Annotated in this window: 85 protein-coding genes and 2 pseudogenes; 34 read left to right on the forward strand and 53 right to left on the reverse strand. The window is 71.9% G+C overall.

Annotated features, from left to right (window positions below; all coding sequences use genetic code 11):
- Together CCN35_RS00890 and CCN35_RS00895 are read left to right on the forward strand one after the other, a co-directional pair.
- Positions 1 to 198 (forward strand): SpoIIE family protein phosphatase (locus CCN35_RS00890; RefSeq protein WP_158100364.1); only part of this gene is annotated, 198 nt, incomplete at its 5' end.
- A gap of 239 nt (positions 199 to 437) precedes the next feature.
- On the forward strand, positions 438 to 1,580 hold the full coding sequence (locus CCN35_RS00895) for a site-2 protease family protein (RefSeq protein ID WP_245862953.1): 1,143 nt from the start codon (positions 438 to 440) through the stop codon (positions 1,578 to 1,580).
- Between the two features lie 14 nt (positions 1,581 to 1,594).
- On the opposite strand, the gene CCN35_RS00900 is transcribed toward CCN35_RS00895, so the two are convergent.
- Complete coding sequence (locus tag CCN35_RS00900; protein ID WP_067388634.1) at positions 1,595 to 2,548, reverse strand: helix-turn-helix transcriptional regulator; 954 nt, start codon at positions 2,546 to 2,548, stop codon at positions 1,595 to 1,597.
- Positions 2,549 to 2,649: 101 nt separating this feature from the next.
- Between CCN35_RS00900 and CCN35_RS00905 the strand changes: the two genes are divergently transcribed.
- Positions 2,650 to 4,881, forward strand: a complete 2,232-nt coding sequence (locus CCN35_RS00905) for an ATP-binding cassette domain-containing protein (RefSeq protein WP_086791194.1) — start codon at positions 2,650 to 2,652, stop codon at positions 4,879 to 4,881.
- Here the strand turns inward: CCN35_RS00905 and CCN35_RS00910 are convergent.
- The 8 genes from CCN35_RS00910 to CCN35_RS27535 all read right to left on the reverse strand — a co-directional run bounded on the left by CCN35_RS00910 (position 4,876) and on the right by CCN35_RS27535 (position 13,025).
- Entirely contained in the window at positions 4,876 to 6,009 is a 1,134-nt protein-coding gene (locus tag CCN35_RS00910) for a MerR family transcriptional regulator (RefSeq protein WP_086791196.1), read from the reverse strand. The genes CCN35_RS00905 and CCN35_RS00910 overlap by 6 nt on opposite strands.
- Positions 6,010 to 6,021: 12 nt before the next feature.
- Positions 6,022 to 6,774, reverse strand: a complete 753-nt coding sequence (locus tag CCN35_RS00915) for a HEAT repeat domain-containing protein (RefSeq protein WP_086791199.1) — start codon at positions 6,772 to 6,774, stop codon at positions 6,022 to 6,024.
- 592 nt (positions 6,775 to 7,366) lie between these two features.
- On the reverse strand, positions 7,367 to 9,169 hold the full coding sequence (locus tag CCN35_RS00920; RefSeq protein ID WP_086791201.1) for an ABC transporter ATP-binding protein: 1,803 nt from the start codon (positions 9,167 to 9,169) through the stop codon (positions 7,367 to 7,369).
- A gap of 13 nt (positions 9,170 to 9,182) precedes the next feature.
- Positions 9,183 to 10,250, reverse strand: a complete 1,068-nt coding sequence (locus CCN35_RS00925) for an LLM class flavin-dependent oxidoreductase (RefSeq protein WP_067388625.1) — start codon at positions 10,248 to 10,250, stop codon at positions 9,183 to 9,185.
- The gene (locus tag CCN35_RS00930; protein ID WP_086791203.1) at positions 10,247 to 10,681 is read right to left on the reverse strand and encodes a lasso peptide biosynthesis B2 protein; all 435 of its coding nucleotides are present in this window, start codon (positions 10,679 to 10,681) and stop codon (positions 10,247 to 10,249) included. Before CCN35_RS00930 ends, CCN35_RS00925 begins: the two co-directional genes overlap by 4 nt.
- On the reverse strand, positions 10,678 to 10,935 hold the full coding sequence (locus CCN35_RS00935) for a lasso peptide biosynthesis PqqD family chaperone (RefSeq protein ID WP_067388620.1): 258 nt from the start codon (positions 10,933 to 10,935) through the stop codon (positions 10,678 to 10,680). Before CCN35_RS00935 ends, CCN35_RS00930 begins: the two co-directional genes overlap by 4 nt.
- Complete coding sequence (locus CCN35_RS00940; RefSeq protein ID WP_067388618.1) at positions 10,932 to 12,764, reverse strand: asparagine synthase-related protein; 1,833 nt, start codon at positions 12,762 to 12,764, stop codon at positions 10,932 to 10,934. Before CCN35_RS00940 ends, CCN35_RS00935 begins: the two co-directional genes overlap by 4 nt.
- Before the next feature lie 135 nt (positions 12,765 to 12,899).
- On the reverse strand, positions 12,900 to 13,025 hold the full coding sequence (locus CCN35_RS27535) for a lasso RiPP family leader peptide-containing protein (RefSeq protein WP_107470375.1): 126 nt from the start codon (positions 13,023 to 13,025) through the stop codon (positions 12,900 to 12,902).
- A 396-nt stretch (positions 13,026 to 13,421) separates the two neighbouring features.
- Here CCN35_RS27535 and CCN35_RS00945 point away from each other — a divergent pair, with 396 nt between their 5' ends.
- Positions 13,422 to 14,090 (forward strand): hypothetical protein, encoded by a 669-nt coding sequence (locus CCN35_RS00945; RefSeq protein ID WP_143631341.1) that lies wholly within the window; start codon positions 13,422 to 13,424, stop codon positions 14,088 to 14,090.
- A gap of 4 nt (positions 14,091 to 14,094) precedes the next feature.
- Here the strand turns inward: CCN35_RS00945 and CCN35_RS00950 are convergent, their stop codons facing one another.
- Together CCN35_RS00950 and CCN35_RS00955 are read right to left on the reverse strand one after the other, a co-directional pair.
- Positions 14,095 to 14,883 carry a hypothetical protein gene (locus CCN35_RS00950; RefSeq protein ID WP_086791205.1) on the reverse strand — a complete coding sequence of 263 codons (789 nt, stop codon included), beginning with the start codon at positions 14,881 to 14,883 and terminating at the stop codon, positions 14,095 to 14,097.
- Between the two features lie 38 nt (positions 14,884 to 14,921).
- Positions 14,922 to 15,608 carry a LuxR C-terminal-related transcriptional regulator gene (locus CCN35_RS00955; RefSeq protein WP_245862974.1) on the reverse strand — a complete coding sequence of 229 codons (687 nt, stop codon included), beginning with the start codon at positions 15,606 to 15,608 and terminating at the stop codon, positions 14,922 to 14,924.
- A 1,608-nt stretch (positions 15,609 to 17,216) separates the two neighbouring features.
- On the opposite strand from CCN35_RS00955, the gene CCN35_RS00960 reads away from it, so the two are divergent.
- The 4 genes from CCN35_RS00960 (at position 17,217) to CCN35_RS00975 (ending at position 22,249) form a co-directional block, all read left to right on the forward strand.
- Positions 17,217 to 17,969 (forward strand): SDR family NAD(P)-dependent oxidoreductase, encoded by a 753-nt coding sequence (locus CCN35_RS00960; protein ID WP_079129498.1) that lies wholly within the window; start codon positions 17,217 to 17,219, stop codon positions 17,967 to 17,969.
- 175 nt (positions 17,970 to 18,144) lie between these two features.
- Positions 18,145 to 20,034 carry an SMI1/KNR4 family protein gene (locus tag CCN35_RS00965; RefSeq protein WP_067388840.1) on the forward strand — a complete coding sequence of 630 codons (1,890 nt, stop codon included), beginning with the start codon at positions 18,145 to 18,147 and terminating at the stop codon, positions 20,032 to 20,034.
- Positions 20,035 to 20,224: 190 nt separating this feature from the next.
- Complete coding sequence (locus CCN35_RS00970; protein ID WP_067388611.1) at positions 20,225 to 20,884, forward strand: hypothetical protein; 660 nt, start codon at positions 20,225 to 20,227, stop codon at positions 20,882 to 20,884.
- A gap of 495 nt (positions 20,885 to 21,379) precedes the next feature.
- Positions 21,380 to 22,249 carry an AraC family transcriptional regulator gene (locus CCN35_RS00975; protein ID WP_067388609.1) on the forward strand — a complete coding sequence of 290 codons (870 nt, stop codon included), beginning with the start codon at positions 21,380 to 21,382 and terminating at the stop codon, positions 22,247 to 22,249.
- Positions 22,250 to 22,285: 36 nt separating this feature from the next.
- Here CCN35_RS00975 and CCN35_RS00980 read toward each other — a convergent pair whose 3' ends face one another.
- On the reverse strand, positions 22,286 to 23,716 hold the full coding sequence (locus CCN35_RS00980; protein ID WP_067388839.1) for a dihydrolipoyl dehydrogenase family protein: 1,431 nt from the start codon (positions 23,714 to 23,716) through the stop codon (positions 22,286 to 22,288).
- 21 nt (positions 23,717 to 23,737) lie between these two features.
- Here CCN35_RS00980 and trxA point away from each other — a divergent pair, with 21 nt between their 5' ends.
- Positions 23,738 to 24,391, forward strand: a complete 654-nt coding sequence (gene trxA / locus CCN35_RS29905) for a thioredoxin (RefSeq protein ID WP_268877182.1) — start codon at positions 23,738 to 23,740, stop codon at positions 24,389 to 24,391.
- Between the two features lie 31 nt (positions 24,392 to 24,422).
- On the opposite strand, the gene CCN35_RS00990 is transcribed toward trxA, so the two are convergent.
- Together CCN35_RS00990 and CCN35_RS00995 are read right to left on the reverse strand one after the other, a co-directional pair.
- Positions 24,423 to 25,457, reverse strand: coding sequence for a LacI family DNA-binding transcriptional regulator (locus tag CCN35_RS00990; protein ID WP_067388837.1), 1,035 nt, complete (start codon positions 25,455 to 25,457; stop codon positions 24,423 to 24,425).
- 99 nt (positions 25,458 to 25,556) lie between these two features.
- Positions 25,557 to 26,333 (reverse strand): TetR/AcrR family transcriptional regulator, encoded by a 777-nt coding sequence (locus tag CCN35_RS00995; RefSeq protein WP_086791209.1) that lies wholly within the window; start codon positions 26,331 to 26,333, stop codon positions 25,557 to 25,559.
- Positions 26,334 to 26,451: 118 nt separating this feature from the next.
- Between CCN35_RS00995 and CCN35_RS01000 the strand changes: the two genes are divergently transcribed.
- From CCN35_RS01000 to CCN35_RS01015, 4 genes are all read left to right on the forward strand, one after another.
- Positions 26,452 to 27,015 (forward strand): NAD(P)H-dependent oxidoreductase, encoded by a 564-nt coding sequence (locus tag CCN35_RS01000; RefSeq protein WP_067388605.1) that lies wholly within the window; start codon positions 26,452 to 26,454, stop codon positions 27,013 to 27,015.
- Between the two features lie 266 nt (positions 27,016 to 27,281).
- A complete protein-coding gene (locus CCN35_RS01005) occupies positions 27,282 to 28,256 on the forward strand; it encodes an alpha/beta hydrolase (protein ID WP_067388603.1) in 975 nt (324 codons plus the stop codon).
- 110 nt (positions 28,257 to 28,366) lie between these two features.
- Positions 28,367 to 30,475 (forward strand): SpoIIE family protein phosphatase, encoded by a 2,109-nt coding sequence (locus CCN35_RS01010; protein ID WP_067388601.1) that lies wholly within the window; start codon positions 28,367 to 28,369, stop codon positions 30,473 to 30,475.
- A gap of 192 nt (positions 30,476 to 30,667) precedes the next feature.
- The gene (locus CCN35_RS01015) at positions 30,668 to 32,092 is read left to right on the forward strand and encodes an amidase (RefSeq protein WP_067388599.1); all 1,425 of its coding nucleotides are present in this window, start codon (positions 30,668 to 30,670) and stop codon (positions 32,090 to 32,092) included.
- Positions 32,093 to 32,215: 123 nt separating this feature from the next.
- On the opposite strand, the gene CCN35_RS01020 is transcribed toward CCN35_RS01015, so the two are convergent.
- A complete protein-coding gene (locus tag CCN35_RS01020; protein WP_067388597.1) occupies positions 32,216 to 32,647 on the reverse strand; it encodes a hypothetical protein in 432 nt (143 codons plus the stop codon).
- 902 nt (positions 32,648 to 33,549) lie between these two features.
- On the opposite strand from CCN35_RS01020, the gene CCN35_RS01030 reads away from it, so the two are divergent.
- From CCN35_RS01030 to CCN35_RS01060, 7 genes are all read left to right on the forward strand, one after another.
- Positions 33,550 to 33,966: a hypothetical protein gene (locus CCN35_RS01030; RefSeq protein WP_067388595.1), complete on the forward strand. Its 417-nt coding sequence runs from the start codon at positions 33,550 to 33,552 to the stop codon at positions 33,964 to 33,966.
- A gap of 111 nt (positions 33,967 to 34,077) precedes the next feature.
- Positions 34,078 to 34,524: a type II toxin-antitoxin system PemK/MazF family toxin gene (locus CCN35_RS01035; RefSeq protein WP_086791211.1), complete on the forward strand. Its 447-nt coding sequence runs from the start codon at positions 34,078 to 34,080 to the stop codon at positions 34,522 to 34,524.
- A 218-nt stretch (positions 34,525 to 34,742) separates the two neighbouring features.
- Positions 34,743 to 36,044 carry an ergothioneine biosynthesis glutamate--cysteine ligase EgtA gene (egtA, locus tag CCN35_RS01040; RefSeq protein WP_086791213.1) on the forward strand — a complete coding sequence of 434 codons (1,302 nt, stop codon included), beginning with the start codon at positions 34,743 to 34,745 and terminating at the stop codon, positions 36,042 to 36,044.
- Positions 36,041 to 37,357: an ergothioneine biosynthesis protein EgtB gene (egtB, locus tag CCN35_RS01045; RefSeq protein WP_086791215.1), complete on the forward strand. Its 1,317-nt coding sequence runs from the start codon at positions 36,041 to 36,043 to the stop codon at positions 37,355 to 37,357. The genes egtA and egtB overlap by 4 nt, the downstream gene beginning before the upstream one ends.
- Complete coding sequence (gene egtC / locus CCN35_RS01050) at positions 37,357 to 38,148, forward strand: ergothioneine biosynthesis protein EgtC (RefSeq protein ID WP_067388587.1); 792 nt, start codon at positions 37,357 to 37,359, stop codon at positions 38,146 to 38,148. The genes egtB and egtC overlap by 1 nt, the downstream gene beginning before the upstream one ends.
- Entirely contained in the window at positions 38,145 to 39,107 is a 963-nt protein-coding gene (gene egtD, locus CCN35_RS01055) for an L-histidine N(alpha)-methyltransferase (RefSeq protein WP_067388585.1), read from the forward strand. The genes egtC and egtD overlap by 4 nt, the downstream gene beginning before the upstream one ends.
- 342 nt (positions 39,108 to 39,449) lie before the next feature.
- The gene (locus tag CCN35_RS01060) at positions 39,450 to 39,665 is read left to right on the forward strand and encodes a dodecin (RefSeq protein ID WP_067388583.1); all 216 of its coding nucleotides are present in this window, start codon (positions 39,450 to 39,452) and stop codon (positions 39,663 to 39,665) included.
- 22 nt (positions 39,666 to 39,687) lie between these two features.
- Here the strand turns inward: CCN35_RS01060 and CCN35_RS01065 are convergent, their stop codons facing one another.
- A complete protein-coding gene (locus tag CCN35_RS01065) occupies positions 39,688 to 40,179 on the reverse strand; it encodes a phosphatase domain-containing protein (protein WP_086791217.1) in 492 nt (163 codons plus the stop codon).
- 91 nt (positions 40,180 to 40,270) lie between these two features.
- Between CCN35_RS01065 and CCN35_RS01070 the strand changes: the two genes are divergently transcribed.
- Entirely contained in the window at positions 40,271 to 40,504 is a 234-nt protein-coding gene (locus tag CCN35_RS01070; protein WP_086791219.1) for a hypothetical protein, read from the forward strand.
- A gap of 41 nt (positions 40,505 to 40,545) precedes the next feature.
- Here CCN35_RS01070 and CCN35_RS01075 read toward each other — a convergent pair whose 3' ends face one another.
- The 7 genes from CCN35_RS01075 to CCN35_RS01105 all read right to left on the reverse strand — a co-directional run bounded on the left by CCN35_RS01075 (position 40,546) and on the right by CCN35_RS01105 (position 47,633).
- Complete coding sequence (locus CCN35_RS01075; protein WP_086791221.1) at positions 40,546 to 41,088, reverse strand: TspO/MBR family protein; 543 nt, start codon at positions 41,086 to 41,088, stop codon at positions 40,546 to 40,548.
- Positions 41,089 to 41,266: 178 nt separating this feature from the next.
- Positions 41,267 to 42,757, reverse strand: a complete 1,491-nt coding sequence (locus CCN35_RS01080) for a sensor histidine kinase (protein WP_067388834.1) — start codon at positions 42,755 to 42,757, stop codon at positions 41,267 to 41,269.
- 74 nt (positions 42,758 to 42,831) lie between these two features.
- Complete coding sequence (locus CCN35_RS01085; RefSeq protein ID WP_067388577.1) at positions 42,832 to 43,536, reverse strand: response regulator transcription factor; 705 nt, start codon at positions 43,534 to 43,536, stop codon at positions 42,832 to 42,834.
- A gap of 52 nt (positions 43,537 to 43,588) precedes the next feature.
- Positions 43,589 to 44,527 (reverse strand): ABC transporter permease, encoded by a 939-nt coding sequence (locus CCN35_RS01090; protein WP_236560523.1) that lies wholly within the window; start codon positions 44,525 to 44,527, stop codon positions 43,589 to 43,591.
- Complete coding sequence (locus CCN35_RS01095) at positions 44,524 to 45,510, reverse strand: ABC transporter ATP-binding protein (protein WP_086791223.1); 987 nt, start codon at positions 45,508 to 45,510, stop codon at positions 44,524 to 44,526. The genes CCN35_RS01090 and CCN35_RS01095 overlap by 4 nt, the downstream gene beginning before the upstream one ends.
- 464 nt (positions 45,511 to 45,974) lie before the next feature.
- Entirely contained in the window at positions 45,975 to 46,484 is a 510-nt protein-coding gene (locus CCN35_RS01100) for a hypothetical protein (protein WP_067388573.1), read from the reverse strand.
- A gap of 420 nt (positions 46,485 to 46,904) precedes the next feature.
- Complete coding sequence (locus tag CCN35_RS01105) at positions 46,905 to 47,633, reverse strand: GntR family transcriptional regulator (RefSeq protein ID WP_067388572.1); 729 nt, start codon at positions 47,631 to 47,633, stop codon at positions 46,905 to 46,907.
- Between the two features lie 122 nt (positions 47,634 to 47,755).
- Between CCN35_RS01105 and deoC the strand changes: the two genes are divergently transcribed.
- Positions 47,756 to 48,511, forward strand: a complete 756-nt coding sequence (deoC, locus tag CCN35_RS01110; RefSeq protein WP_067388570.1) for a deoxyribose-phosphate aldolase — start codon at positions 47,756 to 47,758, stop codon at positions 48,509 to 48,511.
- Here deoC and CCN35_RS28820 read toward each other — a convergent pair.
- From CCN35_RS28820 to CCN35_RS01135, 5 genes and pseudogenes are all read right to left on the reverse strand, one after another.
- Complete coding sequence (locus CCN35_RS28820) at positions 48,508 to 49,302, reverse strand: hypothetical protein (protein WP_201450797.1); 795 nt, start codon at positions 49,300 to 49,302, stop codon at positions 48,508 to 48,510. The two genes, deoC and CCN35_RS28820, sit on opposite strands and share 4 nt — an antisense overlap.
- A gap of 316 nt (positions 49,303 to 49,618) precedes the next feature.
- Positions 49,619 to 49,726 (reverse strand): annotated as a pseudogene (locus CCN35_RS29095) (MerR family transcriptional regulator); the annotation flags it as partial.
- 123 nt (positions 49,727 to 49,849) lie between these two features.
- Positions 49,850 to 51,493, reverse strand: coding sequence for a hypothetical protein (locus CCN35_RS01125; protein ID WP_067388568.1), 1,644 nt, complete (start codon positions 51,491 to 51,493; stop codon positions 49,850 to 49,852).
- Between the two features lie 841 nt (positions 51,494 to 52,334).
- Positions 52,335 to 53,099 carry a DUF1990 family protein gene (locus CCN35_RS01130; RefSeq protein WP_236560522.1) on the reverse strand — a complete coding sequence of 255 codons (765 nt, stop codon included), beginning with the start codon at positions 53,097 to 53,099 and terminating at the stop codon, positions 52,335 to 52,337.
- Between the two features lie 34 nt (positions 53,100 to 53,133).
- Positions 53,134 to 53,346 carry a hypothetical protein gene (locus CCN35_RS01135; protein ID WP_067388566.1) on the reverse strand — a complete coding sequence of 71 codons (213 nt, stop codon included), beginning with the start codon at positions 53,344 to 53,346 and terminating at the stop codon, positions 53,134 to 53,136.
- Positions 53,347 to 53,469: 123 nt separating this feature from the next.
- Here CCN35_RS01135 and CCN35_RS29100 point away from each other — a divergent pair, with 123 nt between their 5' ends.
- The 7 genes from CCN35_RS29100 (at position 53,470) to CCN35_RS01170 (ending at position 60,514) form a co-directional block, all read left to right on the forward strand.
- The gene (locus CCN35_RS29100) at positions 53,470 to 54,324 is read left to right on the forward strand and encodes a DUF1990 domain-containing protein (RefSeq protein WP_245862955.1); all 855 of its coding nucleotides are present in this window, start codon (positions 53,470 to 53,472) and stop codon (positions 54,322 to 54,324) included.
- On the forward strand, positions 54,321 to 55,208 hold the full coding sequence (locus tag CCN35_RS01145; RefSeq protein ID WP_086791225.1) for an SDR family oxidoreductase: 888 nt from the start codon (positions 54,321 to 54,323) through the stop codon (positions 55,206 to 55,208). Before CCN35_RS29100 ends, CCN35_RS01145 begins: the two co-directional genes overlap by 4 nt.
- 277 nt (positions 55,209 to 55,485) lie before the next feature.
- Complete coding sequence (locus CCN35_RS01150) at positions 55,486 to 56,310, forward strand: helix-turn-helix domain-containing protein (protein ID WP_086791227.1); 825 nt, start codon at positions 55,486 to 55,488, stop codon at positions 56,308 to 56,310.
- Positions 56,307 to 56,513 carry a DUF397 domain-containing protein gene (locus CCN35_RS01155; RefSeq protein ID WP_067388560.1) on the forward strand — a complete coding sequence of 69 codons (207 nt, stop codon included), beginning with the start codon at positions 56,307 to 56,309 and terminating at the stop codon, positions 56,511 to 56,513. Before CCN35_RS01150 ends, CCN35_RS01155 begins: the two co-directional genes overlap by 4 nt.
- 49 nt (positions 56,514 to 56,562) lie before the next feature.
- Positions 56,563 to 58,302 carry an NlpC/P60 family protein gene (locus CCN35_RS01160; RefSeq protein ID WP_245862957.1) on the forward strand — a complete coding sequence of 580 codons (1,740 nt, stop codon included), beginning with the start codon at positions 56,563 to 56,565 and terminating at the stop codon, positions 58,300 to 58,302.
- 250 nt (positions 58,303 to 58,552) lie between these two features.
- Positions 58,553 to 59,710, forward strand: coding sequence for a calcium:cation antiporter (locus CCN35_RS01165; protein WP_086791229.1), 1,158 nt, complete (start codon positions 58,553 to 58,555; stop codon positions 59,708 to 59,710).
- A gap of 96 nt (positions 59,711 to 59,806) precedes the next feature.
- Positions 59,807 to 60,514 carry an SMI1/KNR4 family protein gene (locus tag CCN35_RS01170; protein WP_211285477.1) on the forward strand — a complete coding sequence of 236 codons (708 nt, stop codon included), beginning with the start codon at positions 59,807 to 59,809 and terminating at the stop codon, positions 60,512 to 60,514.
- Between the two features lie 68 nt (positions 60,515 to 60,582).
- Here the strand turns inward: CCN35_RS01170 and CCN35_RS01175 are convergent, their stop codons facing one another.
- From CCN35_RS01175 to CCN35_RS01200, 6 genes are all read right to left on the reverse strand, one after another.
- Entirely contained in the window at positions 60,583 to 61,404 is an 822-nt protein-coding gene (locus tag CCN35_RS01175; protein WP_067388556.1) for a lysophospholipid acyltransferase family protein, read from the reverse strand.
- A complete protein-coding gene (locus CCN35_RS01180) occupies positions 61,401 to 62,186 on the reverse strand; it encodes a GNAT family N-acetyltransferase (RefSeq protein WP_086791232.1) in 786 nt (261 codons plus the stop codon). Before CCN35_RS01180 ends, CCN35_RS01175 begins: the two co-directional genes overlap by 4 nt.
- Before the next feature lie 176 nt (positions 62,187 to 62,362).
- Positions 62,363 to 63,388: a hypothetical protein gene (locus CCN35_RS01185; protein WP_086791234.1), complete on the reverse strand. Its 1,026-nt coding sequence runs from the start codon at positions 63,386 to 63,388 to the stop codon at positions 62,363 to 62,365.
- A 280-nt stretch (positions 63,389 to 63,668) separates the two neighbouring features.
- A complete protein-coding gene (locus CCN35_RS01190) occupies positions 63,669 to 64,418 on the reverse strand; it encodes a succinate dehydrogenase/fumarate reductase iron-sulfur subunit (RefSeq protein ID WP_086791235.1) in 750 nt (249 codons plus the stop codon).
- Positions 64,415 to 66,364: a fumarate reductase/succinate dehydrogenase flavoprotein subunit gene (locus tag CCN35_RS01195; RefSeq protein ID WP_086791237.1), complete on the reverse strand. Its 1,950-nt coding sequence runs from the start codon at positions 66,362 to 66,364 to the stop codon at positions 64,415 to 64,417. Before CCN35_RS01195 ends, CCN35_RS01190 begins: the two co-directional genes overlap by 4 nt.
- Before the next feature lies 1 nt (position 66,365).
- A complete protein-coding gene (locus CCN35_RS01200; protein WP_067388541.1) occupies positions 66,366 to 67,034 on the reverse strand; it encodes a succinate dehydrogenase in 669 nt (222 codons plus the stop codon).
- Between the two features lie 130 nt (positions 67,035 to 67,164).
- Between CCN35_RS01200 and CCN35_RS01205 the strand changes: the two genes are divergently transcribed.
- Entirely contained in the window at positions 67,165 to 68,052 is an 888-nt protein-coding gene (locus CCN35_RS01205) for a LysR family transcriptional regulator (RefSeq protein ID WP_067388538.1), read from the forward strand.
- A 127-nt stretch (positions 68,053 to 68,179) separates the two neighbouring features.
- Here the strand turns inward: CCN35_RS01205 and CCN35_RS28825 are convergent, their stop codons facing one another.
- Positions 68,180 to 69,469 carry an ATP-grasp domain-containing protein gene (locus CCN35_RS28825; protein ID WP_245862958.1) on the reverse strand — a complete coding sequence of 430 codons (1,290 nt, stop codon included), beginning with the start codon at positions 69,467 to 69,469 and terminating at the stop codon, positions 68,180 to 68,182.
- Positions 69,466 to 70,779, reverse strand: a complete 1,314-nt coding sequence (locus tag CCN35_RS28830) for an ATP-grasp domain-containing protein (RefSeq protein WP_245862959.1) — start codon at positions 70,777 to 70,779, stop codon at positions 69,466 to 69,468. Before CCN35_RS28830 ends, CCN35_RS28825 begins: the two co-directional genes overlap by 4 nt.
- Positions 70,780 to 71,331: 552 nt before the next feature.
- Between CCN35_RS28830 and CCN35_RS01215 the strand changes: the two genes are divergently transcribed.
- Positions 71,332 to 72,639, forward strand: a complete 1,308-nt coding sequence (locus CCN35_RS01215) for a helix-turn-helix domain-containing protein (protein WP_086791239.1) — start codon at positions 71,332 to 71,334, stop codon at positions 72,637 to 72,639.
- Between the two features lie 91 nt (positions 72,640 to 72,730).
- Here the strand turns inward: CCN35_RS01215 and asnB are convergent, their stop codons facing one another.
- The 5 genes from asnB to CCN35_RS01240 form a co-directional block, all read right to left on the reverse strand.
- Positions 72,731 to 74,581, reverse strand: coding sequence for an asparagine synthase (glutamine-hydrolyzing) (gene asnB / locus CCN35_RS01220; protein WP_086791241.1), 1,851 nt, complete (start codon positions 74,579 to 74,581; stop codon positions 72,731 to 72,733).
- Between the two features lie 30 nt (positions 74,582 to 74,611).
- A complete protein-coding gene (locus tag CCN35_RS01225; RefSeq protein ID WP_086791243.1) occupies positions 74,612 to 74,860 on the reverse strand; it encodes an acyl carrier protein in 249 nt (82 codons plus the stop codon).
- 82 nt (positions 74,861 to 74,942) lie between these two features.
- On the reverse strand, positions 74,943 to 75,968 hold the full coding sequence (locus CCN35_RS01230) for an alpha/beta hydrolase family protein (protein ID WP_143631345.1): 1,026 nt from the start codon (positions 75,966 to 75,968) through the stop codon (positions 74,943 to 74,945).
- Positions 75,969 to 75,978: 10 nt separating this feature from the next.
- On the reverse strand, positions 75,979 to 76,980 hold the full coding sequence (locus tag CCN35_RS01235) for a 3-oxoacyl-ACP synthase III family protein (RefSeq protein ID WP_245862962.1): 1,002 nt from the start codon (positions 76,978 to 76,980) through the stop codon (positions 75,979 to 75,981).
- Between the two features lie 52 nt (positions 76,981 to 77,032).
- Positions 77,033 to 78,469: an MATE family efflux transporter gene (locus tag CCN35_RS01240; RefSeq protein WP_086791247.1), complete on the reverse strand. Its 1,437-nt coding sequence runs from the start codon at positions 78,467 to 78,469 to the stop codon at positions 77,033 to 77,035.
- A 227-nt stretch (positions 78,470 to 78,696) separates the two neighbouring features.
- Between CCN35_RS01240 and CCN35_RS01245 the strand changes: the two genes are divergently transcribed.
- On the forward strand, positions 78,697 to 79,896 hold the full coding sequence (locus tag CCN35_RS01245) for an IS110 family RNA-guided transposase (RefSeq protein WP_086791277.1): 1,200 nt from the start codon (positions 78,697 to 78,699) through the stop codon (positions 79,894 to 79,896).
- A gap of 130 nt (positions 79,897 to 80,026) precedes the next feature.
- On the opposite strand, the gene CCN35_RS01250 is transcribed toward CCN35_RS01245, so the two are convergent.
- From CCN35_RS01250 to larB, 9 genes are all read right to left on the reverse strand, one after another.
- A complete protein-coding gene (locus CCN35_RS01250; RefSeq protein ID WP_158100366.1) occupies positions 80,027 to 80,749 on the reverse strand; it encodes an SDR family NAD(P)-dependent oxidoreductase in 723 nt (240 codons plus the stop codon).
- On the reverse strand, positions 80,746 to 82,122 hold the full coding sequence (locus CCN35_RS01255; protein ID WP_086791251.1) for an aldehyde dehydrogenase family protein: 1,377 nt from the start codon (positions 82,120 to 82,122) through the stop codon (positions 80,746 to 80,748). The genes CCN35_RS01250 and CCN35_RS01255 overlap by 4 nt, the downstream gene beginning before the upstream one ends.
- Positions 82,122 to 83,210: a phenylacetate--CoA ligase family protein gene (locus tag CCN35_RS01260; protein WP_086791253.1), complete on the reverse strand. Its 1,089-nt coding sequence runs from the start codon at positions 83,208 to 83,210 to the stop codon at positions 82,122 to 82,124. The genes CCN35_RS01255 and CCN35_RS01260 overlap by 1 nt, the downstream gene beginning before the upstream one ends.
- Positions 83,207 to 83,812, reverse strand: coding sequence for an anthranilate synthase component II (locus CCN35_RS01265; RefSeq protein ID WP_086791255.1), 606 nt, complete (start codon positions 83,810 to 83,812; stop codon positions 83,207 to 83,209). Before CCN35_RS01265 ends, CCN35_RS01260 begins: the two co-directional genes overlap by 4 nt.
- Positions 83,809 to 85,191 (reverse strand): anthranilate synthase component I family protein, encoded by a 1,383-nt coding sequence (locus CCN35_RS01270; RefSeq protein ID WP_086791257.1) that lies wholly within the window; start codon positions 85,189 to 85,191, stop codon positions 83,809 to 83,811. The genes CCN35_RS01265 and CCN35_RS01270 overlap by 4 nt, the downstream gene beginning before the upstream one ends.
- Entirely contained in the window at positions 85,188 to 86,396 is a 1,209-nt protein-coding gene (locus CCN35_RS01275) for a DUF362 domain-containing protein (protein ID WP_086791259.1), read from the reverse strand. Before CCN35_RS01275 ends, CCN35_RS01270 begins: the two co-directional genes overlap by 4 nt.
- A complete protein-coding gene (locus CCN35_RS01280) occupies positions 86,389 to 87,063 on the reverse strand; it encodes a cyclase family protein (protein ID WP_086791261.1) in 675 nt (224 codons plus the stop codon). Before CCN35_RS01280 ends, CCN35_RS01275 begins: the two co-directional genes overlap by 8 nt.
- Before the next feature lie 113 nt (positions 87,064 to 87,176).
- Entirely contained in the window at positions 87,177 to 88,466 is a 1,290-nt protein-coding gene (larC, locus tag CCN35_RS01285) for a nickel pincer cofactor biosynthesis protein LarC (protein ID WP_245862964.1), read from the reverse strand.
- Complete coding sequence (larB, locus tag CCN35_RS01290; protein WP_342748548.1) at positions 88,459 to 89,274, reverse strand: nickel pincer cofactor biosynthesis protein LarB; 816 nt, start codon at positions 89,272 to 89,274, stop codon at positions 88,459 to 88,461. Before larB ends, larC begins: the two co-directional genes overlap by 8 nt.
- Positions 89,275 to 89,309: 35 nt before the next feature.
- On the opposite strand from larB, the gene larE reads away from it, so the two are divergent.
- Positions 89,310 to 90,164, forward strand: coding sequence for an ATP-dependent sacrificial sulfur transferase LarE (gene larE, locus CCN35_RS01295; RefSeq protein WP_086791265.1), 855 nt, complete (start codon positions 89,310 to 89,312; stop codon positions 90,162 to 90,164).
- Between the two features lie 280 nt (positions 90,165 to 90,444).
- On the opposite strand, the gene CCN35_RS01300 is transcribed toward larE, so the two are convergent.
- The 3 genes from CCN35_RS01300 to CCN35_RS01310 form a co-directional block, all read right to left on the reverse strand.
- Positions 90,445 to 92,586 (reverse strand): putative bifunctional diguanylate cyclase/phosphodiesterase, encoded by a 2,142-nt coding sequence (locus CCN35_RS01300; protein ID WP_086791267.1) that lies wholly within the window; start codon positions 92,584 to 92,586, stop codon positions 90,445 to 90,447.
- On the reverse strand, positions 92,583 to 93,395 hold the full coding sequence (locus CCN35_RS01305) for an SAM-dependent methyltransferase (RefSeq protein WP_086791269.1): 813 nt from the start codon (positions 93,393 to 93,395) through the stop codon (positions 92,583 to 92,585). Before CCN35_RS01305 ends, CCN35_RS01300 begins: the two co-directional genes overlap by 4 nt.
- Positions 93,396 to 93,750: 355 nt before the next feature.
- A complete protein-coding gene (locus CCN35_RS01310; protein WP_067388530.1) occupies positions 93,751 to 94,692 on the reverse strand; it encodes an SCO0930 family lipoprotein in 942 nt (313 codons plus the stop codon).
- Positions 94,693 to 95,013: 321 nt separating this feature from the next.
- Between CCN35_RS01310 and CCN35_RS28835 the strand changes: the two are divergent.
- Positions 95,014 to 95,199: pseudogene (locus CCN35_RS28835) on the forward strand (hypothetical protein); the annotation flags it as partial.

A 95,199-nucleotide genomic window follows, 5' to 3' on the forward strand; every position in this document is an offset into this window, starting at 1 on the left:
CTCTACACCGACGGCCTGGTCGAGAGCCGGAACGAGCCCATCGACCGGCGTCTGGAGACCTTCCTCGGCCTCCTCGACGACCCGAAGCGCCCCCTGGAGGAGACCTGCGACCGGCTCCTGCACACCCTGCGCCGCCCCGACGACCACGACGACGTCGCCCTGCTCGTCGCCCGGGCCCGCCCCCTCTCCGACGGCTGAGCGCCACGGGCCTGCGGGGGCGGGGCGCGCCTTCGGCGACCGGCCCCTGCGACCGCTCCCGTCCGGCCGTTCCCGTTCCCACCGCTCCCGTCCCGGCCCTTCCCGCTCCGGTCGTTCCGGCGTCACGGCGCGGTCGTCCCCGCTCCCCTCCCGGACCGCGCGCCGGTGACGGGCGACGGGTCAGGCCCCGGCCGTGTGGAACCCGGCACAGCACAGGACGCACGAAGGGAGGCACATCCGTGGTGAAGGCGACCTTCTCGCTCGGGCGTGTGGCAGGCATCCGGGTCGGAGTGCACTGGAGCGTCCTGTTCATCGTCGTCGTGCTCGCCGTGGGCCTCGCGAGCCGGTTCCCCGACGTCCACCCCGGCCGGCCGCCCTGGCAGTACTGGCTCTCCGGGATCCTGGGAGCCGTCGTCTTCATCCTGTCCCTGCTGGCCCACGAGCTCAGCCACGCCCTCGTGGCCCGTCGCAACGGCGTGGAGGTCGACGACATCACACTGTGGCTCCTGGGCGGCGTCGCCCGGCTGAAGAGCGAGGCCCCCACCCCCGCCTCCGAGGTCCGCATCGCCGGGGTCGGCCCGCTGGTCAGCCTGCTGCTCGGCGTGCTCTTCGGAGCTCTCGCGGCGCTGTTCGGCACCCTGTACGGTGCCGGGCCGGCCGTCGAGACCCTCGCATGGCTCGCGGGCATCAACATCCTGCTGGCCGTCTTCAACGCCCTGCCCGCCGCCCCTCTGGACGGCGGACGGCTGCTGCGGGCCCTGGTGTGGCACAAAACGGGCAGTCCGCTGCGCGCGACCGAGGTGGCGACCGGCGCGGGACGCGCGCTGGGCTGGCTCCTGACCGGCGCCGGGCTCTACCTCGTCCTGGCCGGCGCGGTCTTCAACGGCTTCTGGCTCGTCGTCGTCGGCTGGTTCATCATCGCCATGGCGAGCGCGGAAGGCGGTCAGGCGAAGCTGCGGGAGCTGCTGAGCGGCGTCCCGGTGCGCCATGCGATGAGCCCCGACCCCGTGACCGTGCCCGCCTCCCTCACCGTGGCCCAGTTCCTCACGGCTCCCGAGTTCCGCTACCGGCACTCCGCCTTTCCCGTCGTCGACGAGGAGCAGCGTCCCGTCGGGCTGGTGCAGGTGAGGACCGCCGCCGGCGTTCCGGACGTGGAGCGGGACTCCCCCGTCACCTCGGTGATGATCCCGGTCGGGGACATTCCCACCCCCCGCCCCGACGATCCGCTGGTGCACCTCCTGCCCGCGCTGGACAGCAGTCCGGCGCACCGTGCCCTCGTGGTCGAGAACGGCCGGGTCGTGGGCGTGGTCACCAGCTCCGACATCAGCCGGGTCACCTCCTGGCTGGCGTCCTTCCCCGCCGGGCGCGGCCGGGCCTCCTGACCCGTCCGCAAACGTCACAGGCAGCGCAGAAGGCGTGCGCCGAAGGCCCGGAGGGCGTCCCGCAGTCCGGGCGGTTCTCGGACGGTGAAGTCGGCGTCCAGGAACGCCAGGGCCAGCAGCAGCCACTGCCAGGTGTCCGTCCTCAGCACCACTTCGGTCCGCCGGCCGTCCAGGGCCACGATCTCGGCCTCCTGGTACTTGAACGCGTCGACGACGGCGGACAGGGGCGCGTCCACGGTGAGCACGACACGCACCCGGTCCTTGTTGAGTCCCTGGCGCAGGTAGTCGAGTGCGGTGCCGGCGGGCAGGGGCCGCGGTGCGTAGGTGGTGGTGGTCGTGTGCAGGCGGGCGATGCGGTCGATGCGGAAGACACGCCAGTCGTCCTTGCCGGTGTCCCAGGCCAGCAGGTACCAGCGCAGGTTGTGGTGGACGTGGCGGTGGGGCTCGACGCGGCGGGACGTGACCGTGCCGTCCCGGCCGGTGTAGTCGAAAGTGATGACCCGGCGGTGCTGGACGGCCTCGGCCAGGGCGGTCAGGACCTCGGTGCTGGTGCTCGGGGCGGGAGTGGTGCCGGTCTCCAGGCTCGCGCGGAGATGGGCGGCGCGATGACGCAGCCGCTTGGGGAGGAGCTGGTCGACCTTGCCGTAGGCCCGGGTGGCGGCCTCGTCCAGGCTGCCCTCGGCGGCGCTGCCGGTGGCGGCGAGGGTGGCCAGCCCGAGGAGGGTCGCGATCGCCTCGTCGTCGTCGAGCGCGAGCGGCGGCATGGCGGTGCCGGCGGCGAGGCGGTAGTGGCCGCCGGGACCGGGCCGGGCCCTGACCGGATAGCCGTAGCCGCGCAGCCGGTCGATGTCACGGCGCAGCGTCCGGGGGCTGACGTCGAGCCGGGCGGCGAGTTCGTCGCTGCTGAAGGACCGCCCGGTCTGGAGGGTGGCCAGCAGGGCGAGGATGCGCTGGGTGACGTCCGCCATGTGCCCGGTCCCGCTCCCGTCCCGTTTCCGTTCCCTCTGTTCCGTCTGTTCCGCCGCCGTTGCGGTCAGAAACCGGCCGCATCTGCTCCTAGCCTCGCCGCATGCTAGAGCGCGTGATCCGCATCCGGGGTGCCCGGACCCACAATCTGAAGAGTCTGGACGTGGACATCCCGCGCGGCCGGCTGGTCGTGTTCGTCGGGGTGTCCGGGTCGGGCAAGTCGTCGCTGGTGTTCGACACGATCGCGGCGGAGGCCGGTCATCAGCTCAACGAGACCTGTCCGCCGTTCGTCCGCAACCGGCTGCCGAAGTGGACACGTCCCGAGGCCGAGAGGATCGAGGGGCTCTCACCGGTGGTGGTGATCGATCAGCGCAGGATCGGCGGGAACGCCCGGTCCACGGTGGGAACGGTCACCGACGCCTGGACCCATCTGCGGCTGCTGTTCTCCCGCATCGGCACGCCGTACGTGGGCGAGTCGAACCACTTCTCCTTCAACGACCCCGCCGGCATGTGCCCGACCTGCTCCGGGCTCGGCGAGGTCGTGGTGAGCGCCGTCGAGCGGTTCCTGGACCTGGACAAGTCCCTTGCCCAGGGGGCGATCCTGCTGCCCGGCTTCGGCAACGGCGGCTACTGGTACTCCCAGTACGCCGACATCGGTCTCTTCGACGCCGACACGCCGCTGCGCGACTGGACGGAGGCCGAGCGCCAGGCCCTGCTCCACGGCGGCGAGCACGCCGCGCGTCTGGGGACCAGACCGCCCAAGGACTACGAGGGCGTCGTGGAGCGGTTCGAGCGGATCCACCTGCGTACGGCCGACGAGCTCTCCGACCGCAAGAGGGAGGTCATCGACCGGTTCACCCGTTCCGAGACCTGCCCCGAGTGCCACGGCGACCGTCTGAAGGAGGCCAGTCGCACCGCCACCGTCCTGGGCCGCACCATCGGTGAGATGGCCCGTATGGAGATCACTGAACTCGCCGGTCTCCTGGAACAGGTGACCGACCCCGCCGTCGCCCCGGTCGTGGCCGCTCTCCGGGACCGGCTGCAGGCCATGATCACCATCGGGCTCGGGTACCTGCACCTCGGCCGCGCCACCACCAGCCTGTCCGGCGGGGAGTCGCAGCGGATCAAGACCGTCAAGCACCTCGGCAGCAGCCTCGTCGAGATGCTCTACGTCTTCGACGAGCCCACCGTCGGCCTCCACCCGCAGGACGTCGCCTCCATGACCGCCCTGCTGCGGCAGCTGCGCGACAAGGGCAACACCGTCCTCGTCGTCGAGCACGACCCCGCCGTCATGGCGATCGCCGACCAGATCATCGAGATCGGGCCCGACGCGGGTGCCGGCGGAGGGCAGCTGGTCTTCCAGGGCACCTTCGACGAGCTCCGGGCGGCACGGACGGCCACGTCCGCCGCTCTGGACGAACGTGCGCCGGTCACCACCGGCCCGCGGACGGCCACCGGCACGGTCACGGTGGTGAACGCCACTCGCAACAACCTCAGAAACCTGACCGTCGACATACCCACCGGAGTCCTCACCGTCCTCACCGGAGTCGCCGGATCGGGCAAGTCCAGCCTCGCGGCGGAACTGGTCGACCAGCACGACGCGGTCGTGATCGACCAGAGGCCGGTCGGCACCAACCGCCGTTCCACCCCTTTGACCTACACCGGTGCCGCCCCCGCCGTCCGCAGGCTCTTCGCCCGGCGCAGCGGCCTGCCGGCCGGCCTGTTCAGCGCCAACTCCGAGGGCGCCTGCCCCGACTGCAAGGGGCTGGGCGTCGTCTACACGGACCTCGCCTTCATGGACGGCCAGGAGACCGTCTGCGAGACCTGCCGGGGACGGCGGTTCACCGACGAGGTGCTCCGCCACCGGGTCGACGGGCTGTCCATCGCGGACATCGACGGCCTGACCGTCACCGACGCCCTCGAGCGGCTGCCGGACCGGCGGATCCACGAGGCGCTTCTTCCCCTGCGGCGGGTCGGGCTCGGCTACCTCCGCCTCGGCCAGCCGCTCACCACGCTGTCCGGCGACGAGTGCCAGCGTCTCAAGACGGCCAGGGAGCTGCGCGAGGCCACCGCACCGACGCTCTACGTCCTCGACGAACCCACCACGGGCCTGCACCCGCGCGACATCGCCGTCCTGCTCGACGTCCTCGGCCACCTGCTGGACCGGCGCCACACCGTGGTCGTCATCGAGCACAACCTCGACGTCGTCCGGCGCGCGGACTGGCTCATCGACCTCGGCCCGGGCCCCGGCCGGCACGGCGGCCGGATCCTCTACCAGGGACCGGTCGCCGGGATCGAGGGCACCGCCACCGCCGCCGCCCTGAAGGGCTCATGAGGGCCGCCTCCGCGGGCCGGGGCGCCGCGGCATCCCGGCCCGCGTGCCCTCAGGATCCCTCCGCCTGCCCCGGGGGTCCTCCGCCTGCCCTTGGGAGTCCTCGCCGGCCCCGTCCTCGGGGGAGCGCTCGTCCAGGACTGCGGCGAAGGCCGAGGCGACGAGGGCGACAGCACGGTCGTCGTCGTGGGCCAGACGTCGCAGGACCTCCCGCGCGGCGGTCCCCGGCAGCTCGACCAGTGCCTGGGTCAGCCGTATCCGTGTCGCACGGTCCGCGGTGGGCGCGGCGAGTTCACCGGTCAGCGCGGCCAGAACCCGGTCCGCGCACCCGGGGTCCTGGGACAGCGTTCCCAGGGCCTCCGCCGCGTCGACGTCGTGAAGGCCCTCGACCACCATGGCGACGAGTGCCGGCACGGCCTCGGTCCTCCCCCGCCTGCCCAGGGCCAGGGCGGCATGTCCGCGCACCGTCGCATCGGGGTCCTCGAGCGCGTCCGCCAGCACCGCGGTCGTCTCCGGGGTCTCGGGCAGCTCGGCGATCGCCAGCACCGCGCGCCGCCGGGTCCCGGCGTCCTCCGAACGCATGCCGGCGGCCAGTTCCGCCGCGCCGTCGCCGCCCGACCGGGCCAGCGCCCAGCGCAGCGCGCCCGCGACATGGGGGTCGGTTTCGCGCAGGACCGCCTCGGCCAGCAGCCCGGCGGGGGCCGACGCGCCCTCCGGGCGGGTCAGGACGGCCTGCTGCCTGCGCGCGGCGCTGGCCGAACCGAGCCCCTGCATGAGCGCGACGATGCGCAGGACGTCCTGCCAGTCGGCGGGCCCGGACGCATCGATCGCGCGGAGCCGCTCGAGCAGCTCCCGTTCCCGTTCCAGGCGCTCCTCCGTCCACCGGATGAGGTCGCCGACCAGGGCGGACGGGGTGAAGTCCGGGTCCTCCAGCGCACGCCCGATCTGTTTGAGCGAGAGCCCGAGGGAGCGCAGGCTCTCCACGTGGAAGATCCTTCGGACGTCCTCGGCGGAGTACTCGCGGTAGCCGCCCGCGGTGCGGCCGGTCGGCCGCACCAGGCCGAGAGCGTCGTAGTGCCGGAGCATCCGTGCGCTCACTCCCGAGCGGCGGGCCACCTCGCCGATCAGCATGCCACGACCTCCTCAGCCGCCTCGTTCTCCCTCCTCCACCTTCGCAGCCTCCGCCGGCCTGGTGGTCCCTGCGGCCGCGGCGGCGTCGGCGGCAGCGGCACGCTCCGGACCGAGGGCGACGATGCGCCTCGCCTCGTCGACGGCCGCGTCGAAACCGGCCTCCGGGTCCTTGCGCAGCAGCTCGGTGGCCCGGGCGTGCTCGGCCACCACCGGGTCGGGGCTCCTCATGGCCCGCTCCAGGACGGGCCTGGCCACCTCACCGAGGTCGACGAGGGCCCGGCTCAGGCTCAGCCGCACCTCCCGGTCGCCCCGGCCGAGCTGTGCGACCAGTTCACCGGCCAGGTCCTTCCTCGCCTCCTCGGGTGCGAGAACGACCGCGACGCGCCACGCGGTCCGCGCGATCTCGTCGTCGGCGTCGCGCAGCATGTCACGGGTGATCCAGGCCCACGCCCTCCTGTCGCCGATCTTGGAGAGCGTGTGCAGCGCCTGGCTGCGGGCCTGAGCGCACGCGGAGTCGAGCTCCCGGCGGATCCGGGGCAGGGTGATCTCCGGCGGGAGACGGGTCAGCGCCCAGGAGAGCATGTCCCGCACGAAGAAGTCCGGCTCGACCGCGCACCGCTCGACGAGGGGCTCCAGGAAGCCTGGGTCGGGGTCCGAGCCGGCCGCCAGGGCCGCCCGAAGCCGGACCGACGAGTTCTCGGCGCCCAGGGCGTCGAGCACGCGGGCACGCTGCGGGGTTCCGTTGACCGGTTTGATCGCAACCACCTCCTGCGCCCAGGGGACACCTTGTCACCGTGTCAAGGTCAAGCCCGTGACCTGCGGGAGGGAGAAGGGATCCGGGGGCGGGAGAAAAGATCCAGAGGAAGAAGATCCATGAAGGGAAGATCCACCGGCCCAGAACGCAGCTCGCCCGTCCCGAGCCCCCTGGGTGACGCTGCCGGGACACCGGGGAGAAGCGCGCAGAAGGCGCCGGAGACGATCGCCTCCCGGTCCCCCTTGCCTCCGACGGCCGGTGGCCCAGGCGTTGGTGGAGCAGTCCGCGCGCATCAGCAGGCCGGCACGCCGTGCGCAGTCCCCTGACAGAGCTGGTGGAGTGCGGCCAAAAGCCGGTGGGCCAAGATCAGCCGACCGCCCCGCCGGGCGCCTACGGCCCACTTCCGGGACCAGGGCACAAGCCCTGCCGGTGTCAGTCGCGCCACACCGGGACCACCTCAGCGACGAGTTCATTGCCACCTTGGGCAACAGGCCTGTGCTCCTCCGGCCACTGGCGCTCGCTGCCCAGGGCGCCTTCCCCGCCGCCCGGCCACGAGCGGCGGTCAGGAGCCCGACGCCTCACCACCTGCCGTGCACGAGCTGGTCAGACGAGCAGTTGAGTGGCCGCGAGGCGCCGGTACAGGGCGTCCCGGACAAGCAGTTCCTCGTGGGTGCCGGTGGTTCGTACCCTGCCGGACTCCATGACCACGATGCGGTCGGCCGTCGTCACGGTGGACAGGCGGTGCGCGATGACAAGCACCGTCGTCTGCCGTGCCACTTCCAGGATGACGTCGCGCAGGGCCTGTTCGTTGACTGCGTCGAGGTGGGACGTGGCCTCGTCCAGGAGGAGCAGCCGGGGTCCACGCAGCAGGGCACGCGCGATGGCGACACGCTGGCGTTCACCGCCGGACAGCCTGGCTCCCCGGTGTCCGACGTGGGTATCGAGTCCCCTCGGCAGGGATCGTACGAACGCGTCGAGACGTGTGCGGACGAGTACGTCATGGAGTTCCTCGTCGGTGACATCGGGCGCGGCGAGCAGGAGGTTGTCGCGCAGACTGCCGGAGAGTACGGGGGCGTCCTGCTCGATGTAGCCGATGTCAGCGCGGAGTTCCGGCAAGGGGATGTCCAGGATGTCCCGGCCGTCGAGGAGCACTCTGCCCGAGGTGGGCTCGTGGAAGCGTTCCAGCAGGGCGAAGAGGGTGGACTTCCCCGCACCCGAAGGTCCGACGACGGCGGTCATCCCTTTGCCGGGCACCGTGAAGTCGACACCGCGGTGGACGTCGGGCAGGTCAGGGCGGTAGCGGAAGACGACTTTCTCGAAAACGACGGTGGCCGGGGGCCTGGTCGGAGCAGTTGTGGTCGTCCCGCGCCGCACCGCCGGAGCGTCGTCCTCCGTCTCCAGCAGATCCACCTCCCGCAACCGGGCGACGGCCGCCGCCCCCACCTGGAACTGGGTGGTGGCCTGAATGAGCTGGGAGACAGGCTCCGTCAGGTAGAAGAGGAAGAGCAGGAAGGCGACGAGGGTGGACACGTCGATGGCACCCGATGCGACCCGGGCTCCCCCGGCTCCCAGTACGGACAGGAACGACAACTGGACCGAGAGCCCTGCCGATGTACCCATCAGCGCCTGCCATCTGGCCGCTTGTATGCCGTGCCGCCACGCCTCGTCGGCCGCTCGGCGGACGGCGGCGGTCTCGCGTTCCTCCGCCCCCGACGCCTTCACTGTCCTCAGTGCCCCCAGAGCACGTTCGAGTGTCGCGCCCATGGCACCCACCGACGCCTGCGCCCGGACAGTGGCGCGGGAGATGCGTGGCATGGCGGTGGTGACCACCACGCTGACCAGGACGGTCACCCCGACGGAGACGCACAGCAGCACGGGGTCGAGCAGACCCATCATGACCAGCACCCCGACAATGGTGAGAATGCCGTTGGCCGCCGAGACCACCGACTGGGTGGTGACCTGCCGCAGCAGTGTGGTGTCCGAGGTGACGCGTGCCAGGAGGTCCCCGGGTTCCATGCCCTCGAAGACGGGCATCTTCAGACGCAGCAGCCTGCCGATGAGCCGATGGCGGGCACGCAGCACCACCGACTCGGCAGCGTACGCGAGGACGTACTGGCTGAGCGCCTTGAGCGCGGCACCCAGCAGAACGAGCCCGGACAAAAGGGCCAGCGTGCCCGCGACACGGTCGTGTCGTGAGAGGTCCTCGATCAGTTCCTTCGCCGCAAGCGGCTGGAGAAGGACTGCCGCCGCCCCCGCCAGCCCGAGCAACCCGCCCAGAGCTATCCGGCGGCGGTGCGGACGCATGTGCGCCAGCAGAACACGGCCGGTCGAGCGGAACGGTACGGGCGACGGTTCCGTCACCGCCCTCCTGGTGCGGGGGCCCGTGCCACGCGCTCGTGTGAGCATGGCGGAGCAGCCCTCAGACCGCGATCCGGGCAGAGGCCGCGCCGAGCCTGTGCCGTACGAGGGGGAAAACCTCGGTGGCGAGCCGCTCCAGGTTGCGCAGCACGTCGTCGGTGTCTGCCTCGGCCTCCACCTGGCACATCACCCGTGTGCAGCCGGAAGTGCGGATGTGGTGCGTCAGCCGTTCGGCACACGTCTCGACGGATCCGACGGGGTGCGTCGCCATAAGCCTGTCCGCGAGGAGTCCGACGTTCGCCGCGGAAACCGGTGGCGGTGCCGAGACGGTATCCCTCAGAAGGCGGCTGGGGTGGTTGTTGAGGGAAAGGATGAACCGCGCGCGGTCGTGCATGAGCCGCCTGGCATCCTCGGGGTCGTCACAGACCTGCGCGAACACGGCGAACGCGTGGCCCATCGCCGGCTCCGGCCGCCCGCCGCGCAACCGGTGGCGTTCGTAGAGGGCCACCATCTCCGCCTTGGCCTCGGCGCTCTTGTCGACGAACAGCATGAGGGGCAGCCCCCGGTCGGCGGCGAGCTCGATCGACGCGGGAGAACCGGCGGCCACGTACACCGGCGGGCCGGGCGGGTTCCGTACGGGCGGCGTGAGCCGGACGGCGGAGAGGGCCGGATCCGCGGACACCTCGCCGCGCAGCGCAGCCAGGAGGCGATCCAGCGGTTCGGCCAGCCCGGCTCGCCAAGCCGCGAGCCCGGAACCCAGCAGGTCGTACTCGACGCCGGGGAAGCCGCGCCCTACGCCGAGAAGAAACCTGCCGCCCGACAACTGGTCCAGCAAGGCCGTTTGTTCCGCCGTGTGCACCGGCGAGTGCAACGGCAGCACCGTCACCGCGGTGCCCACATGCAGGCTCTCGGTCTTCGCCAGCAGGTACGCGGCGAGAGTGAGCGCCGAGGGGTTGACAGCGGTGTCGAGGAAGTGGTGCTCGGTCACCCACACGTCGTCCAGACCCAGCTCCTCCGCCCGCCGTGCCACCTCCACGGTGCGGGCCAGGACATCCGCCACCCCCTGGCCCGGGTGGCGGTCAGTGGCCAGCATGACGCCGAACCTGAGGTCTTCCTCCCTCGCCTTCATGAGTCCCTCCGGTCTCCGGTCGCGGCGGGCACCCGCATGAGCGTCTGAAAGTACTGAACGTCCTCGCCCTCGCCGACGGGGCAGCCGGCCACTTCGACCCAGGCATGGGCACGGAACGGCTGCGTCCGTACACCTGTGCACCAGTCCGGCCAGTGCCCTCTGGCACGGCACAGCAGCACGGTGGCCACGGAGCGCTGCAGACAGCCCTGGCCCGCGCACTTGCTGCTCACCGACACCACCGCTCGGCGGCTGCGCAGGGCCTCCGCCCGGGTGGCGGGGCGCGCACCGCGCGCGACAACGCTCAGGACGCGACGGAGTCTGGCAGGCGGGAGCCTGATGAGGAACCATGCCGCAGTCACAGCGGCTCGGGCGAGCAGACGTGTGGCGAACGGAACGTGCGTCCGCCGCTCCGGCACGACGGGGAAGCTCACCTCGTCACCAGCCCGGCCTCAGTGAGACGCTTCAGAAGCGCATCGACATCGGCGGTCACGCGCGTGATGTCCAGTGAGAAGCGGGCACTGAGTTCGTCGACGATCTCCGCAACCTCCTTGCCCTGCCGCAGGGACCGTACGACCGCGGCGCCGGTGGTGTTGAGCATCCAGTAGCGGCCGGTGGTTTCGTGGAGCAGCACCATGCCGTCGTCGGTTTCGGCCGCCGCTACATGAGGGGCGAGTGAGTAGCTCATGCGGCTCCTTCCTGTTGGCGCATACGTGTCCGCGCCGCTTCGACCGAGCGCAGCCACACTTCGCAGGCGAGTGTGGTGACCACAGGGATGAACGTCCGTGAGACGGGATGCGGTGCCAGGAGTGCGGCGCGGACGGCGGTGTCGTCCACCAGGCCCAAGCGGGCCAGGCGCATGTCCTCGGTGAGTGCGAGCAGTTCAGCCTTGTGGTGTCGCGCCCCGGCGTACACCTCGGCGCTGGCCTCGCCCTTGGTGGTGCGGTCCAGTAGCGCGTCCGGCACGATCTCCCTCATGGCAGTCGCCAGAACCGGCTTGGTGCGCTCGGCTTCGACGCGGTCGGCGAGGCGCACGGAAAGGGCGGCGCTCACTACCTGGTCGTCCAGGTAGGGAGCGTGGTATGCCACCCCGAACCGGGAAGTGAGACGATTGGTGAGGCGAATCTTCGTCCCGCATTGGCGCACGGCCTGAAGGACTTCGTGCTGCGCGGCCTCGGGAGAGTGGGGCGGGGTTCCCCGGGCGGCCGCCTCGCGAAGGAGCCCGGCGCACATCTCGACCGCCTCGGGGGTTGCCCAAGGCGGCAGCCTGGGGTGGGCTCCCCAGCCGGTGAAGGGCTCGGTGGGCCCGCCGACGGGCTTGGTCAGAGACATGGACGCCGTGATGAGCCACTGGCGGTAGGACGGTTTGCGGAGCAAGTTGCTCAACATCGCACCGAGCGGCCAGCGGTACATGCTGCGGGCGACCCGCAGATCTCGCACAGACCGGAGCCCCTCGCTGTGGGCAAGGGCGTGGTAGAAGGAGGGCGCCGGGCTGAAGAGTTCGTCGCCTCCGTGACCGGTGAGCTGGAGAGGCACGGCGCGGGCGGCCAACTGCCGGGCGACACAAGCCACGACTGCTTTCACCCGGCTCCAGGGATATGGGGCCTCCAGGTCTTCGTCATAGGCGAGTTGGTCAGTGAACGAGAGGGGAAGCCCCGCACTCGGCAGTACGACGAACTCGGCGCCGGGAAGGAATGCGGCGGCGCGCAGCGCCCACTGGGCGTCGTCGTGGGCAGGGTCCACGGCCTCCCTGCGTATCGTCACCAGCCGCCGGCAGCCCTTTTGCCGACTGGCGAGGAAGGCGAGACTCGTGGAGTCCATGCCGCCGGAGAAGTCGCAACCGAGGGCCGGAGTGTTCCTCGCCCGTGCAGCAACCGCGTCGTCGAGCGCATTCCGCACCCGGCGCGCGCCTTCCGCGAGCGTCAGCTCGGCGGACGGAGGGCTCCACCACCGGACGGCGCGATGGGCACCGTCGGGCCGTATCCGGAGGTAGTGGCCGGGGGCGAGGCATTCGACACCCCGCCACACCGTGTATCCGCTCAGCGGCCAGGGCTGCTGCGACAGCAGGTGCCCCACCAATGCCTGCGCGTCGATGTCGCCGCCGATCCTGGCAGCAAGTGTGTCCGGACGGTCGGCCGCGCACGTCACCCCGCCGACCGTGGCGTGGAAGACCTCGTGAACGCCGGACAGGGAGCCCTGCACACGCACCTCACCGTCGAAGGAGACGATCGCGTGATAGCTTCCGGGCACGGACCGGAGGAAGGCATCCAGTGCAGCGACGTCTCCGCTGCCCGAGAGCGCGCGGAGCAGCTCCGCCGAGGTCGTTCCGAAACAGCCGAGCAATGCCAGGCGTTTCCGGCCCACTGAGGCCGTCAGCATCTCCCCGGCATTCCACGCACCCACGATCCATGGGCGCCCGGAGGCATGGGGGATCACCTGCGTCTGTTCAAGGCCCGGGCTCGTCGCGCGAGCCACCGCCGCGCCGTCCTGGTTGTCGGGAAGAACGAGGAACCCCACTTGCCCCCCCACTGGCCGGATGGACGGAATTCGTCCAGGAACTCTGTGTGTGCCGGGCGGCGTGCGCCACCGGGCACACACGACGCCTCCCCCAGCTGCCGTCAGCGACGGCAGAAGGGGATCCTCATCACGGGATCAGCAGCCCAGGAACCAGCACTCGTTGTAGTCGTCCCAGCCCCAGGTGCCACGGCTCAGCGTGAGTTCCGCGAAGTCCCCGATCTCGACCAGGGCGGGGGGCTCGTAGACCGTCTCGTCCTTCATGACGTTCCCTTCTTCTCGGCATCTGTGCGAAAACGCCGCCGGACACGCCACGATCAGCGCTTCGGCGGACAGAAGTGAATCTATGGACTCAGGGGTCCCGGATGCCTGAGTCCGTGGTCCCGCTCATGTCCCGGTTCTGTTCTCGGCGTGGACAGGGTGCGAGCGTCGATCACAGCATGGCAGCAGTGGCCGACGGGTCGCCCTCACTGTCCTCCGGACCGAAAGGACGGGCCTTTCATGGATGCTGCGCGACGGAACGGGTACGGGCGCAGGCAGGCACTGCGCGGTGCGCTCGGTATCGTGGGCGCAGCCGGACTGATGCTGCCGGCTTCCAGCCGGCTCGCCCGGGCGGCGGACTTCCGACCGGATGTCCACGGCCTTCCTCCTGTCCCCGGGATGCTCGGGGACCGTCTGGCCAACGAGTTCTGGTACCAGTTCGACGAGGCCACGTACTTCCGGCAGACGCCGCAACTCGCGGACGCCTATGCGGCGGTTGCCGCCCATGTCGGCGGGAATCCGTTGAAAGGCGTCCGCGATGCCTGGGTGCGCACAGGGACGGCTGCCGGGTATCCGGAGACCTACGCCGCCTTTCTGCGGCCGGTCCGTGAGCCACTGCGCGTGATTTCCGAGGTGCAGGTAGAGGTCTTCCGCTTCTACTACGGCCACCGCTACGACCGGATCCTCACGGCCATGTCCTACTTCGCTCAGGGTGTGCTCTTCGACCCTCGTCGGGCACCGGTCCAGTCGGAGGTGCACACCATGGACGGGGACCCGCCCCTCGCCTACCACACGTGGCACGCCTACCAGTTCGCAAGTGTGCTGCTCGACATCGACCGGCGGTTCTGGAGGGCGATGATCCCCATCAACGGCTTCGCCTGGGCACTCCAGTTGATCGCCAGGCCGAATACCCGGAAGGTCAACCCGCCCCTCCCGCGGGAGACGGTGGCACGGGTGGCGGCGTCCTGGCTCCCGAAGAGCGTCCGGCGTGTCGACGCCGACCTCCTGGAGCTGTACCGTCCCGGGACATCGCCACGCACGGACGCCGCTTCGGGACAGCTCGGCTGACGGATCAGCGGCGCGGCACCGTGTCCGGCGGAGCGGGAAACGACTGGAAAGCCGCATCGAGCTGCCGGGTGTTCGTCGGTAGCCAGGTACATGCCAAACGTCGCAGGGTGTCCGCGGGCAGTGGGGGGTTGATCTCGTCCATGGCCGGAAGGGCCGTGTTCTGAACCGCCCATGCGAACGCCAGCAGCGGAGCCATCCTCCGCCAACGGTCGGTGTCGATGCCGAGCAGCATCATCGCACGCATGAAGAGGTACCAGGTGTGGTACGCCGTCGGCGCCTCGCCCGGGCGGGCGTCCATGGTGTGCACTCTGAGCCCTACGCGTTCCCTCGGGTCGAACAGGGTTCCCTGACCGAAGAACGAGAACGCCTCCACCAGCCGCCGCCTTATCGGGTAGTACGTGTCGAAAACTTCCAATTGCACCCGCGAGAGGGTCCGCAGCGCCCGTGTCACCGGGGCCATAAAAGCGGCATAGTTACGGGGGTAATCGGGTTCCCTGTACATGGCGAACCAGTTTTCGCGCAGGGTCACCGGAAGGTTTCCGCCGAAGTGGCCGTTGATCTGCGCGTAGGCCTCCCTGACGTCAGCCGACTGCTCGTAAAGCGTCGCCACGTTGAACTGATACCAGAGTTCGTTCGCCCGGCGGTCACCAGACATTCCAGGGACCTCGGGAAACTCTTCTCCGCGACGGTCCGCAGCGAAGGCGGTCGCACCGCCCGCCGTGTACCCGGAGAGAACGAAGGCCCCCAGAGCGATCTGAAGAGCACGCCGCCTGCTGTGGTCCTGCACTGCCATTCTTCCTCCTCTGGTACGTCTGCACCGGGAAAACGGAATCACTTCCCCATTCCCGCTCTCCGAGCCCGGACCACCGCCATCGCCCTGTCGTGCACCTGGAGTTTTGCGAAGATGTGCGTCACATGATTGCGGACGGTCTTCTCCGAGAGAAAGAGATTCCGGGCGATTTCCCGGTTCCCCCAGCCTCGCGCCAGCAGGTCGAGAACTTCCCTCTCCCGTGAGGTGAGTTGCGGGAAAGCGAACTGCCCGCGCAGGTCGCGCACGCTGGAGAAGTACGCCCGCATTCGTGCCGCGACGACCGGACCGAACACCACCCCTCCGGCCGCCACCAGCCGGATCGCCCTCATCAGCTCGTCCCACGGTGTCGTCTTCTCCAGGAATCCGTGAGCGCCGGCACTCATGGCGGTGATCACGGACTCGTCGGTCTCTTCCCCGGAGAGGACCAGGAGGCGCATGGGGCGGCCGCCCGACAACTCACCAGCAGCCTGCAGGAAATCACCTTCGGTCATACCGGATGACTGCAAGTCCGCAAGGATCACGTCGGGGCGCATCCGAGGATTCTCCTCCAGCATGCGCAGCGCTTCTTCACCGGTCGACGCCTCACCGGTCAGTTCCATGTCGGATTCGTTCCTCACTCCAACCCGAATTCCGGCCCGGAAGACCGGATACCCGTCCACGAGGAAAACCCGTACGACCGAGCGACGCTCCCGTACGTCACACAGCACACCGCGGTCACACCGTGAATTTACCGCCAGGCCGAATTCGCCATTTCTCCGATAACGTCCGGCCGAATCAATGTGACGCACTGTTGCGGAATCCTGCGCACTACCGCACCCTCGCTCCCCCTGCCGCATCTCTAATTCATTCATGGTATGGATGTTAGTACAGCGACTCAACAACAACAGGGATCAATACCGGCCAAGCTTCCCACCCGGATGCTTGACTCCGCTTGCCGGCCGGTACGGGTTCACGTACGCCTACTGCTGACCGGGCTCACCGGTCATGCGCTGGAGGTTTCCATGATTCAGCCGCGACTTCACGACCTTTCCCGGGAGACATTCCCGTGTTCCCTTTTCCGGCCGGCCCGCATCCCCGAGACGGGATTTCTACCGCCCTATGGCCCTTCCCCTGGCGGAGCGGGACGCATGGAACCGTCAACCCCGTGCAGAACGGTCCGGCCCCCGCAAACCTCCCGGCTGAAGATCCTGTCCGTCCTTTGGCAGGCTGCTCGAGCAGACGAGTGGGCAATGCCGGTGCCCTGCTCGTTCACTCACCCGGCTGGTTGTCCCATTCATTCCCTGAACTCTTCTGAGATACGGGCAGGGCAGGTCGGAGTGCGAGCCGGCAGTTCCGGGCGAGGTCGTTGTCTTTGATGCCCCGTGAGGAACTTGAAGCGTTGCGTGTGTTGTGAGGGGTTGCAGAAGAAGGGCGCCTGAGCACGGCGGACGTCCGCCAGATGCTCTGCGCGGCGTATGTCTGGGCAGTGAACCGGAGCACTGCCTCGCTCCCGATGCCTCCCCCACCAGCGCTCCCGCCCCGACCAGTAGTTCCGGTGTATTTCCGGGTCAGGACGTTCTCCGGGCACCCCTCGCATCGCCCGGCGGCTCCCCCAGCGCCGCGTGGACACCTTGATCAAAGCCGCTGGCCCAGTTGTGCGCTTCGGCCGGGAACTTGGCGCAGCCGCGGGAGAAGAGCCGGTGCTCTGCCCGGATCGGCGCGCGCACTCCGGAGGATCGACGCCGAAAGCCGACCGGAACGAGATGCCGGCAGGCACAGGCCGCAGGGGCGCTGTATCGGACAACCTCCCGCAGACCGATCCGGTCCTCCCGGGGCCTGCTCCAGCGAAGTGCTCAGCCTCGGCTGCTGGTCCGGGCCTGAACGTGTCCGTCTGGGCATGCCCCCCCCACCTGGCCCGCCTCGATGCGACAGCCGTGCGAGTCGCGTATGCAGCAGTGCGACTCGGCGCGACGGTCGAGGCTGCCGGGGCCACGTCCCGGGCTCAGGTGAGCGCGCGATGCGTGCGCGACCGTCATACCTTGACCGTAGGGGCACCCGGAGCGGCCCTTCGTGCCCCTCAGGAGGTGTATGCGCGGCGTGACCGGCCCCGAGGCGGTCCGATGCTCCCCTCTATGAGGGGTGCGGCCGTTCGGAACAGCCCCTGGCCTCACGGCGATCTCAGGAATCGCCGATGACGGAGGTCCATGACGAGAACGGAATCCCACGGTGACAGGGGTGCTCTCCCCGCAAGCCGGTTCGCGACCGGGCCGGCGAGTCCTGGATGCAGCGCCACCGCACAACCGCGGTCCTCACCTCTTGACACGGAGGACAGCCTCATGGGTGCTCTTGAACTGACCGGGCGCGTGGCCCTGGTGACCGGGGCGACCAGCGGCATCGGCGCCGCGACCGCGGTGCTGCTGGCCCAGCGGGGCGCCCATGTCCTGGTCCACGGCCGCAACGGCTCCCGCGGCGAGTCCGTGGTCGCGGCCGTCCGCGACCACGGCGGCAAGGCCGACTTCGTCGCCGCGGATCTGCGCGAGGCACCGTCGGTGCGGCAGCTGGCGCGGCGGGCCGTGGACCTGGGGGGCGGCCGGGTCGACCTCCTGGTGAACAACGCGGGCATCTACCCGCTCGGGCCCACCGAAAGGACGACGGAGAACGAGATCGACGCCGTCCACGCGGTGAATGTGAAGGCGCCGTTCCTCCTGGTGGCGGACCTCGCGCCGGCGATGGCCGAACGGGGCAGCGGTGCGATCGTCAACGTGAGCACCATGGTCGCCGCCTTCGGTATGGCGGACACGGCCCTGTACGGGTCGAGCAAGGCGGCCGTGGAGCTGCTGACCAAGGCATGGGCCGCGGAGTACGGCCCGCGCGGGGTGCGGGTCAACGCCGTCCGTCCCGGGCCCACCCGCACCGAGGGCACGGCCGGCATGAGCGAGGCCCTCGACGCCCTGGCCGCCCGGGCCCCGGCCGGCCGGCCGGCCGATCCGAAGGAGATCGCCGAGGCGATCGCCTACCTGGCCAGCGACGCGGCAAGCTTCGTCCAGGGCGCCGTGCTCTCCGTGGACGGCGGCCGCACCGCCGTCTGACGGCGCGGAGTCCGCCGGCCGCTCCGCCGGCCGGGACCGTCCGGGCGGGCGGGGTCGCCCGGCGCGGTGCGCGTGCACCGGCACGGCGGGCCGTGCCGGTGCACGCGCACGAACGAGCCCCTGGACCACGGGACGTGACGGGGCGATGTCAGTGGCGGCTGACAGCATCGGCCGCATGGCGGACACCACGGCATTCGACTGGCGCTCCTTCCTGCTCAGGTGGAGCGAGGAGTGGGCGGACTCCCTGTCCGCCGACGAGACGCGGAGCGAGGACGACGAGGCCGCGCGGCGGGCGCGGTGGCTGGGGTTCCCGCCCGCGTCCGAGGAGCGGATCACGGCCCTGGAGGAGCGCCTCGGCCGACGGCTGCCCCCGTCGTACCGGGAGTTCCTCAAGGTCAGCGACGGATGGCGGCACGCGGGCGGGTTCGTGCGGCTGCTGGCGGGGACGGAGGACGCGCACTGGCACAACAACGCGTCGGGGCTCGCGGGGGTCTTCGAGGACCACCGGGGCGAGGACGCCGGGTCCGAGGAGCGGCGGCAGACGAGCCTGTGGTGGCGCGGGCTGCAGCTCGATGTGGAGTCCGACGTCACCTACGTCCTGCTGGACCCCGGGGACGTGGACGAGGACGGCGAGTGGGCCGTCTACACATGGTCGAGCTGGCTGGCCGCCCCTCCCGAGCGGCATGCGAACTTCCGTGAGTTCATGCGGGACATGTACCGGGAGTTCCACAGCCTGCGGGCGAACCGGGACGACGGGAAGCCGTTCGTCAACGACACGACGCGCACGCTGGACGCCCTGGTGGAGGAGGCCCGGCTGGAGGCCCTGCGCGGCGGCTGGGAACGGGCCCGAAGGGCGCTGGACGAGGCCAGGGGATACGGCAGACCGCGGGCGGCGGGGCTGGGCGACCAGATACGCCGTCTGCTCGGGCAGACCTCCATGGTGTACTTCGACGGGCTGCTGACGGACCCGCGGTACGCGTCCGAGCTGCTGCCGCCGCTGGTCGCCGAGCACGCGGCGCACTCGTACCGCGACGACTCCGCGCTGACGCTCCATCTGCGGGGCGCCGACGACGCTCTGGTGACGCTGGCCCGCACGCTGCTGGACCAGGTGAGGAACGGCACGTACCGGTACACGGCGACCGGACCGTTCGGGGAGGCGGTCGAGCAGGCGCGGGAGCTGGCGCGGTGGGGGGACACCGACGGGGCGTGGCGGGCGCTGATGAACGCTCTGCCCCTGTGGGAGCCGCTGGGACCGGACCACCTGGCGCCGCTGGGTTGGGTGGCCGACCCGCTGCTCGGGCCGCTGCTGACTCCGGAGCGGGGGCGCGAGCTGCTGTCCACCCCGCGGGGCGGGCAGACGGGCAGGGCGCCGGCTCCGTCCGCCGGACTCGACCCGGACGGCCTGGCATGGCTCGCGGAGCCGGATCCGGGCAACAAGCGCACGTCCTACCGGTTCGTCCTGGTGGAGGGCGTGGGGCCGGAGGAGCTGCCCGGACGTCTCGCGGACGGGGACGGCACCGTGCTGAGCGAACCCATGACCTTCTGGGAGGCGCACCACAAGAAGCTGGACGGCCGAAGGGAGTTCTCGTCCTACGAGGACAGGGCTCTCATGGCGGTCGGCCGGGCCGGCGACGGCTGGAGTTTCGCCTTCGACGGGGATCCGGCCCCGTTCCTCCGGCAGCGGTTCGTCTCCCCGGCCGTGGCCGCCAGCGCGGGCACCCGCGCGGTGGTGGTGTGGTCCGGTCTGAGGTCGTGGTACGGAGAGCCGTTCTTCCACCTCTCGGTGGCGCAGGACGGTGCCGAGCAGTACGCGTTCACCTACGCGGACGGGGAGATCCAGAAGAGCGGGGAGATACCGCGGGCCCTGGACCCGGACCGGTTCTTCGCCGGCCCGGAGGGCGGCACCGACGCGGAACGCCCGCTGCTGGAGGCGGTGACCGAGGAGTTCGGCGTCCGTCTGCCGCGTCACGCGATCGTGCGCGGGCGGCTGCACACGTTCACCACCCGCTCCTGGACGCGGCCGCCGGGGGAGGGCGAGACCTACGCGGTGCTCCGCATGCTCTAGAAGCCGCCCGGCGGACGTGCGGCCGGCGGGGCCGTCGCCCGACTGGGTCACCGGGCGCGCACCCGCGCACACGGCCCGGCACAGTTGGAGTACAGCCGTCGACGAGCGCGGAACACCGTCAGCGCCTGCCCCGCGGCAGGGGACTCATCGGCCGGGAGAACGTCACCGCAGCGGTCCGCCGGGAGGATCCATGCACGACAAGCCGCTCAGCAAGCTCGCCGGTCACCTCCTGAACCGGCGGGCGGGCGCGTCACGCCCCGCGCGGCACCGCGTCGCACCCGACGCGTTCGGCCTGGAGGAGGCGAAGGTCCTCCGCTTCACCGACGGCACGCTGGACGCCGCAGGGGAGCAGCGCCTCGCGGAGGAGGTCGCCGAGATCCTTCCCCTGAACTGGTCCTTGACGTACAGGGGCAAGGAGCGGCTGCACGCGGTCGTCGAGCACCTCGGCGGTGAGTCCGGGCTGCTGCGCTGGCTGGACCGCCACCCCGGCCTTCCGCGTCTGACCGCACGGCTGGTCGCGCTCACGAGCACCCTCGACCGGTACAGCGAGGACGCGGACGTCGTCGAGGCGCTGTGCTCGTTGCGTGCCCAGAATCCGCCTCCCGCCGAGCTGGAGGGCGTTCTGCCGCCGGACACCGACGCGGAGACGCTCAGTGCCGTCTCCTACCGCGTCGAGGAGCTCCTCTTCGAGCGGCACCCGCAGGACGCGGCGCGGCTCGCCCTGGCGGCGACGGACTGGCTGCGGAACATCGCCCGGCAGGCGACGTCCGCGTCCGGCCAGGTCGGTGAGATGGGCGACCTGATGGCCCATCTGCACCGGGACATCGACGAGGCCGGCGCGGAGACGTAGCCGGCGCGCACAGCGCATGGGATGCCGGCTGCCGAGAGGGCCGGAGCAACGACGGCCGGGGCGGCGGATCGGCCAAGAGGCCCCTTCACGCCGCTGCCCGGGCAGGTACGGCTCGTCGCCTGCGCCGAGTGCCAGGGGTGGGGGAAGCTGCTGAGGAAGTGCCGGTACGCGTCGCCCGTCGGGCCGGGCCGGACGATCTCCCACTACGAGGGCCGGTACCGGGTGCGGGTTCCGGAGGCACGTACCGGGCGCCCGCCCGGCACGCACAGCATGGCCGGGCGGACCTCTGTCACCTGCACGCCCTTCGTCAGGGGTGGCCCCGACAGCGAGGTGGTGGAGCCGCCGGACGACGCCGTTCCGCGAACGTTTCCGAGGCCGTACGCGCGCGATGGGAAGCCCTGGGCCCGGGCGCGGCCACGCATGATCGGATCGGTTCGCAGCGGTCGGGCCCGGCCAGGGGGTCCGCTGCCAGAGTTGAGGGCGAAAGGAGGCCTCATGATCTCGGCGCTCAACCGGCTCGTCGATCTCGTCGAGGAACGCCTCACCGAGGAGCTCGACCTCGAAGAACTGGCCGCGGGACTCGGGACCACCGAGTACCACCTGCGCCGGATGTTCTCGTCGCTGGCCGGCATGCCGCTGTCGGAGTACGTGCGGCGGCGGCGCATGACCGTCGCCGCCGGTGACGTCGTCCGGGGCGAGGAGGACCTGCTGGAGATCGCCGTCCGGCACGGGTACGGCTCGCGGGAGGCGTTCGGACGTGCGTTCCGGGCGGTTCACGGCGCCGGTCCCGCCCAGGTGCGCCGCGACGGAGGCCCCTTGCGTACACAACCGCAGCTCAGGTTCCGCCTGACCGTCGAAGGGAGCAGTCCCATGGACACCCGTCTCGTCGACCGCCCCGCGTTCCGCCTGGTCGGACACTCCGCCCGGGTCCCGCTCATTCATCACGGAGTCAACCCGCACATCCAGCAGCACATCGCCTCCATCCCGCAGGAGGAGCACCAGCGTCTGAAGGCCCTCGGCGACACCGAGCCGGCCGGCCTGCTCCAGGTCAGCGACGGCGTCGACCCCGACGGGCGGGAGGGCACCGAGCTGACCTATCTGCACGGGGTCGCCATCGGCCGGGACACGCCGGTCCCGGACGGGCTCGACGTCATCGAGGCGCCGGCGGGCATGTGGGCGGTGTTCCGCTCCAGCGGTCCGCACCCGCAGGCCCTGCAGACCGTCTGGGCGGCCACCGCGACCGAGTGGTTCCCCTCCAACCCGTGGCGGCTGCGGCCGGGGCCCTCGATCGTCGCGGTCCTCGAGCGGGCCGACGACTTCAGCACCGCGACCTGCGAGCTGTGGCTTCCCGTCGAGTCCGCGTGACGACCCGACGGCGCGCGGTGCGCCGGCGGCGGGGCGTCAGCCCCGGTACGCCTCCAGCAGCCGCAGCCACACCTCGCTGATCGTCGGGTACGAGGGCACCGCGTGCCACAGCCGTTCGACGGGAACCTCCCCGGCGACGGCGATGGACGCCGAGTGGAGCAGTTCGCCGACGCCGGGGCCGACGAAGGTGACGCCGCGCAGGATCTCCTCGTCGAGGTCGACCACCATGCGGGCCCGGCCGCGGTAGCCGTCGCCGTACAGGGACGCGCCGGCGACCGAGGAGAGGTCGACGTCGACGGCACGGACGCGGTGGCCGGCCCGTTCGGCCTCGGCGAGGGAGAGGCCCACCGCGGCGGCCTCCGGGTCGGTGAAGACGACCTGGGGGACGGCGCGGTGGTCGGCGGTGGCGGAGTGCGCGCCCCAGGGGTCCGTCTCCAGCAGGGGGACGCCCGCCGCGCGGGCGCTGATGGCGTTGCCCGCGATCCGGGCCTGGTACTTGCCCTGGTGGGTGAGCAGGGCGCGGTGGTTGACGTCGCCGCACGCGTACAGCCAGGTGGTGCCCTCGACCCGCAGGGTGTCGTCCACGGAGAGCCAGGAGCCGGGTTCCAGGCCCACGGTCTCCAGGCCGATGTCGTCGGTGCGCGGGGCGCGTCCGGTGGCGAAGAGGATCTCGTCGGCCTCGAAGCGGTCCCCGGTGCCGGTCGCGGCGATCACGGTGCCGTTCTCCCGGGTCACCGACTCCACCGAGGTGCCGGTCCGGATGTCGACGCCCGCTTCGGTGAGGGCCTCGGCGACCAGTTCGCCGACGAAGGGCTCCATGCGGGCCAGCAGCCCCTCGCCGCGGACCAGGACGGTGACCTGGGAGCCGAGGGCCTGGAAGACGGTGGCCATCTCGGTGGCGACGACACCGCCGCCGACCACGATCAGCCGCCGCGGCACCTCCTTGGCGCTGGTGGCCTCGCGGCTGGTCCACGGCCCGGCCTCGGCGAGGCCGGGCAGGTCGGGCAGGCGGGCGCGGGTCCCGGTGCAGACGGCGACGGCGTGCCGTGCGGTCAGCGTCCTGACCTCCCCGTCGGCGCCGGTGACCGTGACCGTGCGCTTTCCCGCCAGCCGGCCGTGCCCGCGGTACAGGTCGGCGCCGATGCTCTCCACCCAGCGCACCTGCCCGTCGTCGTGCCAGTGGGAGGTGTACTCGTCCCGGCGGGCGAGGACCGCGGCGGCGTCCAGGGGGCCCCGCACCGCCTGGCTCAGACCGGGCAGGCGGCGGGCGTCGGCCCGGGCGAGGACCGGGCGCAGCAGGGCCTTGCTGGGCATGCACGCCCAGTACGAGCACTCGCCGCCGACCAGCTCGCTCTCCACGATCGCGGTGGACAGCCCGGCCGCGCGGGTGCGGTCGGCCACGTTCTCGCCCACGGGTCCGGCGCCGAGCACCACGACGTCGTACGCGATGGTTTCCGTTTCCGTCATGAAGTCAGTCTGGTGGCTGGTGTGCGGGTCGGCCACACGGGTAAGCACCCGGAATACCCGTGGGGTCGGCCGTGTTGTGCGGGTGGCTTCGCACGGCGTCAGGTCCCCCGGAGAACCTGCGGAGGACCTCCGGAGAACCTCCGCGGACCCACCGGATCCCCGCCGGGGAGCCGGGATCCCCGCGGAAAGCCCCCGTCGGAACCCCACCGGAAACCCACCGAGACCCCAAAAGCCCACCGCGAGACCGCCGGAAACCCACCGGAAGCCCACAGGAAGAGAGAACGCGACATGAGCAGCACCGTGGAGCTCACCAAGGAGAACTTCGACCGGACGGTCGCCGAGAACGACTTCGTTCTCATCGACTTCTGGGCCTCCTGGTGCGGGCCGTGCCGGCAGTTCGCCCCGGTCTACGAGAAGGCGGCCGAGGAGAATCCGGACCTGGTGTTCGGCAAGGTGGACACCGAGGCGCAGCCGGAACTGGCGGCGGCCTTCGGGATCCAGTCCATTCCGACGCTGATGATCGTCCGTGATCAGGTCGCGGTGTACGCGCAGCCGGGCGCCCTGCCCGAGGCCGCGCTCGCGGACCTGATCGGGCAGGCCCGCAGGCTGGACATGGACGAGGTCCGCAGGGCGATCGCCGAGCAGCAGGCGCAGGGCGGCCGGCAGGAGCGGTGAGGCCGTCCCACGGGCCGCTCCCCGGGCCGTCTCAGGTGGACTCGCGGTGCACCACCCGCGCGCCCAGCGCCGGGTGTCTCTCGAGCGGGGCGCCGGGGTTCCGGACGGCGCGGTCGACCAGTTCGGCGAGGTCGCGGCCCGAGGGCAGGTCGATGTGGACGGTGCTCAGCCGGGGCCGCAGCAGCCGGCCGAGCATGAGGTCGTCGGCGCCGATCACGGCCGTCTCCTCGGGGATGCGGATGCCCGCGTCCTGCAGGGCGCGCATCAGCAGCATCGCGTACTCGTCGTCGTAGGCGAACACCGCGTCCAGGCCGAGGCCGCGCCAGCGGGCGGCGAGGCGGGCCGCGGAGTCCTCGTCGTAGCCGAGGGGCAGTTCGGTGACGCTGCCGTCGGTGCCCTCCAGGGCCCGTCGTACGCCCTCCAGGCGCGGGCGGGAGAAGATGTCCAGGCCGCTTTCCTCGGGCACGACCACACCGATGCGCCGCCGGCCCCGCTCGTACAGGTGGACGCCGGCCCGGTGGCCCACGCTCGTGTGGTCCATGAGCAGGGCGTGGGCGCCCTCCACGGCCTCCGGGCCGACGGTGACCACGGCCCGGGCGCCGGAGCGCTTGAGCACCGCGACGCCCTCGGGGCCGAGCCCCGTGCCGGGCACCAGGACGGCGACCGGCCGCAGTTCCGCCCAGGCCCGGGCGGCCTCGTCACCGGGCAGGCCGATGGTGCCGTGCTGCACGACGGTGTAGTCGAGGCGGCCGAGCGCCCACTGGAGTTCGTTCAGGAACCGGCCGTAGAGCCGGCCGGCCGGGACGGACGGGGCGGGTATCAGGACCATGCGGCTGTGCCCCGCGCGCAGGCTGCGGGCCGCCGCGTGCGGCACGTATCCGAGTTCTCTGGCGGCCTCGTGGACGCGGCGGCGGGTGGGCTCGCTGATGCGTACGGCCCTGGTGTTGTTCAGGACGTAGGAGACGGTCGCGCGCGAGACGCCGGCCAGTCGGGCCACGTCGGCGCTCGTGGGCACCGAGCGCGGTGCGGGCGACGGGGGCGCGGCGGGTTTCGGGATCTGCACCATGACGTACCGCATCTTGGCAGAAGCCGCGAACGACGCTTCGGGCGGGTCAACTGCCGGAAAACACACAGAAGTTGAAGCCGAAACGGTGTGCGGGTGAAGTCACTTCCCCGATGCGGTGCGGGTGACGCCCGATGCGGTGCGGGTGACGCCCGATGCGGTGCGGGTGACGCCCGATGCGGTGCGGGTGACGCCCGATGCGGTGCGGGTGACGCCCGATGCGGTGCGGGTGACGCGGTCGACCAGGTCGCACCAGCCGGCCTGCAGCCGTTCCATCGGCATTTGGCACTGCTGGGTCAGGTGGTGGATGAGGGCGGGCTCGAGGTATCCCATCAGCGTCTGGGCGAGGAGCTCGCTGTCCGCGTCCGGGACCGCCTGCCGCAGCAGCATCACGACATGGGCGTGACGGACCCGGCGGGCCGGCACGAGATAGCGGCGCTCCGGGCAGGGTTCGGCCGCCAGCTGCAGTTCCAGGTCGTCGGCGGCGCGGCGCAGTGCGGCGCAGCCGAACGCCCGCAGCCGCTCCACGGGCGGTGCGCCGGGGCCCATCGGGGGCTCGCCGTTGAGGAAGGCCGCCTGGAACTTCTTCTCGGAGTGGTCCAGCAGCGCGTTCAGCAGGCCGGTGCGGTCGCCGAAGCGGCGGAAGACCGTGCCCTTGCCCACCTTGGCGGCGGCGGCCACCGCCTCCATCGTGACGCCGGCCGCGCCGTGCTCCGCCACCAGCCGCGCGGCGGCGTCCAGCAGCCGGGCGCGGTTGCGTGCCGCGTCGGCCCGCAGGGCGGGTTCGTCCTCACCGGTGCCGATGTCGAGCAACACCGGCGTCACCGCGGGGTCCTGGGGCTGTTCGGGCTCGGTGCAGCGCTGCAGGGAGCGGGACATGAAGACAGCGTAAAGCACGGGGAAGAAAACTGGACCGCGGTCCGGTTATGCTGCTAGAAAATTTAATCGGACCCCGGTCCGCTTAAGCACGGCACTACCTCCCCAATGGAGCCCCCACATGTCTGTTCGCATTCTCGCGCTCGTCGGCAGCCTCCGCGCCGGTTCGCACAACCGTCAGCTCGCCGAGGCCGCGGTGAAGCTCGCCCCGGCGGGCGCCGAGATCGTGCTCTACGAGGGCCTGGGCGACATCCCCTTCTACAACGAGGACATCGACGTCGAGGGCAGCGTCCCGGCCGCCGCCGCCAAGCTGCGCGAGGCCGCCGGGACCGCCGACGCCTTCCTGCTCTTCTCGCCCGAGTACAACGGCACCATCCCGGCCGTCCTGAAGAACGCCATCGACTGGCTGTCCCGCCCCTACGGCGCCGGTGCCCTCGCCGGCAAGCCCGTCGCCGTCATCGGCACCGCCTTCGGCCAGTACGGCGGCGTGTGGGCGCAGGACGAGGCCCGCAAGGCCGCGGGCATCGCCGGCGGCAAGGTGGTCGAGGACATCAAGCTGTCCATCCCCCACTCCGTCACCCGCTTCGCCGAGACCCACCCGGTCGACGACGCCGAGGTCGCCGCGCAGCTCACCGAGGTCGTGACCCGGCTGCAGGGCCAGATCGGCGCCGCGACGGCCGCCTGAGTCCCGCCCGGAGAACCGGAGCACGGGGGCCGGAGCCGAAAGGCTCCGGCCCCCGCCGCGTCCGCGCCACCGCACGGTGCCGGCGCCGGGCCCGGTGCGCCGCCCCTCCGGCCCGCACGGCGGCGCGCCCGGGTCCTGCTCGGCCGCCCGGCCGCCCTTGCGCCACTGGGGGTGAGCGCGCTCGTGGCCGGGGCACCGCCGTGTCCGGGGCGGGTAGACGGTGAACGGCCGCACCGGCGGCCGCTTCCCCGTACGAGGAGATGCCCATGACACAACCCCCGCCCCCGTTCGACCCCGAGCTCGCCGCCGCCCTGGACGCCGCGGAGGGCATGCGGCCGGGTCTGGCCCCGCAGGACATCCCGGCCGCCCGGCAGGCCCTCGCCCTCCTCGGCCCGGCGGCCGGGCCGGACCTGACCCTGGGCGGCGCCTTCGCGGTGGAGGACCGTACGGCGCCGGGGTCCGGGGGCGCGCCCGACGTGTCCCTGCTGGTGTGCCGGCCCACCGCGCCGCCGGGCGGCGGGGCACGGCCCGTCCTGTACTACACGCACGGCGGGGGCATGGTCGTCGGGAACAACCGGCTCGGCGTGGACACGGTGCTGCCCTGGGCGCGGGAGCTGGACGCGGTCGTGGTGTCGGTGGAGTACCGGCTGGCGCCCGAGCATCCGCATCCCGCGCCGGTCGAGGACGTACGCACGGGCCTGCTGTGGACGGCGGAGCACGCCGGGGAGCTCGGCGGCGACCCGGAGCGCATCGTCGTCGTCGGCACCAGCGCGGGCGGCGGCCTGGCCGCGGCGCTGACCCTGCTGCTGCGGGACCGCGGCGGCCCGCGGCCGCTCGGCCAGATGCTGATGAGCCCCATGCTCGACGACCGCAACGACACCCCGTCCGCCCATCAGATGACGGGCGTCGGCGTCTGGGACCGCACGGCGAACGAGACCGCGTGGACGGCGCTGCTCGGCGACCGGCGCGGCGGGCCCGGCGTGCCGCCGTACGCCGCCCCCGCCCGCGCCACGGACCTCTCCGGCCTGCCCCCGGCCTTCCTCGACGTCGGCTCCGCGGAGACCTTCCGCGACGAGGTCGTCGCCTACGCCTCGGGCATCTGGCGGGCCGGCGGCGTCGCCGAGCTCCATGTGTGGCCCGGCGCCTTCCACGGCTTCGACGCCCTCGCCCCCGAGACGGCCCTGGCCCGGGCCGCCCGCACGGCTCGACTGGACTGGTTGCGCAGACTGCTGGGACGGTAAGGAGCAGACCGCCGGGGCGGCAGGGACACGCGCCGCGCGTCCGGGCCCGGACGCGGTCGCGCCCGAAGCGGGTACCCGAACCGGGCGAAGCAGGTGAGAGGGCTGCTGCCATGAGCGACGTTCCGAACAGCGGCGAACCGAACAGCGACGGACCGATCACCGTTCCCGACCTGACGGTCTTCAACCCCGCGCCGGTGGGTGTGGCCCTCCTCCGCGGACCCGAGCACATCCTGGTCTATACCAACGACACCTACCGGCACCTCTTCGGCACGCGTCAGTACGGCGTCCCCATCCGGCAGCTGTTCACCGACCTGAAGCAGCAGCAGATCCTCGACCTGCTGGACGTCGTCTACGAGACGGGCGCGCCGGTCGTCATCGGCCCGGAGAGCCCGATGACCCTGCGGGACGAGCACGGGGTGGTCCGTGACCGTTGGTTCAGCATCAGCCTGTCCTGCTCGGCCCGGCAGACCTCGCGCGGCGATCCGGAGGGCTCCGGGGAGCACGGGGTGCTGGTGGTGGTCGTGGACGTCACCGGCGAGGTGACCGCCAAGGAGGTCGCCCGTGAGCAGGCGGAACAGCGGCGGCGCACCCTGCTGCGCTACCAGAGCCTGGTCGCGGTCAGCGTCCAGATGGTGTGGGTGGCCGACCGCGACGGGCGCGTGCTCCAGCTCAGCTCCGGCTGGCACCGGGTCACCGGCATGCCCGAGGAGAAGCTGCTCGGATGGGGCTGGCTGGACAGCGCCCACCCCCGGGACCGTGCCGGCCTGGCCAAGGCCTGGCGCCGGGTGGTGCGCACGGAGCCGGATTCCTTCGAGCACCGTTACCGGATACGGCGCCGGGACGGCACCTACCGGCACTGCTCGCTGCGGGTGGTGCCGATCCGTGAGCACGGCGACGTCACCGAGTGGGTGGGGGCCTGCGCCGACATCGAGGACCAATGGCTGCGCGAGCGGCGCCAGGACCTGCTCGGCCAGGCGTCGATCGCGGTGTCCGGGCCGCACCGGCCCGAGCCGGCGCTGGAGGCGGTGGGGCGTGTCCTGGTGCCCGAACCGGCGGACGCGTGCGGCATCTATCTGCTGCCCGAGGGGGTCCGCCCCCAGGCGGCCGGCCCGCTGATGACCCGGCACGTGGCCACGGTGACCGCTCCCCCTCTGCCGTCCTTCCCGTCCGGCGGGGAGCTGCGGGGCACTCCGCCGGGCAGCCTGTTCGACGAGGTGGTACGGCGCGGACGCACCGCCCTTCGGCGCGCGGGTCCCGACGGTTTCGCCGAGGCCGACATCCCGCCGGGTGCGGCCGCGTGGGCGCGGGCCGGCGGGATACGGGAGGTCGCCCTGCTGCCGGTGGTGGTGCTCGGCGAGATCCGGGCGGTCGTCGCCCTGTACGCGGCGGACCGCGAGCCCTTCAGTGCGGAGGAGATCTCGCTGGTCGAGGAGGTTCTCGACCGGACCGCGCCCGCCTTCGGCCGGCTGCTGGAGCTGCGGCGCACCCGGCGTGTCGCCCTCGCCCTGCAGGAGAGCCTTCTGGGCGCCCCTCCCGAGGTGCCCGGGCTGGACATCGTGGCCCGCTACGCGTCCAGTGCCGCCGCGAACGAGGTCGGCGGCGACTGGTACGACTCCTTCGTGACCCCCGACGGCGCCACCGCACTGATCATCGGTGACGTCTCCGGGCACGATCTGCAGGCGTCCGTGACCATGAGCAAGATGCGCAACATGCTGCGCGGCATCATCGTCGACCGGCGGATGCCCCCGGGGGACGTCCTGCGCCGGCTCGACCGGGCCACCAGCCTGCTGGGCCCCGAGGAGGGGACGGTCACCTGCGTCTACGCCAGGATCGAGGAGACCGCGGGCGGCGGCCGGCAGCTCAGCTACAGCGTCGCCGGGCACCCGCCGCCGCTGCTGGTCACCGCCGACGGCCGGGCCCGGTTCCTGGAGGACGCCCAGGACCTCCTGCTCGGCGGGCTCAAGCCCCACGGGCTGCTGCGCGCCAGCGCCACCGAGCCCCTGGAGCCCGGCAGCACCGTTCTGCTCTACACCGACGGCCTGGTCGAGCAGCCGGCCGAGGACCTGGACCAGGGGCTCGAGCGTCTGCGCCGGCGCGCGGCCGGGCTGGCCCGTGCCCCCCTGAGCACGTTCTGCGACGAACTCCTGCAGGAGGCGTGCACGGTCAGCGGCGACGACATCGCCCTCCTCGCGGCCCGCCTGCCGCTCACCACGGGCTGAACGAACGTCCCCCTGCAGACACCGGACACCGGGCCGGACGCCTGCGCCGGACGCCGGGCACCGACGGAGCCGCCGCCCCACCGGCTCCCCGCCGGCTCCCGCCGACTTCCCCCTCCCGTTTCCCACGGGGGCTGTTCCCCGCCCCCTCTGGACGTTACCGTTCGGTAGACAACGCGTTCCGGAGGTGTCCGCATGACGCTCGACCGTGCCGCGGGCCTGGCCGAGACCGCCCGCGCCCTGGCCGCCGGAGAAGTGTCCTCCCGGGCGCTGGTCGAACAGGCCCTGGCCCGGATCGAGGCCACGCAGCCCTCCCTGAACGCCTTCCGCATCGTCCGTGCCTCCGCCGCGCTCGCCGAGGCCGACGCCGCGGACCGGAAGCTGGCCGCCGGGGTCCGGCTGCCGCTGCTCGGGGTGCCGGTGGCCGTGAAGGACGACATGGACGTGGCGGGCGAGCCGACCGCGTTCGGCTGCCGCGGGGACTTCCCGGCGGCGGCCGAGGACGGCGAGGCGGTACGGCGGCTGCGCGCGGCCGGAGCGGTGATCGTGGGCAAGACCAACACCTGCGAGCTCGGTCAGTGGCCCTTCACCGAGGGGCCGGCCTTCGGCACCACCCGCAACCCCTGGGCCCCCGACCGCACTCCCGGCGGCTCCTCCGGCGGGTCGGCGACGGCGGTCGCCGCCGGACTGGTCCCGGCCGCGCTCGGTTCGGACGGCGCCGGCTCGGTGCGGATCCCGGCCGCCTGGACCCATCTGGTCGGCATCAAACCCCAGCGCGGCCGGATCTCGACCTGGCCGCGCGCCGAGTCCTTCAACGGCATCACGGTCAACGGCACCCTGGCCCGTACGGTCGGCGACGCCGCCCTGCTGCTGGACGCGGCGAGCGGCAACCACCCGGACGACCCCCACCAGCCGCCCGCCGTGGACGTCGCCGCCGCCGTGGGCCGCGATCCCGGCCGGCTGCGGATCGCGCTCTCGCTCAAGCCGCCGTTCACCGCCCTGCCCGCGCGCCTGGACCCCGAGGTGCGCGACCGGGTCGTGGAACTCGCCCGAAGACTGGACGCGCTGGGGCACGAGGTGGAGGAGGCCGACCCGCCGTACGGGCAGATCGGGCTGGGCTTCGTGCCCCGCGCCGCCGCCGGGGTGGCCGAGCTGGTCCGTGAGGTCCCGGACCCGGCGCTGCTCGACCCGCGCACCCGCGCCACCGCCCGGCTGGGCCGGCTGCTCGCCGGTTTCCCGCTGCGGGCGGCCCGGCGGGCCGAGGCGGTCCTGCACCGGCGCATCGGCCGTTTCCTCGGCTCCTACGACGTGGTCCTCGCGCCCACGACGGCCACTCCCCCGCCGCGGATCGGCGCGATGCTCGACCTCGGCGGCTGGGCCACCGACCGTGCGATGATCGCCGCCTGTCCCTACGCCTGGCCGTGGAACGTGCTGGGCTGGCCGGGAGTCAACGTGCCCGCGGGCTTCGTCGCCGGGGGCCTTCCGGTCGGCGCCCAGCTGCTCGGCCCGGCCAACAGCGAGCCGCTGCTGGTCTCGCTGGCCGCGCAGCTGGAGGCGGAACTGCGCTGGCACGAGAAGTGGCCCGAGCAGCCGGCGCTCTCCGACTCCCCGGCCTCCTGACCGGCGTCGCCCCCGCACCCGGCGACGACGGCCGCGGACCGCGGCGACCGGACCGTCCCGCCGACGGCCGGTCGCACCGGCACCGGCGGACGCGCGGTCACGCCGCGGCAGGCGGGCACCCGGTCATGCCGCGGCGAGCACGACGCCCAGCGCGATCAGCACACCGGCCTTGACGACCTCGAGGACCACATACGCCAGATGGCCGCGGGAGCGGGGACCTTCCTCCTCCCCGGCCAGGACCCGGTCGGACCTGCGGTTCAGCCGGGGGCGGACGACGGCCAGCTGGGCGAGGAGCACCGCGGCCACGGCCGCGGTGAGCCCGAGGACCGGCGCCGGGGCCGCACCCGTGGCGACCGCGACGACCAGGACGACGGCCAGCACCGTCTCCGCCAGGTTCAGCGCCCGGAAGACCAGCCGGCCTATGCCCAGTCCGATGGGGATGGTCACGCCGGGGGCGCGGAACTTCAGCGGGGCCTCCAGGAAGGAGATGGCCAGCACCATGCCGAGCCAGACGAAGGTGGCCGCGCTCGCCACGGCGGCCGACGTGGTGTTCATCGATGCGTCGCCTCTCTGCCGGATCCGTTGGTCCTGTCGGGTCTGTCGGGTCTGTCGAGGTCTTTCCGCCGGGTCCGCCGGGGCACGGGCGGCCCGCGGCCGGCCGGGTCACACGGCGGCGGTCCCGGCCGGGCGGGCGGCCAAGCGGGCCAGGCATGAGTCGGGTTCGGCGAACGGTTCCAGACCGGTCGCGGTCAGCGGAGCGCGCAGTCCGTCCAACGCCCCCTGCATCGGCCCCAGATGGACCGGGCACACCAACTGGCCGTACTCCTCCGCCAGTTCGAGGAAGGGACAGTGCCGCAGCCGGATCCGTTCCGGCGCCCTCCCGGCGCCGCCGCCCTCGGCCTCGGGGCGAAGCCCAGGGCGTCGAGCAGGGCGAGGAGCCGGGCGGCCGAGCGCTCGGCCGTCGGCGGCCGCGAGGGCGGCAGCGGGCCGACCAGGAAGCCGCCCCAGGCGCGGCCCGCCTCCGTCGCGGACTCCCGCGCCCGGGGGCCCTGGGAGGCCGGCTGCCGAGCAGGATCCGCGCCAGGAGCCGGTAGCCGCGCGTCCCCCCGCGGTCCATGCCGGGGCGGGGGGCGTGGACGGCGCGGGGACGGCCGGGTCCCGAGGGCGCCTCGGCCCGCCGTACGACCGCTCCCTCGGCCGCCAGGGCGTCCAGATGGAAGCGGACGGTGTCGGGGTGGACCCCGATCCGTTCGGCCGTCTCCGCGACGCCCAGCGGCCGGGCGGCGGCGCGCAGCACGTCCGGCACCTCACGGCGGCGAGGGCTCTCCCGGGAGACGGTCACCTCCGCTCACCTCGTTTCCCCTGCGCGTTTCACCGATGCCGACCTATTTTTACGAATCCTACATGTAATAATCATGAGCCGGAACGGCCCGGACGAGGACGAAAGAGGGTGCGTCATGACATCGCCTTCCGCGCACGGCACCGGCCCCGACGGCGGGGCGGAGCCGGAGCCCCGGCTCCTGTGCGACGCGCGGGCCCTGGCCGACGCCCCGCCGCTGCCGGCCGGTGTGCTGTGGAAGCTGGACGAGCCCGGACGCCAGCTCGACGCCAATGTCGTACGCCTGGCACCGGGCACGAGCGTCGCCCCGCACCGCGAACCGGACCTGGACGTCCTGCTGTTCGTCGTCGCGGGCGGCGGCGTCCTCGGCGCGGGCCGCGACGACGAGCCGCGGCAGCTGGCTCCGGGAGCGACGGTCTGGCTGCCGCACGGCTCCACACGCAGCCTCACCGCAGACCGGGAGGGCCTGACCTGCCTCACCGTCCACCGCCGGCGTCCCGGGATGCGGATCCGCCGCCGCGACGAGGCCACCTGACCGGCACGGCACCCGCTCCACGGCGTGCGCAGACCGCGCACCGCACGCCCGAAGTCCGGCGACCGTATGCCCGAAGTCGGCGTGTCCCGGGGGGCGTTCTAGGGTTCCCCCGTGACTGCCTTCGTCGATGAGAACATTCCCGGCCGTTACGGCCCCACCGCCACCACCGAGGTCGACCCCCGCCGGGTCGGCCGGGTCCGCACCGAGTACTCGCCCGCCCACGACGGCGATCCCGACCCCGGGGAGATCGTCTGGACCTGGGTGCCCTTCGAGGAGAACGACGGCCGGGGCAAGGACCGGCCGGTCCTGGTGGTGGCCCGGGAGGCCGCCGGGACGTTCCTCGCCGTGCAGCTGTCCAGCAAGGCACGCCACGGCGACCGCGAATGGGTGCCGATCGGGAACGGGCCCTGGGACCGCTCGGGCCGGGACTCCTGGGTGGACGTCGGACGGGTGCTGCGCCTCCACGAGGAGGGCATGCGCCGCGAGGCGTGCGCCCTGGACCGCATGCGCTTCAACCTCGTCATCCACCGGCTGAGGGAGCGCTACGGCTGGGAGTGAGCCGGGTCCGGAAAGGCCCCGGTGAGCCGCCCGCCGGGGCCTTTCCGCACCCCCCTTGACGCCGCGGACGAGTCGCGGACGGCGGGATTCGGCGCCAGGATGGTCACGAACCGCGCCCTTGTGCGGATCGGCCGGAGGGTTTTGGCTGGGACGGTGTGCCACCGCCCCGGCCACCGTCCCCGGGACGGTGGTGCGCCGACATCGCAGGAGGACCCGACATGTCCGATTCGGCAAGCGGCTGCACGGGCCCCCGTGCAGCCATCACCGAAGCCGAGGCCGAGGCCCTGGTCCACGGCATCTGCTTCAAGACCGGACCGCCCCGCCGCCTCGGGGTCGAACTGGAATGGCTCGTCCATGAGCTGCACGCACCGCGGCTCCCCGTGACACCCGAACGCCTCGAAGCGGCCTACGCCGCACTGCGGACCGTGCCCCTGAGGTCGGCGCTCACCGTCGAACCCGGCGGACAGCTGGAGCTGAGCTCGCCGCCCGCCGCCTCCCTGATGGAATGCATCGGCACCGTCTCCGCGGATCTCGACGCCGTCCGCGCCGTCCTGGCGGGGAACGGCCTCCGTCTCGTCGGCCTCGGCCACGATCCCTGGCACACCCCCCGCAGGTTCCTGCGCGAGCGTCGCTACGACGCCCTGGAGACCTGCCTGGACCGCGACGGCCCGGCCGGCCGGCACATGATGTGCACCTCGGCCTCCGTCCAGGTGTGCGTGGACGCCGGGCACGAGGAACCCGGGCCGCTCGGCCACGGGCGCCGCTGGTGGCTGGCGCACCAGCTGGGCGCGGTGCTGGTGGCCGCGTTCGCCAACTCCCCGCTGCTGGCCCGCAGGCCCACCGGCTGGCTCTCCACCCGGCAGCGGATGTGGACGCAGATCGGCCCCGCCCGCGCCGGCGCTCCCCCGCTGGACGGCGATCCGCGCACCGCCTGGACCCGGCACGCCCTGGACGCACCGGTGATGTGCGTACGGCGCGACGACGGCCCCTGGGAGGTGCCCGAGGGGCTGACCTTCCGGCAGTGGACCCGGCTGCGCCGTCCGAGGCCGCCGACCAGGGACGACCTCGACTACCACCTCACCACGCTGTTCCCCCCGGTCAGACCGCGGGGCCACCTGGAACTGCGCATGATCGACGCGCAGCCCGGCGACCACGGGTGGATCGTGCCGCTCGCGGTCACCGCGGCCCTGTTCGACGACCCTCAGGCGACCGAGACCGCCTATCGGGCGGTCAAGCCGCTCGCCGAACGCGCCGGGCCCCTGCCCGCGCCGCACAACCCGCTGTGGGCCGAGGCGGCCCGCATCGGGCTCGCCGATCCCGAACTGCACGAGATCGCCGTCGTCTGCTTCACGGCCGCCCTGGAGGCCCTGCCCCGGCTCGGTGCCGGCACCGAGGTCACGGACGCCGTCGCCGCGTTCCAGGACCGCTATGTCCGCAAGGGCCGCTGTCCCGCCGACGACCTGCTCGAGCCGTTGCGCACCACGGACGGTCGCGCGTACCGGAAGGACACAGCGACATGACCGACACCGCTCCCGCCCCCGGGACGCCGCGTGAGCGGGCGCTGCGCTCGCTCACCGCGGCCCGTGACCGCACCACGCTGCTGACCACCTGCGTGGAGGACCCCGATCTCACCGCCCAGCACTCGCCGCTGATGTCCCCGCTGGTGTGGGACCTCGCCCACATCGGCAACCAGGAGGAGCAGTGGCTGCTGCGCAGGGCCGGCGGCCAGGAGGCCCTGCGCCCCGAGATCGACAGCCTCTACGACGCCTTCGAGCACCCGCGCGCCGAACGTCCCTCGCTGCCGCTGCTGCCCCCCGACGAGGCCCGCCGCTACACGGCCGAGGTGCGCAGCCGGGTGCTGGACGTGCTGGAGTCCGCCTCCTTCCACGGCACCCGGCTGACCGAGGCCGGATTCGTCTTCGGCATGATCGCGCAGCACGAGCAGCAGCACGACGAGACCATGCTGATCACCCATCAGCTCCGCAGGGGACCGCAGGCCCTGACCGCACCCGACCCGGAGCCGGCGCCGCCGTTCACCGGTCCGTCCGAAGTCCTCGTCCCCGGCGGCCCGTTCACCATGGGCACCTCCACCGAACCATGGGCGCTGGACAACGAACGGCCCGCGCATGTGCGCGAGGTGCCGCCGTTCTGGATCGACACCACCCCGGTGACCAACGGCGCGTATCTCGCGTTCATCGAGGACGGCGGCTACAGCGACCCGCGCTGGTGGACCCCGGACGGCTGGGCCCACATCCGCCGGCACGAGATCACCGCGCCGCTGTACTGGCGGCGTGACGGCGGGCAGTGGCTCAGGCGCCGCTTCGGCGTCGTCGAGGCCGTCCCGCCCGACGAGCCGGTGCTGCACGTGTGCTGGTACGAGGCCGACGCCTACGCCCGCTGGGCCGGGCGCCGGCTGCCCACCGAGGCCGAGTGGGAGAAGGCGGCCCGCCACGACCCGGCCACCGGCCGCTCGATGCGCTACCCGTGGGGCGACGCCGACCCCGCGCCCCACCACGCCAACCTCGGCCAGCGGCATCTGCGTCCGGCCCCCGCCGGCAGCTATCCGGCCGGGGCGTCCCCGCTGGGCGTACGGCAGTTGATCGGGGACGTGTGGGAGTGGACGGCGAGCGACTTCCTTCCCTACCCGGGCTTCACCGCGTTCCCGTACAAGGAGTACTCGGAGGTGTTCTTCGGGCCGGAGTACAAGGTGCTGCGCGGCGGTTCGTTCGCCGTGGACCCGGTGGCCTGCCGGGGCACGTTCCGCAACTGGGACTACCCGATCCGGCGGCAGATCTTCGCCGGGTTCCGCACGGCCCGCTCGGAGGACTCCTGATGTGCCGTCACCTGGCGTGCCTGGGGCCGCGGGAGCCGCTCGGCCGGTACCTCGTGGACCCGCCGCACGGCCTGTACCGGCAGGCGTGGGCCCCCCGGCACCAGCGGTACGGGACGGTCAACGCCGACGGCTTCGGGGTGGGCTGGTACGCCGAGGGCGACCCGGTGCCGGCCCGCTACCGCCGTGCCGGGCCCATCTGGGCCGACCCGTCCTTCGCCGATCTGGCCCGGGTGGTGCGCACCACGGCGCTGCTGGCCGCGGTGCGGGACGCGACCCTCCCGGGCGCGGACGCCGAGGCCGCGGCGGCGCCGTTCGCCGCGGACCGCTGGCTGTTCAGCCACAACGGCGCCGTCGCCGGCTGGCCGGACTCGCTCGCCGCGGTGTCCCGCACCCTTCCGCCGCGGGACCTGCTGGAGCTGGAGGCCCGCACCGACTCGGCGCTCGTCTGGGCGCTGGTGCTGGCCCGGCTGCGCACCGGCGACGGGGCGGGGCAGGCGCTCGCCGACACCGTGCTGGAGGTCGCCGCGGCGGCCCCCGGCTCGCGGCTCAACCTGCTGCTCACCGACGGCGGGACGATCACCGCGACCGCCTGGGGCGACACCCTGTGGTACCTCGCCGAGCCCGGCCGCCGCACGGTGGTGGCCTCCGAACCCTACGACGACGATCCGCGCTGGCTCCGGGTGCCCGACCGCACCCTGCTGACGGCCGACCGCACGGACGTCCTGCTCACCCCGCTCAAGGACCTCACCGAGGACCTGGCATCCGTCCCCTTCGAGGAGCCCCGTACGTGAGTGCCTTCCATGTCACCCGCATCCTGCCCGAGGACGCCGTGGCCGCCGCGCTGCGCGCCGACGTCCTGCACGGCCTGACCTCCCGTCCCAAGCAGCTGCCGCCGAAGTGGTTCTACGACGCGCACGGCAGCGAGCTGTTCGAGCGGATCACCGAGCTGCCCGAGTACTACCCGACGCGCGCCGAGCGCGAGATCCTCGCCGACCACGCCGACGAGATCGCCGCCGCGCTGCCCGCCCGCACCCTGATCGAGCTGGGCTCGGGCTCCTCGGAGAAGACCCGTCATCTGCTCGACGCGCTGACCGGCCTGCGCACCTACGTCCCCGTCGACGTCAGCGGCGCCGCGCTGGAACAGGCCGGGCGGGCGCTGGCCGCCGAGCGGCCGGGGCTGCGGGTGCACGCGCTGATCGCCGACTTCACCGCCGGCCTGACCCTGCCCGACACCGCGGGGCCGCGGCTGCTGGCGTTCCTCGGCGGCACCATCGGCAATCTGCTGCCCGCCGAACGGGCGGCGTTCCTGGCCGGGGTGCGTTCCCTGCTCTCCCCCGGCGACGCGCTGCTGCTCGGCACGGACCTGGTCAAGGACGAGGAGGTGCTGGTCAGGGCGTACGACGACGCGGCGGGGGTGACGGCCGCGTTCAACCGGAACGTCCTGAGCGTGCTCAACCGCGAGCTGGGCGCCGACTTCGAGCCGGAGGCCTTCGACCATGTGGCGCTCTGGGACGCCGGCAACGAGTGGATCGAGATGCGGCTGCGCTCGCGCACCGCGCAGACCGTGAAGGTGCCCGCGCTCGCGCTCGCCGTGGACTTCGCGGCGGGCGAGGAGCTGCGCACCGAGGTGTCGGCGAAGTTCCGCAGGGAGCGGGTGCACGAGGAGCTGGCCGCCGCCGGGCTGGAGTCGGCGCGGTGGTGGACGGACGGCGAGGGGCGCTTCGCGCTGTCGCTGAGCGTGGTGCGGTGAGAGTGCGGCGGGACCGCCGCCCGGAGCGTGCGTCCCCGGGGCCCGGGGTGCCTCGGGGCCCGAGGGCCACGGGCGCTCCGGGTGCGCCGAGTGCCGCTGAACGGCTCCGGACGCTTCGGGGGCTTCGGGGGCTCCCGGGCGCGCAGGGCCCGTACGGGCGGCCGGGGCCCGGTCACGGCCCCGCGCCGGGCCGGGGCGTGTACGTCGTGCGGGTCGCACGCCTCGCGCTCCGCCTCCGCATACGGCACGGTGGGTGACGTACGCCACATGCGCGTGTGCTGTCCGCAATCCCGCGGTCCACAGCCCCAGCCGCAGTCCCAGTCCGCCGGGAGGAGCACCCTGATGACCGAGCACACCTACCGGGTCACGGAGATCGTCGGCAGCTCGCACGAGGGCCTCGACCACGCCATCCGCAACGCCGTCGCACGCGCCTCGCAGACCCTGCGCAACCTGGACTGGTTCGAGGTGACCCAGATCAGGGGCCAGATCGAGAACGGCCGGATCGAGCACTACCAGGTGGGCCTGAAGGTCGGCTTCCGGATCGAGGACCCCAGCTGACACCGGCCGGCACCGGGACCGCTCAGGTCCGCCCCTCGCGTTCCTGCGCGGCCCTCAGCGCGGCCGACGGATCCGCCCAGCGGGCGCGCAGGACGCGGAACCCCGCCCGCTCCGCGTCCTCGCACACCAGCTCGTCGTCGTCCACGAGGACACGGATCTCCCGGTGGCGGGCGAGCCGGCGCAGGATCTCCAGCTTGGTGCGGCGGGCGGGCCTGCGGTCGGCGTTGCCCCGCGTGTACAGCCGCCCCTCGGGCAGCCCGTGCGCGGCGAGCCAGTCCAGCGTGTCCCGGCGGCACCGCTCGGGCCGCCCGGTGAGATAGACGATCTCGCACTCGGCCGCGCTTCTTCGGACCAGGTCGACGCCCTGCTCGAGCGGCGGGTCCGCGGGCGCCGCGGCGAAGAAGGCGTCCCAGTCGCGCGGCCGGCGTTCGAGGAACCGCTGCCGGTGCGCGGTGTCGGCGAGGGTGTTGTCCAGGTCGAACACGGCGAGCGGCCGTTTGCTGCTGTCCGTCACGGCCCCAGCGTAGTGCGGCCCTGTGCAGGGGTTTTCCGGGGGCGTCCCCTGTCCGGATGCGAGCCGGGAGCCCGCGCCCGATGCTGGGTACATGCCCGGATCACTGCCCGTGGTCGTGTACCCGCCCTCCCCGACGGGCGGCCGGCGCGTGCGGGTGAACGGCGAGATCCTGGGGCTGGCCCACAGCGTCACGGACGTCGCCGAGTTCCTGCACCGCGCGGGCCTGGAGATCGAGCCGGCGCAGGTCGTGGTCTCCCCGCTCATCGACTGGCGCGGGGGCGGCCCGGACTACTGGGGCCCGGAGCCGGGAATCCCGCCCGGCTGACCCCGCGGAAGAAGCACGCACGAGGTGTGCGGCGGGGGTGCCTACGGCCGCCGGGAGCGGTTGCGGTCGACGATGGAGGCGTTCAGGGCCGTCGCGAAGGCGCACCAGGCGGCGTAGGGGACGAGGGTCCCCGCCGCGGTCTTGTCGACGCGGCCGATCCGGCGGACGAGCCGGGCGTTGCTGAGGTCGAGCAGGAGGACGTCGGCCAGCGCCGCCCCGGGGCTGCGGCGGGCGAAGAACAGCCGGGTCCACCCCGCGTTGAGCACCAGGTTCGCCGCCAGGTCGGCGAGGAGCCGGCCGCGGTGCGGGGTTTTTGCGAGCGCGCGGCCGGCGGCGTAGGCGATGGCGGCGTAGAGCGGCGGCCACACGATGCCGAACGTCTGGGGCGGCGGCTGCCAGGGCGGCTTGCGCAAGGACGTGTACCAGCGGCTGTCCGAGTCGACGGCCCGGGCTCCTGCCACGGCCGTGGCGGCCACGGCCGCCGCGGCGGCGCCGTACCGCAGCCAGGGGCCGGTCCGCCGGGTCCGCTCCGGGGTCCGCCGGGTCCGCTCCGGGGGGCTGTCGTGCTTGCTGATCGGTGTCATGCCTCCCCGTCTTCCCCGGTTCCGTCCGCTGTCACCGGAACCGGTGCGGAAACCAGGGGCGCCGGCGCGCCCGGCCGGTGCGGCTCCGCACGGCACGGGCCGAGGGCTCCGGGCCCTCGCGGGCGCACGGGCGGGGACTCCTCCGCTCGTCCGTCCGGCTCTCCGGCCGTCCGGCCGTTCAGCCGTGCAGGGGGAGCAGGATGCGGAAGGTGGCGCCCTCGCCCGGGGCCGTGCGGACCTCCACCCGGCCGCGATGGGCCGTCACCAGGGAGTGGACGATCGCGAGACCGAGACCGGCGCCTCCGCTCCGGGTGCGGCCGCGGGAGTCGTCCGCACGGTAGAAGCGGTCGAACACCCGGGCGGCCTGCTCCTCGGACATCCCCGGCCCCTCGTCGTGGAGCTCCAGGACCGCCAGGCCGTCCCGGGTGCCGACACCGATCCGGACCGGGGTGCCGGGCGGGGTGTGGGCCACCGCGTTGCCGACGAGGTTGGAGGTCACCTGCCGCAGCCTCTCCTCGTCGCCGAGCACCGGCGCGCCCCCGGGCGGGCCGCCGCCGGGGCCGGTGAGGGTCACGGGGCGCCCCGGATCGAGCGCACGCAGGTCGTGCAGGGCGTCGACGGCCAGGGTGCGCAGGTCCATGGGGGTGAGACGGAGCGGGAAGTCCGCGGTGGCGTCGTGCTCGTCGAGGCGGGCGAGCAGCAGCAGGTCCTCCACCAGCCGGACCAGCCGTGCCGCCTCCCGCTCGATACGGCTCATCGCGGCGTCGACGTCGGCACGCTCGGGCATGCCGCCCATCCGGTACAGCTCGCTGAACCCCTTGATGCCGAAGAGGGGGGTGCGCAGCTCATGACTGGCGTCCGCGACGAAGCGTCGCATGCGCTCGGCGGTGGCGGCCCGGGCGGCGTCCCCCGCCTCGATCCGGTCCAGCATGCCGTTGAGCACCGTGGCCAGCCGGCCCAGCTCGGTGCGGGAGGCGGCCAGCTCCGGGATCCGGCGGGAGAGGTCGCCGTCCGCGATGGCCGCCGCGGTGGCCTCGATACGGCGCAGCGGACGCAGCCCGGCCCGCACCGCGATCCAGCCGACCGCACCGAGCAGGGCGAGCACCAGGGAGTCGATCACCAGCATCCGGACGCCGAGCTGCCCGACCGTCGCCCGCACCTCGGCGAGCGACCCGGCGACGACGACACTGCCACCGTCCGCGGCCCGGCCCTCCTGCCCCGTCCGCGCCCTGTCCGGTCCGTCGAGAGGCCGGGCGATCACCCGCCAGGCCGCGCCGCCGTCGGCCGCCGGGACCTCGAAGGGCCGGCCGCGGCGCTCCCCGACCGCCGCGGCGTCGAGCACGGGCAGCTCGGGGGCACTGCGCTCGGCCTGCCGGACGACCCGCCGCACCCGGCCGTCCGGGCCGAGATAGGCCAGGTGGACGTCGGCGATCACCTGCTGTGCGGGGGTGTCGCGCATTTCTTGCGGCACCCGGTCGCGCAGGGCGTCGGACAGGTCGTCGAAGCGCGCCGCCACCGTGACGGCGGCGTGCAGCCGGTTGTCCAGCTGCTGCACCAGGTCCCGCTCGAGCAGGGTGATGAGCAGGATGTTGCTGCCGAGCAGGGCGGCCACGAGCAGCAGCAGGGAGATCACCAGCAGCCGGACGCGCAGCGAGAGCCGGCTCCACAGCGCGAACCGGTCACGCGGCGCGGACCGGCCGCGCGGTGCGAGACGGCCGCGCAGTCCGCGCGGGGCGGTGTCGCTCACGACCGGGGCCTGCGCAGCACATAGCCGGTGCCGCGCACCGTGTGGATCAGCCTCGGCCCGTCCTCGTCCTCCACCTTGCGCCGCAGATAGCTGATGTACGAGGTGACGATGCTGTCGTCGCCGCCGAAGTCGTACTGCCAGACCATGTCCAGAAGCTGGGCCTTCGACAGCACCTGTCCGGCGTTCTCCATCAGCACCCGCAGCAGGCTGAACTCGGTCGGGGACAGATGCACCGGGCGTCCGCCCCTGGTCACCTGATGGCTGTCGGGGTCCAGTTCCAGGTCGCCGACGACCAGCCGGCCGTCCGCCTGCCGGCCGCTGGTGCGGCGCAGAATGGCCCGGATGCGCAGGATCAGCTCCTCCAGGTTGAACGGCTTGGTGACGTAGTCGTCGCCCCCCGCCCTGAGCCCGCCGATGCGGTCCTCGGGCGCGTCACGGGCGGTGAGGAACAGCACCGGTGGATGCCCCGCCGCGGCCGGACGCCCGCCGCGCAGCCGGCGGACGACCTCGAAGCCGTCGACGTCGGGCAGCATCACGTCGAGGACGATCAGGTCGGGACGCTGCTCCCGCACCGCTTCCAGCGCCTGCGCGCCGGTCGCGACCGGGACCACGGCGAAGCCCGCGAGGCGCAGGCTGGCGGACAGCAGTTCACGCAGCGTCGGGTCGTCCTCCACCACCAGCAGCCGTTCCGGAGCCGTCATACCGTCCTCGATTCCGCCTCCGCCCGAGCATCCACTTCCTGCCTCCCGCCCGTTACGCGTCACGTTTGTGGAAGACGACGAACGCCGCGGTCAGCAGAGCCGCGACACAGCCCGCCATGACGGCGAGTCCGGCCCACGGGCCCAGCAGCGCGGGATCACGGTAACTGGTGATGATCTGCCCGCCGGCCAGGGGCGGCCAGTACTTCACCATCCAGTCGCCGACCCCGCCGGGCAGCGCCGGCGCGAACGCCTGCACGATCAGCAGGACGCCGAACAGCGTCGTCACCGTCGCCGTCGTGCTGCGGATCATGGTGCCGAGCGCCAGCCCGAACAGTGCGGCGAGCGTCAGATAGAGTCCGCAGCCCACGATGCCACGCAGCGCCTGGGGATCGGAAAGGGCCAGGTACGGGGCGCCCTCACGGATCAGCATCGCCTGCCCGGCGACGAATCCGGTGAGGGACACCAGCAGTCCGGTGGGCAGCGCGACCAGGACGAGGACGACGGCCTTCGCCGCCAGCACCCGGACCCGGTGCGGCACGGCGGTCAGCGTGCCGACGATCGTGCGGGCCCCGTACTCGGAGGTGATCGTCAGACCGCCGAGCAGGCCGAGCGCGACCTGGGCGAGCAGATAGCCGCGCAGGCCGGTGGCCAGCGGGTCGAAGGCGGCCCGGTCGGCCGCGGACAGGGTCGCGTACTCGCTCCCGGCGGACGTGCCGCTCAGCAGGGCGAGGCCGGTGCAGAACACCAGGGTGCCGAGGACGAGGTGGAGGGTGGACCGCATGGTGCGGATCTTGATCCACTCGGCGTGGAAGCAGTGCGGGAAGGCCGTCCGCCCCGCCGCCGCTCCCGGGCGCGCCCGGTCCTTCCACGACCGCTTCCGCGGCTGCTCCTGCTGCCGGCCCTGCTGCCGGTTCTGCGGCTGGTCCTGCCGGTGATGGTGCGGTGCCTTGCCCCGCGCCGCGGTGCCCGGCCGTACGACGCTCCCGCTCATCGGCTCATCCCCTTCTGCTCGTGCTCGGTGCGGTCGATGTGCTCGGTACGTCCGGTGTCCTCCGTGCTCCGCCCGCGCTCCGTGCTCTCCGCGCGGTACTGGGCGAAGTCGCGGGTCAGGTTCATGAAGGCCTGCTCCAACGAGGCCCGCCGGGGCGTCAGTTCGTGCAGCTCCACTCCCCCGGCGGCGGCCAGCGCACCGATCCTGGCGGCGTCCAGCCCGGTCACCACCAGGCCGTCCGTACCCTCCTCGCGCACCTCGGCCGCCGGTCCCAGCATCCGGCGCAGCATCCGTGTCTGCGGGCTGCGCACCAGCACCTCGCTGCTGGAGTGCGCGTCGATGAACGCCGTCATGGAGGTGTCCGCGATCAGCCGTCCGCGTCCGATGACGACGAGGTGGTCGGCGGTGAGATCCAGCTCGCTCATCAGATGGCTGGACATCAGCACGGCACGCCCCTGGGCGGCCATCCGCCGCATCAGCTCCCGCATCCAGACGATGCCCTCCGGATCGAGACCGTTGAGCGGCTCGTCGAGGATGAGCACCGGCGGATCGCCCAGCAGGGCGGCGGCGACGCCGAGCCGCTGCCGCATACCGAGCGAGAACGTCCCCGTCCTGCGGCGGGCCACGCTCTCGAGCCCCACCTCCGCCAGCACCTCCGCCACCCGGCGGCGCGGAATCCCGTTGCTCGCCGCGAGCGCCAGCAGATGGTGCCGTGCGGTGCGGCTGGGCAGGACCGCACCCGCGTCCAGCAGCGCGCCGACGGCTCTCAGCGGCGCCGGGTGCGCGGCGTACGGGCGCCCGCCGACGGTGGCGGTCCCCGACGTGGGGGCGTCCAGGCCCAGGATCATCCGCAGGGTCGTCGACTTTCCCGCGCCGTTGGGCCCGAGAAACCCGGTCACCTCCCCCGGTCGGACGGTGAACGTCAGGTCGTCGACGGCCAGCACCTCGCCGTAGCGTTTGGTCAGCCCGCGGACTTCGATCATCAATGACTCCAGAACCGATGGTGTGGGTGGTGCGCGCCGTCCTCACGCGCGCCACTCCACGGTGATCCGCGCTTCTGAGGCGGATCTGCGCGAAGCTGAGTGCCTCCTGTGAACCGGACGCCCTCCCGGGCGGAAAACCGGCAGGTCACGGCACCCATCGGCCGGAGACTCACAGAAACTCACAGAAAACAGCCGCCCCCGTCACTCGCGCACGGGGGCGGCTGATACGACGACGTCCGGGCCGGTTCACTCCCGGCCCGGACGTCGGGCATGGAGCAGGTGTTGCACGTCTTCTTGCCGGGCAGGCGGTCAGCGCTCGGCTCGCCGTTGTGCGTGCGGTGTCGGACCGGGGCGGTCGGACGGCGGGCGAAGCGGCACACCTGACCGACCGCCGGTCGGGCGGGACGAGGAGCTGTGACCTGCCGACGGTGGCGGCGCCGGCACGACGCCGCCACCGCTCCGCGTCAGCGGCTGCCGCGGTAGTAGGTGATGTCCCAGTGCGAACCCTCGCGGGCGTAGATGTTCCCCGACGGGGCCTTGTACTGTTTCGCGTTGTCCCCCTTGCGCTTGCCCACGTAGCGGAACGTGCGGGTGATGTACGAGTTCACGCACGACGTCGGCCTGATGTCGACCTTGTAGCCGTTCCAGTGGCTGTACGTGCCGGAGGCGTGCCCCTTCTCCGTGCCACCGGTGATCGTCACGGCGCACTTGCTTGCCTTCTTGAAGTCGATCACGCCGGCGACCGTGCTCTTGTTGATCTGCTCGAAGGAGGTGCATTTGGGGTTGTTCCGGTTGCTGCACCCACCCGACGAGGTCCAGTTGATGCCTGCCCGTTTCAGCTGCTGTGCGGCGGCCGCGTGCGAGTACTTCGCGGGTGCGGCGGTGGCGGCGGGTACGGTCGCTGCCAGCATGCCTCCGGCGAGCAGTGCGGCCGAAGCGACGAGTGCGGCGGAACGGGCCGTACGTGACCTCATGGGCAGAGGCTCCTTTCCGAGTGGTTCGGTTACGTCTGAGGCACTGCCCAGCAGGCATTTCTGACATTCCCTTACAAGAGGGCGCACAGTGGCACTCCGGCGCACCAAGATCCCCGTCGCGCGCGGCCCTGGAGAGCTCTCGCGCCCCAGCTGACGACGTTCGTACGGAGAGCCCTCTGCCACGGCTTCGAAAGGCGGAAGGGATCACAAAGTCCGGGTGACGGGCCCAACCCACGCGGGCACGGCGAACGGTGTGGCGAGCACGAGCGCTCCGCTTCGCACGAGAGCGGTCAGGTCGCCGCCGAACCCGGGCCGCGGGCACGGCCGGGCGGTGTCCCACCGCACCGGGCCTTCGCGAACGGCCTTGAGCGACGCCGGTTTCGGGCTCAGGTGTGTCGGTGCCGCGGGGCGTTCCCGCGGTCAGGCGTCTTCCCCGCGGGCGACGGAGAAGTCGACCTGGAGCGCGTAGCGGTGGGCCACGTAGGAGCTGACCGTGTATTCCAGGGGGGCGCCGTGCTGGTCGGCGATGGAACGGGTCTCGACGAGCATCGGGGTGGCGGCGTCGACGCCGAGTTCGGGGGCGTCGTCGCCGGCTGTGCGCGCGCTGAGGACGGAGGAGCCGAGGGTCGGGTGCAGACCGAGGCGGCGCAGCGCGTTGTGCAGGGAGCCGGTCTCCAGGTCCGCGCCGAGCAGGGCGTCGAGGGAGGCGGGGAAGGCGGCGTGTTCGACGGCGATGGGCAGGTCGTCGAAGAGCCTGACGCGGCTGATCCCGACCACGGTGGCGTCCTGGGCGGGGCCGCCGGGGCAGAGCGCGGCGGCCTCCTGGGGCGAGGCGGGGCGCACACCGGCCCGAAGGACGCGTGAGCGGGGAGTCCTCCCGGCCGCGAGGGCCTGGTCGTGGAAGCTCATCAGGGTTCCGACCGGGCGGGCGGCGGCGGCCCTGCGCACGAAGCTGCCCCGGCCGGGCACGCGTTCCAGCAGGCCGTCGCGTTCCAGCCGGGCCAGGGCCGCCCGCACCGTCATCCGGGAGACACCGAACTCCGCGGCCAGGCGGGGCTCCGAGGGGAACGGGTCGCCGTCGGCGGCCGTGGCGATGCGTCGGCGCAACTGCTTCTCGATGCGTTCGTACAGCGGCTGCGGTGCGGCCATGGCGAGTGCTGTTCCTCCTGGGTCGGCGCGGGTCACGGGTTCCGGCGGGATGCCCGTCGACACCGCCATCCTCACCTGTATAGGCTGTCTAGACAGCTTATGGAGGGCTGGAAGGGAAAGCCATGTCTGTCGCCCCGATCGCCGCCCCGCGCTGGGACGGCCCGCTGCCCACGCTCGAGGAGGCGGCGAAGATGATCGACCACTCGCTGCTGCGGCCGGAACTGACTTTGGCCGAGGTCGCCGCCGGTCTGGAGACCGCGTTGAAGTACCGCACGGCCTCGGTGTGCGTGCGCCCGGCCGATGTCACGACCGCGGTGGCGGCGCTCGCGGGCAGCGGGGTCGCGGTCGGTTCGGTCGTCGGCTTCCCGCACGGCGGGGCGACCACGGCGGCCAAGGTGTTCGAGACCGGTGAACTGGTCGGCCTGGGCGCGCAGGAGATCGACATGGTGATCGACATCGGCCGTCTGCGCGGCGGCGACGTCGCCTACGTCCAGGACGAGATCGCCGCGGTCGTGCAGGCGGCGCAGGGCCGCACGGTCAAGGTCATCTTCGAGAACGCGTACCTGGACGACGAACAGAAGGTCGCCGGGTACCGCGCGGCCGAGGCGGCGGGGGCGGCCTTTGTGAAGACCAGCACCGGGTTCGCTCCGGGCGGGGCGACGGCCGCCGACATCGCCCTGATGCGGCGCACCGTCTCACCGCACGTCCAGATCAAGGCCGCGGGCGGCGTACGCACCCTCGACGCCCTGCTGGAGCTGCACCGCCTGGGCGCCACCCGCTTCGGCGCGACCGCCACCGCCGCCATCCTCGACGACCTCAGGGCCCGTCTCGCCGAGGCCGCGCCCCCGGCGGACGGCGGGCCGGAGAAGCAGGGCTAGGAACGGGCCCTGAAGCACACCAGGGTGTTGCCGCCGTCGGCGAGCAGGGACCAGTACCGAAGGGGGTCCTGGGCACTTGTGCGGCAGTGGGAGGCATTGGCGCCGGCGGGTGCCCGGTACACGGCGGCGACGACGAGGACCTGGTTGTAGGGGACGGGCACCCGGGTGGCGTAGCAGTCCGCCGCCGTGGTGGAGCCGATGGCGGTGATGGTGTTCCCGGACTGTTTGGCGAGCACGCAGTAGTTCTTCACCCAGACCCGGTTGAGGCAGAGGGTCGTGGTGCGGCCGGTGATGGCCGAGTAGTAGCTCCACCTGTCCCGCCCCACGCCCGTCGGGCATGTGATGCTGCTCGTGGCGGTATGTGTCACCTGGAAGAGTCCGGCCCGCTTGCTCCTGCAGGACACCGCGTCCGGCGGGACGGAGACATTCCAGGTGCTGCCGTTCCTGTACACCGGCAGACACGTCCCCCGGACGACCGCCCGGAACGCCTCCTCCCTCGGGTCGGTCGGGTCCGGCTGGGGCTCCGGCTCCGCCCTCCCGGCACCGTCCGAACCGCTCCCCCCACCACCGCCGCCGGTGCCGCCTCCTCCACCGCCTCCGAGTTCGATGCCGGGCACGGGCAGGTCCCCGATGCCGGGTCCGTCCGCGCCGTCGGCCTGACGGGACGCCCCCGGACGGTCGACGGAAGGGCCGTCGCGGTCGCTCACCCCTCTCCGGCTGCAGCCCGCCAGGAGCACGGGTACGAGCAGCCATACCAGCCAGGCCCAGCGTCTCAGGCTCTTGCCCCTCATCCGCATCCTCTTCCCGCTCGTCTCCTCCCGGGGTTGTGAGCGTGACACAACTGCCCGGTGACGAAACGGCATTCGGGCCCTCTAGTACGAGTTCGGGACATTCGTCGAACAGATGTGACCGAACGTCCGCCTGTCCGCCACTCGTTCCGTGTTCAGGGGGACACGACGTCGGGCCGCACGCAGCAGTGACCCGCAGGATGCGGGGACTTGCGGGAGATCCGTCGTGTGCGACTTCTTCCGGCGCCCTGCCCGGGACAGGACTCCGGACAGGGCAGGACGCTGTGGCTCCAGCGCACGGGGCGGCCCAAGTGCTCCGTCCCGCCGGGGCGTTCCGTTCCAGGCGAGCGCGCAGGGTGGCGGCGAAGTCCTCGGCCCGGGCCAGTTGGACCCGCAGCTTCTCCACCTGCTCGGCGGCGGCCCGCCGTGACGCTTCGCCGCCGCACATGAGCGGCCACGCCCCTGCGCAGGCCCCCGCTCCCTTCCTCTCCTGCTCTCCGGCTCCGCGTTCATGGAGCCGGAGCCGTCCGCGGGGTGCCGGCCCGGCCGGTTACAGCAGGCCGCCCAGCGGCAGGGCGCGTTCGGAGAGTCGTCCGCGCAGCTTGTTCTCGCTGATGTCGGCTTCGGCGAGCCAGTCGGCGGTGACCAGCAGATCGGTGTGTTCGCCGATCTGCTCGGGCGTCAGGTTGGAGAACGCGGCGAGCCGGTCCAGGCGCAGCCCGCCGTCCTCCGCGTGCCCGAGCCTGCCGTCGGGGCGGATGTGGGCGGCGGTGTACAGGGCCAGGAGCCGGGTGGCGGCGCCCAGTTTCTTCCTGCGGATCTTCCGGTCGCCCACGACTCTCTGTGCCCAGCCGGAGATCCTCGAGCGGGTGGTCTTGCCGAAGGTGAACGGGCGGGGCTGCTCGGGCAGCAGCGTGGGGACGGTGAACGTGGTGGGGTTCTCGGGCCGGGAGGCCATCACCTCGGCGACGGTGCCGGGCAGGCGCAGCCAGTCGGCCTCGGCCAACTGCTGAAGCACGCGTTCGGCGTCGCCCTGGAGCCAGCCGGTGAGGTCCTGCCCGGTGACGTTCCCGCTGCCGGCGCGCGCGGCCCGCAGGGTGAGCATGAGCACCGCCAGACGTACCTCGGCCTCCGGGCGCGGGGAGTGGGCGGCGACGTGGTTCAGCACGATGCGGGCGTGCTCGGCCTGATGCCGGGTCAGGAGGCGTTCCACCACCGCTCCGCCGTCCAGGGTGCCGACCCGGTTGTGGTGCATCTCGCGGGTGGTCTGCGCGGCTTTCCCGGCCCGCTGTGCCTCCTGCCGCAGGGATTCGTCGCCGGTCACGTCGGCCCACAGGCGGAAGGCGCGGGCCTTGCGTTCGTGGAGTTCGGCGAGGTGGAGGAGATCGGGCTCGGCGCGCTTCTGGTAGGCGCGGAACGCGTCCCCGAGTTCGATGAGCTCCAGGCGCAGGACCTCGGGCTCGAGGTTGTGCGGCACGATCCGCTGTGCGATCTTCCCCCACCGTTTCGCCCGCCGGGGCATCGCACCCGGTGAGGCGGCGCGGGCACGGGCGGCCGACGCCAGTGCGGCGACCGAGGCCGGTGAAGCGCCGACCACGGGGGAAGGGGCGGGCGCGGGGGAAGAGCCGGAGTCGGAGAACACCGCCGCCATGCCGCTGCCCACCGGGCTGCTCACGGTTTTCCGTTCCGCGTCCGTCCTTTCCGCCGTCTGGTCCGGTCCGGCCGGGGCGGTGCGCGCGGGGGGCAGGGCGGTGTCCAGGACACGGCAGCCGGGGGTGGCGGCCGCGCATCGTGCGCACATTTCCGCGATCCGCCACAGCCTTCCGGCACGGTCCGCGTACACCGTCAGGACCACCGGGCCGCCGCAGCGCGCTCCTTCCGCCGGACGTGTGCCGCCGCGCCGTCCGGCGACGGAGTCGGGAATGTGCCAGGCGCAGTCGGCGGCGCGGCAGGCGCACCACGCCTCGCCGCGCGGTCCGCCGTCCTCGCGGATGCGGGCCAGGTGCAGGTTGACGTGCTCGATGGCGGCCTTGCGCCCTGCGGAGGTGCTGGGAAAACGCTGATCGGCGCAGGCCGGGCGGGAGCAGGAGAGCCGGACGATGCCGGCGGAGGGGCGGCCGTCAGGGTCCAGGCGCACCGTCCATACCCGCCCCACGACGCGCTCTTCCTGGCGTGTGCCGGCTTCCACCGTCATATGCGCACCTCTCATGCTTTTTGATCTGTTGCCCCGGGTGCTCCCCATCATCGGGGATACCGCCTCTCGATCCCCGGGGAACGGAACTTTCAGGCCGACGCGCCCTGTTGCTCACCCACCGGTCGGCATCTGCACGGCGTTTCCGGCTCTCGGTCCGGGCCGACGGGTCCCCGGGGCCCGGCGCGGATCCGGGATCAGGGCCGGCCGGCCCGTACGGCTCTTCCCGGGGCTGTGGGCGGGAGCTCTTCCGTGCTGTCCGTGTGAACGGTGAAGCACTCGCCCGGGGTTGGGGGCGGGGAGGGCGAAGAGGGCGCCCCGGGACATGAGTGCTCTGCGCGCCCGGCCGGAGACGGGGCTGCTCCCGGTGTGGTGTCCTCGGCGCCGTGGATGGCCGGTCTCCGGAGCCACGAGCACGGCCGACTCGATTCCGGCACCTGCGCATCCATGGTCGGTCCCATGTCCGACAGTACGTGCCGGCACCCCAGGAGGTTCCGTACTCGTCGGCAAATTCACCTGACTGGGTGATGATCGGACCTGCGCTTCCTTTCGGAATCCCTCGAGTGAGGGACAGGCTTCGACAGCACACCGGGGCACACCGCACACCAGGCCGACCGCCCCCTTCGTACGACCGACCGGCCCTGCACCCGCCTCAAGACGGGCAGGCGGGCAGAGGCATGTACGGGCACGAAAGGACGGTCGAGGAGAACGAGGGGAGCGGGAGGAACAACGAGGGGAGCGGAAGGAACAACGAGGGGAGCGGGAGGAACGAAGACAACACTCGGCACAGGGCGCCCGCCCGCTCCATGACGCCGGCGTACGCACCGATGCGCCGCGGCGGACGTCAGGAAGCCGGCGGCCGGGCGTCGGCGGCACGCCCGGTGGCCCGGCCGGGGGCCACGCGGCGGATCGCCAGCGCGTCCAGGCGACGCATCCTCGCGTCGGAGGGCGCGCACACCAGGTGTCCGACACCGGCCGGGGGCCCGAGGCCCGGGTGCCCGTCGCGCAGCACGGCCTCGACGAAACCCCGCAGACGCTCGCCGCACCGGCGGTAGAACCGCAGCTGGGTGCGGCGGCCGAACAGCCGCCACCCGAGGGAAGTGATCCGGTCCAGAGTGGGAGCGCCCTGCGAGTAGCAGGAGACCACGAACTGCACCTGCCCCGTGCTCTGCCGCTTGACCACCTCGTAGGTGGCCTTGCCGCGCTCCAGGTGCCCCTCCAGGGTCTCGTAGGCCCACCCCCAGACGCGGTCCGTGGTGTCCCGGGTCTCGTCCACCACCTCGGTGATGCGCACACCGCAGTAGAAGTGCATGCCGTGGAAACGGGCCTCGAGCAGCATGTCGCGGCCGAGCAGCGGTGTGGTCGGGTCGTACAGGGCCCGGACGATCTCCGGCGGGGAGAACTGGTAGTCGCGGACCAGCCGGCAGGCGTGTTCCCAGGACCCTCCCGGCTCCGGAGGGCCCGGCCGCTCCCCCGGCAGCACGGTGCGGTAGGTGTCGATGTTCCAGGACGGCCGGCGGACCTCGTCGGCCGAGTAGTTGACGCGTGCGTCCGTGAGTTCCCTCCACGCCCGTACGGTGTCGATCCGCCCGAACGTCCAGTCACCCACGGGAATCACCGGGACCACTCGGATTCACTCAGGTTCACTCGGAGTCCGGCAGTGACTCGCCGATCAGCCACATCGTCGGCGGCCACAGTCCCACGAAGAGCGCGCGGCGCTCGGCGTTCCCCCGCTGTTCCTGGTCGACGGTCTTCGCGCGCACCCACAGCGACACGCACAGAACGATCGCTCCGAGTGAGGAGAGGTGCAGGTGGGTGCGGCGTACGCCCACCCGATGCAGGAGCCGGACCACCATGGGGGCCTCCGGATTCGTCCGCTTGCGACGTCGCCACTTTGTCCCCATCGCTATACCAGGGTATACACGTGTTTATACCTATGTATGAAGTTTCTCCTGTTTAGCCTTCTCAAGGGGGCGCGGATGTCGGAGCCCCGCTGTCCTCGCGTACTCGCCGTGCTGGGGCGGTGGCTCCTGGGCACGGTGCTGGTCACCTGGCGCTATCTCTGGGAGACCACTCCCCTCCGCCGTGGCGGCGAGTGCCGGGGCGACGAGCGGGACCGCCCGCCGCCTCTGTCCCCGGACGTGGTCGACGACCGGTTGCAGCAGCCCGAGGACGGCTGCGGCCCCCTGTACCACCGCCTCTTCCGGGTGAACATCGCCGGGGCCGGCCTCGAGGCGGACCGGCTCATCACCTGGGTCTGCCGGGACTTCAAGCACTTCGTCCCCACGGAAGTGGTCGACATCCACACGGGTGAGCTCCGCGACCACGGCCTGGACGTCGGGGACGAACTGCTGGTGGAGATGCCGGGCCCCTGGAACGGTCCCGTCAGGGTCGTGCACCGCGACGCGCACTCCCTGCGCCTGGCGACCCTGCGCGGCCACATGGAGGCCGGGCAGGTGCAGTTCCATGCGCGGCAGGAGGGCGACCTGCTGGTGTTCGAGATCGAGCTGTGGGCCTGCCCCGGCAGCCGCCTGGTGCACCTGCTGTACTCGCACCTGCGTCTGGCGAAGGAGATCCAGCTCAACATGTGGGTCCGCTTCTGCCTGGCCGCCGTCAAGACCTCGGGCGGGCGTCTGGTCGGCGGAGTGCACATCTCCACCCGCTGGCTCGACCCTCCGGGCAAGGCGCCGGCCCGCTCGCTGCCGCGGACCGGACAAAGCGGGCGGCCCGAGGAGAACCCTCCGGCGCGAAACGGCCCCAGGGCCCGCCATCTGGCGGGAGCGGTCCGTGAGGCGGGCATGAGGCTGGACCGGCGGCGAAGGAACGGCCGGTGACGGGCAGCAGCCCCCTCCGGGGCCGGACCGCCGTGGTGACCGGAGCCGCCCGCGGGCTGGGCGCGGCGCTGGCGCGCGAACTGGCCCGGCGCGGAGCACGCCTGGCACTCCTCGGCCACGAGGGGCCCGGGCTGCGCACGCTGGCGGCCTCCCTGCCCACCCCGGCGCTGGCGCTCGAAGTCGACGTCACCGACAGCACCGCGCTGGGGGATGCGGCAGACGAGGTCCGCGGACGTCTCGGCCGGCCGTCGGTGGTCGTGGCGAACGCGGGAATCGCCGAAGGGGGCCCTTTCGCGACCTCGGATGCCGCCTCGTGGCGCCGGGTCATCGACGTGAACCTGACGGGCAGCGCCCACACGGCACGGGCCTTCCTGCCCGACCTGGTGGCGACGGCCGGCTATTTCCTGCAGGTCGCCTCGCTGGCGTCGCTCGGCGCCACCCCGATGATGAGTGCTTACTGCGCCTCCAAGGCGGGCGCGGAAGCCTTCGCCCACGCACTGCGGGCGGAAGTGGCGCACCAAGGGGTCGCGGTGGGCATCGCCTATCCGGCCTGGACGGACACCGACATGATCCGCGACGCCGAACGGTTCACCGCGATGCACGAGTTGCGCACCCGCATGCCCCCGCTCGTCCGCACCGTCCACTCGGCCGACCTGGTCGCCGCCCGCCTGGCACGCGCGGTGGAGCGCCGCCGCAGCGCCGTCTACGTACCGTCGTGGCTGCGTGTGCTCCAGGTGGCGCGTGCGGCCGTGCCTCCCGTCGTCCTCCGGATGTCCCGCCGCACACTGCCCCGCCTGGACTCCGGACGGCCCCTGCGCGCCACGGGCCGCCTCGGTGCCGGCGGACGCGCCGACCGCGCCGCGGCGGCACCGCACGACGACTGACCGGTGCTCACGCCCGCTCCCCGCGCCGGGCGTGTCGACGGGTGCCCTGACTGCCCCGGTCGTATGTGGTTCTGGTCGTACGCGGCCCTGGTCGTACGCGGCATGTACGACTGCTGTACGGGGCGCTCGCCGTGCCTCGTCCCGCGAGGTCGCGTTGGGCATGTCCCCGGTGGCGTACGGATGACGAGCGCGGCCGTGGGTGAATGCGGGCGGGGTTGCACCCCTGGGGACGAAAGGGCGTGGGAGCGTGAAGGCACGGGACGCGCGGAACAGCCGGGTGGCGAGGACCGGGGATGAGAAGCCCGAGCTGCCGGGCGTGTGGAGGGCGTACGGTGCGCTGCTCCAGTACCTGCGGAAGCGATCGGGGATGAACCAGCAGCAACTCGGCGACGCCATCGGCTACTCACTGGAGCAGGTTGCCTCGGTCGAGCAGGGGCGGCGGCCGGCCAAGGCGGCATTCACGGTGGCGGCGGACCGGGTGCTGAACGCGGACGGAGCCCTGGAAGCGCTTCAGGACGAGGTGGACCGGGCGAAGTTGCCCCGGTTCTTCCGCAACTTCGCCCTGTTCGAAGCAGAAGCGGTGAGTCGCTTCTCCTACGACCCGTTGCTGGTACCGGGGTTGTTGCAGACGGAGGCGTACGCACGGGCCTTGTTCGCCGGGCACTGCCCGCCCTTGAACGAGGAGATCATCGACCAGCACACGGAGGCACGGCTGAGCCGACAGAAGCTCCTGTCGCGGATGCCGCTCGCCGAACTGTCGTTCATCATCGGCGAGGAAGCGCTGCGCAATCCGGTGGGTGACAGGGAACTCATGCGGGAACAATGGCAACACCTGCTGGACGTGGGTGCGTTGCGCAACGTCGAGATCCAGGTCATGCCTGCCGCGTGCGGTTTCCACTCCGGCCTCAACGGGCCGTTCGTGGTACTGGAAACCGGGGAACACCAGCACCTCGGGTACATCGAGTCGCAGGAAGTCGGATGCGTCGTCCACGATCCGGCAGAAGTCAGCGCCTCCGGGTTGCGGTATGGCAAGCTGCGATCGCAGGCTCTGAACAGCACCGAGTCCGCGCGGCTCATCGAACGGCTGGTTGGGGAGACATGAGCGTGAAGCAGGCATCCGAGCACGTCGACGAGCTGCGCTGGTTCAAGAGCAGCCACAGCGGATCGGGCGGCGGCGACTGCGTGGAAGTGGCCGTCGACTCACAGGCCGTGTACGTACGGGACTCGAAGGCCGCGGGCGGCGGGCCGGTGCTGCGGGTCGGCCGGGACGAGTGGGCGGCGTTCGTGGCACTCGCGGCGAAGTAGGGCCGGAGACAGGAAAGTTCAGCGCCCTCGGGCACACGCAGGATGGATCATGGACTCCATGATCCATCCTTCTCGTCGCGGCCTGCTCGCCGCCTTCGCCGTCTCCGCCGCCTCCGTCCCGCTCACCGGTCTGGCCGCGCCTTCGGCCCACGCCGATGCCGCCCCCGCGCCGGTCGATCCCCTCCCGGCGCCGGCCGGTCTGACCTCGGCCCGCTCCTCGGTGACTCTGGCCCCGTTGAACGCCTCGTATTTCACGCCGGTGACCCTGACCTCCCCGCTCACCACCACGGTGCTGCCGGGGACTCCGGCCCGCACGGAGGTCACCTCGAACGGCAAGCGCGTCGCGCTGCTGACCCACGGCGCCCGGACCGTCGTCCTGCCGGGCCCGCGCAGGACGTTCACCGAGAACAAACGGCCCTTCGTGGACGACTTCCAGCGCACGCTGACGGGCTGGGGAAGCTCGCCCGGCGGCGGCAGCTGGAGCACGCTCCCCTCCAGCTCCGACAGTTACTCGGTCGTGCCGGGCACCGGTCTGGTCGTCCTCACCACCACGGGTGTCAGCCGGCACGCCAGTCTGCGGGACGACGAGATCACCGATGTCGACGTACGGTCCGTGGCCAGGTTCGACAAGGTGCCCACCGGTGACGCCTGTTCGTACGGCCTGACCTTCGGTTACCAGGACACCCACAACAACTACCGGGCCCGGCTGTCCTTCACGACCGGCGGAGCGGTCCAGTTCCGCATCGAGAAGGAGGTCGACGACGCCGTCACCCAGCTGGCCTCGGCGCTCACGCTGGCGACGAACAACCCCGCGAACACGGACTGGACGATCCGGGTGCGCCGCGAGGGCTCCCGGATCCGGGCCAAGGCATGGCGTTCCGACGCCGCCGAGCCGTCCGCGTGGAACTTCGACATCGACGACGCGACCTTCGGCAAGGGCCGGGTGGGCCTGCGCGTCCTGGCCAACAGCGGCTGCACCAGCCTGCCGGTCACCCTGAAGGTGAGCCGCTTCGAGGTGAGCGCCGCCACCTGGCACACCCCGCCGAGCGTCACCCACGACGACTGGGTGCGAGTGCTGCCGGAGCCCTTCGACGGCACCTGGACGCCCGAGCTGGAGCAGACGATCCGCGGCTGGGCCGGCTCCACCGCGCCGGATGTGCTCGCCTGTGCGGCGATGTTCCTCGCGGGCGCCCCCGCGGTCACCGCCGGGGACGGTCCGGCGCAGGGCAAACAGGTTCTGGGCGAGGCCGGTTACGGCTATCTGGACGCGCAGGGGTACCGCCTGGAGGGTGCCGACTTCCACGAGTACATGGGCATCGGCTGGACGTTCCCCGACGGCACCTACACCGGTCCGTCGAGCAAGCAGGTCGGGAATCTCGACTGCTCCGGCTACACGCGCATGGTCTACGGCTACCACATGGGCGTGCCCATGGCCGCGAAGGCAGACACGTCGGGGACACGGATACCGCGCAAGTCCCGCGACATGGCCGACCACGCGCCCGGTGTGCTCATCGACCGGACCGACGGCACCCGTCCGCCGGCCGCCGACCTGCTCCAGCCCGGCGATCTCGTCCTGTTCAACGCCGACTCCGGGGACGACGAGGACCAGGGGTCCGTCACGGTCGACCACGTCGGGATCTACCTCGGGCGGGATGCGGCGGGCAAGCGCCGCTTCCTGTCCAGCCGCAAGACGGTCAACGGGCCCACCATGTCCGACCTGGGCGGCCCCTCGCTGCTCGACGGCACGGGCCTGTACGCCAGGTCGCTGCACACGGTGCGCCGTATCTGAGGCGGTGTTCCGGGGCCGGGCCGCCGGACGGCCGGCACGGCGGAACACGGCCGGTGCTCCTCCCCGCGGGCCCGGCCGCTCACGGCGCGGAGGGAGCCCGGCCCCAGTACCCCCCGGTCCACGACCACGTGCGATCGCGCCCACGGACGGCGGCACGGCGCCGGGTAGGGTGAGGCCGGAAGATGTCCGGCGGGACGACCCGTCGGCAAGGTGACGAGCAGGGACGACCCTGCAGAACGCGTTGACCTCTGTGCCCACGGTTTCCGTTCTTCGCACCGTCCTCACCCCGACCGTGGTCCTCCGGCTCGCCCTCGGGTGGGGCGCGTTCCTCGCCCTTTTCCTCGCCGCCCCCTTTCTCTCCGGACGTCTGCCGGCTCCGGCGCTGTGGGCGGTGCTCGCGGGGATCGTCACGGTGATCGTCGTCTGTGCCTTCGGGGTGGTCACCCAGGCCGAGCACCTTGCGCGCCGGCTCGGAGACCCTTACGGCACCCTTGTGCTCACCCTCTCCATCGTGCTGATCGAGGTCGTCCTGATCTCGGCGGTGATGCTGGGCCCGGGTGAGCACGCCACCGTCGCCCGTGACTCCGTCATGGCGGTGTCGATGATCATCCTCGACCTCGTCATCGGCGTGGCCCTGCTCGCAGGGGGCCTGCGCCACGACGACCTCCGTCCCAACCGCGCCGGAGTCTCGGCCTACTTGGCCTTTCTCACGGTCCTCCTTGCCGTCGCGTTCGCCTTCCCCGGTCTCATCGGCACGGAAGGCACCTACACGACGGGGCAGAGGATCCCGATCGTCATCCTCACCGTGTTCCTGTACGGGTTCTTCCTCCACCGGCAGACGGGCGCCCAGCGCATGGACTTTCAGGAAGTCGTCCCGAGCCGCGGTGGTGCGGACGCTCCGGCCCCGGAGGCCGAGCAGCAGAGGAACAGGCCCTTCGACGTGCTGATCCGCCACCGGTCGGAGGCCGTCGCCCGCACCGTGCTGCTCGTGGCGACCGTGGTCCCGATCGTGCTGCTCTCCCACGACATGGCCGCCCTTCTCGACGACGGGCTCGGCCGGGCCGGGGCACCGGTGGCGCTGTCGGGCGTCCTCATTGCGACGATCGTGTTCCTGCCCGAGACGATCACCACGATCCGCGCCGCCCTGAACGGAGAGATCCAGCGGGTGAGCAATCTCTGTCACGGTGCTCTGGTCTCCACGGTCGGTCTGACCGTCCCCGCCGTGCTGACGATCGGGCTGATCACCGGACAGGGTGTCACCCTCGCCGAGAGTCCCGCCCATCTCGTCCTCCTCGGCCTGTCCCTGCTGCTCACTCTCATCACCTTCACGGGCCCGCGTGTGACCGCCCTCCACGGAGCGGCGCACCTGATGCTCTTCGTCCTTTACGGGCTCTCCGTGTTCTCCTGAGGGGCTGCCGATTCCGGGTGCCCCGAAGACCACCCGGGGAGCCGCCTGCGGGTCGGTCCGCGGCCGGGTGTCAGTGGTGACGCATACGCTCCGCGCATGGCTGAGCAGCAGATGTGGGCGGGAGTCCGTGAGCGGGTGGCGGCGGTCGGCGTGCGTCCGCGGAGCACTGAGGTGTTCGGCGCGCACGGGCACGGCTTTCGTCTCGAGGAACCGCTGACGGCGGCGGAACTGGCCGAGCTGGAGACGCAGATCGGCGTACGGCTGCCCGAGGACTACCGGCAGTTCCTCCTCACCGTGGGCGCCGGTGGTGCCGGTCCGGCCTACGGCGTCTTTCCGCTCCGCAGGACCGGTGCCGGCTGGCGGTGGGAGGGCGACGGAGCGGTCCTCACGGACCTGTCGCGGCTCGCCGAGCCTTTTCCCGTACAGGGGCCGGACGCGGCGGCGGTGCGGGCTCTGCTGGACGAGTGCCCGGAGGAAGAGGACTTCGACGGACCCGACGGGCTCGAGGAATTCGACGCGCGCAGGGAGGCCTGGGAGGAGCGCTGGGTCGAGCTGATGTGGAACCCGGACCGGACCGTCGGCGCCGTCGTGATCTGCCACCGCGGCTGCGCCCTGCGCGAGTGGCTGGTCCTCAGCGGGCCCGAGCGCGGCCACATATGGGCGGACGACCGGGCCGACGAGGACGGTACGGACCTGGTGCCCCGGCTCGACGCGTCGGGTGAGCCGCTGACGTTCGCCCGCTGGTATCTGGACTGGCTGGAGGCCGCCGAGCGTCTGGTCCTCGTGGGCGACGCCGGGATCTGAGGTTCCGTCTTCGGCGGCCGGCCGGACCCGGTCCGCAACCGTGCCGGGTGTCCGTGCTCTCCGGCTCCCTACGCCATCAGCGCCGCGTGCGTCCAGCCGGGTTCGGCCGTCCGGCCCTGCTGGGCCGCGCGGGCCAGGGTGCGGCGGTCCGGGTGGGTGCCCGGGGGAATGACGGGGCACACCTCGACCTCGGCGGTCAGGCCGCGGGTCGAGGCCACCCGCCACAGGGACGCCACCAGGGAGTCGTCGCCGACGAAGGCCGCGGCGGTGCCGGTCGTTCCTCCCGGGGCGCGGTAGCGGATGCGGACCGGCTGGACCGGTGCGCCGGCGTCCAGGGCGGCCTGGAAGACGGCCCGGCGGAAACGGCCCTGGGCACGGCCGCACCAGGTGCTGCCCTCGGGGAAGGCGGCGACCGCGGCGCCCTCGCGCAGTGCCTCGGTGATGCGGGCGACCGTGTCCGGGAGGGCGCGCGGGCGGTTCCGGTCGATGAACAGGGTTCCGCCGCGTGCCGCGAGCGCGCCCGCCACCGGCCATCGGCGGATCTCCGCCTTGGCGAGCATCCGGGCCGGGCGTACCGCGGCCAGCAGTGGGACGTCCAGCCAGGAGATGTGGTTGGCGACCAGGAGGAGGCCGCCGGTGGGCGGGGCGGTGCCGGTGATGCGGAGGCGGAGCCCCGAGGCCCGTACGACCGCGCGGCACCAGCGCCGGATCCAGTCGGCGGGGATCCGCCGGCGCAGCGGCACCAGGGCGGCCCCGGTCAGCACCAGTGCCGTGATCAGCGTCAGCCGCAGCACGGCACGCGGTACGGCCGCCGCCGACCGTGCCGTCGACCGTGTCGTCGTCACGCACGTCCTCGGGGTGCAGGGCGCGCCGGGCAGCCAGGTGCTCATCGGGCCGGCAGGAGGGAGAGGAAGTGCCGCAGATAGCGGGGGCCGACCGAGCGCATCGACAGCAGGACGTACAGGTCGGCGACCCCGAAGTCCGGGTCGTGGGCGGGCTCGCCGCAGACCCGGGCGCCGAGGCGGAGGTAGCCGCGCAGCAGGGCGGGCAGTTCGGTGGGGGCGGCGGACGCGGGCGCGGCCCGGGGGATCCACGGCCGCAGCGGGCGGACCCGGTGTTCCTGCGGGGCCAGGTGCCTGGCGCGCACCCGGTCCCAGGTGGCGGAGGCGAGCGCGCCGCCGTCGGCCAGCGGGATCGAGCAGCAGCCCGCCAGCCACTGGTGGCCGCGGTCGAGCATGTAGTGGGCCAGGCCGGCCCAGATCAGGCCGATGACCGTGCCGTCGCGGTGGTCGGGGTGCACGCAGGAGCGGCCCACCTCGACCAGGCCGGGGCGGAGCGCGTCCAGCGGGGTCAGGTCGAACTCGCTCTCCGCGTACAGCCCTCCGGCGGCCGCGACCCGCTCCGGCGGCAGCAGCCGGTAAGTGCCGACGACCTGCCCGGTGAGGGTGTCGTGCACGAGCAGGTGGTCGCAGTGGGCGTCGAAGGGGTCGATGTCGTGGCCGGGCAGCGGAGTGGACAGCCGGGCGCCCATCTCCCCGGCGAAGACGTCGTACCGCAGCCGCTGCGCGGCCCGCACCTCCGCCTCGTCCCGGGCGAGGGCGACGGTGTAACGGGCGGGCAACGGGGGCCGCGCGGGCTGCGGAGGGCTTGTGGGCCTCGTGGGGGCGGTCATGGCACTCTCCAGGTCACGGGCCGGGGGAACGAGGTGCGGGCCGGCGGTGGCGTACGGCCCGCAGGTCCTGTTCTCCCCGGGTCCGCTGACCGGAGCGTGACCGGCACGAAGAGGCCGGGTGTGAGGTTGTTGAACGGCGGGCGGGCCGGAGGCCCTCCCGCACGGTCAGCCGGGCCTCACCCCGCCGGCGTGCACAGGGCCGCCCACCGCTCGGTCTCCGCCGTGTCGAGGACGCGCTCCAGGACCAGGTCGCCCGTCATGCCGGGGAAGAACCGTCCCGCCGGCCAGCTCCGCTCGTACGGCGGCGGGTCGAGGACCAGCAGACGGACGCCGTCGACCACGGGGATGTCGCTGGGCGTGCCTTCGTTCCAGATCCACTCCCCGCTGGGGGCGACGAGGTTGAAGGAGCCGGTGGTGAGGACCTGGCCCGGTGCGTCACGGCACACGGCCGCCTCCTCGGCGGAGGGTGCCCGGCCGGGTATGTGCCCGCCGCCCACCAGGACGTCGGCGAGCAGCGTGTGCAGCTGGAAGTTGTCGCCGATGCCGTGCATCCGCAGCGCGTAACCAGTGCCGCTGGGACGGTGGATGACGACCAGGGGTTCGTCGTCCAGCACCAGCAGGGCGTAGGTCAGGCACTTGAAGGGGTGCCCGGAGGCCTCCTCCACGGCGGACAGTGCGCGCAGCAGTTCCGTGCGCCGGGCGCTGTCGAGCCCGGTCCGCACCGCGGGGTGGTTCAGCATCGCCACGGACGCCGTCTCCCACTGGGGCAGGCTCCACCAGCCCGTGGCGGCCTCCCAGCCGACCCGCTCCACGATCTCCGGTCCCGGGCCGCCCGCGTCCGGCTCGGGGAGGTCCCCTCCCCCGGTCGCCGCCCAGCGCTCGCAGAACGTCCCGGCGGCGGCGAGCGCGTCGGCGAGCCCGTCGAGGATGTGCGGTGCGCAGCGCGTGGCGTCCGCGCCGCGTTCGACGCAGGCGCCGGCCATCACGGCCACCACACCGCGCGGTCCGGGCGGCACCTTCGGCAGCAGTGCGGCGAGCCGGGGTCCGGCCTGCGTGATCTCGTGGTCCCCCGCCTGGTCGAAGTACGTGTGCAGCTCCTGGAAGGTGTGCTGCGACCGGTCGGCGTCCTGTGCCCGTACAGCGGCCTCGAAGCCGGTCACGGCGTCGAGGAACCGCTCCCTCCCCTGTTGTTCGAAGATCATGCGCGCACACTACAGAGAGGGTGTGACAACGGCCGTGCTTCTCCCGGGGGCCTGCCTTCCCGGGCGTCCGTGTCCCCGGTCCTCGGAAGCCTGCCTGCTCGGTCCCCGAAGCCCGTCTTCTCGAAGGGCTGCGCCCTCGGAGGCCTGCGCTCCCGAGGGCACGCCCTCTCGGGCGGCACGTGTTCCCGACAACACGAGACGGGGCCGGGATGAGCACCACTCCCGGCCCCGTCCGTCCGCCCCCTCGGCGAACGCTCTCGAGGAACTGCGCGGCTACCGGTTACCGCTTGGCGGCCTTGCGGGTCGCGCGCAGCCACTCCTTGTTCATGTTGGTGATCGACGTCAGGGGGATGCCCTTCGGGCAGGCGGTGGCGCACTCCCCGGTCAGGGTGCAGCCGCCGAAGCCCTCCTCGTCCATCTGGGCCACCATGTTCAGCACGCGGGTCTCGCGCTCGGGGGCGCCCTGCGGCAGGACGTTGAGGTGGTTGATCTTGGCGGAGGTGAAGAGCATCGCCGCGCCGTTGGGGCAGGCCGCCACGCAGGCGCCGCAGCCGATGCACTCGGCGTGCTCGAAGGCGTAGTCGGCGTCCGCCTTGGGCACGGGCGTGGCGTGGGCCTCGGGCGCGGAGCCGGTGGGGGCGGTGATGTAGCCGCCGGCCTGGATGATGCGGTCGAAGGCCGACCGGTCGACCACCAGGTCCTTCACCACCGGGAAGGCCGCCGCCCGCCACGGCTCGATGTCGATGGTGTCGCCGTCCTTGAAGGACCGCATGTGCAGCTGGCAGGTGGTGGTGCGCTCGGGGCCGTGCGCCTCGCCGTTGATGACCAGGCTGCACGCGCCGCAGATGCCCTCGCGGCAGTCGTGGTCGAAGGCGACGGGGTCCTCGCCGGAGAGGATGAGCTGTTCGTTGAGGACGTCCAGCATCTCCAGGAAGGACATGTCGGGCGAGATGCCATCCACCTCGTAGGTGGCCATGGCGCCTTCGGCGTCGGCGTTCTTCTGGCGCCAGACGCGCAGGGTGAGCTTCATGCGTAGCTCCGCTGAGTGGGGTGGACGTACTCGAAGACCAGGTCTTCCTTGTGCAGGACGGGGGCCTTGCCCGTGCCCGTGAACTCCCAGGCCGCGGCGTAGGAGAACTCGTCGTCCTTGCGGGCCGCCTCGCCGTCGGGGGTCTGGGACTCCTCACGGAAGTGGCCGCCGCAGGACTCGGTGCGGTGCAGGGCGTCGAGGCACATGAGCTCGGCGAGCTCCAGGTAGTCGACGATGCGGTTGGCCTTCTCCAGGGACTGGTTCAGTTCCTCGCCGGTGCCGGGGACCTTGACGCGCTTCCAGAACTCCTCGCGGATCTCGGGGATGCGCTGCAGGGCCTTGCGCAGGCCGGTGTCGTTGCGGGCCATGCCGCAGTACTCCCACATCAGCTCGCCGAGCTCGCGGTGGAAGGAGTCGGGGGTGCGGTCGCCGTCGACGGAGAGGAGCTTGTTGAGGCGTGCCTCGGTCTCCGCCACCACTTCCTGCACCACCGGGTGCTCGTCGGTCACCGGGTCCAGCTTCGGGTTGCGGGCCAGGTAGTCGTTGAGGGTGGGCGGGAGGACGAAGTAGCCGTCGGCCAGGCCCTGCATCAGCGCGGAGGCGCCGAGGCGGTTGGCCCCGTGGTCGGAGAAGTTGGCCTCGCCGATCGCGAACAGGCCGGGGATCGTGGTCTGCAGGTCGTAGTCGACCCACAGGCCGCCCATCGTGTAGTGCACGGCGGGGTAGATCCGCATCGGCACCTCGTACGGATCCTCGTCGGTGATCCGCTGGTACATGTCGAAGAGGTTGCCGTACTTGGCCTCGACGGCCTTCCTGCCCATCCGCTTGATCGCGTCCGCGAAGTCCAGGTACACGCCCTGGCCGCCGGGGCCGACACCGCGGCCCTCGTCGCAGACGTTCTTGGCGGCGCGGGAGGCGATGTCACGCGGGACGAGGTTGCCGAAGGACGGGTAGATGCGCTCCAGGTAGTAGTCGCGCTCGTCCTCGGGGATCTCGTTCGGCGGACGGTTGTCGCCCTTGGCCTTCGGCACCCAGATGCGGCCGTCGTTGCGCAGCGACTCGCTCATCAGGGTGAGCTTGGACTGGTAGTCGCCGGTGCGCGGGATGCAGGTGGGGTGGATCTGGGTGAAGCAGGGGTTGGCGAAGTAGGCGCCGCGCCGGTGCGCCCGCCAGATGGCGGTCGCATTGGAGTTCATGGCGTTGGTCGACAGGTAGAAGACATTGCCGTAGCCGCCGGTGGCGAGGACGACGGCGTCGGCGAAGTAGGTGTCGATCTTGCCGGTGACCAGGTCGCGCGCCACGATGCCACGGGCCCGGCCGTCGACGACGATCAGGTCGAGCATCTCGGTGCGCGCGTGCATCTCGACGTTCCCGGCGGCGATCTGCCGGGACAGCGCCTGGTAGGCGCCGAGCAGAAGCTGCTGGCCCGTCTGGCCGCGGGCGTAGAAGGTGCGGGAGACCTGGACGCCGCCGAAGGAACGGGTGTCGAGCAGACCGCCGTACTCGCGGGCGAACGGCACGCCCTGCGCCACGCACTGGTCGATGATCTCCACCGAGATCTGCGCCAGGCGGTGCACATTGGACTCGCGGGCGCGGAAGTCGCCGCCCTTGACGGTGTCGTAGAACAGCCGCTGGATGGAGTCGCCGTCGTTGCGGTAGTTCTTCGCCGCGTTGATGCCGCCCTGCGCGGCGATGGAGTGGGCGCGCCGCGGGGAGTCCTGGTAGCAGAACTGGATGACGCGGTAGCCCTGTTCGGCCAGGGTGGCGCCCGCCGAGCCGCCGGCGAGGCCGGTGCCGACCACGATCACCGTGCGCTTGCGCCGGTTGGCCGGGTTGACCAGCTTGGCCTCGAAACGGCGCTTGTCCCAGCGCTCGTGGATCGGGCCGGACGGGGCCTTGGTGTCGGCGATCGGGTCACCGACCGTGTAGTCGACGTAGGAGGTCATGTCAGCTCACCACTCCGGTCATGACGCCCACCGGGACGGCGATGAAGCCGGCCGTGAGCAGCAGTGCGAGGACGTTGGCGGCGGCCTTCAGGGCGCGGTCGCGGGCGCGGCTGCCGACGCCGAGGGTCTGGGCGGCGCTCCACAGGCCGTGCCGGATGTGCAGGCCGAGCGCCAGCATGGCGACGATGTAGATCACATTGCCGTACCAGGTGGAGAAGGTGGCCACGACGTTCTGGTACGGCCGGCCCGGCTGGAAGTCCGTGTGCACGGTGCCGGTGGTCAGGTCGAGGAGGTGCCAGAGGATGAACAGACCGAGGATGACCCCGCCCCAGCGCATGGTGCGGGTGGCATAGCTCGCCCGGGGCTTGGAGTGGACGTACTTCTGCGGCCGCGCCTTGATGTCGCGTCGGCTGAGCTGGTACGCGGAGACGGCGTGGGCGACGACCGCGAGCACCAGGACGACCCGGACGAGCCAGAGCGTCCACTCGTAGTGCATGAACGGCTCGCCGATGGTCCGCAGCCAGTGGGCGTAGTGGTTGAACTCTCCGGCCCCGAAGAAGATCTTCAGGTTTCCGAGCATGTGGACGACCAGGTACAGCAGCATGATCAAGCCGCTGACCGCCATCACGGTCTTCTTGCCGACGGTCGAGCCCCAGATGGTACGAACCATGGACGGCCGTCGGTCCGTCCGCGTTGCCAGTGCCATGTCCCATGAAGGTAGGGCCGAAAGGCCCTATCGGTCCAAGACATGGAGCAGCTTGTTTCGATAGGCAATCCCTATGAAGACGTATGCTGGTCGGGTGCAGTTCCAGCAGCTTCAGTACTTTGTGGCGGTTGCGGAGACCCGGCACTTCACCCGGGCCGCCGAGCTGGTCCATGTGGCGCAGCCGTCGCTGTCGCAGCAGATCAAGGCGCTGGAGCGGGAGCTGGGCGCCGATCTGTTCCTGCGGGCGCGGGGCAACATCACGCTCACCGACGCCGGGGAGGCGCTGCTGCCGCTGGCACGGCGGATCCTCGCGGACGCGGACACGGCGCGGCACGCGGTGCAGGAACTGGTGCAGCTGCGGCGGGGGCGGGTGCGGCTGGGGGCCACTCCCAGTCTGTGCACCGGCCTGCTGCCGGACGTCCTGCGGGCCTTCCACGACCGCTATCCCGGCATCCGGCTGCTGATCGAGGAGGGCGGCTCGCACGACCTGGTGCGGGAGCTGGCCCGCGGCGCCCTGGACCTGGCGCTGATCGTGCTTCCGCTGCCCACCCCCTCCCCCGCCCTGACCACGGTGGAGCTGCTGCGCGAGGACCTGGTGGTGGTGTCCTCGCCGGAGGCGCCGCCGCCCGGCGGCCGGGGACGCCGCACGGTCCGCATCGCTGACCTGCAGGGCGAGCGCCTGGTGATGTTCCGGCACGGGTACGACCTGCGGGAGCTGACGGTCGCCGCGTGCCGCGCCGAGGGCTTCGAGCCGGACTTCGCGGTCGAGGGCGGCGAGATGGACGCGGTGCTGGGGTTCGTGCGGGCGGGCCTGGGCGTCGCCGTCGTACCGCGCATGGTGGCGACCCGCGCCGGGCTGGGTCTGCGGGTCACACCGCTGGCCCGGCCGGGGCTGCACCGTACGATCGCGCTGGCCCATCGCAGCGACGTGGACCCGCCCCGGGCGGCCCGGGAGCTGCAGCGGATGCTGCTGGAGCGGTGAGCGGGACCGGACGGCCGGGTCGGGAGCGCGGTGCGCCCCGCGCGGCCCTCACTCCGGCCGGACAGGTCACCGGCGGCCGGTGCGTGCGTGGACGCCGCGGGCCGCGAGGGGCAGTGTGCACACCCGGTCAGCGTGTGCAGGAACTGGTGTGCGCGTGCGGCGGCCGGTCGGTGACCACCTCGTACATGAAGGCCCCGTCGAGATAACGGATGGTGTTGAGGTCGCGCAGCAGCACGTCGTGCACCTCGTGCTCCAGCCGGACGGTGAGAGGGTAGGTCATGTCGTCGACAGTGCGCCTGATCCACTCACCCGGGCGGACCAGGGTGCGGACGTCGACGACACTCGGCAGCTCCCTGATCTTCTGGAGGTCCCGGTAGCCGACGAGACGGCCCTCGTACGGGGACGCCAGACCGGCCCAGCCGATGGCACGGCGGACTCGGTAGTTCTGCCCGGCCCGAGCCGCGAAGCGGTCCGGACGCAGGTAGGCGTCCACCGTCCATTCGAGCTGGCCTTCTCCGATGGCCCGCTGGGCGTAGTACGGCAACTCGCCTCCCGAGATACGGGCGCCGATCTCGACCAGGCGCGGCCCGTTCGGGGTGCGCTTGATCTCGAGGTGGGCGGGCCCGTACTGGATGCCGAGGGCGTCCAGCACCTCGAAGGCATAGGGGGTCAGTTCCCGGACCGCGGCGTCCGCGGCTGGCAGCAGATAGGTCTCGACCAGCAGGTCGGTCACGCCGTTGACGGAGATGCGCTCGGTCTGCCACGCGTCGGTCACCTGGTGGCGGCCCTGGCAACTGACGGTGTTGACGATGTACTCGGTGCCCACCAGGTACTCCTGGGCCACCACTCCGGCCGCCGACTCGGAGAAGACGGTGGTCCGGTCCGCGAGCAGCTTGTACGCGGCCGCGGACTGGTCCGGTGTGGAGCAGAAGGAGACACCGTCGCCCGCGGCGCTGCGCAGCGGCTTGAGGACGATCGTGCCGCCGATGCGCTCGTGCCAGGCGCGCAGCTGCTCCTCGCTCTCGACCAGCAGCTGGCGGGCGCCGGGGACTCCGCACGCCTTGATCCTCTCGATCATGGCGTACTTGTCGCGACGGGCGCGGCTGAGCTCCGTTCCGTTGCCGGGCAGTCCCAGTGCCTCGCTCAGGAGGTCCGCGAACTCCACCCCGATCTCACTGCCGGTGAGCACCGCGGCCGGCCGGAGCGCACGCACCGTCCTTGTGAACGCCTCGAGGTCGCCGGTGAAGACGAGGTTGTCCTGGTACTCCGACAAATCCAGGGAGCCGCGGTACACCAGGGGCACCTCGGGGGTGCTCTGGACGCGGACCACCGGATGACCGGCCGCCCGGAAGGCGGCCGGGAAGCCTCGCGCCGGGGCGTAGGGGTCAACAATGACCACGGGTGCTGCGGCTGTCACGCCGGATCTCCTGCCGTGTTGTTCGGGTGCGTCCCTGCCGGGACCGGGTCTGCTCGGTGTTCTCCGCACGGCTGCGCCGCCACCCGGAAGCGGGCCGACGCGGTGCGGATGGCCTGCTCCACCGCCGCGCTCGTCGGGCCGGTGAAGCGGAAGCGGCCACCGACGTGCTCGTAGTAGGCATCCGCCAGGGGCAGGATCTCGCCGGGCTCCAGCAGGGATTCTGCGTACAGGCCGGGCACGCTGCCCTTCAGCGGGGTGACATGGGTGATGCGGCAGGGCCGCTCGGCCGGTGCGGGGACCAGCAGCCACCCTCCGACGCCGGTGGAGCGCTGCTCGGCCTTCTTCGGCTGTTCACCCAGCTGCAGGGCGAACGCAGCCTCCATGAGGTCGTATCCGTGCACGTCCCGCCAGATGAAGGGGATCTCGGCGCCGCCGACGCGGGCGCCGATCTCCAGGAATGTGCAGGTCACAGCGCCGTTTTCGGTGGTGTCGACGAAGACTTCCAGGTGGAAGACGGTGGCTGTGTCGGTGAGCGCGGCCAGGAAGCGCCGCGCCCAGGTGCCGACGGCCTCAACGACTGCCGGGTCGTCCACCTCGACCGAGCCCAAGGGGACGCCGTCGCGAAAGCCGAGGCAGTCGTTGACGTATCGCGAGACCCGCCAGATCTCCAGCCGGCCGTCGCGGTACAGGCCGTCCACATGATGGATCGGGTGAGCCACATGGGCCTGGGCCATGAGAACCGTGCCCTTGGGCCAGGACACCCCGGCAAGGTCACCGGGGCCGCGCACCAGGCGGACGCCCGCGCTCGAACTGCCCTGCAACGGCTTCAGGACGACGGGCCATCCCTGCCGCTCGGCGAATGCCACCACGTCGGTGTCCGTGGAGACCGGGGTGAAGGCCGGCACTGGCAGTCCGGCCCGCGCGATGCGCCGGCACATCTCCAGCTTGTCCCGGAAGGGCAGCAGGTCGGCCGTCGTCGCGCCCGGCAGGCCCCACCGGGCGCGCAGCCGGGCCGCGATCAGCAGATCGTCCTCCTTGAGCGCCACGATCGCCTTCGGTGCGCCGAACCGGCCGACCAGTCCCGTGACGGCCTCGGTCACCGCGGCCAGATCGTCCGTGGCCGGCACCAGTGCGACCTCGGCCGCCGATGCGGGCACGCCCTGCGCGCCCACATCGGTGGTCACATAGGTGACCGCATGCACCGCGTGGTCGAGGTATTCCTCGTAGTGCGCGTACCGGTCCCGCCACCGGTGGATCACGATGACGTGAGGACGCGCTGCGCTGTCGTCCGGGTTCCCTGACATCGGCATGAGGTGGAGACCCTTCTAGGACACCCCGCATTGATAACTGCAGTCAAGTTACCCGTCAACGGTGAGAGTTGACAATAGTCATCGCGCAGGGCGGCCCGTCACCAGGGCCAGTCGCTGCACGAGGGAAGCCCGCACGCGACCTCCGGGTCGAGCGGGCGCCTCAGGAGATCCCCGTCGGGCGGGGAACCTGTCAGCGCCCCCTCCTCAAGACTGTGAGGAGGGCGCCGTAACCAGGCGTCCCGGGGAAGTGGATCCGTGTGACTGACATGATTCGACTCAGCAGACATCGCGCCCCCCGTAATGGGATGCCGCGATCGCCGCACACCTGTACGGCACCACCGTGCATCCCATTGCTTGCACTTGCTTACACTTGCCAGGTCTGAGATCCTTTGGCCCTCCAGGGCGTTAACATCAAGCGACTGTAAGTCATACGCTCCACGACACGGAGTGACATCAGTTGCTTCTTCAGTCAACTTGAGCCCGGGTATCATATTTACCGTCGTGAGGGGCGGCAAGTGATTCCCGGGTCCACCCCTGTTGGAGCGACACGACATGAAGTCCCCCCTGGTTCAGCAGCCAGACTTCGGAGAGCGGCTGCGCAAGCTGCGCAAGCAGCGCTCGTTGTCACAGCGCGACTTGGCCGGGGAGCGCATCACTCCGAGCTACATCTCGCTGCTCGAATCAGGGCGACGGGTACCGACCCTCGACGTCCTGCTGCAGTTGAGTTCCGTGCTCGAGGTGAGTCTGGAGACGCTCACCGGGTCTCCGGTCGACTTCCCCGAACTGTCCTCGCGGGACACCCCGGTGACGGCGTCGGCCACCGCCGGGGACTCCACCGCCGTTCTTCACGGCTCCGCGGCCGACGCCCTCCTGCTGGCCGACGGGTCCGAGGACCTGCCCCCGGACGTCCTCCGGGAACGGTTGGAGGCGCTGTACCAGGAGCTTCTGGCCTCTCCCCCGTCCTGGGCACTGTTCCAGGTCGCGTTCCGGCTGGCGCAACTGCTGGCCGCCTTGGGCGACGCCCAGGGCCGCTTCGACGTGCTGAGCACGGTGGCGGGCCTGCTCACGGAGGGCGACTCGCCCGGCATCCGGCTGCGGATCCTCACCGATCTGGCGGCCGCGGCCCGGGACGCCGGGAACATGTCCGCGGCGCGCGCGGCGGTGGCCGACGGCCGGGCCATGATCGAAACGTCCGGCGCACGCCACAGCATCGACCACGTCCGCCTGGTCTCGGTCGAACTGTCGGTCAGGTGCGAGGGCGACGAGCAGCTCTCCGACCTGACGCCGCTGGCGGACGAGTTGCTCGAGGCGGCCCGGCACATCGACTCCCCCTCCGTACTGGGACGTGCCCACTGGTCCGTGGGAACCATGCTCACCCGGTACAACCGGGCCGAGGAAGCGGTGACCCACCTGCTGGCCGCGCGCGACATGCTGAGCAACGGCAACCTGCCCATCCGCGAGTGGCTCCACTTCTGCACCGCCCTGGCCTCCCTGCTGATCGACCTGGGCGTCGAGGACGAAACGGCCCGTCGGCACCTGAACGCCGCCTTGGCCATCACGGAGGCCAGCGGCTGGCCTCCCACGCCGGCTCTGCTGAGGGCTCAGGCCCGCCATCTGGTGGCCACCGGTGCCGCGGCCGAGGCCGAGGAGCTGTGCCGCCGCACCCTCACGAAAGACCCGTCGATCCGAGGCCGGGACCGGGCGCAGTTCTGCGCCACCTGGGCGCGTGCGCTGGCCGCCCTGGACCGCCCCGCCGAGGCCGTCGAGCAGATGAGGGAGGCGGCGCTCCTCTTCGAGGAAGCCGGTCACCTGCGGCTGGCCGTGGAGTGCTGGCGCTGGCTCGACCGGATGCGTCCCTGAGGCACCGCGATCGTGGCCAATGCCTGTGGGGGGTGGGCGCTCACCGCGGTGAGCGCCCACCCCCCACAGCACGAACCGGCCCGACGAGGTGTCAGATGTCCAGCTGCACCTCGTACGACGCCAGCCAGCGGTTGAGCCAGAGCGCCGTCTCCAGTCCCCCTCGGTCGTACGGCATGCTCACGTCCCCCACCGGCCGGTCGAGAACCCTGCGGATGCGTGCCACGTCGAGCAGGGGAAGGACGGGGGAGTCGGCGTCGGCGAGCACCTCGGTCAGCTCGGTGCGCAGTGCCGCCTCGTACACGGGGTCCTGCGTCGCCGGGTAGGGCGTCTTGGACCGCTCCAGCACCGACACCGGCAGCAGATCCCCGGCGGCCGCCCGCAGCAGGCTCTTCTCCCTGCCGTCGAAGGACTTCATCTCCCACGGGACGTTGAAGACGTACTCCACGAGCCGGTGGTCGCAGAACGGCACCCGTACCTCGAGGCCGACGGCCATGCTCATACGGTCCTTGCGGTCGAGCAGCGTCTGCACGAAGCGCGTGAGGTTCAGATACGTCATCCGGCGCATCCGCCGGTCGTTGTCGCTCTCTCCGTCGAGGACGGGAACCTCTGCCACAGCCTCCTCATAGCGCTCCCTGCGGTAGCCGGGAATGTCGAGCTTCTGCAGCAGCCCGGCGTCGAGCATGGAGGTACCGCCGAAATAGCGCGCGGAGCCGGAGGTCAGCCAGGGGAACGTGGGCGCCTCGATCGCGGCGGAGCGGTGGAACCACTGGTATCCGCCGAACAGCTCGTCCGCCGACTCGCCGGACAGGGCGACGGTCGACTGTTCGCGCACCGCGCGGAACAGCAGGTACAACGACGGCCACATGTCGCCCCAGTACGCCGGGGGCAGGTCGGTCGCCCGCAGAACGGCCTCACGTACGGCCGGGTCGACCAGCTCCGCGCTCTGCAGCAACACCTCCCGGTGGTGGGTGCCGAGGTGCTTGACGACCTCCTTGACGTAGGGCGCATCGGCCGAGCCGCGCACCACGTCGGGCTCGAACCGGTCGGCCGCCGTGGTGAAGTCCACGGAGAAGGAGTTCACCGGACCGCGGCCCTGATCCTGCAGGGCCCGGTGCGCCAGCGCCGTGACCGTGGAGGAGTCGAGGCCGCCCGACAGCAGTGTGCACAGCGGCACGTCGGAGATCAGCTGGCGGGAGACGATGTCCTCCAGCAGATCGCGCACCGTGCCGATGGTGGTGTGCAGGTTGTCGTGGTGCTCACGGGCCTCCAGCTGCCAGTAGCGCGTCTTCGTCAGACCGGACTCACGGACCCGGACGAGCTGCCCCGGACGCACCTCGTACATCCCGGAGAAGACGGTCCGCTCGGGCGTCTTGACCATGTCGAGTGCTTCGCACAGGCCGTCCCGGTCGACGCGGCGCGGCACCATCGGGTTGGCCAGGATCGCCTTGGGTTCCGAGCCGAACAGCACACCGTCCGGGGTCGGGAAGTAGTAGAGCGGCTTGACGCCCATCCGGTCGCGCACCAGGAGGAGTTCCTCGGTGCGCGGATTCCACACCCCCATCGCGAACATGCCGTTGAGGTGCTCGGCGAACCCCTCGCCCCACTGCAAATAGGCGCGCAGTGCGACCTCGGTGTCGCTCCGTGTGGTGAACCGGTGGCCGTAGGAGGCCAGTTCCGTCCGCAGCTCCCGGAAGTTGTATATCTCCCCGCAGAAGGTCAGGACGGCGAGGACGCGCCCGTCCTCCTCGGCCACCATGGGCTGACGGCCGCCCTCCAGGTCGATGACCGACAGCCGCCGGTGGCCCAGCGCCGCATGGCCCGAGATCCACAGACCCTCGGCGTCCGGGCCCCTGCAGACCATGGTGTCGTTCATGCTCTGCAGCAGGGGACGTTCACGACCGAGGTCGCGAGTGAAGCTGAGCCAGCCGGTGATTCCGCACATCGCGGTGACCTTTCTCTTCGACCTGGTCCGTCAGGCGAGTTGGGTGTTGATCAGGTCCAGCAGCTGCCCCGGCGTCTTGGCCTCGCTGACCACGTCCTCCGGCAGTTTGATGCCGTGCGTGCGCTCCAGCTGCAGGACGGCGTTGAGGCGGGTGAGCGAGTCGAAGCCCAGCTCGTCGAAGGTGACGTCGGCCAGGTCGTCGCTGGGCTCGACCGGGTCGGCGTAGCCGTTGCAGTCGTTGAGCACATTGATCAGTTCGGTCAGGGTGAGAGCGGCCATGTCCTCTCCGTTTCTCTCAGGTCGGTCGACGCCCCAGGGGCGGGTGACGCCCCAGGGGCGTCGACCTCTCAGGGGCGGCGTGTCATGCGGTGCCGGTGACGTCACGGGCGAGGGCGTCGAGGACCTCGGGTGCGAAGGGACCGTAGGTGCGGGTGCCGTCGCCGTGCGGCCCGGACATCAGGTGTCCCAGTCCCGGGTAACTGCGCAGAGTCGAGGAAACCCCGTGGGCGGTCGCGGAGTTGTGCACCAGCCAGGCCTGCCGGGGCGGAGTGGTCCAGTCGTCGTCCCCGACGTGGATGGAGAGCGGCCCCGGGACGCGGGCCGCCCGTTCGTAGGGGTGCGGCTGCGCGGCCCAGTCCTGCCAGAAGGAGGCCGGACCGGACTCGTCGCCCTGGTGCAGTGCCCGTTGGGTGGCGGCGTCGTACTCGGCGGTGAGGTGGGCCCACAGCTGCTCGGCCGGCACACGGTCGCCCAGGCGGTCGTCGAGGTCGAAGTCGTCCCACCAGCCGCTGCGCCCTGCGGTGTCGCGGGCCGCGGCCGCCAGGTCGACGTTTCCCTCCTCGTCGATGTATCCCGCCGACATCAGCCACTCCTGGTGCCGCAGGAGGTTCATCCAGCGGCGGCGCACCATGTAGTTCTCCCCCACGGGAGCCACCAGGATCAGCCGATGGGGGGCCGCGAGTTCCTCGGCCGCCGCGAGGGCGACCTCGGTCCCCATGGAGATCCCCAGCAGGGACACACGGGTGGGGTCGACCTCGTCGTGCCCGGCGAGCCACTTCACCGCCGTCACGGCGTCCTCGACCAGACCCGTGAAGGTCAGCCGGGGAGAGCCCGCACCGTCGTCGAACGGCTCCGTGACGAACCTGCTGTCGTAGGAGAGCGCCACGGCTCCACGTGCCGCACAGGCCGCGGTGATGTCGTCGAAGAGCCGGACGGTCCCGTTGGCCGACACCTCGTGCGGGAGCAGCCCCGCGCGGTCCCAGGCCCCGAACGGGTGCAGGATCACGACCGCGGGCGCCGCCTGCACACGGGACGGCGGGCTGGTCAGCGTCCCCGAGAATCCGTCCAGCGTCACGGTTTCCCGCCGCACCGCGCCGTTGTCCGTCATGTGGATCACCTCATACCTGAAGCAGCGTGCAGAACCAGTGCATTCCGGTGGCCAGGCCGGCCAGTGCCACCACGTCACCGGAGTGCAGTTCCCCGCGTTCCCGGTGCATCTGCAGGCAGATGAGCTGGTCGGCGCCACCGCAGTGCCCGATGCCGGCGGCGAGCTCCGCGTTGGTGCGGCTCAGCTCGATTCCCACCGCCCGGGCCATCTCCTTCATCGATTTCTGATTGTCGTTCAGGTAGATGACGCGGGCGAGCCGATCCCGTGGCACGCCGCTTCGCTCGCAGGCGCGGTCGATGACCTGTGCCACCCGTGCGTTGACACTGCGGACGAACGCGGTGAGGTGTTCGGGATCCTTTCTGAAGTGGCGGTACACCAGTGCCAGGGGATCGACCGTCAGATTCGACTCCCTCTCCGGCGGGTGGGGAGCCGCGGCACCGCCGTATTCGATACGGAAGAACTCGGCGCACTCGGGGTCGGTGATCTGTTCCGTGCCCAGCCAGCGCAACTGGCGTTCCCCGCGCCTGAGCACGGCGGCGGCGCTGCCGTCGCTGCTCAGGCAGGTGTTGGTGCGCATACGGTTGCTGTGCTGTTCGCTGACGCGGTTCACGGTGACCAGCAGCACCGTCCGCACGTCCGGGCGGATCGCCATCAGGCCGGCTATCTGCTCGAAGGCCGTCACGCCCGAGGCACACGCCTGGGTGAGCATCAGCGTGGGCGTACCCGACAGGCCGAGTTCCCGCGCCACGGCCGTGGACATGTCCCAGTTCAGATAGTCGGGCACATTGCTGTTGGCGACGACGAGGTAGTCGATGTGGTCGGTGTCGATGCCCGCCGCTGCCACGGCCTTGCGGGAGGCGTCGGCGGCAAGCGTGACGGCCGATTCCCCGTCGGCTGCCCGGTGGTATGTGTGATATCCCCAGGCGAGGACACGTTCGGGGTCGTCCACGTAACGCGACACGGTGTCGGCCACGCTCTGCGGATCGCCAAGCCGGGTGGCCAGTGAAACCATTCCGAAGTCTATGGGCGGCACAGTAGTCATCCCTTGTCGCACGGCACTGCTGTCAGGACTCGGCGGAGGCTTCATGCGTCGCCGTCGGCACCGCCGAGTTGGCCTTGACGGCGAGAAGAAGCAGGGTGAGGGTCTGGGTGAAGGCGTTCGCGATCATCGCCAGCCAGACGCCGCGCAGTTCCAGGGCGGTGCTCGACAGGGCCGGTGCGAGCACGGCCTGCAGCCCGGCACTCGCCAGGGTCACGTACGCCAAGACGCCGCCCTGCCCGCCACCCAGGAACACTCCGCTGAGCACGACGTTGCACAGCAGCAGCGCGATGTACACCGCCATCCAGGGCGCCTGGCCGGATGCCGCGTGGTGCACTGCCGGGTCGTCCGTGGTCAGCCGGAGGGCCGGCGCGGCACCGACCAGGACGATGATGCCGCTGAGCAGTGACCAGCCGACACCGAGCCGGATGGTCGAGGACCGGGTGTCCGTCAGCCCCTGCTCCTCGCCGGCTCCCCTGGCGCGTGCCGCCGCGATGGTGGCCGCCTGGCGGATCGCGTACGCCGCCATGCTCAGCACGAGCAGGCCCTTGGTGATGGCCCCGTACGCGGCGACCTGATCGGTGCCGAAGCGCGCGATCACGCCGACGACGAGCATGCCGGCCGTCATGCGCACGAAGAAGTCCACGGCCATGGGCGTCCCCGCCTGCCAGATCTCGCGCAGCGGCGAGGGCTGATCGGCGGCCGACCCGTCGTCGGCCTGGTGTGCCCGGCGCCTGAAGTCGGCCCTCAGGTAGAGGCCGACCGTCCACAGCAGGACGAGGGTCCGGGAGGTGACGAGGGCGAGGGCCGCACCGGTCACTCCCAGTTCGGGCATGCCGAGCAGACCGAAGATGAGGACGGGATCCAGTACGAGCAGGATGCCGTTGGCCAGCATGGCCATTCTCATCGGCGTTCGGGTGTCCCCGTGGGCCTTGAAGGCGCTGTCGACGGCGTTCTGGCCGTAATAGACGGCGATGCCCGGGATCGCGATGGACAGGTAGTCGTGCGCGAGCTGCAGCGCCCGGGCGTCGTTCTCGCCCAGGATGAGGCGTGCCAGGGGCTCACGGATCAGGAAGAGCGTGACACAGGTGACCGCGGTGACGACGACGGTCACACGCCAGGTCGTGCCCAGGACCCGCTTGACCCGGGAGTGGTCCTCCGCCCCCACGGCGCGGGACAGCGCCACCGTGGCACCGCCGCTGACCGCGAGAATCACCCCGAGCAGAACGTTCTCCAGGCTGCTGGCGACGGTGACGGCACTGAGCTCCGCGGCTCCCAGCCGCCCGACCCAGACGACGGTGATGATTCCGGCGATCACGCCGGACATCAGCTCGAGGTAGATGGGCCAGGCCAGAGGGGTCAGCCCGGCCGGATCGACGCGTCTCAGCAGCCCGCCCCGTGGGGCGCCTGGGGCCGGTTGCGCCTTGTCCGGCTCGGTGCCGGTGGTGGTGGGAGGGGTCATGCGGCCCTACCTTCTTTCGTACGGCCCGATCGGTCGCGACGATGGGGTCGCGCGAGCGGGGCAGGGATGGTTTTCATGCTGGCTGCACTTGATGGCTCAGACCGCTGTTCCCCCTGCCCCGCCACTTCTTCCGGACTGCTGATTAGGCTCTGCGGACCATCGCTTGGTAGGGCGAGGACAGGCGGAAGGAGTTGCGCCACGGGCCGTTCGACGAGGGGAGCGTCACCTTGTCCGCCAACGCGGGGTTCGACATCGCCAAGGACTTCCACTGGCTCGCCGTCACCGACGACCGGGGCCGGCAACTGTGCAGCCGCCGGGTCGACAACGACCCAGACGCCATCGAGAGGGCCATCAGCGACCTGATAGCCGTGCAGGCCGAGCACGGCCAGCTGACCATCGGCCTGGACTTGCTGGGCGGTGTGGCCGCTCTGCTGACCGCGATGCTGGTGGCCGCCGGACTGCGTGTCGTGCATGTGCCCGGACTCGCCGTCAACCGCGCCCGCCGCGGCACCAGGGGCGGGGAGAACAAGTCCGACCCCCGCGATGCACAGGTCATCGCCGAGCAGGTCATGCTCCGCACCGACCTGCGACAAGTGGAACTGACCGATGAGGCCACCGCCGAACTGCGGCTGCTGGCCGGCCACCGCACCGCGCTGGTCAAGGAGACCACCGCACGCGTCAACCGGCTGCGAGACCTGCTCGCCTCCCTCCACCCGGGGCTGGAGAGGGCCACCGACCCGACCAACAAGTCCAGCCTCATCCTGCTGACCCACTACGTCACCCCGGATGAGATCCGCCGCAGCGGAAGCCGTCGCATCACCCAGTACCTGCGCAGGCGCGGTGTCAGTGAGCCCGCTGCCCAAGCCCTGGCCGATGCCGCGCTGGCCGCAGCCCGTGCCCAGCGCACCGCCGTCCCCGGCGAACGCCGCACCGCAGCACTCATCAAGGAACTCGCCGACGACCTGCTCACCGCCCGGACGCGGCTGAAGGCCCTCGAGGCCGAAATCGAGGAGCTGGTCGACGCCCACCCTGACGGGGCCCTCATCCGCAGCCTGCCGGGGATGGGGGCCGTCCTGACGGCAGAGTTCATCGCCCTGGTCGGCGACCACCGCCGCTTCACCAGCGGCGATGCCCTGGCCGCCGCAGCCGGCCTCGCCCCAGTCCTGTCCCAGTCCGGCAAGATCCGTTACTCGCGCAGCGCCACCGGCGGCGACAAGGCCCTCAAGCGAGTTTTCTACCAGTCCGCGTTCTGCGCGATCCAGCGCGACCCCGTCTCCCGGGCCTACTACGACCGCAAGAGGAGCGAGGGCAAACGGCACCACCAGGCCCTCATCGCTCTGGCACGACGCCGTGTCAACGTCGTCTACGCCATGCTCCGCGACCGCCGCCCTTACGAGGCGCGACCGCAACTTCGTCTCGTGGCTTGACTCCAGCATTAGGCAGCGGTCTCTTTCTCGACGGGCTTTCTCAAGGTGATGGGGGACACGGAGAGGTGCCGGCGGAGCCGGGGCGGGCGGGGCATCGGTGCCGACGCGGTGCCGCGGCACCGTGTCCGCCTCAGTGGAGGTACCGGCCGCCGTCCACGACGACGGTCTGTCCGGTGGTCGCTGTCGCGCCGGCCAGGGCAAGGACGGTGTCCGTGATCTCCTCCGGCCGGACCACCCGTCCCAGGGCCGTGCCTGCCAGCACTCCCTCCAGCGCGGCGGTACCGAGGGAGTCGGTCATTTCGGAGGCAACGGGGCCCGGGGCCACGCAGTTGACGCGGATGCCGCGCGGTCCCAGCTCCCGGGCCGCGGACCGGGTGAGCCCGATGACCGCGGCCTTGGCGGCCGCGTAGTGGGGGCCGAAGGCTCCGCCGGTGAAAGCGGCGACGCTGGAGAGGTTGACGACGCTCCCCCGTGCCCGGGCCAGCGGCTCCAGCAGTGCCCGCAGGGCGGCGTAGGGAGCCTCCACATTGGCGAGCAGACAGGCGCGGAACTCGTCGGCCGGCAGGTCGTCGATGGGGGTGGGTCGTGCCCCGCCCACGCAGTTGACCAGAAGATCGACCCCGTGCCAGTGGTCCGGGACGGCGGCGGCGAGGAACTGCGCCCCGTCGTCGGCCAGGTCCCCACGCACCAGGAACAGGTGCTTGCCGGACGGGTCGAGGTCGTTCAGACGCTGTGGCCTCGACCGGTACTGGGCGAGGACCTCGGCGCCCTGGGCCAGGCAGCGCCGGACCAGGTCCAGTCCGAGGTCGCCGGAGGCGCCGGTGACCACCACGGTGCCGGGAACGCTGCTCACCGGACCACCTCCGCGCGGATAAACGCCTTGGGTTCGAGCAGGAACTGGGTGAGGCTGCCGTCGTGGGGCAGCCCGGGTGCCGTCGCCCACGGGTCGGCAGGGCCAAGCACCACACGGCGTACGGTCGGCTCGAGCAGGAGCTGTTCGGCCAGGTCCGCCGGTGCGCCGAGCAGGGTGACGACGAGGGAGTCGCGCAGCGGGCCGGTGCCCGTCTCGGCCGTCCAGGGGGCGACCACCGTGAAGGGGAAGGGCAGTTCGGTGCCCAGGACCGGGTGTGCAGGGTCGGTGGTGGACAGCACGACGGGTGGCAGGACGTGCGAGCCATCGGCCAGTTCCACCGTGCCGTGCGGTCCGGTCGCCGTCGTCGGATGCCGGTGCAGCCCTTGTGCGGCAAGGCGGTCAACCTCGCGGGCCAGAGCCGTGGCACGGTCCGCGGTGAACGCCGGCAGGGCGGCTCGCGGGTCGAGGACCGGCAGCGGCTCGAGCCCGGCCAGTTCGGCCGCAAGCGCGTCGGCGGTCTCACGGACGTCGCCAGTGGTGAGCACGACGGAGGTGTTGGTGCAACGCACCCCTCCGTCGGCGGCAATGGTGCGGGCCGTGTGCGCGATCGCCGTGTCGTCGGCCTCCGGACCGAGCAGCACTTTGCTGCGTCCGGGACCGCGTAAGGCCACTGTCGCCCTGCCGGCCCACCGGGCGACGGTGTCCGGGCCGCCGTAGACCACGGCCCGGTCGGCGTGCTTGACCAGGAAGTCGGCGGTGCCGTACTCGCCGGGCAGGACGGAGAGACGGTGGGCGGGCAACCCCGCGGCGTACAGCGCGCGGGCCAGCCGCAGCGGGGTGAAGGGATCACGGCCACCGGGCCGTACCACCACCCCGTGACCCAGCGCGACCGCTTTCACCCACGTCAGATGCGGTTCGGGATGGTTGCTCGGCGCCACCACGGCCACGGTGCGGCCCCGGCGCACCCACCGGACCTCGTGGGGCGAGCCCTGCTGCGGGGCGGGCAGTTCGGCGGCAACGTCGGCGGCAGCCCGCGCGACGCCCTCGCCGAGGTGGTGCAGCGCGCGGGAGTACACGGCGTGGGGCACCCCGGTGGCGAGAGCGGCGCGGCGGCAGTACTCCTGCGGGCTTTCGCCGTCGAGTGTCTCGTGCACGAAGATCCGTCCGGCCTCGGCCAGTTGCCGCTCCGGTAGGGCCGGCCCCGCCGACTCGGCGGCCCGTCGCAGGGCGAGCTGGGCCAGCAGCGTCGGGGACTGCCGCACGTCGACGAGGTCGCGGCCGTCCACACCGGTCAGCGGGGCGCCGTCCTCGCTCTCCCAGGTGCGCCCGCCGAGCAGCGGGTGCAGGACCGTTCTCGTCGTCGTGGCCCCCATCAGTAGACCCCTTCTATGACGGTGGTGCCGGCGGTGGGCGTGTAGGGCCGGATGTCGGCGACGTCGTCGCCGTGGGCGCCCTCGGGGGTACCGGCCCGTACGACGCTGTCCCGCTCGGCCACGTTCGGCAGGAACATGTCCTGGCTGAGCAGGTGCACCAGCACCCGGCCGCGCTCCCCCACCGGCACCCGGGCCCCGGTCTGCGGGTCCACCACCTCGACGACGGACTGCGGCTGATGGGTGCGGAAGACGCACCGGTGTGCCGGGTACCGGTCGCGGGGCAGCTGAGGCGCGATGCCCATGAGGCTGTTGCCGTACAGCCCGACGACCGTGGTGCCGGGGAAGTACTCCTCCTCCACAAGGCGCAAGGTGCCGGCGGAGATGCTGGTGCCGCTCCAGATGAGTCCGCCCAGCCGACCGGTGAGACGCTCGTGCAGCGCGGGCCGGGCGCACAGGGCCTCCAGGACCGGGGGCGTGATGAACAGCACTCCCACCCGCTGGTGGGTGACGATCAGTTCGGCCTGATCCAGGACATGCTGGACGTAGGCGTCCGCCTCGTCGCGCCGTCCGTCGGCGATCAGCCGTTTCACCCAGCGGGGGTCGAAGTCGACGGTGAAGCAGATCCCACCGCGCATCTCGGCGAGCAGCCGCATGGAACGTCCGACGATGTGCGGGCCGGTCGGGCCGATGTGCAGCCAGTGCACCCCCTGTGGGAAGTCGTGGTCGGTCAGGACCGAGTTCACCCAGGCGAGGGACCGGGCGCGGGAGGTACTCTCGATGATCCGCTTGGGGGCTCCGAGAGTGCCGCCGGACTCGTACACGCCGACGGGCCGGCCCTTGCTGCCCGCCGGGATCAGGTCGTCGACGGGGACCGTGCGCAGTTCGGCGCTGACGTCGGGGAAACGGCGGAGGTCAGCGAGGCCGGTGATGTCACGGAGCGGGTCGAACCCGAGTTCCGTCCTCTTGCGCAGCCAGAACGGTGATCCGGTGCGCTCGTCGAAGTGCCACTCCAGAACGGCCCGCAGATGTTCCTCGGCGCTCAGGGAGCCGATCTCCTCCTCGAGCGGCGACCGTGCGGCAAGGCTCATGCTGATATCAGTCCTTCTCGTACTGTGCCCCGCCCGCAGGCGGTCTCCAGGGCGTTGCCCACCATGCGCACACCGTGCTCGGTGAACAGGGACTCGGGGTGGAACTGGACGCTCTCCATCGGCAGTTCGCGGTGTCTGAGGGCCATGACCTCGCCCTCGCTGGACCAGGCACTGACCTCGATCTGCGCGGGCAGGGTGGCGGGGTCGACGACCAACGAGTGGTAGCGGGTCACCGTCAGCGGCGAGGGCAGGCCGTGGAAGACACCGCGCCCGTCGTGCCTGACCTCGTCGCACTTGCCGTGCATGGGCCGCCTAGCGTGCACCACCCGGGCGCCGAAGGCCTGGGCAATGGTCTGGTGTCCCAGGCACACGCCGAAGATCGGGACGCGTCCGGCCAGGGCGCGGACGGCCTCCAGCGACACACCAGCGGTGTCGGGGGCACCCGGTCCGGGAGAGAGCAGGAGCAGCTCGGGGGCCAGCTCGGCGATCTCCTCGACGGTCACCTCGTCGTTGCGGAACACCCGGCACTCGACGCCCAGCGCGCCAGCGTACTGCACCAGGTTGTAGACGAAAGAGTCGTAGTTGTCGATAACGCAGATCATCCGGCCCCCTTTCCGAGGTCGATCCCCGCGGATCGGGCCGCGGCGCCGAGCTTGGCCAGGCATTCGGCGTGTTCCTGGGCTGGGTCCGAGTCGTAGACGATGCCTCCGCCGGCCTGCAGGCGCACCTGCCCCTGGTGCAGCACGGCGCTGCGGATGGTCAGCCACAGGTCGGCGTCGTATGTGCCGAAGCTGCCGACCGCACCGGAGTAGAAGGAGCGTGCGACCGGCTCCAGCTCGTCGATGATCTCCATGGCCCGCACCTTCGGGGCGCCGGTCATGGTGCCGGCCGGGAACGTGGCACCGATCAGGTCCGCCGCGGTGATCCCCGTGCGCAGTTCGCCGGTGACGTCGGAGGTGAGATGCATGACGTGGGAGTAGCGCTCCACCCGCATCAGATGCGGCACCACGACGCTGCCCGGAACGCACACCCGGCCCAGGTCGTTGCGTGCCAGGTCGACGAGCATGCGGTGTTCGGCGAGTTCCTTCTCGCTGCCGTGCAGCTCCTGCTCGGCCAGCAGGTCCGCCGCGGGGTCGGCGCCGCGCGGACGGGTGCCGGCGAGAGGGCGGATCATGGCCCGTGCCCCGTCGGAGGTGACGCAGGGCTCGGGGGAACAGCCGCTCACCTCGAACTCCCGGCTGCGGTACCAGAACTGATACGGCGAGGGGTTGACGGAGCACATGGCCGAGTACAGCTCCAGCCCGTCCATGTCCGCCTCTGCGACGACGCCCAGCGACAGCACGACCTGGAAGATGTCCCCGTCGACGATGTAGCGCTTGGCCTGCTCCACCGCGGCGTGGTGGTCGTCACGGCTCAGGGTGAACCGTGCGGTGCCTGCCCGTGACGGCCGCGGCGGGCGGGCCCGGTGGGCGGTCAGCAGCCGTACCGCGCGCAGGCAGGCCCGCCGTGCCGTCGAGGCGTCGCAGCCTCGCCCGATGACCCGCACCGCGGTGTCCTCGAAGCGGATCAGGATCTCGGGCACGAAGAGATCGTAGGCGGGCAGATCCTCCCCGAAGCGGGGCTTGAGCCGTTCCATGTCCCGTACGGCGTCGTAGCTGATGACGCCGAAGAAGCGCCGCTCCTCGGGGTGGCGGGCGGTGGTGAGGTCCAGCCCGTCGAGAAAGCGCACGGCCGCGTGCAGGGCGGTGCTGCCCGTGCCCGGCTCCTGGTTCAGTCCGCAGCTGATCAGGGCGAGTTCTCCCACGGCCAGCACAGCGGGCCGGGTCGGACCCGAGGCGGTGGTGGCCAGCAGGATGCGCCCGTTGCCGCGCAGCGCCGCCGCGGCCCGGGCGGGGTCGAGCGGGCCGGGCAGCAGCTGTTCGTGGCGGTGGACGGTACTGCCCTGCCTCAGTGCCGAGATCACCGGAGTACCGCCTGTCATACGGTGGCTCCTTCGCCGGTTCGGGCGGGGACCCGGAACTGGGTGCGCTCATGGGCACCGACCGGCTGTCCCATGGCGTAGCGGAACGCGGCGAGCTGAATGGCCCGAGGCGGGCAGCCCTCGACGTAGATGCCGGCGTCTCGGCTCTCGTAGAGGCAGTTTCCCACGAGCACGACCTGGCCGCGCAGCTCGGGCAGGGTGGCCTGGGGACCGGAGATGACCGTCATTTCCCCCTTCCATGCGCGCAGTTCGTCTCCCAGTGCCTCGAAAGCAGCTGCGATCCACCGTCGGCAGGCAGGGCAGGCGTGGTCCGCATGAACATGGATGCCGGGCCGCGGGGCTGTGATCACCGACGGAGCCCGTTCGATGGTGAAGGACAGCTCGTCGAAGGGGGTGCCGAGCAGCTCCACCTCCGACAGTTCCGCCGGCCCCATGCCCCGGCTGTGGGCGTCATGGAGGTAGGCGACCTCGTACGCCTTGATGCCCGCGAGTTCGCTCACGGCCACGTCGAGGGCGACGGCGTTGGTCGACGCAGCCAGGAATCCGACCTCGCGCAGGCTCCCCTTCATGGGGTAGTTGCCCTCCACGACCGTGCTGCCGTCGCTGATCACGAGGTGCTGCGGGCGCAGCAGGTTCAGGTCGACGGTCGACTCGTCGACGCCGGCCATGTGCACGATCCTCGTGGTGAAGCCCGGCAGGAGGCCGACGAGGTTCTTCATCGCGTTGGAGTAGACAACGCTGGCATGGGTGCGCAGCTGCGGAACCCCGATGAAGTAGTCGCAGTCCAGGACGAGTTCAGGGACGGCGATCGGCACGCGCAGCGAGGTGGCCCCGGGGATCTCGGCGACCCGCAGGGGCAGATCGTCGAAGCTGACGACCTGTGCGTACCGGTGCACTTCGTGGTCGCGCAGAACTTCGATCAGGGCATGGGTCCGCTCGGCGACCACGGCCCTGGCACCGCGGTCGGCGACGGCCTTGGCGATGGCGGCGAGCAGCGCCGGGCTGACGTGGAAGCCCGGTTCCGTCTGGAACATGTTGGGCTTGATCAGCACGCGCTGACCGGAGGTAAGGGTGTCCAGCGGATCCCCCAGCAGGCCAAGCAGCCTGGCCAGGGCCTCCTCCATCTCCGACTGGTCCGCCCGCGGGTCGGTGCGGGTCAGGGCAACCGGCCAGGCGCCCCGGGGACGGCCGGACGCGTCAGGCATCGTCGTTCTCCACGGCTATGACGCGGGCGGGGGCCGCTTCGACATCAGCGACCTTGATCGGGAGGGCGATGAGCTGGACGACCCGCCGGCTCAGCTCGTGCATGCCAGTCATGTACTCGATCAGCGGAATGCCTGCGCCGAGCAGTGCGTGGTGGACCGGGGACTCACGGTCACCGGGGCGCTCGGTGAGGCAGTCAAAACCCACCAGACAGGCACCGTTGTCGATGGCCCACTGGGCGGCGGACGGGGTGAGGTAGGGCGGCTTGTCCCAGTAGTCCTCGCGCCCCCATGCGCGGCGCACGTAGTCGGTGCGGATCAGCAGCCGGTCACCGGGCTGCCAGATGTCGCCGATCGCCTTGTCCAAGTCGTCGGCCGTGACCGGGTCTAGGTCGCCCTTGTACGACAGGTCGGCGACGCAGGCACGGCCCACGAGAGTCTCCAGCGGCACGGCGTCGATGCCCTCGGCACCGGGAAAGAAGTGCAGCCGGTACTCGATGTGCGTGGCATTGTGCGGGAACAGGTGCAGCGTCGAGAATGTGCGCTCCGTCCCGTTCGGGTCGTCGTCCGGTGTCATGGCCCGCTCGGTGGTGAACTTGGGGAACCACGAGGCGGGGTAGGAGGGCATTTCCTCGTAGAAACCGTGCGTCAGATCGATCAGCCGCGGCACAATGCCTCCTTGGATTCGTGATCACGGCTTCACCACACTCCCCCACAGGGTTGACTTTTGTCAACATCCATGAGCGAACAACCCCCCTTTGTCGACCACGATGTTGACTACTGTTATTCCTTGGAGGGTTCGGCCGCCGGGGCGGGCCGCTCGTGCTCGTCCCAATACGCCCTGACGGCCGCCTGGACGACCGCGCGTTCCGGCCAGGCCAGGGCCGCAGCGGCGGCGGCCACGTCGGCGAACTCCGGCTGCACCGTGCGCCCCTGTCCGCTGCCGGCGACCTTCACACGCACGGACTGCCGGTGACCGGCCGGCCCGACCAGGACCCGTGTCATGTGCCGGGCCACCAGGCTCCGCTGCGCCGCCCACCACCGCACCCCGAGCGTGCAGGTGTGCGCGAACAGAACCTCGGTCACCACCCCACGGGCCGCAGGCGGGCACAGTGCCGTGACCTGCTGGCCCGGCCGTCCGCCCCGTCCGGTGACCGGTGTGGTCCAGCAGTCCCAGGCCCCTGCCGTGCGCAGCGCCTCCAGAACCCCCGGCCACAGCCGGGGATCCATGTCGTCGACCGTGCTCTCCACCACGAGCACCTCGTCGGTCCCGGCGGCTTCCGGCTGCCGGGCCGTCAACGGCCGGCCGACCGTCACCCGGGTCACGTTGGGCCGGTCGGGCAGTTCGCGGCTGCCGCCGCCGTACCCGACGGCCGTCACCCGCATCACCTCCGGCTCCCCGGGCCGGGCCAGTGCCGCCAGCAGCGCCGCACCCGTCGGCGTGGTGCACTCCCCGGGCAGCTCGCCGCCCGTCAGGGGCAACCCGTGTGCCCGTGCGATCTCCAGCACCGCCGGCACCGGCACAGGCAGCACGCCGTGCGCCCCCCGGACCTGTCCGCTGCCAGCCTGCAGGGCGGAACAGCTGACCCGCACCCCGTCAGCGAGCAGGCCGAGGTCGTCCAGGGCCGCCGCGCACCCCGCCACGTCCGCGAGCGCGTCGAAGGCGCCCACCTCGTGGAAGTGCACCTGCTCCCGGTCGGTGCCGTGCACGGCCCCCTCCGCGTCGGCCAGGATCTCGAACGTCCGCAACGCGAAGGAAGCCGCGGCGGGAGTCAGCCCACCCGCTTCAGCAAGCAACTCCCGCACGTCGCGCAGACGGCGCTCACGGTCGGGGACGGCCGGCCTCGCCACCTCCACACGGGTGCACGCCAGGCCACCGCGCCGGGCGGGTTCGGCACGCACGGCAAGACCTGGAACACCGAGGGACGCAATCGCCTCATTGACCCGCGCCAGCCGTGCGCCGGCGGCCAGGAGCGCGCCGAGCAGCATGTCGCCCGCCACGCCGGTGGAGCAGTCGACATGGGCGGTCAGCGGGAAGGGCGCGGGAGCGACGGTGCGGGAGCGGTCAGTCACGGGGGTCCTCACGGGTGGAGGAGGCAAGGCCGACAGGCCGGGGCGTTTCCGGCGCACCGTCCGCCTCAGGCACTCCGGCCGCTCTGTCCGTCCCGGTCGCCGCAGCGGCGGACCGTCTCGCGATCCTCGCGGCGTGCACGGCCGCCCCGAAGCCGTTGCCGATGTTCATCACCGCCACGCCCGGGCTGCACGAGGAGAGCATCGCCGCCGCGGCCGCCAGTCCTCCCGCGCCGATCCCGTACCCCACCGGGCTGGGCACCGCGACCACCGGCATGTCCACCAGCCCGGCCACCACGCTCGGCAGGGCCCCCTCCATGCCCGCGATCACCACGGCACACGCCGCGCCCTCCAGGTCCGGCAGGGCGTCCAGCAGGCGGTGCAGACCCGCCACTCCGACGTCACCGACCAACCGCCCCCGGACACCGAGCACACCAAGCGTGGTGAGGCACTCGTGCGCGACGGCAAGATCCGAGGTCCCCGCGGTAAGCACCGCCACCTCCCCGCAGGGCACCGGCAGTTCGCCCACCACAACGGTCCGCCCCAGCCGGTCCACCGCGACCGGCCCGTCCTCACCGGCGAAGAACTCCGGCGCCCGTGACAGCACCTCGGAGGGGCATCGCGTGGCCAGAGCCGGCCCGGCCGGGTCCGCCCTGCGCAGCCCTGCCAGCAGACGGAGAGTCTGCTCCGGTGTCTTCCCCTCGGCGAAGACGACCTCCGGCACCCCCGTCCGCCGACGCCGATCGGAATCGAGGCGGGCTATTGACTCGATATGCACGACACGTTGACCATCGGATCGCAGATCATTCACCGGAGTCAACTTAGATAGATACTGGAGTCATCGCAATGGCCTCAGCAAGTTCCCCGCCCCGACCCGACCTCGCCGACGCCGCCGACCGGCTGCTGGCCCGCTTGAGGAACCTGGACGGCGTCGCGGTCGCCTTCTCCGCAGGAGTGGACTCCACCGTGCTGCTGGCCGCCGCGCTCCGCGCGCTCCCTTCGGACCGTGTGGTCGCCGTCACCGCCGACTCCCCCAGCCTGGCCCGCGGCGAACTCGCCGACGCCCGGCGCCTCGCGGCCCTGCTGGGAGCCGAACACGTCACCCTTCCCACGGACGAACTCGCCGTCGACGGCTACCGGGCCAACCGGGGCGACCGCTGCTACTTCTGCAAGCACACCGTGCTCGCCGCGATCACCGAGTTCGCCTTCTCCCGGGGCCTGCACCATGTCGCAACCGGCACCCAGGCGGACGACCTGCGCGCCCCCCACCGGCCGGGCCTGCGCGCCGCACGGGAACTCGCCGTCGTCGAGCCCCTCGCCGAGGCCGGTCTGACCAAAGCCGACGTACGCACGCTCGCCCGCGCCTGGAACCTCGACGTGGCGGACAAGCCCGCCGCCCCCTGCCTGGCCTCCCGGGTGTCCGTCGGCCTCCCTGTCACCCTCGAACGCCTCCGCGCCGTCGAGCGCGCCGAGGCGGTGGCCCGCACTTTTCTGGCCGACCACGAACTCGCCCCTTACGACCTGCGCGTCCGCCTTCTTCCGGACGGCTTCCGCCTGGAGGTCGACGCCCCGACCTACAACAGCATCCTCGACCTCAGCCTCTCCACGGAGGTCCTCGACCGTCTCGTCGCCACCGGCCTTCCGGCGACCGGCAGCATCGCCCCCTACCGGTCGGGGTCCGTCGCCACCGCCGCGCCCTGACGGCTCTCGGGCGGCGCCCTCGGCCACCGCCTCCGTTCGGCCTCGGCCGCGGCACCGGGGACACGCCAGGCCCCGCAAACGGCCGGTGGCCGACTGCCCGCCCGTCCCCGGGCCCCTGGAAAGGGCGCGCTCCCGGCCGGGAGGAATCGCACCGGCGGGCCGTGCCATGGAGCCGGCCCTGCGGGCTCCCCGAGGGACGGACGGGTGGCCGGAAAGGGACCGCGCGGCCGCTGTCGCAGCGGGCGCGAAGGCCGCCGGGACGCGCCGGGCCGGATCCGGTTCAGCCCGTGGCGTCCGCCAGCGCCAGCTCGTGGAGGCGCTCCGGGGGACCCGGGCGGGCGTAGTACCAGCCCTGGGCCGTGTCGCAGCCGAGCAGGCGGAGCTGTTCGGCCTGGGCACCGGTCTCCACGCCCTCCACGGTGACCGCCAGGTCCAGGCTGTGGGCGAGGGTCACGATCCCTTCGACGATCTTGAGGTCGACGGGGTCGGCCGGGAATTGCTGCATGCTCTGGGTGAAGGAACGGTCCAGCTTCAGAACGCTCACCGGCAGCCGCCGCAGGTTGGCCAGGTTGGAGTAGCCGGTGCCGAAGTCGTCCAGCGCTATGTCGATGCCCATCTCGGCGAGCCGCCGCAGGGGCTTGAGCAGGTCGTCGTCCGCGCCGATCAGCGCCGACTCGGTGAGCTCCAGGCAGAGGACGTCCGGCTGCACGCCCACGCGCTCCAGGATCTCGACGGTGTCCTGGACGAGGCCGGGGTGACGGAGCTGGCAGGGCGAGAGGTTGACGTTGATGCGCAGGGAGTCCGCGGCTCCGGCGCCGTGCCGCTCCCGCCACTCGCGGGCCTGGCGCACCGACTGCTCCAGGACCCAGCGGCCCAGCGGGACGATCAGCCCGGTGTGCTCGGCGAGCGGGATGAACCGGTCGGGGCCGAGCACGCCGTACTGCGGGTGCAGCCAGCGCACCAGCGCCTCGGCGCCGCGCACGCTGCCGTCGCCGAGGTGCACCAGCGGCTGGTACTCGATGAAGAACTCGCCCCGGTCCAGGGCCGTGGGCAGCGCCGTGGTCAGCCCGTGCCGGGTGATGGCGCGGGCGTCGGCCTCGGGATCGGCGAGCTCGAAGCGGTTGCCGCCGGCCGACTTGGCCCGGTACATGGTGATGTCCGCGCTGCGCAGCACCTCCGCCGCGCTGCGCTCCCCCACCGGCCCCTCGACGACACCGATGCTGCCGCGCACGGTCAGCTCACGGCCGTCGATGCGGATGGGCGCCATCAGCGCGTTCATGATGCGGGCGGCGAGGGCGTCGGCCCTGTGCCGGGTGTCGCTTCCGGTGGTCAGCGCGACGAACTCGTCGCCGCCGAGCCGGGCGACCATCTCCTCGGGGCCGGTCACGCACGCCTGCAGCCGGTCGGCGACCTCGACGAGCAGCCGGTCGCCGGCCGCGTGCCCGAGGCTGTCGTTGATGGTCTTGAAGCCGTCCAGGTCGAGATAGCACAGGCCGAAGCGGCGGCCCTCGCCCGCGTTCAGCACCTTCTCCAGCCGCTCGAAGAACAGCGTGCGGTTGGGCAGGCCGGTCAGCGCGTCGTGCGTGGCCTCGTAGCGCAGCCGGAGGTTGAGCAGCCGCCGTTCGGTGGTGTCCTCCATCAGGGCGAGCTGGTACTGGGGGTTGCCGTCGGCGTCACGGAGCAGGGAGACGGTCAGATTGGTCCACAGAACCGTCCCGTCGGGACGCTGGAAGGCCTTCTCCACGTGGTAGTGCTCGCGTTCGCCGCGCACCAGCTCCTCGTACAGCCGCCATACGTGCGGCGCGTCCTCGGCGTGCGTCCAGTCCCGTACGTTGCGGCCGCGCAGGGTCTGCTCCGAGCCGCCGAACATGCGCAGCAGCGCGCCGTTGACCTGCAGGACGTTGCCCTCCAGGTCGGCGATGCCGATGCCTATCGCCGCGCCCTCGAACACCGCGCGGAAGCGGGCCTCGCTGGCGTGCAGCGCCTGGGCGACCACGCCCTGGGCGCGCAGCGCGGCCTGGGCGATCGCCTCCTGCTCGGCCAGTGTGCGCTCGCGCAGCGCCCGTGCGAAACCGGCCGCCATCGCGTGCTGCAACCGGGCGCAGCGGGCCCGCAGGCCCTCCTGGTCGCCGCCCTCTCCGCAGTAGAGCACCAGGTAGGCGTCGAGGCAGTCCAGGGAACGGCTGAGCGCCTCGGGCTCGGTGCAGTGCGCGTCGACCAGCGCGGCGCCGACCGCCTCGCCCTCCACGGCGTCGAAGGCCCTGGCCAGCAGCGCCCGGCTCAGCCGGCGGGTGAGCGGCAGGAGCCGCTCCTCGAGCTCCGGGCGGGTCAGCGAGGTGGAGGTCACCGGAAAGACCGCCCGGCTCCATATCGTCGTCAGCCGGCGCAGTCTGTCCTCCGGCCCGTCCGGTTCCGCGATCACGCCGTACGCCCCACGCCGGCGAAACCGGAGAAGGCGTAGGGATCCTCGTCCTCCAGCGCCGTACGAGGCCGCCAGGACGCCAGCGGCACCAGCCCGGGTTCCACCATCTCGTACCCCTCGAAGAACCGTGCTATCTGCTCGCGCGAGCGCATGATCAGCGGGTTGCGGATGTCCCTGTAGACGTCGACCGCGGCCCGGGTCCGCTCCTGCGGGAGCGGGATTCCCTCGTACGAGGCATGCGTGAGGATGAGCAGGCTGCCGGGTGCGAGCGCGTCACGCAGCCGGGCCACCGCCTTGTAGGGTTCGTCCGCGTCTTCCACGAAGTGCAGTATGGCAACGAGAAGCAGCGCAACCGGCCGGTTCAGATCAAGCAGCCGTTGCACCGGGGGGCTCTCGAGGATTTCACGGGGCTTGCGCAGATCGGCCGCGACCACGTCCGCGTTCTCGTTGCCCTCGAGAACCGCCTGGCTGTGGCTGACGGCCACCGGGTCGTGGTCGACGTACACCACGCGCGCGCCGGGGCGGGCCGCCTGGGCGATCTCGTGCACATGGCCGGCGGTGGGGATGCCGGAGCCGATGTCCAGGAACTGTGTGATGCCCTCGTCCAGGGCGAACTCCACGGCACGGCGCATGAAGGCCCGGTTCGCCTGCATGATCTTGGGCAGTCCCGGGATGAACTGCATGGCCCTGCGGGCCGCTTCCCGGTCCACCTCGAAGTTGTGCGAACCGCCCAGGTAGTAGTCGTAGATACGAGCGACGCTCGGCACCGAGATGTCGATGCTCCGTGGGGCCCAGGCAGGGCGCTCCATGCTGTCTCTCCAAGGCGTAGGCGATCCGGTGTTCGAGCCGAAGGCTACTGATCGCCCGCCAACAGGGCGAGCAGAAACGGAAATTGACCATCCGTTCTTGGTCATCACCTGCGGTCGTGGCCCGTTTCGTGCGCCCCCGTCCCGACCGGGCGCCCCGTACGTACGCACACGACCGGCCGCCCCCTCCCTGCGACGTGGAGGGGGCGGCCGCTCTGCCCTGACCCGATGAAGCTGTCCCTGCTGTCCCTGCTGTCCCTGCTGTCCCTGTTGTTCCCGTTGTTTCTGGTGTTCCTGTTGCTCTTGCTGCTCCTGTTGTTCTCGTTGACCTCTGTCGTTCCTGTTGCCCCTGCTGTTGCTACTGTCCCTGCTTCGACGCCCCGATCGGCTTGCCGTTGGGCGCGACGGCGAACCAGGTGCCGCCGACACCATGGCCGTTGACGTCCCCGGGCTTCTTGTCCCCGGAGAAGGTGTACAGAGGCCAGCAGTCGATGGTCATCTGCTTGATCCCGTCCGGCCGGGTGAAGGACATCAGGCCCTTCTTCACGATGCCCTTGACGTCGTTCTCGTCGACGGGCGCCACGGCCGGCCACTTCTCCAGGCAGGAACCGGTGCAGGCGGAGACCGGCTTCGGCCACGCCTGGTCCTTCGAGAAGCGGTAGACCGTCATGCCGTTCCTGTCGACGACGACGTCGCCCAGCGCGGTCCTCCGCACCGACAGGCCCGGCAGGTTCGTCAGCGAGGCCTTCTTGCCGTCGGGCGCCAGGGCGAACCACTTGCCGTTCACTCCCTGGCCGTTGATCTCGCCGGCCTTGGTGTCCTTCGCATAGCGGTACGCGGGCCAGCCGCCGATCGTCAGCTGCTTGGTGCCGTCGGAGCGGGTGACCTCCCCGAGCAGGGACTCGTCGATACCGGCGCCGGCGGCGGCGTCGTCGGCGGGAACGGGCGGCCAGGCCTTGGCGCAGTCGCCGTCGCAGTTGGACTTCGGGGGCTCGGCCGTGTCCGCGTCGAAGCGGTACAGGGTCATCCCGGCGCTGTCCGTCAGCACCTTGCCCAGCTCCGCGTTGGTGGAGACCTTGAGCTGTCCGGCGGGCTTCGACGCGCCCGCGGCGTCCTGCTGCTGGTTGCTGGCGCCGATCCCGGTGCCGGTGCCCGTTCCGGCGTTGCCGAGGTCACCGACGCCGGCCGTCGCACCCACCTGGCTGCCCACCGAAGGGGTTTCCTGACCGCACGCCGTCGTCAGCGCCAGCACAGCCGCGGCAGCCGCCGCGAGCGAGGCGCTCCGCCAGGAGGTGTTCATCGTCAACTCCACATGCTCCAGAGGATGTCGCAGCGCCCTGCTGCGCCGTCGCACGACACTGGGTACGCACGGGGGAGCCGGTTGTGTTCAACGGCGGCGGAAATTTCTTTCCGGAATCCGTGACGGGCCTTGGCCACCCGTACATGCGTGCCCCTCCACGGCGACGCACCGGTCGGCCGATCAAACCCCTTGACCTGCTGTTTCCCTCCTTCGGGGCAATCCGCGGGCACCGCGGCGCGCCTCGGTCCGCCAGCGCTCATGATCTCGCTCGTGCATGGAGTGCATGGAGCGCAACGATCTGAACCGACCCGACTCGCCCCGGTGCTGCGGGCGTTGACACCGGTGGCCCTGGCCCTGGCGTGCGTGGGCGGGCCGGCCGCCCCGGCCGCGGCCGATGCCTGCGCATACGCCTCCCTGGGCCCGGACGCGACGGTGGCGGTGGCGGCGGCCGGCAGCGGTTCCTGGCCCTCGCTGCCTCCCCCCTGCCCTCCGCCGTCGCCGTCGCCC

The sequence above is a fragment of the Streptomyces thermovulgaris genome (assembly GCF_002155915.1).
Lineage (GTDB): Bacteria > Actinomycetota > Actinomycetes > Streptomycetales > Streptomycetaceae > Streptomyces > Streptomyces thermovulgaris.

Excerpts from the sequence above, each read along its gene's own strand:
- CCN35_RS00900 (WP_067388634.1), bottom strand. The coding sequence starts at position 2,548 with ATGGCGGACGTCACCCAGCGCATCCTCGCCCTGCTGGCCACCCTCCAG.
- CCN35_RS00905 (WP_086791194.1), top strand. The coding sequence starts at position 2,650 with ATGCTAGAGCGCGTGATCCGCATCCGGGGTGCCCGGACCCACAATCTG.
- CCN35_RS00910 (WP_086791196.1), bottom strand. The coding sequence starts at position 6,009 with ATGCTGATCGGCGAGGTGGCCCGCCGCTCGGGAGTGAGCGCACGGATG.
- CCN35_RS00920 (WP_086791201.1), bottom strand. The coding sequence starts at position 9,169 with ATGCTCACACGAGCGCGTGGCACGGGCCCCCGCACCAGGAGGGCGGTG.
- CCN35_RS00925 (WP_067388625.1), bottom strand. The coding sequence starts at position 10,250 with ATGAAGGCGAGGGAGGAAGACCTCAGGTTCGGCGTCATGCTGGCCACT.
- CCN35_RS00935 (WP_067388620.1), bottom strand. The coding sequence starts at position 10,935 with ATGAGCTACTCACTCGCCCCTCATGTAGCGGCGGCCGAAACCGACGAC.
- CCN35_RS27535 (WP_107470375.1), bottom strand. The coding sequence starts at position 13,025 with ATGAAGGACGAGACGGTCTACGAGCCCCCCGCCCTGGTCGAGATCGGG.
- CCN35_RS00945 (WP_143631341.1), top strand. The coding sequence starts at position 13,422 with ATGCTCGGGGACCGTCTGGCCAACGAGTTCTGGTACCAGTTCGACGAG.
- CCN35_RS00950 (WP_086791205.1), bottom strand. The coding sequence starts at position 14,883 with ATGGCAGTGCAGGACCACAGCAGGCGGCGTGCTCTTCAGATCGCTCTG.
- CCN35_RS00960 (WP_079129498.1), top strand. The coding sequence starts at position 17,217 with ATGGGTGCTCTTGAACTGACCGGGCGCGTGGCCCTGGTGACCGGGGCG.
- CCN35_RS00965 (WP_067388840.1), top strand. The coding sequence starts at position 18,145 with ATGGCGGACACCACGGCATTCGACTGGCGCTCCTTCCTGCTCAGGTGG.
- CCN35_RS00970 (WP_067388611.1), top strand. The coding sequence starts at position 20,225 with ATGCACGACAAGCCGCTCAGCAAGCTCGCCGGTCACCTCCTGAACCGG.
- CCN35_RS00975 (WP_067388609.1), top strand. The coding sequence starts at position 21,380 with ATGATCTCGGCGCTCAACCGGCTCGTCGATCTCGTCGAGGAACGCCTC.
- CCN35_RS00980 (WP_067388839.1), bottom strand. The coding sequence starts at position 23,716 with ATGACGGAAACGGAAACCATCGCGTACGACGTCGTGGTGCTCGGCGCC.
- CCN35_RS00990 (WP_067388837.1), bottom strand. The coding sequence starts at position 25,457 with ATGGTGCAGATCCCGAAACCCGCCGCGCCCCCGTCGCCCGCACCGCGC.
- CCN35_RS00995 (WP_086791209.1), bottom strand. The coding sequence starts at position 26,333 with ATGTCCCGCTCCCTGCAGCGCTGCACCGAGCCCGAACAGCCCCAGGAC.
- CCN35_RS01000 (WP_067388605.1), top strand. The coding sequence starts at position 26,452 with ATGTCTGTTCGCATTCTCGCGCTCGTCGGCAGCCTCCGCGCCGGTTCG.
- CCN35_RS01005 (WP_067388603.1), top strand. The coding sequence starts at position 27,282 with ATGACACAACCCCCGCCCCCGTTCGACCCCGAGCTCGCCGCCGCCCTG.
- CCN35_RS01010 (WP_067388601.1), top strand. The coding sequence starts at position 28,367 with ATGAGCGACGTTCCGAACAGCGGCGAACCGAACAGCGACGGACCGATC.
- CCN35_RS01015 (WP_067388599.1), top strand. The coding sequence starts at position 30,668 with ATGACGCTCGACCGTGCCGCGGGCCTGGCCGAGACCGCCCGCGCCCTG.
- CCN35_RS01020 (WP_067388597.1), bottom strand. The coding sequence starts at position 32,647 with ATGAACACCACGTCGGCCGCCGTGGCGAGCGCGGCCACCTTCGTCTGG.
- CCN35_RS01030 (WP_067388595.1), top strand. The coding sequence starts at position 33,550 with ATGACATCGCCTTCCGCGCACGGCACCGGCCCCGACGGCGGGGCGGAG.
- egtA (WP_086791213.1), top strand. The coding sequence starts at position 34,743 with ATGTCCGATTCGGCAAGCGGCTGCACGGGCCCCCGTGCAGCCATCACC.
- egtB (WP_086791215.1), top strand. The coding sequence starts at position 36,041 with ATGACCGACACCGCTCCCGCCCCCGGGACGCCGCGTGAGCGGGCGCTG.
- egtC (WP_067388587.1), top strand. The coding sequence starts at position 37,357 with ATGTGCCGTCACCTGGCGTGCCTGGGGCCGCGGGAGCCGCTCGGCCGG.
- CCN35_RS01060 (WP_067388583.1), top strand. The coding sequence starts at position 39,450 with ATGACCGAGCACACCTACCGGGTCACGGAGATCGTCGGCAGCTCGCAC.
- CCN35_RS01070 (WP_086791219.1), top strand. The coding sequence starts at position 40,271 with ATGCCCGGATCACTGCCCGTGGTCGTGTACCCGCCCTCCCCGACGGGC.
- CCN35_RS01075 (WP_086791221.1), bottom strand. The coding sequence starts at position 41,088 with ATGACACCGATCAGCAAGCACGACAGCCCCCCGGAGCGGACCCGGCGG.
- CCN35_RS01085 (WP_067388577.1), bottom strand. The coding sequence starts at position 43,536 with ATGACGGCTCCGGAACGGCTGCTGGTGGTGGAGGACGACCCGACGCTG.
- CCN35_RS01090 (WP_236560523.1), bottom strand. The coding sequence starts at position 44,527 with ATGAGCGGGAGCGTCGTACGGCCGGGCACCGCGGCGCGGGGCAAGGCA.
- CCN35_RS01095 (WP_086791223.1), bottom strand. The coding sequence starts at position 45,510 with ATGATCGAAGTCCGCGGGCTGACCAAACGCTACGGCGAGGTGCTGGCC.
- CCN35_RS01100 (WP_067388573.1), bottom strand. The coding sequence starts at position 46,484 with ATGAGGTCACGTACGGCCCGTTCCGCCGCACTCGTCGCTTCGGCCGCA.
- CCN35_RS01105 (WP_067388572.1), bottom strand. The coding sequence starts at position 47,633 with ATGGCCGCACCGCAGCCGCTGTACGAACGCATCGAGAAGCAGTTGCGC.
- deoC (WP_067388570.1), top strand. The coding sequence starts at position 47,756 with ATGTCTGTCGCCCCGATCGCCGCCCCGCGCTGGGACGGCCCGCTGCCC.
- CCN35_RS28820 (WP_201450797.1), bottom strand. The coding sequence starts at position 49,302 with ATGAGGGGCAAGAGCCTGAGACGCTGGGCCTGGCTGGTATGGCTGCTC.
- CCN35_RS01125 (WP_067388568.1), bottom strand. The coding sequence starts at position 51,493 with ATGACGGTGGAAGCCGGCACACGCCAGGAAGAGCGCGTCGTGGGGCGG.
- CCN35_RS01135 (WP_067388566.1), bottom strand. The coding sequence starts at position 53,346 with ATGGTGGTCCGGCTCCTGCATCGGGTGGGCGTACGCCGCACCCACCTG.
- CCN35_RS29100 (WP_245862955.1), top strand. The coding sequence starts at position 53,470 with ATGTCGGAGCCCCGCTGTCCTCGCGTACTCGCCGTGCTGGGGCGGTGG.
- CCN35_RS01155 (WP_067388560.1), top strand. The coding sequence starts at position 56,307 with ATGAGCGTGAAGCAGGCATCCGAGCACGTCGACGAGCTGCGCTGGTTC.
- CCN35_RS01160 (WP_245862957.1), top strand. The coding sequence starts at position 56,563 with ATGGACTCCATGATCCATCCTTCTCGTCGCGGCCTGCTCGCCGCCTTC.
- CCN35_RS01170 (WP_211285477.1), top strand. The coding sequence starts at position 59,807 with ATGGCTGAGCAGCAGATGTGGGCGGGAGTCCGTGAGCGGGTGGCGGCG.
- CCN35_RS01175 (WP_067388556.1), bottom strand. The coding sequence starts at position 61,404 with ATGAGCACCTGGCTGCCCGGCGCGCCCTGCACCCCGAGGACGTGCGTG.
- CCN35_RS01180 (WP_086791232.1), bottom strand. The coding sequence starts at position 62,186 with ATGACCGCCCCCACGAGGCCCACAAGCCCTCCGCAGCCCGCGCGGCCC.
- CCN35_RS01185 (WP_086791234.1), bottom strand. The coding sequence starts at position 63,388 with ATGATCTTCGAACAACAGGGGAGGGAGCGGTTCCTCGACGCCGTGACC.
- CCN35_RS01190 (WP_086791235.1), bottom strand. The coding sequence starts at position 64,418 with ATGAAGCTCACCCTGCGCGTCTGGCGCCAGAAGAACGCCGACGCCGAA.
- CCN35_RS01195 (WP_086791237.1), bottom strand. The coding sequence starts at position 66,364 with ATGACCTCCTACGTCGACTACACGGTCGGTGACCCGATCGCCGACACC.
- CCN35_RS01200 (WP_067388541.1), bottom strand. The coding sequence starts at position 67,034 with ATGGTTCGTACCATCTGGGGCTCGACCGTCGGCAAGAAGACCGTGATG.
- CCN35_RS28830 (WP_245862959.1), bottom strand. The coding sequence starts at position 70,779 with ATGCCGATGTCAGGGAACCCGGACGACAGCGCAGCGCGTCCTCACGTC.
- CCN35_RS01215 (WP_086791239.1), top strand. The coding sequence starts at position 71,332 with ATGAAGTCCCCCCTGGTTCAGCAGCCAGACTTCGGAGAGCGGCTGCGC.
- asnB (WP_086791241.1), bottom strand. The coding sequence starts at position 74,581 with ATGTGCGGAATCACCGGCTGGCTCAGCTTCACTCGCGACCTCGGTCGT.
- CCN35_RS01225 (WP_086791243.1), bottom strand. The coding sequence starts at position 74,860 with ATGGCCGCTCTCACCCTGACCGAACTGATCAATGTGCTCAACGACTGC.
- CCN35_RS01230 (WP_143631345.1), bottom strand. The coding sequence starts at position 75,968 with ATGACGGACAACGGCGCGGTGCGGCGGGAAACCGTGACGCTGGACGGA.
- CCN35_RS01235 (WP_245862962.1), bottom strand. The coding sequence starts at position 76,980 with ATGGTTTCACTGGCCACCCGGCTTGGCGATCCGCAGAGCGTGGCCGAC.
- CCN35_RS01240 (WP_086791247.1), bottom strand. The coding sequence starts at position 78,469 with ATGACCCCTCCCACCACCACCGGCACCGAGCCGGACAAGGCGCAACCG.
- CCN35_RS01255 (WP_086791251.1), bottom strand. The coding sequence starts at position 82,122 with ATGGGGGCCACGACGACGAGAACGGTCCTGCACCCGCTGCTCGGCGGG.
- CCN35_RS01260 (WP_086791253.1), bottom strand. The coding sequence starts at position 83,210 with ATGAGCCTTGCCGCACGGTCGCCGCTCGAGGAGGAGATCGGCTCCCTG.
- CCN35_RS01265 (WP_086791255.1), bottom strand. The coding sequence starts at position 83,812 with ATGATCTGCGTTATCGACAACTACGACTCTTTCGTCTACAACCTGGTG.
- CCN35_RS01270 (WP_086791257.1), bottom strand. The coding sequence starts at position 85,191 with ATGACAGGCGGTACTCCGGTGATCTCGGCACTGAGGCAGGGCAGTACC.
- CCN35_RS01275 (WP_086791259.1), bottom strand. The coding sequence starts at position 86,396 with ATGCCTGACGCGTCCGGCCGTCCCCGGGGCGCCTGGCCGGTTGCCCTG.
- larE (WP_086791265.1), top strand. The coding sequence starts at position 89,310 with ATGGCCTCAGCAAGTTCCCCGCCCCGACCCGACCTCGCCGACGCCGCC.
- CCN35_RS01305 (WP_086791269.1), bottom strand. The coding sequence starts at position 93,395 with ATGGAGCGCCCTGCCTGGGCCCCACGGAGCATCGACATCTCGGTGCCG.
- CCN35_RS01310 (WP_067388530.1), bottom strand. The coding sequence starts at position 94,692 with ATGAACACCTCCTGGCGGAGCGCCTCGCTCGCGGCGGCTGCCGCGGCT.